The 94950-nt window shown below is 45.8% G+C and carries 72 protein-coding genes and 6 pseudogenes (1 of these 78 only partly in view); 37 read left to right on the forward strand and 41 right to left on the reverse strand.

The annotated features are described in order from the left end of the window. The 6 genes from C234_RS0113500 to C234_RS0113525 all read left to right on the forward strand — a co-directional run. Nucleotides 1-1491, forward strand: partial view of a SusD/RagB family nutrient-binding outer membrane lipoprotein gene (locus C234_RS0113500; protein ID WP_021646153.1) — the 3' portion only. The gene continues 150 nt to the left of window position 1, outside the view; the window shows 1491 of its 1641 coding nt (coding positions 151-1641); its start codon lies beyond the left edge, outside the window; it ends in the stop codon at nucleotides 1489-1491. Between the two features lie 34 nt (nucleotides 1492-1525). Then, nucleotides 1526-2635, forward strand: coding sequence for an endo-beta-N-acetylglucosaminidase family protein (locus C234_RS0113505; RefSeq protein ID WP_027326186.1), 1110 nt, complete (start codon nucleotides 1526-1528; stop codon nucleotides 2633-2635). 6 nt (nucleotides 2636-2641) lie between these two features. Beyond that, the gene (locus tag C234_RS0113510; RefSeq protein WP_027326187.1) at nucleotides 2642-3823 is read left to right on the forward strand and encodes a BT_3987 domain-containing protein; all 1182 of its coding nucleotides are present in this window, start codon (nucleotides 2642-2644) and stop codon (nucleotides 3821-3823) included. Nucleotides 3824-4126: 303 nt separating this feature from the next. Continuing rightward, nucleotides 4127-5419, forward strand: a complete 1293-nt coding sequence (locus C234_RS0113515) for an MFS transporter (RefSeq protein WP_034536564.1) — start codon at nucleotides 4127-4129, stop codon at nucleotides 5417-5419. Nucleotides 5420-5493: 74 nt separating this feature from the next. After that, entirely contained in the window at nucleotides 5494-6462 is a 969-nt protein-coding gene (locus C234_RS0113520) for a 1,4-beta-mannosyl-N-acetylglucosamine phosphorylase (protein WP_021646149.1), read from the forward strand. A gap of 5 nt (nucleotides 6463-6467) precedes the next feature. After that, nucleotides 6468-8741 (forward strand): GH92 family glycosyl hydrolase, encoded by a 2274-nt coding sequence (locus tag C234_RS0113525; RefSeq protein ID WP_027326189.1) that lies wholly within the window; start codon nucleotides 6468-6470, stop codon nucleotides 8739-8741. A gap of 445 nt (nucleotides 8742-9186) precedes the next feature. Here the strand turns inward: C234_RS0113525 and mobV are convergent. The 3 genes and pseudogenes from mobV to C234_RS0113540 form a co-directional block, all read right to left on the reverse strand. Next, nucleotides 9187-10442, reverse strand: a pseudogene (mobV, locus tag C234_RS16530) (MobV family relaxase). 330 nt (nucleotides 10443-10772) lie between these two features. Then, nucleotides 10773-11717, reverse strand: coding sequence for a toprim domain-containing protein (locus C234_RS0113535; protein WP_027326190.1), 945 nt, complete (start codon nucleotides 11715-11717; stop codon nucleotides 10773-10775). Nucleotides 11718-12072: 355 nt separating this feature from the next. After that, on the reverse strand, nucleotides 12073-13263 hold the full coding sequence (locus C234_RS0113540; RefSeq protein ID WP_027326191.1) for a VapE domain-containing protein: 1191 nt from the start codon (nucleotides 13261-13263) through the stop codon (nucleotides 12073-12075). Between the two features lie 602 nt (nucleotides 13264-13865). Between C234_RS0113540 and C234_RS0113550 the strand changes: the two genes are divergently transcribed. The 10 genes and pseudogenes from C234_RS0113550 to drt3b all read left to right on the forward strand — a co-directional run bounded on the left by C234_RS0113550 (nucleotide 13866) and on the right by drt3b (nucleotide 21507). Then, entirely contained in the window at nucleotides 13866-14144 is a 279-nt protein-coding gene (locus C234_RS0113550; RefSeq protein WP_027326192.1) for a helix-turn-helix domain-containing protein, read from the forward strand. Nucleotides 14145-14146: 2 nt separating this feature from the next. Continuing rightward, the gene (locus C234_RS0113555; protein ID WP_027326193.1) at nucleotides 14147-14434 is read left to right on the forward strand and encodes a helix-turn-helix domain-containing protein; all 288 of its coding nucleotides are present in this window, start codon (nucleotides 14147-14149) and stop codon (nucleotides 14432-14434) included. Between the two features lie 135 nt (nucleotides 14435-14569). Then, entirely contained in the window at nucleotides 14570-15163 is a 594-nt protein-coding gene (locus C234_RS0113560) for a type 1 glutamine amidotransferase family protein (protein WP_027326194.1), read from the forward strand. A 13-nt stretch (nucleotides 15164-15176) separates the two neighbouring features. Then, nucleotides 15177-15902 (forward strand): class I SAM-dependent methyltransferase, encoded by a 726-nt coding sequence (locus tag C234_RS0113565; RefSeq protein WP_027326195.1) that lies wholly within the window; start codon nucleotides 15177-15179, stop codon nucleotides 15900-15902. 10 nt (nucleotides 15903-15912) lie between these two features. Further along, nucleotides 15913-16263 (forward strand): annotated as a pseudogene (locus tag C234_RS18210) (VOC family protein); the annotation flags it as partial. Between the two features lie 78 nt (nucleotides 16264-16341). Continuing rightward, nucleotides 16342-16800, forward strand: a pseudogene (locus C234_RS18215) (DUF2867 domain-containing protein); the annotation flags it as partial. Next, the gene (locus tag C234_RS0113580; RefSeq protein WP_027326196.1) at nucleotides 16757-17200 is read left to right on the forward strand and encodes a GNAT family N-acetyltransferase; all 444 of its coding nucleotides are present in this window, start codon (nucleotides 16757-16759) and stop codon (nucleotides 17198-17200) included. The pseudogene C234_RS18215 and the gene C234_RS0113580, both read left to right, overlap by 44 nt. Nucleotides 17201-17202: 2 nt before the next feature. Then, the gene (locus tag C234_RS0113585) at nucleotides 17203-17817 is read left to right on the forward strand and encodes a HEAT repeat domain-containing protein (RefSeq protein ID WP_027326197.1); all 615 of its coding nucleotides are present in this window, start codon (nucleotides 17203-17205) and stop codon (nucleotides 17815-17817) included. 28 nt (nucleotides 17818-17845) lie between these two features. Next, nucleotides 17846-19255: an antiviral reverse transcriptase Drt3a gene (gene drt3a, locus C234_RS0113590; RefSeq protein WP_027326198.1), complete on the forward strand. Its 1410-nt coding sequence runs from the start codon at nucleotides 17846-17848 to the stop codon at nucleotides 19253-19255. After that, a complete protein-coding gene (drt3b, locus tag C234_RS0113595) occupies nucleotides 19252-21507 on the forward strand; it encodes an antiviral reverse transcriptase Drt3b (RefSeq protein WP_052001830.1) in 2256 nt (751 codons plus the stop codon). Before drt3a ends, drt3b begins: the two co-directional genes overlap by 4 nt. A 138-nt stretch (nucleotides 21508-21645) precedes the next feature. Here drt3b and C234_RS17265 read toward each other — a convergent pair. Then, nucleotides 21646-21807 (reverse strand): annotated as a pseudogene (locus C234_RS17265) (tyrosine-type recombinase/integrase); the annotation flags it as partial. A gap of 284 nt (nucleotides 21808-22091) precedes the next feature. On the opposite strand from C234_RS17265, the gene C234_RS0113605 reads away from it, so the two are divergent. The 3 genes from C234_RS0113605 to C234_RS0113615 are packed head-to-tail and all read left to right on the forward strand — an operon-like array spanning nucleotide 22092 to nucleotide 24945. Then, complete coding sequence (locus C234_RS0113605) at nucleotides 22092-23321, forward strand: site-specific integrase (protein ID WP_027326200.1); 1230 nt, start codon at nucleotides 22092-22094, stop codon at nucleotides 23319-23321. Between the two features lie 52 nt (nucleotides 23322-23373). Continuing rightward, the gene (locus C234_RS0113610) at nucleotides 23374-24576 is read left to right on the forward strand and encodes a site-specific integrase (RefSeq protein WP_027326201.1); all 1203 of its coding nucleotides are present in this window, start codon (nucleotides 23374-23376) and stop codon (nucleotides 24574-24576) included. Nucleotides 24577-24582: 6 nt separating this feature from the next. Then, nucleotides 24583-24945: a virulence RhuM family protein gene (locus tag C234_RS0113615; RefSeq protein ID WP_027326202.1), complete on the forward strand. Its 363-nt coding sequence runs from the start codon at nucleotides 24583-24585 to the stop codon at nucleotides 24943-24945. 57 nt (nucleotides 24946-25002) lie between these two features. On the opposite strand, the gene C234_RS0113620 is transcribed toward C234_RS0113615, so the two are convergent. Both C234_RS0113620 and C234_RS0113625 read right to left on the reverse strand, forming a co-directional pair. Beyond that, nucleotides 25003-26700, reverse strand: a complete 1698-nt coding sequence (locus C234_RS0113620; protein WP_027326203.1) for an ABC transporter ATP-binding protein — start codon at nucleotides 26698-26700, stop codon at nucleotides 25003-25005. 2 nt (nucleotides 26701-26702) lie between these two features. Next, nucleotides 26703-28448: an ABC transporter ATP-binding protein gene (locus C234_RS0113625; RefSeq protein WP_027326204.1), complete on the reverse strand. Its 1746-nt coding sequence runs from the start codon at nucleotides 28446-28448 to the stop codon at nucleotides 26703-26705. A gap of 201 nt (nucleotides 28449-28649) precedes the next feature. On the opposite strand from C234_RS0113625, the gene C234_RS0113630 reads away from it, so the two are divergent. From C234_RS0113630 to C234_RS0113665, 8 genes are all read left to right on the forward strand, one after another. Next, the gene (locus C234_RS0113630) at nucleotides 28650-31025 is read left to right on the forward strand and encodes a TonB-dependent receptor (protein WP_027326205.1); all 2376 of its coding nucleotides are present in this window, start codon (nucleotides 28650-28652) and stop codon (nucleotides 31023-31025) included. Nucleotides 31026-31043: 18 nt separating this feature from the next. Next, nucleotides 31044-32225: a hypothetical protein gene (locus tag C234_RS0113635; RefSeq protein WP_027326206.1), complete on the forward strand. Its 1182-nt coding sequence runs from the start codon at nucleotides 31044-31046 to the stop codon at nucleotides 32223-32225. Nucleotides 32226-32364: 139 nt separating this feature from the next. Continuing rightward, entirely contained in the window at nucleotides 32365-33345 is a 981-nt protein-coding gene (locus C234_RS0113640) for a helix-turn-helix domain-containing protein (protein WP_027326207.1), read from the forward strand. A gap of 87 nt (nucleotides 33346-33432) precedes the next feature. Continuing rightward, nucleotides 33433-34728 (forward strand): hypothetical protein, encoded by a 1296-nt coding sequence (locus C234_RS0113645; RefSeq protein WP_027326208.1) that lies wholly within the window; start codon nucleotides 33433-33435, stop codon nucleotides 34726-34728. Between the two features lie 26 nt (nucleotides 34729-34754). After that, the gene (locus C234_RS0113650) at nucleotides 34755-37040 is read left to right on the forward strand and encodes an efflux RND transporter permease subunit (protein WP_027326209.1); all 2286 of its coding nucleotides are present in this window, start codon (nucleotides 34755-34757) and stop codon (nucleotides 37038-37040) included. 103 nt (nucleotides 37041-37143) lie between these two features. Continuing rightward, the gene (locus tag C234_RS0113655) at nucleotides 37144-37947 is read left to right on the forward strand and encodes an outer membrane lipoprotein-sorting protein (protein ID WP_248596508.1); all 804 of its coding nucleotides are present in this window, start codon (nucleotides 37144-37146) and stop codon (nucleotides 37945-37947) included. A 109-nt stretch (nucleotides 37948-38056) separates the two neighbouring features. After that, the gene (locus C234_RS0113660; RefSeq protein WP_027326211.1) at nucleotides 38057-38290 is read left to right on the forward strand and encodes a hypothetical protein; all 234 of its coding nucleotides are present in this window, start codon (nucleotides 38057-38059) and stop codon (nucleotides 38288-38290) included. A 22-nt stretch (nucleotides 38291-38312) separates the two neighbouring features. Next, nucleotides 38313-38651 carry an RteC domain-containing protein gene (locus C234_RS0113665; protein WP_034536575.1) on the forward strand — a complete coding sequence of 113 codons (339 nt, stop codon included), beginning with the start codon at nucleotides 38313-38315 and terminating at the stop codon, nucleotides 38649-38651. Nucleotides 38652-38737: 86 nt separating this feature from the next. Here the strand turns inward: C234_RS0113665 and mobA are convergent, their stop codons facing one another. After that, entirely contained in the window at nucleotides 38738-39154 is a 417-nt protein-coding gene (gene mobA, locus C234_RS0113670; protein WP_027326213.1) for a conjugal transfer protein MobA, read from the reverse strand. A 707-nt stretch (nucleotides 39155-39861) separates the two neighbouring features. Between mobA and C234_RS0113680 the strand changes: the two genes are divergently transcribed. The 3 genes and pseudogenes from C234_RS0113680 to C234_RS0113695 all read left to right on the forward strand — a co-directional run bounded on the left by C234_RS0113680 (nucleotide 39862) and on the right by C234_RS0113695 (nucleotide 44532). After that, nucleotides 39862-40290: a DUF3408 domain-containing protein gene (locus C234_RS0113680; RefSeq protein WP_027326215.1), complete on the forward strand. Its 429-nt coding sequence runs from the start codon at nucleotides 39862-39864 to the stop codon at nucleotides 40288-40290. Between the two features lie 41 nt (nucleotides 40291-40331). After that, nucleotides 40332-40502, forward strand: a pseudogene (locus tag C234_RS18100) (lysozyme); the annotation flags it as partial. Nucleotides 40503-40977: 475 nt separating this feature from the next. Next, nucleotides 40978-44532: a hypothetical protein gene (locus C234_RS0113695; protein WP_027326216.1), complete on the forward strand. Its 3555-nt coding sequence runs from the start codon at nucleotides 40978-40980 to the stop codon at nucleotides 44530-44532. Nucleotides 44533-45463: 931 nt separating this feature from the next. On the opposite strand, the gene C234_RS16550 is transcribed toward C234_RS0113695, so the two are convergent. The 3 genes from C234_RS16550 to C234_RS0113720 form a co-directional block, all read right to left on the reverse strand. Continuing rightward, nucleotides 45464-46525 carry a site-specific integrase gene (locus C234_RS16550; RefSeq protein WP_248596509.1) on the reverse strand — a complete coding sequence of 354 codons (1062 nt, stop codon included), beginning with the start codon at nucleotides 46523-46525 and terminating at the stop codon, nucleotides 45464-45466. A gap of 5 nt (nucleotides 46526-46530) precedes the next feature. Next, the gene (locus C234_RS0113710; protein ID WP_027326218.1) at nucleotides 46531-47760 is read right to left on the reverse strand and encodes a site-specific integrase; all 1230 of its coding nucleotides are present in this window, start codon (nucleotides 47758-47760) and stop codon (nucleotides 46531-46533) included. A 406-nt stretch (nucleotides 47761-48166) separates the two neighbouring features. After that, complete coding sequence (locus C234_RS0113720; RefSeq protein WP_027326219.1) at nucleotides 48167-50098, reverse strand: NAD(+) synthase; 1932 nt, start codon at nucleotides 50096-50098, stop codon at nucleotides 48167-48169. Nucleotides 50099-50261: 163 nt separating this feature from the next. Here C234_RS0113720 and C234_RS0113725 point away from each other — a divergent pair, with 163 nt between their 5' ends. From C234_RS0113725 to C234_RS0113735, 3 genes are all read left to right on the forward strand, one after another. Next, on the forward strand, nucleotides 50262-50675 hold the full coding sequence (locus C234_RS0113725) for a Fur family transcriptional regulator (RefSeq protein WP_027326220.1): 414 nt from the start codon (nucleotides 50262-50264) through the stop codon (nucleotides 50673-50675). A gap of 36 nt (nucleotides 50676-50711) precedes the next feature. Next, nucleotides 50712-51272, forward strand: a complete 561-nt coding sequence (locus C234_RS0113730) for an NADH peroxidase (protein WP_027326221.1) — start codon at nucleotides 50712-50714, stop codon at nucleotides 51270-51272. A gap of 224 nt (nucleotides 51273-51496) precedes the next feature. Next, nucleotides 51497-52135: a SagB/ThcOx family dehydrogenase gene (locus tag C234_RS0113735; protein ID WP_027326222.1), complete on the forward strand. Its 639-nt coding sequence runs from the start codon at nucleotides 51497-51499 to the stop codon at nucleotides 52133-52135. A gap of 132 nt (nucleotides 52136-52267) precedes the next feature. Here the strand turns inward: C234_RS0113735 and C234_RS0113740 are convergent, their stop codons facing one another. The 5 genes from C234_RS0113740 to C234_RS0113765 all read right to left on the reverse strand — a co-directional run bounded on the left by C234_RS0113740 (nucleotide 52268) and on the right by C234_RS0113765 (nucleotide 58838). Next, nucleotides 52268-52732, reverse strand: a complete 465-nt coding sequence (locus tag C234_RS0113740; protein ID WP_027326223.1) for a thioredoxin family protein — start codon at nucleotides 52730-52732, stop codon at nucleotides 52268-52270. 11 nt (nucleotides 52733-52743) lie between these two features. Continuing rightward, a complete protein-coding gene (trxA, locus tag C234_RS0113745; RefSeq protein WP_027326224.1) occupies nucleotides 52744-53040 on the reverse strand; it encodes a thioredoxin in 297 nt (98 codons plus the stop codon). A 201-nt stretch (nucleotides 53041-53241) separates the two neighbouring features. After that, entirely contained in the window at nucleotides 53242-55401 is a 2160-nt protein-coding gene (locus C234_RS0113755) for a S46 family peptidase (protein WP_027326225.1), read from the reverse strand. Next, on the reverse strand, nucleotides 55401-57560 hold the full coding sequence (locus C234_RS0113760) for a S46 family peptidase (RefSeq protein WP_027326226.1): 2160 nt from the start codon (nucleotides 57558-57560) through the stop codon (nucleotides 55401-55403). The genes C234_RS0113755 and C234_RS0113760 overlap by 1 nt, the downstream gene beginning before the upstream one ends. Nucleotides 57561-57593: 33 nt before the next feature. After that, nucleotides 57594-58838, reverse strand: a complete 1245-nt coding sequence (locus C234_RS0113765; RefSeq protein ID WP_027326227.1) for an anaerobic sulfatase-maturation protein — start codon at nucleotides 58836-58838, stop codon at nucleotides 57594-57596. Between the two features lie 165 nt (nucleotides 58839-59003). Between C234_RS0113765 and C234_RS0113770 the strand changes: the two genes are divergently transcribed. Further along, a complete protein-coding gene (locus C234_RS0113770) occupies nucleotides 59004-59732 on the forward strand; it encodes a DUF4369 domain-containing protein (RefSeq protein ID WP_027326228.1) in 729 nt (242 codons plus the stop codon). A 66-nt stretch (nucleotides 59733-59798) separates the two neighbouring features. Here the strand turns inward: C234_RS0113770 and C234_RS0113775 are convergent, their stop codons facing one another. Then, entirely contained in the window at nucleotides 59799-60557 is a 759-nt protein-coding gene (locus C234_RS0113775) for a lysophospholipid acyltransferase family protein (RefSeq protein WP_027326229.1), read from the reverse strand. Nucleotides 60558-60678: 121 nt separating this feature from the next. On the opposite strand from C234_RS0113775, the gene C234_RS0113780 reads away from it, so the two are divergent. Both C234_RS0113780 and C234_RS0113785 read left to right on the forward strand, forming a co-directional pair. Beyond that, nucleotides 60679-61935: an exonuclease SbcCD subunit D C-terminal domain-containing protein gene (locus C234_RS0113780; protein ID WP_027326230.1), complete on the forward strand. Its 1257-nt coding sequence runs from the start codon at nucleotides 60679-60681 to the stop codon at nucleotides 61933-61935. Further along, nucleotides 61932-64796: an AAA family ATPase gene (locus C234_RS0113785; protein WP_027326231.1), complete on the forward strand. Its 2865-nt coding sequence runs from the start codon at nucleotides 61932-61934 to the stop codon at nucleotides 64794-64796. Before C234_RS0113780 ends, C234_RS0113785 begins: the two co-directional genes overlap by 4 nt. On the opposite strand, the gene C234_RS0113790 is transcribed toward C234_RS0113785, so the two are convergent. The 6 genes from C234_RS0113790 to C234_RS0113815 all read right to left on the reverse strand — a co-directional run bounded on the left by C234_RS0113790 (nucleotide 64780) and on the right by C234_RS0113815 (nucleotide 70253). Then, the gene (locus C234_RS0113790) at nucleotides 64780-65946 is read right to left on the reverse strand and encodes a metallophosphoesterase (RefSeq protein ID WP_027326232.1); all 1167 of its coding nucleotides are present in this window, start codon (nucleotides 65944-65946) and stop codon (nucleotides 64780-64782) included. The genes C234_RS0113785 and C234_RS0113790 overlap by 17 nt on opposite strands. Nucleotides 65947-65987: 41 nt before the next feature. Next, nucleotides 65988-66563: a hypothetical protein gene (locus tag C234_RS0113795; RefSeq protein ID WP_027326233.1), complete on the reverse strand. Its 576-nt coding sequence runs from the start codon at nucleotides 66561-66563 to the stop codon at nucleotides 65988-65990. A gap of 3 nt (nucleotides 66564-66566) precedes the next feature. Next, entirely contained in the window at nucleotides 66567-67079 is a 513-nt protein-coding gene (locus C234_RS0113800) for an RNA polymerase sigma factor (protein ID WP_027326234.1), read from the reverse strand. Nucleotides 67080-67148: 69 nt separating this feature from the next. Next, complete coding sequence (locus tag C234_RS0113805) at nucleotides 67149-68066, reverse strand: vitamin B12 dependent-methionine synthase activation domain-containing protein (RefSeq protein WP_034536579.1); 918 nt, start codon at nucleotides 68064-68066, stop codon at nucleotides 67149-67151. A 106-nt stretch (nucleotides 68067-68172) separates the two neighbouring features. Next, nucleotides 68173-69513 (reverse strand): dihydroorotase, encoded by a 1341-nt coding sequence (locus C234_RS0113810; RefSeq protein WP_027326236.1) that lies wholly within the window; start codon nucleotides 69511-69513, stop codon nucleotides 68173-68175. After that, entirely contained in the window at nucleotides 69510-70253 is a 744-nt protein-coding gene (locus C234_RS0113815; protein WP_027326237.1) for a polyprenol monophosphomannose synthase, read from the reverse strand. The genes C234_RS0113810 and C234_RS0113815 overlap by 4 nt, the downstream gene beginning before the upstream one ends. A 143-nt stretch (nucleotides 70254-70396) precedes the next feature. Here C234_RS0113815 and mfd point away from each other — a divergent pair, with 143 nt between their 5' ends. Continuing rightward, entirely contained in the window at nucleotides 70397-73768 is a 3372-nt protein-coding gene (gene mfd, locus C234_RS0113820) for a transcription-repair coupling factor (protein WP_027326238.1), read from the forward strand. A gap of 345 nt (nucleotides 73769-74113) precedes the next feature. Here the strand turns inward: mfd and C234_RS16555 are convergent. The 19 genes and pseudogenes from C234_RS16555 to C234_RS0113920 all read right to left on the reverse strand — a co-directional run. Beyond that, nucleotides 74114-75994 (reverse strand): annotated as a pseudogene (locus C234_RS16555) (YgiQ family radical SAM protein). A gap of 72 nt (nucleotides 75995-76066) precedes the next feature. Next, nucleotides 76067-76291: a sulfurtransferase TusA family protein gene (locus tag C234_RS0113830; protein WP_027326239.1), complete on the reverse strand. Its 225-nt coding sequence runs from the start codon at nucleotides 76289-76291 to the stop codon at nucleotides 76067-76069. Continuing rightward, on the reverse strand, nucleotides 76288-76605 hold the full coding sequence (locus tag C234_RS0113835) for a hypothetical protein (RefSeq protein WP_027326240.1): 318 nt from the start codon (nucleotides 76603-76605) through the stop codon (nucleotides 76288-76290). Before C234_RS0113835 ends, C234_RS0113830 begins: the two co-directional genes overlap by 4 nt. A gap of 286 nt (nucleotides 76606-76891) precedes the next feature. Next, complete coding sequence (locus C234_RS0113845; RefSeq protein WP_027326241.1) at nucleotides 76892-78883, reverse strand: glucosamine-6-phosphate deaminase; 1992 nt, start codon at nucleotides 78881-78883, stop codon at nucleotides 76892-76894. 149 nt (nucleotides 78884-79032) lie between these two features. Beyond that, nucleotides 79033-79800 carry an amidohydrolase gene (locus C234_RS0113850; protein ID WP_027326242.1) on the reverse strand — a complete coding sequence of 256 codons (768 nt, stop codon included), beginning with the start codon at nucleotides 79798-79800 and terminating at the stop codon, nucleotides 79033-79035. A 9-nt stretch (nucleotides 79801-79809) separates the two neighbouring features. Beyond that, nucleotides 79810-80364, reverse strand: a complete 555-nt coding sequence (locus C234_RS0113855) for a 1-acyl-sn-glycerol-3-phosphate acyltransferase (protein WP_027326243.1) — start codon at nucleotides 80362-80364, stop codon at nucleotides 79810-79812. Nucleotides 80365-80370: 6 nt separating this feature from the next. Next, nucleotides 80371-80640, reverse strand: a complete 270-nt coding sequence (locus tag C234_RS0113860) for a hypothetical protein (RefSeq protein ID WP_027326244.1) — start codon at nucleotides 80638-80640, stop codon at nucleotides 80371-80373. A 237-nt stretch (nucleotides 80641-80877) separates the two neighbouring features. Beyond that, the gene (gene rpiB / locus C234_RS0113865) at nucleotides 80878-81312 is read right to left on the reverse strand and encodes a ribose 5-phosphate isomerase B (protein WP_027326245.1); all 435 of its coding nucleotides are present in this window, start codon (nucleotides 81310-81312) and stop codon (nucleotides 80878-80880) included. Then, the gene (locus tag C234_RS0113870) at nucleotides 81309-83321 is read right to left on the reverse strand and encodes a transketolase family protein (protein ID WP_027326246.1); all 2013 of its coding nucleotides are present in this window, start codon (nucleotides 83319-83321) and stop codon (nucleotides 81309-81311) included. The genes rpiB and C234_RS0113870 overlap by 4 nt, the downstream gene beginning before the upstream one ends. A gap of 289 nt (nucleotides 83322-83610) precedes the next feature. Beyond that, nucleotides 83611-84207, reverse strand: a complete 597-nt coding sequence (locus tag C234_RS0113875; protein ID WP_027326247.1) for a hypothetical protein — start codon at nucleotides 84205-84207, stop codon at nucleotides 83611-83613. 19 nt (nucleotides 84208-84226) lie between these two features. Then, nucleotides 84227-84955: a hypothetical protein gene (locus tag C234_RS0113880; RefSeq protein ID WP_148295094.1), complete on the reverse strand. Its 729-nt coding sequence runs from the start codon at nucleotides 84953-84955 to the stop codon at nucleotides 84227-84229. A gap of 133 nt (nucleotides 84956-85088) precedes the next feature. After that, a complete protein-coding gene (locus C234_RS0113885) occupies nucleotides 85089-85694 on the reverse strand; it encodes a DUF2589 domain-containing protein (protein WP_027326249.1) in 606 nt (201 codons plus the stop codon). A gap of 101 nt (nucleotides 85695-85795) precedes the next feature. Further along, entirely contained in the window at nucleotides 85796-86362 is a 567-nt protein-coding gene (locus C234_RS0113890) for a hypothetical protein (protein WP_027326250.1), read from the reverse strand. Nucleotides 86363-86462: 100 nt separating this feature from the next. Beyond that, the gene (locus C234_RS0113895) at nucleotides 86463-86930 is read right to left on the reverse strand and encodes an HU family DNA-binding protein (RefSeq protein ID WP_027326251.1); all 468 of its coding nucleotides are present in this window, start codon (nucleotides 86928-86930) and stop codon (nucleotides 86463-86465) included. A gap of 616 nt (nucleotides 86931-87546) precedes the next feature. After that, on the reverse strand, nucleotides 87547-90657 hold the full coding sequence (locus tag C234_RS16560) for an ATP-binding protein (RefSeq protein ID WP_051290277.1): 3111 nt from the start codon (nucleotides 90655-90657) through the stop codon (nucleotides 87547-87549). Nucleotides 90658-90945: 288 nt separating this feature from the next. Further along, a complete protein-coding gene (gene galK, locus C234_RS0113905; RefSeq protein WP_027326252.1) occupies nucleotides 90946-92100 on the reverse strand; it encodes a galactokinase in 1155 nt (384 codons plus the stop codon). A 53-nt stretch (nucleotides 92101-92153) separates the two neighbouring features. Further along, on the reverse strand, nucleotides 92154-93437 hold the full coding sequence (locus C234_RS0113910) for an MFS transporter (protein WP_027326253.1): 1284 nt from the start codon (nucleotides 93435-93437) through the stop codon (nucleotides 92154-92156). A gap of 62 nt (nucleotides 93438-93499) precedes the next feature. Beyond that, complete coding sequence (locus tag C234_RS0113915) at nucleotides 93500-94597, reverse strand: aldose epimerase family protein (RefSeq protein WP_027326254.1); 1098 nt, start codon at nucleotides 94595-94597, stop codon at nucleotides 93500-93502. Between the two features lie 67 nt (nucleotides 94598-94664). Further along, on the reverse strand, nucleotides 94665-94950 hold a 286-nt coding region (locus C234_RS0113920), incomplete at its 5' end, for a transposase (protein ID WP_027325428.1).

The following is a 94950-nucleotide window of genomic DNA, read 5'->3' on the forward strand; positions in this document are numbered from 1 at the left end:
CAACAACTTGTTATACCGATAGGTTCTCCTTCTAAAACGACAGGCCCGGGTAACGATTTGCAAAATACAGACCTCATATCTTCCGGGAATTATATCGGTTATTTCGGTAATAATAATAACTGGAATTTCAGTCTCGAATCTAATTGGAATTTTCCGGCACATCGTATGGGATATGCTTTTGAAAACTTTTATTCCAACATGTTCCGTCCGTGGAGTGAAATTCATTTGAAACTGAAAAGCTCTGATGACCCTAAAGATAGAGAAGTGGCAGCTGTTATCGATATTGTAAAAATATTGGGATGGCTACGTGCTACGGATGTTTTTGGTCCTATCGTTTATACGAAAGCAGGGTTGGGAGAAACTTCGCCAATACCGGATAGTCAAGAGGTGATTTATAAACACATGCTTGCCGATTTGGCAAAAGATGCGGAGGTACTGAATAAAGCAATTTCTAAAGTAATGCCGAGATATGATCTCATTTATGACGGGGATGTTTCCAAATGGACGAAATTAGCCAATTCACTCATGTTGCGCATGGCTGTCAGGATGCATTTTAAAGATAAAACATTGGCTACCGAGTATATCAGTAAAGCTTTGGATCCGGCTAATGGAGGAGTGATTGAATCGCAGGGGGATGAAGCCAAAATCGGTGATTCTGCGAAAATGCCTTTATTAAATTCAATGATTGCTTCTATCGATTATAAGGAAACCCGGCTTGGGGCTACTATTTGGTCTTATATGGACGGTTTTAATGACCCGCGTTTATCTGTGCTTTTCACTAAAGGTCAATGGAGGAATAAGGAAGGCTTTTTTCCGGTTGCTCCTACTAATTCGGAACCGAAAAGAACAGGTCCAAATAGCGCGGAATTTGCTTCTGTTCCCAAAGTGACTCCTGCTTCTCCTCTTTATTGGTTCAGGGCCTCCGAAACATATTTCTTAAAAGCGGAAGCGGCTCTTTATAAGCTGACTGCAGGAAGTGCATCCGAGTTCTACGAAAAAGGAGTACGAATGTCATTTGATGAAAATAAAGTAGGCAATGCTGATGCGTATTTGACACAAGAAGATGTCAAACCTACTGCGTTGAGGTGGGATAATTATTATTACGGTATTAATGCTTGGTACACATGTGATATTTCTGATGGAAATATAACTCCCAAGTGGAATGATGCAGATACAGATGAGAAAAAACTACAGCGTATCATTACACAGAAATATTTGGCGCTTTATCCTAATGCTGTAGAAGCTTGGACAGAATATCGTCGTACCGGATATCCTTATTTGATGAAGCCTATGGATGGAGGAGCTTATGCCAGAATCGGAGCTACTCTTGAAGACGGTCTGAAGACTCCCGAGCGGTTTAAATATTCGCCTAAGTTTTACAGCGATGATGTGACTCAAGGTTTGGTTACAGGCTTATTGGGCGGTGAAGACCAAGGTGCTACCAGACTATGGTGGGTACGTGACGATCGTCCCAAACAGCCAAACAATTAATCAAAGTATTAAATTGATATTAAATTAAAGTCTTATGAAATTAAAAAGATATTTGTATTTAAGTTTGATTGCGGGGCTTATTTCCAGTTGTTCCGAGTGGACTGACATAGAGAAAGAAACCTATGAGAACCAAGAAGGATTTGAGCGTTATATACCGTTGATCGATGCCCAAAGCGAGGAGGATCTTACTCCTACAATGAGAGAGTATTACGCAAAGATTAGAGAATATCGTAAAACTCCGCACGTGAAAGGATTCGGTTGGTTTGGAAACTGGACAGGAAAAGGTGACAATGCTCAGAATTACCTGAAGATGCTTCCCGATAGTGTCGATTTTGTATCCATGTGGGGAACACGAGGTAATCTTTCGAAAGAACAAAAAGCCGACCTTAAGTTTTTCCAAGAAGTGAAAGGCGGAAAGGCATTGTTGTGCTGGATTGTACAAGATATTGGTAGTGCAATTACCCCTGCAGGGAAGGATATGCGTGAATATTGGGTGAATGAGAAGGGCGGCGGCGATGAAGTAAAAGCTTCTATTGCATACGCTGAAGCGATTTGCGATACGATTGAAAAGTATAATTTCGATGGATTCGACATCGACTACGAACCGGGATATGGTCATAGCGGTACTTTGGCAGATTATCAGGAAATCAGCCCGACAGGAAATAAAAAAATGCAGGCTTTTATTGAGACTCTATATAAGCGTTTGAATCCTGCGGGTAGAATGTTGGTGATGGATGGACAGCCTGAAAATTTGTCTAAAGAAACATCGAAAATGATCGATCATTATATTTATCAAGCTTATTGGGAATCCCGCACAAGTTCTGTTATTGCTAAAATTACCAATCCTCATTTGCTTGATTGGGAGCGTAAAACCATTATTACTGTGGAATTTGAACAAACATGGAGAACCGGTGGTATATCGTATTATCAAAGCAGTGTACATCCGGAATTTAATGGTAAGCCGGGAGCGCAAATCTTTGATTATGCTACATTAGATCTTCCCAGCGGATTAAGAATCGGAGGTATCGGGACTTATCATATGGAGTATGATTTTAAAAACGATCCTCCGTATAAATGGTTGAGAACTGCATTATATTTGGGTAATCAAGTATATCCCGGCAAGTTTAACGTTGATAAAAAATAACAGCATATGAACAAGAAAATATTTTTGGGATTAGCAGCAGGCCTTATGCTATTTGCTGCTTGTCAGAATGAATTATATAAGAATCCTTTAGAAGACTTTAAAGCTCCTCAAGGCATTTATGTGACTAATAAAGGAACTGTGCAAATCTTTGTGGAAGAAGGCCAGAGCACGGCTGTAAAGGAACTGAAAGTAGCTCTTGCACAAAAAAACGGCGAGGGGATTAAAGTTCGTATAGAAGCGGGAGACGAAGCACAGCTTGAAGCATACAACAAAAAGAACAATACGGAATACCTGATGCTACCGAAGAAAATGTACAATTTATCCACGGATATGGTATTTGAACCCGGTGTAACTTTGCAGGCTATTCCATTAGTATTAAAAGATGTGGAATTTCCTCTTGCCGGAGATTATGCGTTACCGATAAAAATTAAAGAAGGGTCGACTACCATCATCGATGGGGAAGATGAAGTTCTTCTTGTGCTGGAGAAGCGCATTCGAACAAAATCACTTCGTATGAAGGGTTACGGAAGCGAGAAGGCTGACATGTTCCCGAATGATTTCAAAGTAGATCAATGGACAATGGAGGTTATGGTCAATCGTGCATCCTATAATGCCAATAACCGTTCTATTTGCGGAACGAAACTGGTTCAGAATGCCGGTCCGCACGATGAAATTTATACTCGTTTCGGCGATGTGACTATCGATCCCAACCAACTTCAGATCAAGACAGGGTCATCTCAAATCGATGTAGAGAAAAGTAAGTTTGCAGCCAAACCGGATACATGGTATATGCTTGCTTTCGTTTATGACGGACATAAGAATATGGTGTATGTAAATGGCGAACTGGTGGCGGAACGTGAGATAAGAACGGGGCCTTACGGTTTGATTGGTTTTTGGATTGGTGGATCCAATGAGTTGGTTCGTGAGGTTCGTTTTTGGAAAACTGCCCGTACAGCGAAACAGTTAAAGGCTTATACTTGGAAGATGGTAGACCCAACAGACGATAATCTGCTACTTTACTATCCGGGCAACGGTAAGAAACGCGATGCGGCTACAGGAGAAATTGAGGATGATGAGACAATGATTTGGGATTGGAGTAATAGTGCCCAGCATTTACCTAAGCCGAGTGGTGCAACATTTGATGATAATGGAGGAAAATATTATACTTTCCCGATAGAAGAGAAATGATGTTGAACCGAAAATAATGGACTCGATAAACATCTGAAACATCATAATCACCCCTGCTGCGGATATCTGTAGCAGGGGTGATTTTGTATGGAAAGCTTTGTTATCCTGTAAGGATAGGGTGGGCATATAAAAAGTTTTATACGAACGAATAGCTGTCAGGTTCTATATCTGTGGCTGTGATTGTTTTTTATTCTATGGTGATAATGAGAAAAAGTTTATAAATGCATTAGTAGTTTCCCCCTTTTAATTGTATTATATATAGTAATCACTAAAAAAGGATCTTTTATCTATTACGTTTGAACTATGCAACAGAACGAAAATGCGTCTTGCCAAAAGAAGATAAATCCCATTCGTTGGGTGCCTACCGTTTATTTTGCCATGGGGCTTCCCCTTATTTCCCTCAATCTGGTATCGGTGGTGATGTTTAAAGATTTGGGAATCGATAATAAATCTATTGCTTTCTGGACTTCGTGGCTGCTTCTTCCTTGGTCGTTGAAGCCGATTTTCAGTCTCGTGATGGAGACGTTCGGCACTAAAAAGAAGTACGTGGTATTCACCGAACTGATCAGCGCCGTATTGTTCGGGCTGATTGTGTTTGCTCTTCCTTTACCCGACTTTTTCTCCGTGACATTGGCCTTGATGGGAGCTATTGCGATCAGCGGCTCCACTCACGATATAGCCGGCGACGGCATATACCTTAGTGAACTCGATACGACCACTCAGAGCAGATACTCCGGTTGGCAGGGAGCGTTTTATAATTTAGCTAAGGTGCTGGCTAACGGGGGACTGGTCTTTCTTGCCGGATGGCTTATACGTTCGATGAATCTTACCATTACGCAATCGTGGCAAACGATTATGTTTATCTGTGCCGTTATTTTGTTTTTGGTGGGAATCTATCATTGGAGGGTGCTTCCCACTGATGAACCTAAAAAAACGGGAAGTTTCCGGGATAAGACTCAGGAGCTTTGGGAGGTGTTCATCAGCTTTTTCCGTAAGAAATTCATTTGGATTTACCTGGTGTTTATTTTCTTGTATCGTTTTGCCGAGGGATTGGTGATGAAAATCGTGCCGTTGTTTCTGAAAGATGCGGTAGAGAAAGGAGGAATCGGACTGACGAACGAGCAATACGGGCTGGTGTACGGAACGTTCGGAACGGTTGCTTTCATCATCGGCTCCATATCCGCCGGTTATTACGTATCGCGTTTCGGATTGAAAAAGGTGCTGTTCTCTCTGGTCTGCATGTTTAATATTCCGTTTGCCGTTTATTTGCTGTTTGCCGTTTTTCAGCCGCAACAAATCAGTGTCATCGCTTTAGGTATCGTTGGCGAATATTTCGGTTATGGCTTCGGATTTGTGGGACTCACGCTCTTCATGATGCAGCAAATCGCACCGGGGAAATATCAGATGGCCCATTATGCGTTTGCCAACAGCCTGATGAATCTGGGTGTGATGTTGCCGGGAATGATAAGCGGTTATCTGAGCGATCTGGTGGGATATAAAACATTCTTTATCTATGTGATGGTGGCTACTATTCCGGCATTTCTGATCACATATTTCATTCCATTTACGTATGACGATTCCGGAAAACGAAAATAAACGCTATCTTAGCGGTGAATTTTGTTTTTTATCGAAAGACTTACTTATTTATAACTTATAAAATTTCAATAACAATGAATGCTAACCAAATGCCTTGGGAAGAACGTCCCGCAGGATGTACGGACGTCATGTGGCGTTATTCGCAGAATCCGGTCATCGGACGCTATCATATTCCTTCTTCCAACAGTATCTTCAATAGTGCCGTCGTTCCTTTCGGAGACGGATTCGCAGGTGTATTCCGTTGCGACAACAAAGCGGTGCAGATGAATATTTTCGCCGGTTTCAGTAAAGACGGCATTCATTGGGACATCGACCATGAGCCTATCCGCTTCAAACCCGGAAATACGGATATGATCGAATCGGAATATAAGTACGACCCGCGCGTGACATGGATCGAAGACCGCTATTGGGTGACTTGGTGCAACGGCTATCATGGTCCCACGATCGGCATCGCCTATACGTTCGACTTTAAGGAGTTTTTCCAATGCGAGAATGCTTTCTTGCCGTTCAACCGCAACGGGGTGCTTTTCCCTCAGAAGATCGGCGGCAAATATGCCATGCTCAGTCGCCCGAGTGATAACGGACACACTCCGTTCGGCGACATATACATCAGTTTCAGTCCCGACATGAAGTATTGGGGCGAGCATCGTTGCGTGATGAAAGTGACTCCTTTCCCCGAAAGCGCATGGCAATGTACGAAAATCGGCGCCGGTTCGGTTCCCTTCCTCACAGACGAAGGCTGGTTGTTGTTCTATCACGGTGTAATCACCACCTGCAACGGTTTCCGTTATGCAATGGGAGCTGCCATACTCGACAAAGATCATCCCGAGAAAGTGCTTTACCGCACCCGTGAATATCTGCTCGGTCCGGCTGCTCCATACGAACTTCAGGGCGATGTGCCCAATGTCGTGTTCCCATGCGCGGCTTTGCAGGACGGCGAACGCGTGGCGGTTTATTACGGCGCGGCGGATACGGTGGTCGGCATGGCTTTCGGTTATATCAAGGAAATCGTTGAATTCACGAAGCGTACAAGCATCATCTGATAAATATGAAACGTGTTTTATTAATTTGCACGCTGGTTTTCTCTCTTCTCCCCGTTTATGCGGGAGAAGGGAAGAACCTTTCTGCCGGCGACGGAAAGAAAGGATTGCCCGTCGATTATGTCGATCCTTTTATCGGGACGACTAATTTCGGAACCACCAATCCCGGCGCTGTGTGTCCCAACGGAATGATGTCCGTGGTTCCCTTCAATGTCATGGGCTCTTCGGAGAATACGTACGATAAAGACGCCCGTTGGTGGTCTACTCCTTATGAATATACCAATTGTTTCTTTACGGGATATGCTCATGTGAATCTGAGCGGAGTCGGTTGTCCGGAATTAGGCTCTTTGTTGCTTATGCCTACTACCGGAGAACTGAATGTCGATTATAAAGAATACGGAAGCAAATATAAAGACGAGCGGGCCACTCCGGGATACTACTCCAATTATCTGACCAAATATAACGTAAAGACTGAGGTTTCGGCCACTTCGCGCAGCGGGATCGCCCGCTTCACATTTCCCAAAGGCAAGAGTAATATCCTGCTGAATCTGGGAGAAGGATTGACAAACGAAAGCGGAGCCATGTTACGCCGGGTGAACGATTGCGAAATAGAAGGGATGAAGCTGTTGGGCACTTTCTGTTATAATCCGCAAGCGGTGTTTCCTATCTACTTCGTGATGCGGGTGAATAAAAAACCTCTCGCCACGGGCTATTGGAAGAAGCAGCGCCTGATGACAGGCGTGGAAGCGGAGTGGGACCCCGATAACGGCAAGTATAAACTTTATCCGCGTTACGGGAAAGAAATTGCCGGCGATGACATCGGCGCTTACTTTTCTTTTGATACGGAAGAAGGGGAGAAGGTAGAAGTCCGCATGGGCGTTTCGTTCGTCAGCATGGAGAATGCCCGGTTGAATCTGGATGCCGAACAAAAAGGCAAGGACTTCGACCGGATATGTGCGGAAGCCCGCAGTGCATGGAACGATGATTTGTCGCGTATTTCCGTAGAAGGCGGGAGCGAGGCGCAGAAGACCGTATTCTACACGGCGCTTTACCACCTGCTCATTCATCCGAATATTTTGCAGGATGTCGACGGCCGGTACCCGGCAATGGAAAGCAATGAAATTCTGACAGCGAAAGGCAATCGATACACGGTGTATTCGCTTTGGGACACGTACCGGAACGTACATCAGCTGCTGACGTTGGTTTATCCCGAGCGGCAGATCGAAATGGTACGCACGATGCTCGACATGTATCGCGAGCACGGCTGGTTGCCTAAATGGGAACTTTACGGACGGGAGACGCTTACGATGGAGGGCGACCCGAGCATTCCGGTCATTGTGGATACATGGATGAAAGGATTGCGCGACTTTGACGTCGAACTGGCATACGAAGCCATGTATAAATCGGCCACTTCGCCGGGAGCGCAGAACCTGATGCGTCCCGACAACGACGATTATCTTTCGAAAGGGTACGTGCCGCTCCGAGCGCAATACGACAACTCGGTTTCGCATGCGTTGGAATACTACATAGCCGACTTTGCCCTCTCTCGCTTTGCCGGCGCTTTGGGCAAGAAGAAAGATGCCGAAATGTTTTACAAACGTTCTTTGGGCTACCGCCACTATTACAGCAAGGAGTTCGGAACGTTGCGTCCGCTTTTGCCCGACGGTACTTTCTATTCGCCTTTCGACCCCAAGCAAGGAGAAAACTTCGAGCCGAGTCCCGGATTCCACGAAGGAAACGCGTGGAATTATACCTATTACGTTCCGCATGACGTGTACGGACTGGCTAAACTCATGGGAGGGAAGAGGAGATTCGTCGACAAGTTGCAGATGATTTTTGACGAAGGTTTGTACGACCCCGCCAACGAACCCGATATCGCTTACCCTTACCTGTTCTCGTATTTCAAAGGAGAGGAGTGGCGTACGCAGAAAGAAACGCAACGTTTGCTGGATAAATATTTCACCACCAAGCCCGACGGAATTCCCGGCAACGACGATACGGGCACAATGTCGGCGTGGGCTGTTTTCAGCATGATGGGCTTCTATCCCGATTGTCCCGGATTGCCGGAATATACCCTCACCACTCCCGTTTTCGATAAGGTGGTGATTCGTCTCGATCCCAAGTGGTATCGGGAGAAAGAACTCGTGATTGAAACGAATCGTGCAAAGCAAGGCATGCTTTTCATCGATAAGATTCGCTTGAACGGCAAGCGTTTCGATAAATACCGCATCACTCACGACGAACTTGTACATGGCAAAAAATTATCTCTTGACTTAAGATAATTTCATATTTGGATTTTTAGTTAATTTAAAATTGTTTTCTTAGGTATCTGTTGTTTTTGGGTTTCACGGGGCTGTCGGAAAGTTTAATTCCGGCAGCCTTTTATTTTTGTGGGTGCGGCTTGAAAGGCGGATCAATATATAAGCACGGAGAGAGGTATGTATGGAAACGTTAGTTTCCCATCGGGGAAACAAAAGTTTCCCCAGCATGAAACAAAAGTTTCCCCGGCGATTTTTTTTGATTCTGAACTATCTCGTTGTATAATAGAGTGTTACCACTTTGTGGTGAATGAATGGGTAACGATTTAGAAATGAGCGGAGTGCTTTGAAGTACATTGTTTTGAATAGCCAAAGAACGCTCACTATTTTACTTGCAAAGGTACATATTTGCGAGGGAAAGTGAGCGTCTTTTCTTGTTTTTCTTCTTGTCAGTGAAAGAAAAAAGCAATTACAGCCGCTGCGAGCGGTTGCGGTTGATAAGCTGTTTCCATTTCTGCTCGCACCAATCGGTAATGGAAAGCCCGTTGATGGTGAGGAGCGGTCGCTTCTTCTCATCCTTGATGATACGGATTTCGCTGTCCTCTTCCGTGAACTCTCTCTTGTATAATCCCGAATAGGCTTTAGCCGTGCCTCGCTGGGGAGTCTCTGTGCGATACATCTCCGCTATTCTGTCGTCAGAGAAATCCATCTTTCGGAGCATCAGACGAATGTTCAGCAATTGATAGAAGCCATTGAAAAAACGTTTTATCCAATTCCGCTCTTCCTCGTAAATCTGACGGTTTCTTTCAATTCGGCAATGGCTCTGTCCCTTCCCTTGACCGTGTCCTGCAAGAGAACGACTTCCTTTCGGATTTCGTTTTTCTCCTTTTCCGAAAGATGCCGTTGCCGTTCGGCCTCTTGCTCCAAGTCTGCAATACGCTTCTCTGCCTTGTCGAGTTCGGGGTTCCCAAAGAGGGAGTACAGCGTACCTTTCATTCGGAGCTTGCCTGCCTGCTTCTCCAGCTCCTTTATCTTGGCTGTGAGTTCCGCCTTTTGAGCTTCCTTCTCTCTTGTAGATTTGAGAATTTCCTTGTAATACTCCATCGTGGTACGGTGCTTGGCTACCGAGCCGTGTACGCCCCGTTCCAATCCGAAACGCTGCACTCGCTTGGCATAGTCCGTTTGATACTGCTCCAGCTTCTTGGGCGTAAGCACATCATCGGCACAAAGCCGTACCTTGTTTTTCTTCGTCTTGTACTTCCGCTTCCCATTCTCGGCTTCCTCTTTGGCTTTCCGTCTTTCGCCCGTGACAATCGGGACGACCGTGGCGTGAATATGGGGCGTTTCCTCGTCTGCGTGGAGTGTGGCAGCGACCACGTTGTCCGCCCCGAAAGTGTCACGAAGCCAATCCATCGATTCATCACACCACTCGTACAGGCGTCCTTCCTGCTCTATGCGAGCCATATCCTTTGGTGAGCTTGACAGAATAAAGCGTAAGGCTTTGACTTGGTTCTTTGCTACCTTTCGGTAGATACCGGCTGTGGCGATGCGATGTTCTATCGCTTCGCTACGGTTGGTCACATTTGCAGGGAATTGCACCAATTCCCTGTTCAGGTGTGTGCGAGAAGGATCGACGTTACTCGGGGTATATGTCCGCGCTATATGAGCGGTATTTCCCGAGTCGTTGCTTCTCGCCTTGTCTATATGTAATACGGCGTAGCCCATTGTTTGAAGATTGATTTAGGGGTATCCAAAGGGGCGAAGTCCCTTGGCTCAGAAGGGTATTTTTAGCGATAACGGAGTGCAGCGTGAAGAAAATACCCTAATGAGCTATGGCATTTCTTGAAATGTCCGCTCCGCCCTGCTCGTACTTCTTTCTTGTTACGTTGCATTCTGTGAATGCCTGCACGCTTTGTTTCTAAGTTTGGCTCTGCAAACTTGCTGTTCTGCGGAACTGCCGTAGCTATCGAAACAAAGCCGTTTATTCGCATACATTTTATTTCCTGCATCTTTGAATACCTGATGATAGAATAATGTTGTTTGCTCTCTTTTGCCTTATCGCCTAAGTCCTCGTTTGCGAGGTGGTATCACCTGCTTTAGTTCTGTTCTTTGGGCAACGTGGTACTCATTGAGGTCTTTGTATCGGGCATAGTATTGGCTCATATCCTCTACCTTGATGCCTGAAGATTGGATACCCTGAAGAGCTTGCCGTCCTGCTTCATCGTTGTCGAAGAATGCTCGAACGGAGTCGCTGCCTTTCTCGTGGAGATAGGCGATGGCTCGTGGAAGATTGCTGACCGAGTTCAGAACTATGGAAGGCGAAATGCTTTCTTTCCCTTTCATTGTGAGATAGGAAAGGAAGTCCATAAAGCCCTCGAAGATGCAGAGAGGGGAGTTGTTCGTTTCTCCCGCAACTACGGATATATCCTTTGGTGCGATTGTTCCCTTGAATGTCTTGTCGTCTCGGAGTTCATACCCTCCTGCACAATTGGCAAAGCCGATGGCAGAGTATTCTCTTCCTCCCACTTCGTAGCGAATGTGACGGAGATAGGGACTTGCCACGGCAAGGTCTATCTTGCGTACTTCTCGGAGATAGTTTTGCAGATGCAGAGGCAATTCTTCACTAATGGAGAGAATACGCCTTGTATTACTCGGTCGCTGTTCTTTCCTTTTCTGCTCTATGCGAGCTTCACGATGAAAGGGAAAGGGGGCGAGGGTTATCGCTTTCCCTTCGGCAAGATGCGCCATTGCTTCGTAGGCACTGCATCCTTGCATCTTCATCACAAGGTCGATGATGCTTCCGCCTTGGCTCGTGCCGTAGTCGTGCCACAGGTTTTGCCGAAAGTCCACTTTCAGGCTAGCATTGGGGTCTTCTCTGTAGGGAGCGTGATAAAGGGCGTAGCCGTTATAACGCTTGGCTGGCTCGATACCGCAAGCGTGCAGGTAGTCGGCTATCGGTATCGCTTTGATGTGTTGTAGGTCGTAATATTCGTTGATCATTACTGTTATCGTTGGATTTGGATTATTCATTTGTTCATTATCTCATTGTTCGCTCTGTTTTCTCTTTTTGGAATTTTCCCCTTTTTATCTTACTACCCTTCTACATTTAGATAAGTGATTGACAGTGAAAGAGAAAAGTGTAACACTTCATTCTGTTTTATCCTTCTACATCTCCTGTCTACACCTTTTCTCATTCATTCTGCCGTAGAAGCGTAGAAAGATGGTAGTAAGCTGTGTCGCAAGATATAAATCGTCACAATCCTTTCTCTTTCACCGTATTATCCTTAGTTGTAGTAACGTAGTAAGGAGAATAGGAAAGAAAAGAGAAAGGGATATTACAAGGGGGGATAGTGTGCTATGGCGGTTGCTCTGGGTAAACCTTACGGACGGCATAGACATATACGGGATTGCCGTTTATTCTGCGACACTCTCTTGTATAGCCTGCCTTTCGCAAGGCTTCACCCATCCGTTTGGTGGAGAGCGGTTGTCGGGTATAGCAGGAGAGATAGCCCACTATCTCCGAATTGGTCATATAGAAGCGTTTTGTTGCCGTCTCTGCCTCCGTGGGAAAGGTAAAATAGCGGAGCAACAGTTCCATCTCTGTCGTATAGACTTGGAAGGCTTCGCTGTTTCTATGCAATTCAATAATCTCTTCATCATTGAACCAATAGCGAAACCCTTCATTCAATAGGGTCTTGGCTTCGCTGTAAACGGCATCCATCGGAATGCTCTTGGCTCGGTCTATCTCTATCGCCAGCACCTCAAAAGGGAGGAAGCGTCTGCTTCCTGTCGGGTCGGTGAGGAAATCGTTGCCATTGACCGAAGCCACGAAACTTGCCAAGTGGGGTCGCTCCTCGATATGCTTCTCGTAAGGCATACGGTACTTCACCTGCGGACAGGTAATGAGATTCTTCAGTTCGTTCTCGTCCCGTTTATTGAGGGCTTTGAGTTGGTCGTCAATATTGATGATAAGGTTTTGCCCGATAAGACTCAGCACGTCCTTCTCCTGTGGATATATCTTCCCCGTATAGCGGTAATCGGAGAGAGACGGAGGGCAGAGCAGGTCAAGGAACGTGGTCTTGAACTTGCCCTGCTCGCCTGTCAGCACAAGGCAGGTATGGTTACGACATTGCTTGTCGTCCATTGCGTTGGCGACCACTGCAACCAGCCACTTGGTGAGGTATTCTTTCCATTTCTCGGAGTTGGTTACGCTCACGCAGTCGGCAAGGGCGGTGATAGCTTCCGCATTTCCTTTCGTCAGTGGTAACGCTTGGAAATAGGTTTGTACAGGATTAACACGTGGGGAGAAATCGCTTTCGATGATGCTGTACAGGTTCTCGGGCGAGGTCTGTACATCGGCTTCCTTATCTAAAGCTCGTTTGAGGGTATTGATGCGGTAGCGATCTATGGCTGTGTAATCACCCGTCCCTCGAGGACGGTACTCCGCTCGGTGCAACACGGTGTTGTATCGAAACTCATACCGAGCCGAAAGAAACTCTTCTATTTGCGTGTTCTTGGAGAGGTTGTCCTTCTCTTCTTTTTTCATTGTTCGTATCTCTTTTGTTTGCTTGATTTTGAACTTTCATCCGAAAACGGATGCTGAAACCAAGTTAAAGAGGCGAACAAGTGAAGCCAAGCCTTATGGCGTTGTTGCATCGAGGTGCTGCATATTTCTTCGGCAAAAGGAAAGGATACCTCACATTTTCTCCTCAAAAATCAGAAAAAGACAAATGGAAGAACGGGAAACGCTACCCGAATGGCTGTATCGAATTACGTGCAGATGCATGCCTTTGCCTTTTCGATGAAAGCAGAGGGAAAAGCCTAAAAAGACAGGTAGGAAGATTCTCTCTAACAGAGCCATTTCATACCATTTCGACGCCAGAAGTATCCACTTAGCAGGAATGGGGTAAACAGTATATGCTGGTTCGTTATTTTCGCATCGAAACAGGATTTTTTCCCTCGAAAGGAATTCGGGGGAACAGAGAGAAATGGCAGGGAATCCCTTCTGAAAACAGATAGGTTTTACCTATACATTTGCCTGCAAGCTCCTGCTATTTCCCTTGCTTTCATCAGGTCTGGGAACAAGGATTTCGGCTGCATACATTTGCACCAAAAAGAGAAAATAACAACAATTAAAACGATATTGATATGAGATTTACAGCCATCGACACCTCCGCTTGGGAGGAACTGAAAAAGAGCATCGAAGAGCTGGCTCTTTGTATGAGAGAACACTTCGGTACGAAGCCCGAATTCCCCGACCTGTTGCACAACGGGGACGTGTGCCGAATACTCAACATCAGCAAGCGAACGCTCCAGCACTATCGGGATACGTCCGTGCTACCCTTTATCCAAATCGGGCATAAATGTTATTACAAACGTGAGGATGTGGAAGCACTCCTCGAAAAGTCGAACCGAAAAATACAATGACTATGGAACACGAAATCGTAAACAAAGAAACACCCGAAATGAAACAACTCATTTCGGGCATTCAAGAAGTAAGCAAGCGTATTCGGGAGATTGCCCAAACGCACCGTCCGCTGTTCGGAGGAGAAATCTATCTCACGGGGAGAGAAGTGTGCGAACACCTTTTCGTCAGTCCTCGCACCTTGCAAGACTATCGGGACAAGGGCATTATTCCCTACACCCAAATCGCAGGGAAGATACTCTATCGTCTCTCCGACATCAACAATCTACTGCAAGAGAACTATCGGAGATAAAACATTCGCAAGAAGTATTTTCTTGCAGTTTTCTTCGCCTTTCTAGTTATGAATGGGTAACTTTGCAGGAGTAATCTTCACGAAGGGGTTGAAAGAACTTGTGGCGAAGTTATCAAATTCAAAATACATTCATCAATGAAACAGAAAGTTTTATTTGTCTTGTTAAATGAATACACAGACTGGGAAGGGGCTTTTCTCTCCACGGCTCTTCATGTAGGTGTAATACCGGGTGGTGAAATAAAGTACGAAGTGCATACCCTTGCCCCGACATCGGACGCAGTCCGTTCCATAGGTGGTTTCAGGACATTGCCCGACTATTCTTTCGAAAGCATGCCGAAAGATTATGCAGCCTTGGTACTTATCGGTGGCAACCGATGGGATTCGTCCGAAGCGAAACTTGTCGCACCATTGGTGCAGGAGGCTTTGGATAAAGGTAAAATTGTAGGGGCGATATGCAACGGTGCTTCTTTCTTGTGTTCACACGGTTTTCTGAACAATGTAAAACATACAGGCAACGGTCTCGACCAACTCAAGCACTGGGGCGGTACAGGTTACACTAACGCAGAAAACTATGTGGAAGCACAAGCTGTAAGTGATAAGAATATCGTTACGGCAAACGGTGTAGGACATTTGGAATTCACCCGTGAAATGCTCCTGTTGCTGAAAGCCAACAGTCCCGAACAGATAGATGCTTGGTACGATTTCTACAAAAACGGATTTGCGAGATAATAGATAATTGCGTATGGAAAAGAGTTGGGAAAAGAATTTATCCGTACATATCAGCAGAACGATTAGTCCTGACGGCAGAGACACGTTTGAGTCCACACAAGCATTGAGCGAACGGATGTTTGAGTTTGCAAGTGTCAAGAATGGAGATAGATTGTTGGATTTGGGGTGTGGCTGGGGAAAATCCCTGCAACCATTCGTTCCTCATTTTCTATCCGCTCTCGGAATAGATACGAGCCAAGAGAATATTGCACAGGCAAAGGATACTTATAAGCACTATGATAATGTTTCGTTTCAGTGTGGTAGCATTCAAAACTTGGAACTGTCGGCAGAAAGCGTGGATTTAATCATTTCCTCGCTCGTTCTGCATCAAGTGGAATGGAATGAGCAGGAAAGACTGTTTGAAGCCGTGAAGCAGGTGCTGAAAGCAGATGGCGAAATGATAATGGCAGATGAAATTATCTTGTTCAATCCGGACGCATCTCCCGAAAAGTTTAATGAAGTCTATCGCTATCTGTTGGAACATACCACCCCGAAAGAAGCGTATGAAAATCATATCAAACCATATCTGCAAGAGGGACATATCTATACTTGGCAGGACATGAAAGAGAATACGCCTCCTGAATATTGGTTCCACTCTATCGAAGATTTGAAAACGACATTGCAGAAAGTCCGTTTGAAACTTGTGGAGGTTCAAGAAATAACCCCGTTTTTCGGTCTGCTCAAAATCAAACATCAATAATATCAAAAGAATGAAACCGAGAAAGATATACGCCTGTTGGATTTATGTAAGTGATTTGCAAAAGTCAAAGCAATTTTATCAGGACATGGGCTTTGAGGTTAAGCTAACAGATGGAGATTGGATAGAGTTTGATTTAGGTGAAACTTCATTCGCTATCTTGAAAAGACCTGCACACAAAGGTGATGTAGTTGCAAGCAAAACAAGACTGATGTTTGAAACTGACGACATAGAACTTGTATATGAAGAATTAAAGAATAGAGGAGTAAAGACAATCGGAGAAATAAGAACAGAGCCTTACGGCAAGTTGCTGACCTTTGAAGACCCCGACGGGCATTGGTTGGAATTTTACCAAAGACTTCCTTGTGATGAATCAATTAAAATGGAACTGCTGACCGACAGCAATAGCCTTATCTCCAAGTACATTCCATATGATTATACTGATTCCTACGTGAAAACCGTTTCATGCCGGGAACCGATAACGGCAGAACAGGTTTTTGATATGGCATTTAACCGATCTTCGCATTGGGTAAAGATGTTGTACCGATTGAGAAATTGTTTGGTAAAACCACTGAAGCTTGATACCGACAGTGGCGTCCGCAATATGATATGCGAGAAGGAGACGAATGAGATGGTTTTCGGCAAAGCAGACAAACATCTCACTTTTCACGCATCTTTGCTATGCGGCAGATATTTCAACGGCAGGCAGGAACTTCGGATAACAACGGTGGTAAAGTATCACAATGCGTTAGGAAGAATCTATTTCTTCTTTATTCGTCCGTTCCATATCGTTATTGTAAAATCTCTGTTGAAGAAGATCGAAAAAAGCATTCTGACAATTTCAAATGAAATATACGATGAAAATAGAAAGAATTGCCAAAAACAAGAAACAATTTCTTGATTTATTGCTGTTAGCGGACGAACAGGAAAATATGATTGACAAGTATTTGTCGTGTGGAGACTTGTTTGCCTTATACGATGATGACTTGAAAAGCATTTGCGTTGTAATGCCTGTAAGCAGTGATACCTGTGAATTGAAGAACATAGCGACATACGAGCAATATCGGGGTAAAGGTTATGGTAGGAGATTGATAGATTATATTTCCGATTTCTATAAAAAAGACTATAAGGCAATGCTTGTCGGTACTGGTGAAGTTCCTGCAATCCTATCGTTTTATGAAAGCTGTGGTTTTAAAAAGTATCATCGAATAGAGAACTTTTTCACGAACAATTACGATCGTCCAATTTTTGAGGGAGATATACAACTCGTAGATATGATTTACCTTAGAAAGGATTTATGACAATAGGAATAGACAATATCTTGAACAAGATACAGCAAATTGAACATGGATATCAGCATATCCTTGATGGAGCAAATGAAATCCTTTCTGCATATTCAGAAAAACAATGTTTTGAACTTGCACTCACGTTGTTTGAACATGAAGCCTATCAAGCCCGAATGTTAGCAACAACTATATTGGGCAAATTGGCAACAGAAGATAATAACGCACGTTGTTTTCTGAAAGAGCGAATAAGCACCGATGAGAATTGGCGTGTGCAGGAAATGCTTGCAAAGGCTCTTGATGAGGTTTGCAAACACAGAGGATATGAAGCATCTTTGCCTCTCATCGAAGAATGGCTGAATGATAACAATCCGAATGTTATCCGTGCTGTAACGGAGGGATTGAGGATTTGGACAAGTCGCCCATACTTTAAGGATAATCCTTCGCTGGCAATAGCACTACTCAGCAGACATAAGGCACACGAAAGCGAATATCTTAGAAAATCGGTTGGAAATGCTTTAAGGGATATAAGCAAGAAGCACGCAGAATTGATATGGCAAGAAATGGAGCGATGGGACTTATCTAATCCTCGAATTATGTTTACCTACAAACTTGCAACAAAATTATTAAAATAGAAATTCAACTTTGCTATAGAATAACAACATGCTTGATCAATCTTTTTCTGCACATAATTTTGAAACCATTTATTGCCTTGAGAGTCGTAAAGGCAATATAGACATACAGACTATGCCTGAAGAATATCGTGATGTTTTAGCAAGATCTGAGGAGCTAAAGAAAGCGGTGTCAGTTCTTAGACAGAAAAAAGACAGAACACAGGAGGAAGCATTAGAACTTGATATAAAAAAAGTCGAATTAAAGAACCTTATAGAGCAAAAAAAGGATGTATTACGCATTTATTTGGAAACTATCGACAAACAGGTAAATGCTCATGGCTTTAAGTTTTCTTTGAATAAATTTATTTCCGATGACAACAAAGAAGTTTATACGTTAGATGTGACATCTCACGCATATCTATTTGCCATTAAGCAACTTCAATATAATATTCGACAAACCTTCAAGGTAAAGCAGGCTAACCGACATAGCATATTGGCAAACATCAAGACTTTTTTGAATTCTGATATTCCAGTTTATGTTATTCGAACAGATATCTCAAGTTTCTATGAGTCTATACCTCATGACAAACTAATGCCGATGATATTTGACAACACCTTACTATCTAATAAATCTAAAGCGTTTATTAAAGGTATATTGGGAGAATATGAGAAAATCAAAGGTCATGAATTCGCTTCTCCATCACGAGGAGTTCCTCGTGGTATAGGGATCAGTTCATACTTAAGTGAGTTATATATGAGGGATATTGACGCTAAAATATCTTCTCGAAAGGAGGTGATGTTCTATGCAAGGTATGTTGATGATATTTTTATCATTCTTTCCTCATTGCCTATTGAATCTTCTATAGACCAGTATTATGCCGATATGACAGCTTTTTTCCAAACTTATGGTTTATCTTTGAAGCCATCTGGAGATAGATCCGGCAAGTGTCGCATTATGGATTTTACCAAAGACAATTATGTCGAAAACCCTATGAACTATCTAGGATACTGTTTGTACATGAATCGAACCGCAAAAAAACTGTCAGTTACGTATGGGCTTTCAGATAAAAAGAAGGAGCGATACCATAAAAAAATTGATCATGCAATAGACCATTTTGAAACTCTCTGCAAGTACAATATTAAGCAAGCATATTGTGATCTATTTGACTCATTGAATATTCTTACTGGTAATTTCAAACTATTCAAATCAAAGAATAGCGTAAAGGTTGGCTTGTTCTATAATAATGATTTGCTGGATCGCAAGGAAGATCTTGATGAACTTACAACATACCTAAAAGAGCACCCCATAGAACTTTATGCGGGATTAAAAGATTACGCAAAAGTAAAGGCTAAGCTCGTTAAGCGTATATCAAGCATAGATTTCAATCATAGATGGAGAGAACGTAAAATGTTTTCCTTCAGTATTCAGCGTATTCAGGAAATAAAGAAATGGTTATGAGAAGAAAGAAAATCAGACTTCGCTACAAGAAAGAACGAGTAGTATTCTCGGATGTACTACCATACGAACTTCCATTGATTTTTAGTAATCGTTACTTTTATCGATTTCTAGTGCGTAATGGTATCTGGATAGAAATAGGTAGAGAAGGGCAAGATACATTACATTGGAATAGAACAGACGACAAAGGTATATTGGGTGTGTTGGCTATAATCTTTTGCCGAAAGATTTCTGAATTCGAAGGTAGGAACTCTTTGGAGCTCAGAACACATGACCTCAAACGTATTCCATTCGTATATAGCATACAGCACAAACCTCTGAAACATAGATATCTTTCATTGATACATCCTGCCAATCAAATTAAAGTGGTTGATTTATACAACAGATATAAGGATACCATCATATATCTCTGTTCTAAAAGTAATTTTTCCATAAGATACCCCAATAAAGTAGCTTGTTATTTTTATTATAAAGATCGGCTCCATCACGTGCTTATGGGAAAGAAAACAGATAAAATGGAAATGTACTTCAACGAATATGAGAATCTAAAAACATTCTTTAGCTATAAACAATACACTAATATCTATAAATTCTATGAAGATTATAGATATCAGCGTGCTGAAAAGAAGTTCTCTCATCTACTAAAGATGGATGTACAGAACTGCTTCGACAGTATATATACGCATTCAATAGCTTGGGCAATTAGTGGTGGTGTGGACATATATAAAGATACATTTGAAGGTAAGTGTGATGGATCCGTTGGTGCATTATGGGATAAGATGATGCAAGAGATGAACTATAACGAAACAAATGGCATAGTCATTGGACCAGAGTGTTCACGCATATTTGCAGAAGTTATTATGCAACATATTGATCAAATGGTAGAGCAGCAATTATATGAAAAAGGTTACCGAAACAAAGTGGATTATGAATGTTATCGCTATGTGGATGATTATTTCTTTTTCTACAATAGCGAAGCTGTTAAGGTTGATGCCGAACAGCTATTTCAAATGTATCTAAAAGAGTTTAAGTTGAGTCTTAGTCAAGAAAAGAGTAAGACTCTTGAACGTCCTTTTGTTACAGATATAACAAAAACAAAAATTGCGATAGACAGTTTACTCAATGATACTATCAAACTATATACCAACGAACCTGAATCTGAGCAATCTATTGAAGAAGAAATAGAAGAAACAGAACAGGACACATCAATGGAAGCAGAGGAGCAACTTCTAAAGATTGATCGTGAAAAAACGCTCAGTTGTTTAACTACTGATATTTATTTTCGCTTAAATGCAACTGATTTCAATAAACGATTTAAGGCTATTGTATCTGCCAATAATGTAGAAGCTAAAGATGTCCTCAACTACACAATGGCTCGCTTAGCCATTCGGCTAGAGAGAAACCTGAAAAAGCTTGATGGATACTATAAAGTCCTGTGCTTATCGGCAGTTGATTTGAATTTAAGGGATTTATATCCACAAGTAGAAAAGAAAAGAAGACAACTTGAAAAGGTTTTGTCGAAATACCTTTTTAATATTCTTGATGCAGTTTTCTTCCTCTATGCGAACAGCAAACGTATTAACACGACTCTCAAGGTAATGCAAATTCTAAATATTATTTTGATTTACTTGGACAATAATTATAGTTTGAGGGTAGGCAAGAATAAATCAATAGTTCATCGTTTTACCGAATACACTCGTGAGATAGTGTTCAAGAAGATACGAGATGAAATAAGCGTAGTACTACAAACAGCCCCCATGGATGACAATGTTCAGCTAGAAACATTATATTTCTTAATCATACTACGCAGTATGAATAGCAAATACCATTTGTCCCTACTTGAAATAGAACGATATCTTAGAATAAGATATAACAACGATAGAACGATAAAAACATTCCCGAAGTTGAATATGTTAGCAGTTACGATTCTGGTATATTACTTCGGTAATGCGAAACAGTTTATAGATCTAAAGAATCTTATTGTTGACCACGCTCTGAAAAAGATAAATGAAATACCTGCTAATAGAAGATATATATCTGCTGAATATATTATATTTGCACTAGATATGGCTGCTTGTCCTTATATTTATCCGAGTAAGAGAATAAAATTTCTTCAAGCTGTAGGTGTTTCAAGAGCAGAAGGAAAGCAGATTGTTAATTATATGAAAGAGCAGAAATACATGTTCACAAAATGGACAAGCATTGATATTACGAAAGAACTAAACGCAAAAATCAGTCAAGAAGTTTATTCTTAATAGATGTATGCCCCAAACAAGCATAGGGTATAGAGCTCAAATATTTTTCACACACATAACCCTATGTCGTGACTTATGAAGTCTCATCAAAAGAGCCTAGAGCTCAGGCTCTTTTTCTATTATATACTACACCTATCGTTACATCAATCTCTCCATATCCATTGCAATCTTTTGGTCAGTGATTTGAGCGTAGATTTGCGTGCTGGCAATAGACGAATGCCCCATCATCTTGGCAATGCTCTCCATCGGAATACCTGCCTCCAAAGTCAGCGTACCGAAGCTATGTCTTCCGACATGGAAAATACGTCCATTTGAGGAATTGGAAGAACATAGAGAATAAACCGGTAACAGGTTGTGAATTAGGTGTTTTTCTATATTCTGCGAGTGTGGCAGGAAAGCAGTCCGACACGGAATATTGAATCCTTTCGGTTACCAAACCGTTATCCGTTGGTTTCCCCAATGAAGTGAGGTAACGAAAAAAGGAGAGATTTCTATGGAGAGGTTTCTATCTCACTGTTCCACAACGTTTTGTTTATCAAAGAACGCTTTAACAACGGGTAATTTTGCCCATAAAATTAAAGCGTATGAAAATAGAGAAATTCAAGGTATTGCTCTACCTGAAAAAGAGCAGACCAGACAAGTCGGGCAAAGCGCCCATTATGGGACGTATCACCGTCAATCGTTCGATGGTGCAATTCAGTTGCAAAATCTCCTGCACATCCGACCTGTGGAATCCTCGTGAAAGCCGTCTGAAAGGTAAGAGCCATGAAGCCGTGGAGACCAATGCGAAGCTGGACAAGCTGATGCTCTCCATCCATACGGCATTCGACACGCTTGTGGAAAGAAAAGCAGACTTCGATGCGGAAGCCGTCAAGAACCTGTTTCAAGGAAGCCTTGAAACGCAGATGACCCTGTTGGGAATGACGGACATCGTCTGTGAGGAATTGAGAAAGCGTATCGGGATAGACCGTGCAAAGGGAACTTACCCTGCCTATTTCTATACCCGGAGAACCTTGGCGGAGTTCATCGAAAAAGAGTTTCGTACCAAAGACGTTGCTTTCGGTCAGATGACGGAGCAGTTTATCCATGATTACCAGAGTTTCATTTTGGATGAGAAAGGATTTGCCATAGATACCTGCCGACACTATCTGGCTATCGTCAAGAAAGTATGCCGAAAAGCCTACAAAGAGGGACATGCCGACAGATGCTTCTTCGCCCATTTCAGCCTTCCCCAACCAAAGGAAAAAACGCCGAAAGCCCTAAGCCGGGAATCCTTCGAGAGAATCCGTGACTTGGTCATTCCCGAATATCGCGCCTCCCACATCTTGGCAAGAGACCTCTTCCTCTTTGCCTGCTATACTGGAACGGCTTATGCCGATGCCGTTTCCGCCACGCGCGATAATCTGTTCACGGATGACAGCGGCGGGCTGTGGCTCAAATACCGCCGCAAGAAAAACGAGCTTCGTGCCTGTGTCAAGCTGCTGCCCGAAGCCCTTACTTTGATAGAGAAGTACCGGGACGACAACCGTCCTACACTCTTTCCGATGCTGCACTATTCCAATATGCGTCGCCTCATGAAATGTCTGGCTATCCTTGCCGACATCAGGGAAGACCTGACCTACCATGCCGGCAGACACTCATTTGCATCGCTGATTACCTTGGAAGCCGGTGTTCCCATCGAGACCATCTGCAAGATGCTAGGGCATTCGAACCTGCAAACTACGCAGGTCTATGCGAAGGTTACGCCCAAGAAACTCTTCGAGGATATGGACAAATATATCGAGGCGACAAAAGACCTCAAACTTGTATTATAAACACACAGACATATAGAAATCAGAGTAAAAATCAACAAACAATGAAACAATCATGCGCAGTACATTCTCTTTATTGTTATACATCAATCGAAGCAAAGTCCGTACGGACGGTACGACCGCCGTACTTTGCCGAATCTCCATCGACGGGAAAAGCACGACGATAACCACGGGTATTACTTGCAATCCCAAACAATGGAATGCAAAAAAGGCGGAGACCGCTGACGTGCGGACGAACAACCGCCTGAAAGAGTTTCGAAAGTATGCGGAGCGGCTCTATGATGAAATGCTCAAAGAGCAGGGTGTGGTCAGTGCCGAACTATTGAAAAACAGGATAGCAGGTCAGGCGGTCATTCCTACCCATCTGCTCCAAATGGGAGAAAGGGAGCGGGAATGCCTTGCCGTCCGTTCCAAGGAAATCGACTCCACTTCGACCTACAGGAGTTCTCGGTATTACCAGAGCTATATCCGTGAGTTCTTGGACTCGAAAGGCAAGGCGGACATTGCCTTTTCGGACATCACCGAGGAATTCGGACGGGAATATAAGGTCTACCTGAAGCGGTACAAGAACTTCGGGGCATCGCAGACCAACCATTGCCTTTGTTGGCTGAACAGACTGATATATCTTGCCGTAGACCATGAGATTATCCGTGCCAATCCTTTGGAAGAGTTGGAGTATGAGAAGAAACCGCCCTCCAAGCGAATGCACATCAGCAAAGCGGAACTCAAACAACTGCTGGAACTGAAACTGCCCGCGAATGATCCATTGAAGGAATTGGCTCGCAGGGCTTTTATCTTCTCCTGTTTTACGGGACTTGCCTATGTAGATACACAATTGCTTTATCCGCACCATATCGGGCGGACTGCCGACGATAGAAGATACATTCGCATCAACCGTAAGAAGACGAAAGTAGAGTCCTTCATTCCTCTGCATCCGATAGCCGAGCAGATACTTGATTTATACAATACGACTGATGACACGCAGCCGGTCTTTCCATTGCCGAGCAGAGATATGATGTGGTTTGAGATACACGAACTCGGTGTCATTATCGGACGCAAAGAGAATCTGTCCTACCATCAAGCCCGGCACAGTTTCGGATCGTTCTTGATTTCCGAGGGGATTTGTACGGAGAGCATTGCCAAGATGATGGGACACGTCTCCATTACCAGTACGCAGACCTATGCGAAGATTTCTGAGAAGAAGATTGCGGAGGATATGGACAGGTTAATCGAAAGAAGAAAAAACAATGAATATTGAATTACTATGAAAAGAGAAATCATAACCATTGAGGAGAATGGGAACGTACACGTTCCTACGACTTCCATTTGGATGTCGGCTTGCGAAATAGCCGACCTGCTCGGGGTATTCTCCGGCAAGGTAAACAGTCACATCAAGTCTATCTTCAAAGAAGGATTACTCAGAGAAGATGAGGTGATGCAAACGCTATTGTTTAAGGGCGGTGCAGTGGATTTATATAACATTGAAATGATAACGATGCTGTCATTTCGTTTTGCTTCTCCACAAGCCAAAAGTTTCCGTAAATGGATAATCAGAAGACTGACCGAAAAGAAGAGAACAAGTCCTCCGCTACTTGTGTGTTATGGCAAAGGTGGATGGTACAGTTGAATATGAGAACAGGCAGTAAGATAAATGCGTCTTTCTACCTGTTCTTTTTTAGCGATCTTACTGCATCGACAGCAGTTTACAATACATTCCGCCTTTAGCTTCGAGTTCGGCGTGCATACCCTTCTCCATAAGTTGTCCTTTCTCCATCACGATAATTTGGTGGGCATTGCGGATGGTTTGCAGGTGGTGGGCAATGACCAAGACCGTGCGGTTTCGGATAAGGGCGGACATCGCCTGCTGTATCCTGTACTCATTGACGGGATCGACATTGCTTGTTATTTCGTCCAACAGGAGGATGGGAGCGTCTTTGAGGAAGGCGCGGGCAATGGAGAGGCGTTGCTTCTGTCCGCCTGACAGTCCCAAGCCGTTTTCTCCGATTTTCGTTTCGTAACCATCTGGCAGACTGACAATGAAGTCATGTATCATCGCCTGACGTGCGGCTTCTTCGATTTCCGCCTGCGTGGCATTGCGATTGCCGACCTTGATGTTATTGGCAATGGTATCGGAAAAGAGAATGACATTCTGCATCACCACACTGATTTTACCAAGTAGATAATCATAGTCCATTTCTCGAATGTCTATACCTCCGATGCGGATACTTCCGGTCTGCGGTTCCCAGAAACGGAGTAACAGGTTAGTAATGGTTGTTTTGCCAGAACCTGACGAGCCGACAAGAGCCGTTACCGTTCCTTCGGGAACATGGAATGTGAGCTCCTTCATCTCAAAGCCTTCTTTTTCGTAATGGAATCCGACACCATCGAACGAGAGGTCGAAATGTTCCGCCGTTTTCGGTTGGTCGGGGTTGACGATAACGGGAGCGTCCAACAGACGGGAAATGCGTTCGTAGCTGTCCTTTACCTTGATGTAGTTCAGCCAATGACTCTCCATATTGACAAAAGGTTTGTAGAATTCTTTCGAGACGATGATAAACATCAGATAAGCGAAAAGAGAAAGTTCTCCACGCCAAGTCCACCAAAGGCCGATTGTAGCCATCAGAGCGAAAGCCAATTCTATAAGAAAGGCATATCTGCCCACGCTTACGGCCGCCTGCCGTGAGGTCTTCTTGCTGCTTTCTCCGAACTCGCTGACAGAACGGTCGAGCCTGTCACGGAACATTCCTTTTCCTCCGAATATTTTCAGTACAGGTATGCCCTTGACATATTCCACGAAGAGGCTAACCATATCTGCCAAACCGTCTTGTGCCTCCTGTTGCGCTTTCATTCCCGAACGGATGCCCCGATACAAGGAGAAGAGGGCAATAGGAAGGATGGCGATCATCGCCAACCCCATACGCCAGTCCACACAAAACAATCCGATACCAAGTATCAGCGCCACGATGAAATCGGCGGACATTCGCGTCCAAAGATGCCCCACAACCATCTCCATATTATCCACGTCCTTGTGTATGACAGTGCTTATCTCGCCCAGCCGTTCATTGGTATAGAAACCGAGCGAGAACATTTTCAGCTTCAAGATGATTTTCTCGCGAATGCGTTCCACGAGGTCGAAGCCGGCAAAGTGCTTGCTCATATCGGCTACGGCATTGGATATGGTTTTCAAAACCAGCAGACCACCGAGTATCCACGCTGCCGAAATTAAAGAGATGCTTTCTCCCTGTATATGACGGTCGATAAAAAACAAGACAGTGAGCATTATCGCCGTGCCACAGAGGGCATAAATTACGAAAAACAGTGCGGAGACAATCAGATGTCGCACTCCGCGGGCAGTCAGTTCATTCAATATTTTGCGTACCATTGTCATACCTCCTCTTCTTTTAATTGCCATTTGCTTACCTGCTCCTGCGTTTCCGTCATATTACGATACAGAGGGCAGTTGTTCATCAGTTCTCCGTGCGTTCCCGTTGCCACGACCTGTCCCTTGTCCATCACGACAATACGTTCCATCTCCTGAATGGTGTTGAGACGGTGGGCGATGGTGATGACGGTCTTGTTACGCTGCAATTCATCAAGAGCTTCTTGAATGAGTTTCTCGTTCTCCCCGTCCAATGCGGCGGTAGCTTCGTCGAGAATGACAATCGGCGAGTCTTTGAGCAACATACGCGCAATGGAAATGCGCTGTTTCTCTCCGCCGGAGAATTTTACACCCGCTTCACCCGCCAAGGTATCGTAACCATTCGGAAGTCTCACGATAAAGTCGTGTATGCGTGCCTTTCGTGCCGCTGTTTCCACCTCCTCTTGTGTGGCGGAGGGCTTGCCGATACGGATATTGTCCCGAATGCTTGTATTGAAAAGAAATACCTCCTGTTGCACCATCGAGAAGAAATCGGCAATGTTACGTTCGGAGAGTTCCGCAAGGTTCTCGCAGCCAAGTCGAACGGTTCCGGACTGCGGTTGCCAGAAACCCATCATTAGGCTTGCCAGTGTGCTTTTGCCTGACCCCGATTCGCCCACGATAGCCGTATGGCTGCCCTTAGGAATTTGCAGACAGACATCACACAAAGCACTGTCCTGCTTGTTCGGATAGGCGAATGTAACGTGCTCGAAACTGACATCGGTCTGCATAGCATCCATATCCCTGTCTGCCGTATCCTTTGCAGGTATTTCGGTAATTGACTGAACCCTCGCCAACGACTGACCATAGACAATCTTGAAATGCTGGAACGTAGCCAGTTTGGCAAAGGAAGACGAGAACAGTCCACCCAATATCAGGGCGAGAATAAAACGTGCCACGGTGAGTTCGCCCGAACTCATCAGCCATAGCCCGACAAGAGTCATCACCACGATTCCTCCCTCCAAAAACATCGTTATGAGCGTCATCGGTACGGTAACGCTGAACATACTCCGCTTCACCCAATGGATATAGTCGCGCATACCACCGAGAACTCGCTCTGTTCGGGTCTCTTCGTGGCTGAATGCTTTGATAACCGGTATTGTAGCCACATATTCCAAGAGGTCTTCCGACATCTTCTGCGTACTTTCCATAAAGTGTTGGAAACTCTTGCCCCAAAGCGTTTTGACAGCCATTTGCAAGAGAAACGCCAAGGGTAGCAGCGATATAAGTGCCAGCCCCAGCCGCCAATCCAATACCATAACAATTCCCCATAGCAAGGTGGGGAAAAGCGTTGCCGATAGGATTTCGGGCAGTCCGTGTGCCAGATAAATCTCGATTTGCTCCACGTCGTGGTTAATGATGTTCACCAAGTCGCCCACCTTACGTTCCTGAAAAAATCCGAGTGGCAAGCGTTGCAAATGACTTATGATACGCAACCTCAATCGTGTAAGGGCATTGTAAGCCGAGCGGTGCGCCCGCCAAATCGAGGTTCCGTAAAACACACCGCGAAACAGCGCAAACAGCAGCATTGCCGCTCCGATGCCCCAAATCATTGTAGAAGAGAGCGTTCCGCTCATCAGCCTGTCCACTGCCCACACCACGAGCAATAGGGGCAATGTGCCGAAAACAAGATGCAGTATGACCACCGCATTGGAGAGCAGGCTGCGACTCTCCCGTTCCTCATCGAGAGGCTTGATTTTTTGTTTATCCATACATCTGTATCGTTTTGATTTTCTAAGATGCAAAAGTACGGAGACGCACAGGGGTAAAATAACCCGAATGAGCATTACACTACTCGAAAACGATAACTTGACGCGTATAAAACTCAATAGGGGTATAAGTGTGAATAGTAGGGTTATTTCTTTGTTCGATAGGCGGGTAATTTTGTACGAGTTTTCATAAACAGATAAGATATGTCAATCAACTCAATAGTTCATTTATACAAAAGAATGCTCATCGTCAGCATCCTATTGCTGTGGGCTTATCCGATGTTTGCACAACAACATTCCATCGAAATAAAAGTTATTGATGCAGAGAATGGTAACAGTATAGAATTTGCCACGGTGCAATGGAAAGGTCTGAACGAACCTTCGTACAAGAACGGTACAACCACAAATAAAAAAGGAGTGGCGAAACTAAATATGCCCGCCCATCAAAAACTGGTACTAAGGGTAAGTTACGTAGGTTACCAGACAATTACCGACACGATTACGGCAAATGAGAAGCGTCATACCCTGAAGTTACGTCCGGATTTGACGGAATTGGCTAATGTGGTAGTCTTCGGAAAAACAAAAGCACAGGTTATTAGAGAGTCGCCCGAAGCGGTTTCAGTGATAAATGCAAAGGAATTGCAAGGTCGCTCTGTTTCTTTAGAAACCATCTTGAACAAGACCATCGGCTTGAAAGTCGGGCAGACCGGTGGTTTGGGGAGCAGTTCGAGAATTATTGTTCACGGATTGGAAGGAAACCGCATTCAAATCCTTTGGGATGGTATTCCGATGAATACTTCGGACGGAGCCTTTTCGCTTGATGAAATTCCGATAGACATTATCGAACGGATAGAGGTCTATAAAAGCATTATCCCTGCACGTTTCGGTTGCGATGGCTTGGGTGGTGCCGTTAATATCGTTACGAAGGAGTTCAGTACGGACTATTTGGATGCCTCGTATGAATTAGGTTCTTACCAGACACACAAGGGAAGTGTCTTCTCGCGCAAGAACTTTCCCAAGAGCGGTATTTTGCTCGGTGCGGGAGGGTATTATACTTCTGCAAAGAATGATTACTCATTTAGAGTTCCCGAAAGAGAAAACCTGTTGGTGAAGCGTAACCACGACCGTTTTCGTTCGTATATGCTGAAAGGGAAAGTCGCTTTTACAAAACTTTGGTTCGATGAAATTAGTACCGAGTTCGGGTATTACAACCGTTTTAACGAGATACAAGGAGTATTGAAGAATATCCAGCATGCTGAAAACAAATCCGGGATGTTTATGCTCGAAAGCAAACTGATAAAAAGCGGGATGCTGAACAATCGTCTTAACTTCGAGTCGCATTTCTCCCTCTCGCATACGACGAACAATTTTGTGGATACGGCACGAGTTAATCACGATTTTGAGGGAAATATATATCCGAGCCCGAACGGACAGGGAGAAACGGGGGACGTTCCTCACAACTCAAACGACAAAGGTTTGGAAATCAACGAACGCCTCAACCTTGATTACAAATTGTCCACCAATCACAGTTTGAACCTAAACACGCTTATTAACTATGCCCGAAGACAACCAAGCGATGACATTGCAAGTCAGCACGCAGGATTTATTATCGGAGGATTTCCAAGCAAAAAGACCAGTGTTGTCTCGGGCTTGACTTGGGAAGCGAAACTCTTCGGCAGGAAACTGACGAATATGTTCTCTGCAAAGTATTTCCACCTCCATTCCGAGATAGAGGATTTGACTTCATACGAGATGATCGAGGCTCCGAAGAAAAAGAGCAATACGACATCGCAAATCGGCTGGATAGAGGCAATGAAGTACGAACCGTTCAGAGGTTTTCACCTGAAAGCATCTTACCAACGGGCGATACGACTCCCCAATTCGCAAGAGTTGTTCGGCGATGGTATCATTACCTTTCCTGCTGCCGGACTGAGACCGGAGAAAAGCCACAACTTCAATCTGGGCTTCTTGATAGACAAAAATGACATACTCGGACTGTCGCGATTGCAATTCGAGGTAAATGGCTTTTATATGCAGGTGAGCGATATGATAAAACTGATGAAACAACATATGGCAGCCGGATATGTGAATGCTGAAAAGGTACATATCAAAGGTATAGAGACTGAATTGAAACTGGATATATCGCCGACGGTCTATGCCTACGGGAACCTGACTTATCAGGACGTACGCGATGTTTTGGACTATTTGCCGGGCACCCAAGCCCCTAATCCGACAAAAGGATTGCGACTGCCGAACATCCCCTATCTGTTCGCCAACTTCGGAGCGGAATATCACAGCGACCGATTGTTCAAGAATTGGTATGTCAAGGCATTTTGGGACGGGAAGTTCACGGAAGAGTTCTTCTACTTTTGGGAACTTACCGAATTGCAGAAACGGCGTATCCCTCGCAGTTTCGTCAATGATATTGGTCTGCTATTGACCTACAAGAACAAATATTCCATCGCTTTGGAATGCCACAATCTGATGAATAAAGAAGTTTGGGACCAGTTCCGCCAACCGTTGGCAGGACGGACATTCCACCTCAAATTCAGATATGTCTTCTCGAAAGGTATTTTATAATTCTAAACATAAATAAAAATGAGAACAACAACATTGAAGAACATAGCCCTTTCTGCTATGCTGGTCGGCTCCATAGGGCTGACGTCCTGCGACAAAAATGATGACCCCAAACCAACGCCCAACGAGGTGCAACAGCATTTTGCCTTTGTGCATTATGTGGACAAAAGTGCTTACGTCGGCACGTTCGGTGATTTGACACCTCAAGCTACCGACAACAAGAAAGCATTCGAATTTGGCTTTGGGTGTTATCTCTTCGCAAAAGGAAACACGGTACTTGTGCCCGAAGGGAAATTCGGAGATAAGGTACATAAGTTTACAAGAGGGGCGCACGGCGAACTTCTAAAAGCAGGTACGATGACCTTTGAACAGATGGCGCAACCCGGAGAAATCAATTTTATCGACGAGCAGCGGGCATATGTCGCTTTGCACGGAAGGGGAAAGATTGTGCTAATCAATACCGCTACGTTGCAAAAAGAGGATGAAATCGACCTCTCGCCTTATGCCGTTCAGGACAATAATCCCGACCCCGGTTGCAACGTCATTCGAGACGGAAAGATGTATGTAGCCCTCAACCAGCTCAATTCGCCCCACACCTCCGTACCGGGGACGGGTGCAGAGGTGGCTGTTATTGACCTTAAAACGAAAAAGACCGAAGTCATCAAGGACAGTCGCACAAGTGTTGTCGGATTGTTTCGTCACTCCGATGCCTTTATGGACGAGCGGGGCGACATCTACTTTTACAGTGCGGGCAACAACTTCAACGTTGCCAATAAGGAAGGTTTCCTGCGTATCCGCAAAGGAAGCGACCAATGGGACGCCGACTACCTGTTCAACCTGTCGAAGACAACCATAAAAGGGATTGGCAAAACGGGGCAGTATATGATTAAGTCTTACTATGCGGGCAATGGCATTGTATATAGTTGCTTGAAAGTAACGGATACGGAATTCGGAATACTCAAGAAAGACTTCCAACCCGTGAAAATCGACATTTGGAACAAAACCATCGAAAAACTTGATTTGCCGATGACCGACAGCAACGGCTCTTTTGCCATAACCCGCTACAAAGATTTCATCGTCTTTGGTATGACGTGCAATAACGGAACGGGCTACTATACCTACAATACCAAGACGGGCGAATGCTCCCAAACTCCCGTTGTTACTGCCGTGGGAGTACCCTCAAGTTTAGTTGCGTTTGAGTAAATCCCTATCGCAAGAGTATTCCCTCAAAAAGGAATACTCTTGTTTTTTATAGAGCATGTGATTCAACAAGGATAAAAATATAAGAAAATCCTCTTTTTTATCCTTGCTTATTTGTAAATTTGCAGAAAGGTATAATGATATGACCATAGAATTTTGTGCAATCAATAAGCCAGAAGATTGGATGGAGATGGTTGCCGAGCAATTCGGCACATCGGTAACGAACGATGGTTTTACCGTTCCGCCCTCAGTGGGCAGTGGCTTTTTCAAGCAATACTACCCGTTGTCATGGATCACATTGACCTACATCAGTTTCGTGTCATACGAACCGATGACAATGGTGCGTCGCTCGGTGGAAAACTCGAAATGGATTCCCGTGATGTTCTATATCAACGAGCATAAGCACGAGCAGATTATCGGCACAAGCACAAAAACGGTCGGGGTGGACACGCTCGACGGTATCTTTATGCCTTCAAGCAATATCCCTACGGAATGGACTTTCGCTCCCAAACGACAGTATGAAAACATCACATTGACCTTCAACAAGGATTGGATAGAGCAAATGGATACGGCTTGCGAAACCTACATCGGTCGGTTGCTTCGGTCGGACAAGTCTTTTTATCTCTTCGAGACTATCACACCTGCGATGCAACAAGTATTGGACGGTATCAAGGCGATAACCAAAAGCGATGCGCCTTTCTCTCCCCTCCATTTGCATGGAAAGGCAATAGAACTGCTGACAATATTTCTTGAAAAAATCGAAAAACGTTCGGAGGTAAAATCTCTTTCCAACTTGAATTTGAACGATGTGGAGGCTGTCTTTCGTGTCCGTCGTCAGATATTACAAAGTTTGAACAATGTACCGAGCATTCCCGAACTGGCACGTGAAGTGGCAATGAGCAGCTCCAAACTACAAAAGTGTTTCAAACAGGTTATTGGAAAAGCCATCGCCGAGTATGCCCTATCCGAAAAGATGGAATGGGCAAAACGTTTGCTTTCCACTCGTCTTTACTCTGTATCCGAAGTAGGCTATAAAGTCGGATATGCCAATCTCAGCCACTTCACAGAGGCTTTCCGCAAATATCATAAGATAAATCCCAAGCAATATCTCAACTCTTTGTAGATTTGACACAATAGGGATATTACTTACCGTTTAAGGGTTATTTTACCCTAAGCAATCTTTCGAACTTTGCCTGCAAAACATCAGGCAATGAAAATAACGACATTTAAGTTTCAGCTTTTTGCCGGAGTAACAATCTTTTCATTGTTTTCCGGTATTTCTGTTTATGCGCAATCTCCGAATGAAACAGACTCTCTCCAGACAGAAGAGATTTCGTCGGATAATCGCATTAAAATCAATGGTTATCTCCGTGCAGGAATTTTCGGAGGAGAAAAAGAAATACGCAATTACTACGGAGAGGGTGCCTTGAAATTGGAAGTTCCCATCGGCATGAATGCTTCCGCCTTTTCGGAAGTCCGTTACAGAGCCGATGGCAACAACAATCATAAGTTCGACATCCGCGAGGCTTATGTAAATCTTAATCTTGGCAAGTTCGATTTTCGTGTGGGTGAGCAAATCGTTCTCTGGGGACGGGCAGACGGTTTCAATCCGACCAATAACGTTACACCCCAAGACTTTTGTGTATTCTCACCGGAGGAAGACGATAAACGTCTGGGAAATTTTATCGTGAAAGGAGTCTTTAATCCTTATCCGTTCCGTATCGAAGTGGATTGGATACCCGTTTACAAATCGTCATTGTTCCCATTCATCGGAAAGCCTATGGGAGATGGGATTGTATGGAAGAATGAAAAACAGCCTTACCGATGGAAAGACCAGTCTTTCGGAGTGAAAATAGATTTGGAAAAACCGTCTTTCGACCTCTCTCTTTCCTATTACAACGGGTTACATAAATTTCCCGGCATCGCTTATGAGAAGACTCCTTCTGAAATCCTTTTGTCGCAAAAGCCCTATCGGGTGCATGTTGTCGGAATGGACTTTTCCACCTCATTGGGCAACTACGGATTAAGAGGCGAGTTTGCCTGTTCACTCCCCGACAAAGGCAATAATCCCATCTATTCTGTTCCCAACAAGCAGATGGAATATACAATAGGGATTGACCGAAGTTGGGATGCTTTCAGCTTGATTGTGCAATATATAGGTAAGTATATTCCGGACTTAAAGTCTGACATCAAAGGCAACCCGATGGAACGGAAACTTAACTCGCTGAATCGTATCGTCTTCACGCAGCACGAGCGTTGGAATCATTCGGTTTCGGTCAGACCTGCACTGTCATTACTCCACGAAACATTGAACGTAGAACTGCTCGGACTGTGCCAGTTCAGTACAAAAGAATACTTCTTCCAACCCAAGGTTCGCTATGCCATAGCCGATGCCGTTACACTCACGGTGGGAGGTCAGTTGTTTTACGGACCGGACGACCGCCTGTTTGGGATATTGGAAAAGACCAAGAACTCGGTTTTTACGGAGTTGAAAGTTTCGTTTTAGATTATCTAATCTCAAAATAATATCGAATGAAGAAGTTAGCTGAATTTGTGATACGATACCGCTGGGCGGTCATCGTGTTCTTTCTTGCACTGACAGCCTTCATGGGCTTTCAGATGAAGAATGCAAGTTTTAATCCCGACCTGCTTACCTATCTGCCGGAGCATTTGCCTTCCCGTATGAACCAAAAACAGATAGAAAAGATGTTTGGAGGAACGGATATGGTGATGATTGTCGTACAGACGGATGATGTCGTAAACGACAAGACGTTGGAACGTGTAGAGCATTTCTCGCAGGATATGCAGAACATCAAAGGCATAGAACGGGTAATGTCTGTCTTTGAATTGAAAAATGTCCGCAGCGAAAATGACGCAATGACCGTTGATGCGGCCGTGAAAATGATTCCACGGACTGCTGAAGAAGTTGCCACTATCAAAAAGGGACTTGCAGGTAATGACCTTGTCTATGGAAGCGTAGTCTCCAAAGATTTTACGACCACAGCCATTATTGGATTGCTTGAACCCGGAGCAAAAGACAAGGACGTAATAGACCAAGTGGAGGCAATGATTGCCAAATATCCCGGCGCAGAGAAAGTTCTTTTGGGTGGCTCTCCGTATATGCGGATGCAGAATGCGGGAATGATGCAGAAGGATATGGCTCGGCTCATTCCTCTCGGATTGTTGTTAATGATGGTTTTTCTCTTTATCAGCTTCCGACAGTTCAGAGGCGTATGGCTTCCCATTCTAATTGTGGTTATGGCGATATTCACGGCATTGGGAGCAACACCTTTGTTGGGATGGAAGTTTGCCGTTACGACCATTATTTTAGTAGTATTACTGATAGCCACTGCCAATTCCTACGGCATACACATGTTTGCTCGCTACCAAAGAGACAATCTTCCCGGAAACAATTATACTCCCAAAGAGCTGTCTGTCAAGATGGTTACAAGTCTCGGTGCTCCCATCATTTTGTCCGGATTGACAACCATTGCAGGGTTGCTCTGTATGTTGGGACATGTGCTGATTCCCGGTGGGCAGATGGGCGTCCTCGGCAGTATTGGTATTGGACTTGCCTTGATTGGCAGTCTGTTCTTTATCCCAGCATTAAGTTCAATACTTCCCAAAACGAAGCCTCGATTGAGAGCGGATGACAATCCTAAAAACAAAAGAGGAATAGGGTTGGACAGATTGTTGGATTTTATTGCCAATTGGGTAACGAAAAAGCCCAAGACTATTTTGGTTTTGTTTGTAGTCATTTCTCTAATCGGAGCAGCCGGACTATTGCGTTTCAGCATCAATTCAAATCCCGCCGAATTGTTCCCTGACGGACATCCAGCCAAGGAGTCTGCACAAATTATCAATAAGGAATTGGGGGGCTTTTTCCCTTTCTGTGTCGTATTCGAAGGCGACATCAAAGACCCTGCCTTGTTGAAGAAAATTGATGATTTGGAGAAAAAGGTGCGAGAAATTCCCGAAGTGGGAACAACGCAGTCTATCGCGAAAGTTACACGTCAGATCAGCCGTGCTCTCTATAACAAAGGCGAAGAAGGTTATGATAAAATCCCCGACACCTACGATGCCGTATCACAATACTTCGAGTTGTATCTGATGAGCGGCAGTCAGAGGGATTTGGAAAAGATGGTGGATTTCAATTTTGAGAAAGCTCTCTTGATGATTCGTTTCAAGGAATTGAACACACCGGTATTGCGACAATGTGTTGCTCAAATCAAGGAAATGGTAAAAGATGACCCCAATGTGAAACTTGTTGGTGGCAATGCCGATGTATTCACGGATATGGACAAGCATGTCGTAAACGGGCAGTTCCTTTCTTTGTTGATTTCCCTCGTTGTTGTATTTATCATTATATCCCTCGGTTTCAACTCATTTAAGGCAGGATTACTGCAAATCGTTCCACTCATGTTTGCCATGTTGATGCTTTTCGGACTGATGGGATATTTTGGTATCGACCTGAACTTTATGACCGCCTTCCAAGCCTCTATCCTTATTGGAGTCGGCGTGGACTATACGATTCATGTTGTCTGGCGGTATCGGGAGGAACGACGTGCGGGTTACGACGATAAGGAGGCTGTACATCGCTTGTTCAAGGCAACGGGACGCGGTATCGTATTCAATGCCATTGCCGTTATTATCGGATTTGTAGTTCTGCTCTTTTCAGGCTTCCTGCCTGTCCGCTTTTTCGGAATGATGATGGTGACCATCATCTTCGTATGCCTCATTGCCGCAGTGCTGCTCGTACCTGCGCTATGTATGGTGTTGAAACCGAAATTCTTGAGACAGAAAATCCATTGCAAATAACTTAAAAGGACTGAAAGGATAAAAGCAATAAAAGAAACAGTCAAAAGCTTATGAGCTTTTCAAAGAAGATTGATACACGAATATTCATCAAACAATAAATACAATGAAGAAAGTTTTTTTATCGGCGGTTATAACAATCGCAACCATGTGGGCAAATGTTGCTCATGCACAGGGAGGATTGTCTCCCCAACAAGTACAGCAGAAAGCCATTGAAACCACTCGTGTTGCCGGGATGGAAACACAATCGTCCATGACTATTTACAGTCCGTCGGGAGATAAACGGGTTCGCAAGATGACTATCGTCAGTAAACTCTACGAGAATGGGAGTCTGGAAAAGAAACTCATTCGGTTTACCGAGCCTGCTGATGTGAAAGGCACCGGGTTTCTATCGTTCGATTATTTGAAGAAGAACGACGACAAGTGGATTTATATGCCAGCCCTTCGTAAAACCCGACGCATTGTGAGTTCTGAAAATGCAAAGAGTTTCATGGGGTCTGAGTTTTCTTACGCCGATATGTCCACACCTGCTGTCGAAGATTTCGACTATAAATTCTTGACTGAGCAGAAAGTCGATGGACATGATTGTTATGTCTTGGAAATCATACCTAAAAACAAGACTATTGCCAATGAAAACGGTTTCTCAAAGAAAATTTCCTATATCGATAAACGGATTTTCGTTGTTCGCAAGGCTACCTATTATAATCTTGCCGGTGAGAAAGAAAAGGAGATGACCGTCTCTGCAATTGCCGAAGTGGATACAAAGAACCATAAGTACCGCTTCAAGGAAATGACAATGATTAATCTGAAAAATAAAAGAAAGTCGGTATTGAATAACAACGTTATTAAGTTCACCCCTTCAATTTCGGACAGTTATTTCACCACTCGCACACTGGAACAAGGCAAGTAAAACTTCTCTTTTCCATTCTACCTCCATTTGTTGCAATCAGAAGTTGTAACAGGTGGAGGTTTTGTGCATTAATTCCAAGTATAAATATCAAATAGTAAATTCTCCGAAAATGAAAAGACTTATTGGCAAGGAAACTTTCGGGATGCTTCTCTCGGAAAATACTACAGAAGCAACAACATCCCTTATTGAAGAGATTATAAATCTTAGTGAAACAGACAAGAATCCTATCTCCTTATTCCGGACTTTACACCACACAAGATTCCATTTACAGGCAATCAAAGTAGAAAACGGCTTAACTGCCGAAATGGGGAAAAAATGTGTCGGAGTTGTTGCATGTTATTGATACAGAATTAGAATTGTGGAATATGCGGGTACAAGGGTTATTGTCTTTGTCACCTCCGAGTCCGCAATCGAAGTCCATCGGTGAAATCCGTTGGACGGGCAAAATCGTGGACTTGGTGGAGTTACTCTATGCTCTTGACACCTGTAACTGTATCAACAATGGAGAAATCGGAGTAGAGGAACTGGCAGAGGTTCTTTCTAACATTTTCGGAGTAGAAATCAAGAACTGCTACAACATCTATATGAATATAAAGTGTCGCAAAGATGACAGCCGCACCTATTTCCTTGATGAACTCCGAGAGAAACTGAACAAACGAATGGTAGAGAGCGACTTGAAAGGCGGAAAATTCAAAAAACGGTAATTGCATGCAAATAATCAATCAGGCTTCCCCAAACGAGATGGAAGCCTGATTTTTTCATCCATAAAGAACAGTACGATGTAAAATGGTTACTGCCGATGTTGCCATTTCTCCTGAAACTCACGGGTGAGTTGTACGATTTCACCTCCAATTATTGCCAATTCAAACGTCATTTTCTCCAACTTGGCAAGCATCGCAAAGGCTTTTTTCTCAGTAAAGTTGCTCTTCAAAGCGACAACTGTCTGGTTGTAATTCACTCCGACACTGCGAAATTGTCCGTACAAAGTCGTCAGTTTTTGATAATAGTCAAGCAAGGAACGATCCACTTTTATCACTCGGAAAGTCTCGTTAAAGACCCTTGCCTTGATGAATAGTGACAGACTTGGCACACCGCTTTCCTCTTTCATCGTGAGGAAATGAGCGTATTCCGTCGGCGTGAAATTGACCGAAACACGCTTTTCTGTCTTCTCTTTGGAGCGTGAGCTCCGAATTTTCTTCATTTTCATTTCTTACTTTGGATTTTAGTGTTTCACGACATCACCGGCATTTGAGGCATTGCATTCTCACTTTCAAGAAAAACGACTTCGGAGTTTTTCTGCCCTCTGCAAGAGTAAGGGTTTTATGCTGCAAAAACGAAGTCGTGCTGCATAAAACATACCTTGCTATTTGCTCCGACGCAAATAAATTCGTTCCGAAGAACGATATGCTATTCTCCCGAAAGGTATGTTTTCAAAGCCATGAAATACCGACTTATCGCTTACTGCAAAGTTACGATCTCTTGTACCCAAAGCTATTAGGAGAGACGAAGCCACAAGTATCCAAATCGAAGCCACAAGTACGCACCAAAGGAAATCACGCTGATTACAGCATCACCGAGCCATATATTTGCACTGTCGAATATGTCGGTGAGGGTATGTGTCTTCGATAACATCACGATTCGATGAGCAGTATAAGCGAGGGGGTATATCAAAGAACATTTCCTTGATTCCCTTATTCGAACGTGGGAATGTGCGAAAGCAGATACAATCGTTCGATTGTATTGATGGGCACTAATGAACATCTCCACAGAAAGGGGATGAATGAAAGGATGTACCTCTATCGGTACAAGCCGATTATTGGGCATATCATTGATAGCGGACATATTCATCTTCATCGGTAAATATACCGACAATGAAATGAACAGTAAATTGCATAACAATAAAATTAAGTAAGTATGACAGAGAACCAAAACAGCAAGGTAGATCCCATTGCCACCCGAGAACTTATTTCACAGGGTATTCCCATGAAAAGAAAAGAGAGCGAGATGAAATGCTCTCAATCAGAAGGGCAGTTTGTTGAATCGGAACGTCCCAATGACGAGTCTATGTCAAAGGATTTTTCAAGAGTTCCAAGACGAGAAAGGCGAAAGGCAGACAAAGGCGATTATGAGTCGCTTTTCATCTGTCGCAACACCTTGAGAAACCGCAAGACCATCTATATTGCCAAAGAGTTGCAGGACACGTTGGCGGAGATAGTCATGTCTATGAGGAATAGAGATATGACTATCGGCATCTATGTGGAGAACATCATCCTGCATCATCTTGAGACCTATAAAGATGAAATCAACAAATTAGCTGAGATAAAATTTAGAAAGCTGCTGTAAATCCCTATCTTCAGATGTTTTAAATGGAACTGTTTTTCTCCTTGCCGTCTTTGTCCTACAACATCGGGACGGCCAGGCTGCTCGGATACGGCAAACATCCCAAAAACCGATTGCTACGGAAGATAGAGTCGGGCGACAGGAATTTCTACCGTGAATTTGTCTCTTTCTGCTGATACAAGAGCAAGATCCTCAGAGGACTGGTCAAACGGTGAAAAGTGAAGTTTGCCCTGTTTTATATGCCTTGATTATCAAAAACGCCTCTTGCTACATTTTTATGCTCCGCAAGGGGCGTTTTCTTTCCATTTTCTTCGTCTTTCTCATTATGTGTGAGTAACTTTGCAGAATAAGCTATAATTTGAATGTATAAGCCGAAAATTAATACTTGAAAGGTCTTATAAAAAGTGAGAACTTTCGGTAAAGAACTTCCTTTTTGTACTGAAAAAGAAGAGGAATCAAAAGAAGAATGACTATATGTTTCAGTAAGAGAATAAGCATTTCAAATTCCACAAAGCAGGACTGAATTTACTATCCCTATAGGGTAAAACATAGTTTGATGAAGTGTGATGTGTTTCTAAAATAAAACTGCTCTAATGGCTTCTATGAACAATTATTTGATGTTGTTTATTGGGGAATTCAAAGATGACAGCGAGGTATAAGAAAATATACATATTAAAATTCTAAAATAAGATGGCTATATATAATAAAGGAGAGCTGACAGGAATTGTTGGGTACAAACAATTGTACCCAAATGGAGAAATGTATCCTCTCGAAAAACTCCTTGCTGGATTACCGCGTATTTGGGCTATCAGGTTAGTTTCAAATATGCAGAATAAGTTGGTTGGTAAACCTTTCTATAATCCTGATTTCAGAGATGAGAAAACGACTCAGATTGATGTGCCGAGATTCTTCTTTGGTCCTAATAATTTAGACCAGTTACTTGGTGCAATCCATAGGTATAAAGCCTATTTCGCACTGGAGACAGAAAGAAAGCAACAACCGATGGAATATGCAACTGGCAGCGAGACACCGCTGCTTTTGCTGAAATACATCATGGCTATGCCAGAAAGTGATGGTTCTGATAACATTGCGCAATTAGAGAAAAATTTATACACTGCTTTTTTGATAGCCAATGAAATTACCCTTAACAGAAATCAAGGGGAATCACCATACAAACAAGAGAATGATTTAGAATTGTATTTAGCCTGTCTTTTGATGTCGAGGTTTGCGTATAATGACTTTATAAATCAGGAATCAGATATTAATGAATTGGTTAGGAATCAGAATATCCGAACTGTTAAGTTCTTCAATTTTGTGTCCCAGCATCCTCAACTCAAAGACCTATATGATGAATTTCTAAAAGTATACGGTCTTACATCATGGAAATATTATTTGAGAACATATTGGAGCATTTTAGCTTTAGCCAGAGATAAAACCGGTGTTATCAACTTTGAACGACTTAGGGATGAAGAAGAATTATTATCTGAGCAGATAGTGGATAGAGATTCCATTGACATTCATGAAGTCATCCCCTTGGAAGATAATGTGGATTATCAAACTTTTAGAGAGAAACCATTTATTAAGATAGCACCTCACGAATATGCCGTCATAGATGTTTCATTTATGATTTATAGGATGTTTGATGGGCTATATTTCATATTCAATGATTTGTGGAAATGTAAGTACCCTGATAATATGCAGGGGTTTAATACAATCTTTACAACAGAGTTTTCGGAAAAGACTATATTGGTAAATTGCCTGAAAGAAATAACTAACACACATGGATGGTTTTCGCTTGCTGACGATGAATGTAGGAATGTAGTTCCCCAGAAGAAGTTGAGTTCTCCTCCAGATTTTTATATTCGAGACGGAAAGAATGTTATACTGTTTGAATGCAAGGATGTTAAAATACCCAAAGAGGTCAAGGCAGAAGGAACCATGCAGATACTCTTGAATGAAGTTGACAAAGACTTTGTGGGCTATCTGGATACTAAGAAAAACAAATGGCGTTATAAGGGTGTAGGACAGCTTGTTAGGAATGCTAAGAGGATTTTGGAAGGAGAATTTGCTTGGGATAAGAACATAGATAGAGATAGCAGAATATTTATGGTACTGGTATTAGCTGATGCAAGACAAGTAGATGCAGGCTGGAAAAACTACTTGCAGAGAAAGATGCGTGAAGAGTGCACTCGTCAGGGAATTGATTACGAGAGAATATGCCCGCTGATATTAATGGATCTAGGAACTCTTACCCTTTATAAGGGCAACTTTAAAAAGGACGGATTCCTAAAATACTTTACTCGCTACTATAAGCAAACAACCTTTGACCTCGCGACAATTAATATTGGCGATATGATGACAAATGTTATGAATCAGACCATGTCATTCAGTAGGTATATGGCAGGTGAAAGACTTTTGGACGGTGAAGAGTTGAGAATAGATATAATGAGTGCAATAACCAAACAACCTGAACTATTGGGACATCACTCTTATGTTACCAAGACAGTAGAATACGCAGACTTGTTTAATGGACAAGTAGAAGATTTGGAGACATACCTTACAGGCATCAACAAACGATGGCTGATAGAAGGCGTAGTTCACATGATTAGTGTGGACTGTTTTGATAGCTTTTCAATGGAAGCGAAACATGGGCTTCTGGTTATGTTCCAAAACTATAGGGAAAGGTCTGAAGTCGAGCAACTATTTCGCCGATTGAAAGCACTAGAGGAAAAATTTGATAGTACTTGGCTGACATTGATTAATCATCGAGCACTTTATCGTCTATTAATAAAAGTATTGAGACTTCCCAATGAAAGAGAGGGTATAGGTGAGAGTTTTGAGGCATACGAAGCGTTGCTGAAAGCCATTTTGCTGGAGAACAGTATGGAGATGCAGCGTGAAAAGGAAATCTTGGTAAGGATAGATGGTGACACAGATATTCGAGATGCAAAGATTATTATGCAGCAAGATGTACTGAATATCGATCTATTTGGTGAGAATAAGAAGGAACTGGAAAAAGCACAGATTCTTAAGTTTGTGGCATTAACCAAATTTGGGAAAGAACACAAAGAGGTGGGTGAAGCCATCAGAAGGGTCGTGAATAATTATGGATTCCAGAATGAGTTCAGTTATATATTGTTGGCGCAAATGCCTTTGGCTGTTTATCACGATAAAAAGAATTTTAAAGAAGGTCTATATTGTGTGCATCGCCAAGACTATAAACAAACTAATGCTTTACGATTATGGGATGAGTTTACTACATATATTGCAGATAAATGTATTGATATATGGGATGTAAACAAGATGGATACAATCTTTGCCGAGCAGGAGTTGCTAGATAATACCTGTTTCAGAAAGTATCCTGTGCTGAAGATGTCCGAAGAAGAATACCTAATAGTATCGCAACCGTACTATACGCATTTATTGTTCGATGGCTTTTGGTGGAGTGTGAAAGAAGAATTAAAACTGGTTTATTCTGAAAAAACCATTATGAACTTGTTAACAAAAGATTTCTCGGAGGAGAAATTGTTCTATGAGTTGGTGAAACTTATGATAGGCGACAAGCGTATTCAAATCTACAATAAGCATTGTTTTGCGGCGCAACAATCAGCACCTGATATTGCTATCAAAACACGACATCATTTGTTTATGTTTGAATATAAAGACATGAGGGTTCATAGAAAAATCGCAGATGGAGGTGATATGAATCAGATGATGGATTTTATTGATGATCGCCTCAATAAAGAGAAAGGGAAAACGGGTGGAAACAAAGGCTTACCACAATTGGTAAACAACATGGAGGATTTCTTCACAGGAAAAGCCCCTTGGAAGGAGTATTATGGGAAAGGAAAGGTAATAGTACACCCAATAATTGTTATTAATAGTCGATTATTTGGCGTGCGTGGGATTAACTATATAATGCAGCATCAGTTGCACAAGCGAATACTTGAAAGTGAGATTCTGCGAGAACATATTGATGAAATTGGAGATTTGCTGGTAGTAGATTATGACATGATGATATTAGTTACGTCGTGGTCGTATAAGGACTTTCGGAAATTCCATAATCTTCTGTATGGTTACCAAACTTATATAAGAAAAGGACGAGACATTGTAACACGATGTACTTCCTTTCGGTATTATGTGATGAATAAATGGGAATTGGAGATGACCGAGAAAGACAAAAAGAAGTTTGGACATGCTTACAAGGAAGTGATTAAAGTTATGTTTGGAATGAAAAATATATAAAATGAATGAGATGATTCTGAGCAGGCACATAGAACTCCTTAATCTTTTCAATGGCAAGGACTTTTGGAGATACATAAAAATATCGTGACTCTAGATATGAGAGATAATGTTGATTTCATAGATATGAAACATAAAGAATAGTTGAATGGAGGAATTAGCTTTTTGTTACTTTTGAGTCGTCTCAACTCACTGTCAAAAGTAACGAGGTGCTTTTCATTGGGGGACTTTTGCTCCTCTCTTTGTCCGCCCAGAGCTCACGAAAGAAAAGAGCAGTCGACAAATCTTCCGACCGCTTTACTCCGTCTGTTCTTCTTAAACGGTTATCTGTCCCGTCCTTACTTCGGAAAAAATCATCTTGTCTGATTTTATGCGGATTCCAGAGGTGAGGGAGTTTGAGTTTCAACTTTTCTTTTTCCCTGCTTCTCGCATATCCAACATTTTTTTTATGCGTCTTTCCGTCGGGTCGGTCGTTTTCGTTTCAGTGGCGTAAAAAGGTCGGGCTTAGGACAAACAAGGTTTTACGGCGAGAATACTACCTGCAATGAAATGGAAGTGTGGAGATTGTCTTCTAAACGGCTTGCCGCTCCGACCTTTTTTGTCCGTAAAAGCCCGGAACTACCTTTGCCGCTGACAACAAACAACCGATCCCGACATGATATATGGGCATAAGTGGAGGATGTGCAGACAGAGAAACTAGGCGAAAACAGAAAACGCAGTCTCCGGAGACTGCATTTTATCATAAGAATAGAATACCCGAAAAACAAAAAGCAGCCCCAATGGACAGCTTTACGAAAATAACTCAGAGAAAATTCTTTTTTCTCACGACATACTCTTATCTTTGTAACTGACAAAGTGGTTCTTTGAAATGGCAAAATGAGGTAGAGTGTAGAAGCTCACTGGTTTCCTTATCGTTACCATCCCTTATTGATAATCAAACTAATCTACTGGTTATTTGATATTTACGAATTTCTCTATGCTTTCCGACATGCCAAGTCAGCGGAGTGCGAATGCCACAAGCCCAACCAACGGCTTTAAGGTGGGTGGATAGTTTGCCTTTGCTCATTGTGTCAGGGAATATCTTATAATCCCCCTTGCTTTTCTCCTTTGTGTAAAGCGAAAGAATCTGCTCCGCTATCGGATGCAGGGGTATCAAACTCTCCACCTCCGTTTTCTGTCTTGCTTTGCGGATATACCGCTTCCCCTCGCTATTCGTTTCGATTTGCGAAACTCGCAGGCTCTGCAAGTCGGCAAAAGCCAAGCCCGTAAAGACGGAGAAAAGAAACATTCTTCGGCTTAGTTCCGCCCCTTCCTCTTGCAACGGGAATGCCAAGAGCATTGCCACCTCCCCCTTGCTCAGGAAACGAGGTTTGCGCTCTACGGCTTCATACTTCGCCCCCTCGAATGGATTAAAGTGGATTGTTCCCTGACTGACGGCTCGGTACATCAATCGGCTCAACCAGCATAAATGTCTGTTTGTCGTTGCAGGGGCATAACCCTCCTTCTTCAAATAGAAACGATAATCATCAAAGAAGTCCATCGTGAGAGCTGTTAGGGGAATATCCACCTCGCTACGACTTCGCACAAAGGCGTTGAGTTGTCTGTCGGAACTTCGATTGTTGCTGTACGTTCCCTCACTCTTGCTTTCTCGTTGGGCTTTGAGTTCTTCTGTACTAAGGGCAAGAAGTGTTGTCGGAGTTCTCCCGATGCCTTGCAAGTAGTTCTTCAGAAGCTCGGCACTGACCGCTCCATATTTGTAGAGCAAGGTGTTGTACCCTTGTTCGATTTCTTCCCGAAAGGTTTGCAGGCGTTGGTTGGTCTTCTTGTCCGTTGTCTCCCCTCGCTTCACGCTCCAATCGTGGGGAGTGGTGCTTTCGCCTGTGGTTATCACCACGTTCGCTCCGTCTATGGTGATACGGCAAAGGATTGCCGTTGTGCCGTCCGCCTTGGTCTTGTTCTTATTGATATAGAATAGGATTTTGAATGTACTGCGCATAAGTTTTACAAGGTTAAGGTTAGGTTTTCAGTGAAAGAGAGAAACCGCTCGAACTCATCGAAGAGTTTCTTTGGGGTAACGTGGGCATATCGCTCGGTCGTTTGGATGCTACTATGCCCCAACATTCGGCTCACCGTTTCGATGGGAACGCCACGTTCCAAGGTAATCAAGGTAGCAAAAGTGTGGCGACCGACGTGTGCCGAAAGGGGAATGGAGATACCCGCCCGAAGTTGCAGGGCTTTGAGCTGAACGAGATAAGCTGAATAAGTAATAGGCGCAAAAATAGTGTTGCGCTCCTCCGATTGATACCGCTCTATCATACGAACCGCTTCGGATAGGAGCTTCACTCGGCAAAGCATATCGGTCTTTTGCCTGCGAAACTTCAGCCACAACGCCCCTTCATCATCCGTAAAGAGGTGTTCCCGATTTAGGGCGACCATATCGCAATAGGCAACACCCGTATAACAGGAGAAGAGAAAGAGATTACGGGCGGTTTCCAGCTTCACTTCATACGGCTCAAAGGTCAATCCCAGCAACTTATCCAACGAAGCCCTATCCAAGGCACGAGGTTGTTTGTTCTCTCCTCGCTCTGTCTCTACGTGAGCAAATAGTTGTCGCTCTGTCAAGCCCTCACGATATGCCAAACGGCAGACTTTCTTCACCGCCAAAGCCATCTTGCGATAATAACCTTGTGAATGTCCCAGCTTTCCAACAGAGTAGTGTCGCAAGCATTCCAAGAAATCTTCTTCAAGCTGACCAAAAGAAATGTCTGTCGTGTGGAACTTCTCCCCTATAAAGGCTTGCAGATGCTTGCGAATAGTATAGTAACTGTTTAAAGTTGTTGCCGTTATCTCGATTCCCACCTTTTGCCTCATCTCTTCGACCATTTGGTCGTATCGTTCCAAAAAGGTGATTTGAGTTTGCATACTTCCTTGAAACAGCTCTTTGATGTCTGTGGCCGTAAATGCCACACCACGGTTGCAAAGGATTTGATAAGCCGACTGCACCGAGAGAAGCAGACGTTCCAACTTGCCGTTCGTTGCCACAGCTTCACGGCTCTTGCCATTCAATCTGCTCTCACGAGCGTTCCACAAATCGGGGTCGCATGAAATCTTGCAACTGAACTGCGCCATGGTTCGCCCGTATGTTATTCGTCCCATTATCGGAGCTTGCCCCGACTTGTCCAATCCGCTCTTTTTAAGGTAGAGCAAAACCTTCATTTTGTCTGTTTGCATACGCTTCTGTTTTTATGGGCAAAGTTACCCGTTATCGAAGCGTTTTCAGCTATGCAAAACATTGTGTATCAAAGCATAAGCACCATAATTACAGAAAGATAAGTTACCGAAAAGCCTTCCGTCAGTTACCGTCTTCTACCTCTTCGTTACCATTCAAGGAATAGACTAACGATTTGGTAACGGAACTTCTGCACAAATCCACGCTTTCTGCACTTTTATCCTCTGTGTAGAACATAGAGAAATACTGCAAATCCCTCTCATTTCCATTTACTTACCTCTCATCTACAACCTAATACCCTTTCCGAAGATAGTTCCTCGACGGAAAAAAAAGTTTCCCCAGTGGGAAAAAACTGAAACTTCCGATAATTGGTTTATAAGTGCCACAGCCTACCGGATTCGGTACGCTTTAAAGCTTTTCAAACTCCACATCTTTCAGCCAGATTGAGGCGCTTGCGTCGCTGGGCATCCGCCAGTCGCCGCGCGGACTCAGTGAGATGCTTCCCACTTTAGGCCCGTCGGGCATGCAAGAACGTTTGAACTGTTGACTGAAGAAACGGCGCAGGAAGATGGAAAGCCATTTCCTGACAGTCGGTTCGTCGTAGCTGTCCTTGAACGCCATTGTTGCCAGATAGAAAATCTTCGAAGGGCGGAAGCCGAAACGCATGAAGTAATAAAGGAAAAAATCGTGCAGTTCGTAAGGGCCTACCAAGTCTTCCGTCTTTTGGCTGATTTCTCCGTTCGCATCCGCCGGAATCAATTCGGGGCTGATGGGCGTATCCGCAATATCGAGGAGGGTAGTCTGCGCAGTCGCTTCCATCTCGTTTTCGGCCACCCATTGTACCAGGTATTTTACCAACGTCTTCGGGATGCTTGCATTGACGCTGTACATCGACATGTGGTCGCCGTTGTATGTAGCCCATCCCAGTGCCAGCTCAGACAAGTCGCCCGTCCCTATCACTATTCCGTTCGTTTGGTTGGCTACGTCCATCAAAATCTGTGTACGTTCGCGTGCTTGGGCATTCTCATACGTTGTGTCGTGTACACGAATGTCATGTCCGATATCTTTGAAATGTTGGATGCAGGCCTCTTTGATGCTGATTTCCCGAATCGACACCTCCGATGAGCGCATCAGCTCGATGGCGTTGTGGTAAGTGCGGTCGGTTGTTCCGAATCCGGGCATCGTGATTCCGATAATCCCTTTGCGCGGAAGCTTCAGCTTGTCGAAAGCTTTTATGCAGACAAGCAGTGCCAATGTGGAATCGAGTCCGCCGGATATGCCGACAACCACCTGCTTCGCCCCGATATGTACCAACCGTTGCGCCAGCCCCGCTACCTGAATGGAGAAAATCTCCCGGCAACGATCGTCCAGTTCGGATCCCTTGGGCACGAACGGGTGCGGGTCGAACTCCCGAGTCAATATCAGTTCCTTGCTGTTTACGAGTTCGGTAGGAATTAAAACAGCTTTGCGCCCTTCCAAATTCGCCTGATTGGCGGCGAAAGTCGTATTCACTCTTCGTTCCGCCCGTATGCGTTCCACATCGATTTCACTGATTATCAACTGTTCTTCCATGCTGAATCGTTCGCTTTGCGCCAGAAGGGAACCGTTCTCGTAAATCATTCCGTTACCGGCGAAAACGATGTCGGTGGTAGATTCGCCGAATCCGCAGGATGAAAACACGTATCCTGCGATGCAACGCGCCGATTGCTGGCTGATGAGTGAACAAAGGTACCGATGCTTTCCGATGCTTTCGTTATCGGCAGATAAGTTGAATAAAATCTCTGCGCCTTGCAATGCGAGCGAAGAGCTGGGCGGTATCGCCGACCAAAGGTCTTCACATATCTCTATGGCGAATTTGACATTCGATGTTTCGAAAATCAGGTTAGAACCGATGGAAATAGTCTGTCCGCAAAGCCGTACGCTCTCTTCACTGAGTTGAGCGGCCGAAGTAAACCAGCGTTGCTCATAAAATTCCTTATAATTGGGAAGATAAGTTTTAGCCGCTACGCCCAGTATTTTCCCTCTCTGAATCACTACGGCCGCATTGATTACCGTTGAGTCGGCAACAACCGGCATCCCCACGATAGCGATAATGTCGAGCTGGCGGGTGTTGCTCAAAATTTGCATAAGCCTGCGCTCGGCTTCTTCAAGCAGAAGCTGCTGCCCCAACAAATCGCCGCAGGTATATCCCGTGACGCTCAATTCCGGAAATGCGATTATTTCTACTCCTTTGCCTTCGGCTATGGCAATCAGGCCTTTAATTCTTTCCGCATTGAATTTGCAGTCGCCCACTTTCACCTGTGGAATAGCTGCGGCTACTTTAACGAATCCGTAGTTCATCTTCTTCTTTTTTTAGATACTCATGCAAAAATAGGAAATAGTTTCGCCCAACCGAAGTATTATCGAAAAAAACTGGATTCGTTTGCAAATAAACCAAAGATTTTCTATATTTGCATCAAATTAATAATTGTAATAAATACAATTCTGTAAAGAGAAGAAGATGATGAGAGCATACGACCGATTGCTGGCGCATAACATAAAGCCTTCCATGCAGCGTATCGCCATTATGGAATATCTGATAGAGCATCGAACGCACCCTTCGGCTGATGAAATATATACAGCCTTGTCTCCTTCTATGCCTACATTATCGAAAACCACAGTCTATAACACTTTGAAACTGTTTTCGGAGCAGGGGGCTACATTGATGCTTACGATTGATGACCGGAATACGAATTTCGATGCCGACACTTCGCCTCACGCCCACTTCCTTTGCAAAAAATGCGGGCAGATTTACGATCTGGATTGTCCCGATTTTATGAAAGAATCGGAAAGTCGGGCAATAGACGAGCATCAGGCAATGGAAGTCCACCTTTATTATAAAGGTATATGTAAGAATTGCTTAAGAAAAGATATATAAGCGTAATTGACTAATTAATTTAAAATTCTGAGAAAAATGAAGAAATTTAGATGTACTGTTTGTGGCTACGTTCACGAAGGTGATGCAGCTCCTGAGAAATGTCCCTTGTGTAAGGCGCCTGCCAGCAAATTTGTTGAAGTGGTAGAAACCGAAGGCGGTCCGTTGGCATTTGCAGACGAGCACGTAATCGGTGTCGCAAAGGGATGCGATGAGGAAATGATTAAGGATTTGAACAATCACTTCATGGGCGAATGTACGGAAGTTGGTATGTATCTCGCAATGAGCCGTCAGGCCGACCGTGAAGGTTATCCTGAAATCGCAGACGCTTTCAAGCGTTATGCTTTTGAAGAAGCAGACCATGCTTCAAGATTCGCCGAACTTTTGGGCGACTGCGTATGGGATACCAAAACCAATCTTAAGAAACGTATGGAAGCCGAGCAAGGTGCATGTGAAGATAAGAAACGAATCGCTACCCGTGCCAAAGCTTTGAATTTGGATGCCATCCACGATACGGTACATGAGATGTGCAAGGACGAAGCCCGTCACGGTAAAGGTTTTGAAGGACTTTACAACCGTTATTTCGGTGATAAGAAATAATCAGCTTTATAAGAGACTTTAAAGAGACTGTCTGACAAGTTCTCAGTTAACAATTTCACCTCCGCTCCGGATTATAATCTTGGCGGAGGTGAAATTTTATTTTCGAGAATTGGCCGGACATTTTTTATGTTGGCTTTAAACGTGCTTAGTATATTTTTATGGAGTGTGTTTATAAATAGATTTTTTCGGTTATATTTGTCTGTCAACCATAAAATAGTACGATCATGAGAAAATTACAGCTGTTTTTGTTGGGTTCGGTGTTTTCTCTTGCGGCGGCTTTTGCTGCCGATAAGGTGATTGAACTCCCTAAGCCGAACCTGAACCGTGGAGGTACGGTAATGAAAGCATTGTCCGAGCGTCAATCCACACGCGAGTATGCATCGAAAGCATTGAGTCTGTCCGATCTTTCCGATTTGCTGTGGGCGGCCAATGGAGTGAATCGTTCCGCTTCGGGCAAACGTACGGCGCCTTCGGCTATGAATAAGCAAGAAGTCGATATCTATGTGGTGTTGCCTCAAGGCAGTTATTTGTACGATGCCAAAAGTCACCGCCTGCATTTAGTGGCCGAAGGCGATCACCGCGGGGCGGTTGCCGCAGCACAGGATTTTGTAAAAGCGGCTCCGGTATCGTTGGTTTTGGTGAGCGATATCGCCCGTTTCGGAGATGCGGGCAATACGCGTTATCAATTGATAGGGGCTATGGACGCAGGGATTGTTTCGCAAAATATTTCTGTGTTTTGCGCGGCGGCACATTTGGCTACTGTTCCTCGTGCCACAATGGATGACGCCGCTTTGCAGAGGGTTTTAAAACTGCGAAAGGGGCAGATGCTGATGTTGAATCATCCGGTAGGATACTTCAAGTAACCGGTTTGCTGTCTTCTTCATCGAAGATTCTGACAAAAGAAGCGGATCGATACAGAGTCTCTCACAGAGAGTTTCTTTTCTCTTGAGAATTTTGTATTGATCCGCATTCGCTGATAACTAACCTTTCTAACCTTATTTCAACAAGAAGCTATCTATTGCTTTCTTATAAGTGTCTTTGTCTGCTGCGCCACGCATGAGTTGGGGTTCGCCTTTCATAGGGATGAACACGAAAAGCGGAATGCTTGTTGCGTTGAACAACGACGCCAGCTCTCTTTGCTTGTCGACGTTTACTTTATAGATCACGATTTTTCCGGCATATTCTTTTGCCAACTCCTTCATGATGGGAGCTACTTGGCGGCACGGACCGCACCAATCGGCATACAAATCGATAATGGCAGGCTTGTTTCCCTGGTATTTCCAGTCTTTGGATTTCTCGTAGTTGAATACTTCTTTCAAAAACATAGCCTTATCCATCTGGATTACTTCACTGTTGGTCGCGGTTACTTTTTTATTTTGCGAGTTTTGTGCCTGAATGTGCGCCGTATGGCCGAAAGCGCAAACTAATGCGAGAGTGATTCCCGCCAATATATTCTTCATATCGTTATGTTTTAATAATTCTGTTCGATTACATTTTTCAATTCTTTGGCTTGGATGATGCCTGAATATCTCCAAACGGCTTTCCCATTTTTGAAAAGCATTAACGTAGGAACTGCCTGTATGCGGTGTTGTATGGCCAGTTCTCTGTGTTGGTCGACATCTATCTTCACGATGCGGGCATTATCTCCGACCATTGATTTTACTTCTTCCAAGACGGGTTTCATAGCTTTGCACGGGCCGCACCATTCTGCAAAGAAGTCTACTAAAACAGGAGTCGGCGATTTTATCAAATCTTCAAATTTTTCCATAATCTTTTTTCTAAGTTAGCTTTTGCCTTATCAGGCTGTTATTTCAAATCTCTTTTTGATATAACGGAGATATTCGTTTTTTTGTTCATCGGTCAAACAAATAGGGAAAAAAGAAAGACGCATATTCCCGCAAATCGGGGCATGCTTATGATGCGATGTCCCGGAATACGGAAATATGCGTCCCGATCTTTTCCTTATTTGTTAATCTTCGATAGATAACTCATCGATGAGATGAGAAGCGCCTGCAAACTTGTCGATGATGAATAATGTGTATCTGATGTCCACACAAGCGGCTCGTTGCGAAGAAGGACGGAAAGCGATGTCTCCGGTAAGGCCTTCATAATTCCGGTCGAATCCGGTTCCTACCAGTTGCCCTTTCCTGTTGAACACAGGGCTTCCGGAGTTTCCTCCCGTATTGTCTGTGTTTACGATAAAGCAAACAGGCATTTCGCCGTTTTTGCCGTAGCGTCCGTAATCTTTAGCCTTATATAGTTCTTTGAGCTTCTGCGGAACCACAAATTCCCAATTATCGGGATCTTCCTTTTCCATTACGCCTTTCAGCGTAGTATGTGCTTCGTACACCATTCCGTCGGCAGGTTCGTACGGGAGTACCCGTCCGTAGGTGAGGCGTAGCGTAGAGTTTGCGTCCGGATAGATGGCAATTCCTTTCTCCTGTCTCAAATCCATCATCCCTTTTACCCATACTTTGTGGGCGGCATTGTAGTGTTCGTTGGCCGCCTTCATGGCGATGGCGGTGTTCAATATACCGTCGGTTATGGAGTGTTTGAACAACACCATCCAGTCGTGGGTTATTTTATACAAGTTCGGCTTTCGGATGAATTTGTCGAAGTTCGCCCGGTTACCGAAAATCGAGTGTTCGAAACACGCGTCGATGAATGCGTCGCTATCCCCTTTGAAGCGTTTGTTTATGACTTCGAAGATCGTGATTCGTTGCGTTGCAGGGATGTATCCGGCATACGTTTTCAACATTTCTTTACCCACCATACGTTCCACTTCGGGGAACGGCACGGAAGCGAAGAACTTCTCGCCCTCTTCTTTCAATTTTACCGTTGCCGCTTGTATCTTTTGCTTGTCTTTCGCTTTCAAAGCTGCGGCTAAGGTTGCCGTTGAGGGAATACGCATAAAATCGAGCGCCGTAACCAACGCTTCGTTTATTGCTTGCTGATGGTATAAAGCATCACGCCGTTGCGCCACGATCGAGCGTATTGCATCGAATGCTTTCCGGTAAGAGTCGTCTCCTTTGGCACGACCGTGAGCCAACAGCTCTTCTTGCTGCGCCCGCTTCGTGTCGAGTACCTTTAGTCGCACCAGTCCTTCGTTCATGCCGATGGCATTTTTCCAGTAATTGGCTGAAGAAGCGTATTTACTGGCGTAATGAATACGTACGGCAGGGTCTTTCAGCATTTGTTCCATCAGAACTTTTTGGCGGACATCGCGAACGTGGTGGCGCATGAAATTGGTGGTTTGCATCCGTTCTTCCACTTCGTCGGAAATCATGTACCGCCAGTTACGTCCGGGGAAGCCCATGACAAAAGTAAAATCGCCCTCCTGCACGCCGGCAAGGCTTATCTTTAAATGTTTCTTCACCTTTAAAGGAACGTTCTCTTTGGAGTATGGAGCCGGTTTGCCGTTCTTGTCGGCATAAATTCGGAATAGAGAGAAATCTCCCGTATGGCGCGGCCACATCCAGTTGTCCGTGTCCGCCCCGAACTTGCCGATCGAAGAAGGCGGGGCGCCTACCATGCGTATATCACTGTACACCGTTTTCACGAAGAGGTAGTATTTATTTCCTCCGTAGAATGCTTTCAATTCCAGCTTGGTGGCAGGAGTCACTTCTATGTTTTCCGCTTTTGCGAAGCGTTGGGCTACCGTGTTCAGGTACGTTTGCGACAGATAGTTGGTACCTTCCGGATCTTCGTCTTTCTTCAACTGCTCGTTGACGTAGTCGGTCACGTCGAGAATACGGTCGATGAAAGTGACGGTCAGTCCCGGTGTCGGAAGTTCCGCGTCGCGATTCATCGCCCAAAAACCATCCGTCAGGTAATCATGTTCCACATTGCTGTGTTGTTGGATGGCTCCGTAACCGCAATGATGATTGGTCAATACCAATCCTTCGGAAGAGATGACTTCTCCCGTACAACCGCTTCCGAAGTGTACAACCGCATCTTTCAGCGAAAGTCCGTTCGCATTGTATACTTCTTCGATAGGAAGCTCAAGTCCCAGATCCCTCATGGCAACCGCGTTCTGAGCCTTCAGGTCGGTCAGCATCCACATCCCTTCGTCGGCGTGGATGCTGAGGGTTGCCAATGAAAAAAGTGTAAATAATACTTGTTTCTTCATTATTCTACAATAGTCATTTCATTAATAAGATGTCCGCAATTGCCCAATTTTTCGAGAATAAACAGTACATAGCGGATATCCAGATTGATACAACGCTGAAGATTGTTGTCGAAGTTGATATCGCCGCTCAGCGACTCCCAGTTGCCGTCGAAGGCACAACCGATCAGTTCGCCGTTTTCATTGAGAACGGGACTGCCGGAGTTGCCGCCCGTGATGTCGTTGGTGGACAGGAAGCAGACAGGCATTTCACCGTTTGGCAGGGCGTACCGGCCGAAGTCTTTCTTCTCGATTAGTTCTTTCAGTTTGGCAGGAACCACAAATTCACGGTTTTCGGGATTTTCTTTTTCAAGAATACCGTTGGCCGTTGTGTAGTATTTGTAATGCACTCCGTCTTTCGGGCTATACGATTTCACGTTTCCATAAGTCAGGCGCAGTGTGAAGTTCGCATCCGGATACGATGGGGCGGGAAGTTTCATTTCGCCCAGTCCGCGGATGTATGCTTTGTGCAGTAAGTCCAATTCTTTTTTCGGCTCTTTCAATTGTCCGGCAAGTTTGTCGTATAATTCGTTTTTGGAGGCCGCATACTGCAATGACACGTCTTCATCGATTGCCTTCACCGACGGGTTTTTCATGAATTTATCGAAGTTTGCCCGATTGGCAAAGATAGAATTGTCGTACATCTCGTCGATGAATGTATCGTAATTCCCTTTATACTTCTGTTCAATCACTTTGTAGATGGAAGGACGACGGTCTGCTGGAACCATTTCCGCATAAAGCGGAATCAATGCTTTCGCTACTTTCCGGTCTACCTCATGGTCGTAATCTTTGTTGTGAATGGCTTCGAAGATTTCCGGCAGGTGTTTCAGGCGTGCTTGTATCAACGAGTCGTTTTTTTCGGCCAATGCTTTCCGCAGTTTTTCCAAGGTGATGTTACCGAATTCGATGCCTCTGTAGAAGACCTCCGATAAAGTTGTCAGTTGATATTTAACAGGGGCGGTTTTTGCCACCATTTCGTCGATTTTCTTTACCACATCGATATATTCCGCCTTGTTTTGCGCTTGGGCAAATTCGGCGAACTTGACTTCCTGTCCGGCTTTTGTGCCCAATACGTCGTTGCCGACGATGGCTTTGTTCATGCCGATCGAATTTTTCCAGTAGTTGCTCGAACCGGCATATTTGTTGGCGTATTGGATGCGTGTTTTGTCGCTGGCGTTCATCGCTTCCTTGAGCACCGACAGACGAGCGCCCCGTACCCGTATGCGGGGTTCGTTTTCGGCTTCCATGCGTTCTTTTACTTCCGATACCGTAAGGTAACGGCTGGTGCTTCCGGGGAATCCCATCACCATGGCATAATTCCCTTCCTTTATTCCTTTGAGCGAAATAGTCAGATGCTTTTTGGTCTTCAGCGGTGTGTTGCTTGCGCTATATTCCGCCGGTTCTCCATTGGCGTCCGCATAAACGCGGAAGATGGAAAAGTCTCCTGTATGGCGCGGCCACATCCAGTTGTCGGTTTCGCCGCCGAATTTGCCGACCGATGAAGGGGGAGCCGCCACCATCCGGATATCCGTGTACACTTTTTTATAGAACAAGTAAAATTTGTTTCCCGCATAGAAAGGAAGCGCTTGCGGAACAATGCCCGTTTTGCCTTTCAGGTCGCTCTTTTCATAAAGTTCTTCAGCCAGTTTTTTCAGAAACGCGCCGCCGAACGATTCGGATTCGGTAATCTCTTTAGCCGCTATTTTGGCGTTCACGATATCCGTGATATCTTCGATCCGCTCGATAAAAACGAATTTAAGTCCCGGCGTAGGCAATTCCCGGTCTCTTGAGGTTGCCCAGAATCCATCGCTCAGATAATCGTGTTCCACACTGCTGTGCTGCTGGATCGATGCGTACCCGCAATGATGATTTGTCAGTATTAATCCCTCCGGAGAGATAATTTCTCCGGTACATCCGCCTCCGAAGATGCCGACGGCGTCTTTCAGAGACACGCCGTTCGGATTGTACAAATCGCCGGCTTCCAGCTTTAGTCCCTGTTTTTTCATCAGGTCGATGGAATGCTGCTCTTGCATCAATTGCAGCAACCACATTCCCTCATCCGCTTTTGCGGAGCACGCTATCAGCGCTGTGAGCGCCAACACATAAAGTCTTAGTCTGTTCATTGTTCTTTATTAGCAGTTAAAAAAATAGATATATTAATTGTTTATTTTCAAGGTTCCTTTTTTCAGGGCCTCCATAATATTGGCGGGAGGACGTTGATTCATCAGTTCGTTTTTCATGAAGTCCATGTATGGAGCCACATGATGGAAGAATTGATAATACCCTTTGCATAGGTAGTTCAGCCCGGGCTGTCCGTCCGCCGTCCGGCTGAAGCGGTTTTTCGGGCATTCTCCGTTGCAGGCAAATAAATATTCGCATTCTTTGCATGGAGTGGGGAGCGATTCATACTTCATCCTGCCAAAATGCTGTTGCCGTTCGCCGTGCATCATTTCCACCAGAGTGCGGCTGTATATGTTTCCTAATTTATATTCCGGAAAAACAAAATGGTCGCATGAATAAACGTCTCCGTTGAATTCCATCACGCCCGCATGCCCGCAGGTCTTTGCCATGGTACATACGCCGGGTTGCTCGCCCATCCAGTTGGCAAGAGTCGAGTCGAACAGCTGTATGTAGTACTTGCCTACATCTTCTTTCACCCATTCGTCGAAAATAGCACAGAGGAAATTTCCCCATTGTTCGGGAGTAACCGAAAAGTCGGCAAGCTTTCCTTCTTTATTTTCCGTCGGAGAGGCGAGATGTCGTCCGTCTTCGTGTGGAAAAATGCGCTCTACGATCGGTGTAAACTGGATATAACGGCAGTCTATCTCTTTGAAAAAACGGTAAAAGTCGAGCGGGTAGTCGGCATTGAAATCGTTGATTACCGCCATTGCGTTCCATTCTACCCCGTGTTTCTTCAGGAGCCGGATTCCTTGCATCACTTTCACAAAAGAGGGTTTTCCTTGCTTGTTTTTGCGATATTCGTCGTGAAACTCCTGCGGTCCGTCGATAGAGACGCCTACCAGCCAGTTGTTTTCGCGAAAAAATTCGCACCATTCGTCGGTGAGCATCGTCCCGTTCGTCTGGATACAGTTGTCGATCGTGCGTCCGCGGGCATATTTTTTCTGGAGCTCCATGGCTTTTTTGTAGAAAGAGAGAGGTCGCATAAGCGTTTCGCCGCCATGCCAGGTGAAAAGCACCTGAGGCATGGTTTGCGAGTTGATATACTCATCGATAAACTTCTCCAGAAGTTCGTCGCTCATCACATGTTTCGGGTTTTCTTTATATAAATTCGCTTTTTCGAGATAATAGCAATATTCGCATGCAAGATTACATACTGCTCCCACAGGCTTTACCATTACGTAAAGCGGCTTCGCGAAAGGGGCATAAGTAGTTTTTTCCATAACTGCAAATTTAGGTAAAGTAAATGAAATAAAAGCCTTTCTTTCTCTGTTTTATAAGTATTATTAAAGAAAAGAGACTTACCAAATTTTAAATATTGATAAAATGTTTCTTCATACTCCGAATCGGTTGTAACTTTGCTTGCGGATTTTAATGAATAAACGGACGTGAACAGATTATTCTCTTTTTTATTTCTGCTTCCTTTGTTGGTGGCGTGCAGTCATACCTACAAAATAGAAGGGACCTCTTCCGTCAATCATTTGGACGGAAAGATGATTTATCTGAAGGTTTTGCGTGGCGAAGAATGGGTAAAAATCGATTCGGCGGAGGTGATTCACGGTTTATTTTCAATGAAAGGAAAGATGGATTCCGTAGAGATGATTTCGCTCTATATGGACGAGCAGAGCTTGATGCCGGTTGTGCTGGAAAGAGGGAAAATAAAGGTCACCATCAGCAATACCGATCTGAAGGTTTCGGGAACTCCTTTGAATGCTTCGCTTTATGAATTTATTGCGAAAAAAAATTCGATAGAGGAGAGTCTTATGGAACTCGAACAGAAAGAAACACGTATGGTAATGGAAGGATGCGATTTAGGCGATATTCACAAGCAACTGGCTGCGGAAAGCGATTCGCTTCTGGACACAATGAACCGTTATGTGAAAGCTTTTATTTCCGATAATTATGAGAATGTATTGGGACCTAACGTGTTTATGATGTTGTGCAGCTCTTTACCTTACCCTGTCATGACGCCGCAAATCGATGATATAGTCAAAGACGCTCCCTATTCTTTTAAAAGTAATCCGATGGTGAAGGAGTTTCTGACAAAAGCAAAAGAGAATATGAAGCTGATTGAAGAACATCAACGGATGCAACAGACGGCTGCCGCACAAAAATAATAAGGCGGCAGAATCGGAAAAGGTTTCCGTGCCGCTTTCAAACTTTCCGAACCCCTTTCAGGCTTTTTACCAGTCTTGGTCTTCGTTTTTTACCATGCCTTTATGTTGCTCGGGCAAGGCGCTTTGGACTGCCGCATAGGCTTCCTCCATTGTTGCTCTGATATTTTCCATTCCTTTGCTTTTGGGTGGGATAGGTTCATGAATCGTCAATATCATACGGTGACGATGTATCCATTTTCCGGTACGGGGCAGAATTTCAAAAGAACCGTCTATGGTAACCGGTACGACGGCGAGTTGCAGATCGTCCGCCAATTGGAATGCTCCTTTCTTAAAATATCCCATGTGCCCTGTGAATGTACGTGCGCCTTCGGGGAAAACCACCAGCGATACGCCATCTTTCAGTGATGATTTGGCCTGCCGGATGGTTTCCAGAACTTTCTTTGGACCCGAACGGTCGACAAAAATATGGCCGGCACTTTCGCAGGCTTTTCCCACAAACGGCAACTTCCGCAGGCTTTTTTTCATCATCCATTTAAAATTTCTTCCGATATAACCGTAAATCAGGAAAATATCGAACGAACCTTGATGGTTCGGTACGAAGATATATGATGTCTTATCATGCAAGTGTTCACGACCGCGAACTTTCACGGGAATCAACAAAAAGAAACAAACCAACCGCGACCAGATTTTTCCCGGATAGTATCCCCAGAAATGGGCACCTCCCAACAGAGAACCTACAATTGTAATAATTGCCGTTAAAATAGTCAATACCAACAAAATGGGCAGAGCAATGCAAACTTGATACGCATAATAAAGAATCTTCATAAGGCAGGATTTTTTATCTATGCAAAGATAAACGAATCTTCGTAAAAAAAGCAATCGAATGCCGCATAAACTTTTTGTTTGTGCTATTTTTGTCATTTAGTTACAGATAACTGCAAATGATATGATACGTATGCTGCATACTGCCGACTGGCATTTGGGACAAACTTTCTTCGGTTTCGACCGCACGGAGGAGCATCAGGATTTTCTCGACTGGCTGGCGGAAGAGATTCGTTTAAAAGAGATCGACGCGTTGATTGTGGCGGGAGACATTTTTGATGTATCCAATCCTTCCGCCGCTTCTCAACGGATGTATTATCAATTTATTCATAAAGTGACGGCGGAGAATCCGAATTTGCAAATTGTTATAGTGGCGGGTAACCACGACTCGGCGGCGCGTCTCGAAGCTCCCTTGCCGTTGTTGCAAGCCATGCGTACGGAAGTGAAGGGAGTGGTGCGAAAGGGGAAAGACGGAGAAATAGATTTCGACCATCTGACGGTAGAGCTTAAAAATCGTCAGGGAGAGACGGAAGTGCTGTGCATGGCTGTCCCTTTTTTGCGTCAGGGCGATTATCCCGCAGTGCAGACAGACGGCAATCCTTATGCGGAGGGAGTGCGCGAGTTTTATAAGCGTTTCTTCCGTTTGTTGTGCGATCGCCGGAAAAAGAATCAGGCTCTTGTTGCAATCGGGCATTTACAGGCGACGGGATCGGAGATTGCCGAAAAAGATTATAGCGAACGGACGGTGATAGGAGGCTTGGAATGCGTTTCGCCCGACGCTTTCTCCGAGCAGATCGCTTACACGGCTTTGGGACATATTCATAAATCGCAGCGCGTTTCGGGAAGAGAAAATGTGCGTTATGCGGGGAGTCCTATTTCGATGTCGTTTGCGGAGAAGAACTATCATCATGGAGTGGTGATGGTTACTTTGGACAAAGGTCGAGCGTTATCGATAGAACGTCTTGAATATTCGGGAGGAATTCCTTTGGTCAGCGTGCCGGGCGGAGAGGCCGAACCGATAGATTCGGTATTGCAAGCGTTGCATGAGTTGCCCCGGATAGAGGGAACGCCTCCTTATCTGGAAGTGAAAATTCTTTTGGAAGAACCCGAGCCTGCATTGAAGCAAGAGGTGGAAGACGCGCTTGCGGATAAGAATTACCGTCTGGCGCGTATCGTGAGAACTTTTCACGGTGAAGCTAAAGAGGATGAGAATGAACAGGAGAAGTGGAAGAGAGGATTGGAGGAAATGTCTCCGTTGCAAATCGCCCGTTCTGCTTTTGAAAAAGTATATCATACGGAAATGCCTGCCGAGTTGACGGGCTTGTTTGAAGAAGTTTATGCGTCGGCTGTACGCAGGCAAGAAGAGGAGGAAGGAAAATGAGAATCATTGCGATACGATTAAAGAATCTGACTTCGATAGAGGGGAGCGTAGAACTCGATTTCTCGGCGGAACCTTTGCGATCGGCCGGCATCTTTGCGATTTCGGGGCCTACGGGCGCCGGAAAATCGACTTTGTTGGACGCTCTTTGTCTGGCGTTGTATGATAAGGCTCCCCGTTTCACCGCTTCCGTAGAAAGCATTGCTCTTGCAGATGTGGGAGAGAATCAGGTAAACCAGTCGGATGTGCGGAACATGCTTCGTCGCGGCACGGGCGACGGATATGCGGAAGTCGATTTTCAAGCTGTGGACGGGCACCGTTACCGATCGCGTTGGTCGGTAAGGCGGACAAGATACAAAGTAGACGGTTCGTTACAGCCACAAGTGCTGGAGGTGAAGGATCTGGATACCGGAAAGGAATTGCAGGGGACAAAGAGAGAATTGTTGGCTCAATTGGCGGAACGCACAGGACTGACATACGAGCAGTTTACCCGCACGGTGTTGCTGGCGCAGAATGATTTTGCCACTTTCTTGAAATCTAAAGGAGCGGCAAAAGCCGAATTGTTGGAGAAGTTGACAGGAACAGGCATTTACTCGCTCATTTCACAGGAGGTTTTTGCACGGAATAAGGCTGTTCAAGAGGAAATGGCACTGATTGAAAGTAAAAAGAATGTCATAGAACTGATACCGGAAGAGGAATTGCTTCTATTGCAAAAGGAGAAAGAGACGGAAGGAGAGAAGCGTTCGGAAGGGATCCGGCGATTGGCGGAACTGAACACTCAGTTGACGATAGTAAACTCTTTGAAAACGCAGGAAGAGCTTTGGAAAAAGAAACAGAATGAGGAGCAGGAAGCGCTTGAGAAAAAGGAAAAAGCGCAAGAAGTTCTGAGTGTACGCGAAGAAGAACTTGCTCGTTTCAAAGAACAATGGGAAGCCATACAGCCCGACCTGAGGAAAGCCCGTGAATTGGATGTACAAATCCGTTCTCAGGAGGGAGTGTACGTGCAGTCCGAACGGAGTCTGCAAGAGATTCGTTCGCAATTGAAAGCGGGAGAGGCGAAATATCGCTCTTTCGACAAGCAATTGAACGATTCTTACCATGTATTGGGTAATTTGCTGAATCATGGCGGGACGGAAAAGTTGGAGATAGAAGAGGCCGAATCTATTTTGTCGGGTGAAGAAGAACGATTGAAAGAGGAAGAGACAAAGAGCGAGGCTCTTTTGAAACGGGTAAACGATTTCGGTTATCCGTCGAAAATGGAGGAACGGAACCGGTTGCAGAAGGAGTTGGAACGTTCGCGGAATATTCGGAAACTGACGGATACCCGGATGAAAATCGAAGAAGAAAAAAGAAAGCTGGAGAAAGAATCGGGTGAAGTGGCAAATTGTTTAGCCGATTGTGAGTCTGTTCTCAACACGGTTCAGCGACTTTATGACAATGCCCGTATGGCTGTAGGAAAAGATGTGAAAGCTTTGCGCCGGCAGTTGAAGAAAGGAGAGGCTTGTCCGGTCTGCGGCAGCAAAAATCATCCTTATCATGAAGAATCGGAAGCGGTAGATGCGATTTTCCGGAATATGGAACTGGAATATAAAGCGGCATCGGAGGCTTATCGACGGGCGAACAACCGGAATATTGCCGTGCAGCGTGATTTGGCCCATCAAAAGAAATTGGAAGAGGAGTTGGCGGCGCAATTGGCTTTGTTGCAAGAAGAAGGGGCGAAAAATGTGAGCGAAGATGAATTAAAAACCTGCTTGAACGAATTAGAAAAAAAGATTCTGTCATATCGTAACCTGTATGCCGAATGGCAGCAATCGGATGAACTCTTGAAAAGAAAGCGTGATTATTGCCGGACCCTGCGGACGAATGTTGCTCAGCACCGATTGTTTGTGCAGCAATCTCTTGCTGCCGGAGAACAATTGTCGCTGTTGCGCCATGCGGTGGCTGCCGAACTTGCTAAGTTTGAGGAAATAGAAAAGGCATTGAACGGCTTGAAGCATGAACGTGCCGGTTTGCTGAAAGGAAAAGATGCCGATGAAGCGGAAATTGCGGTGGCTAAAAGAGAGAAAGATTTGACTGTGGCTCTGGATAAAAGCCGACAGGAGGTGGAGAATGTGCGGAACAAACTTTCCGGTTTGCAAGGAGAAATGAAACAACTATCGGCAGTCATTGACGAACTGAGGGAGCGTCAGCAACGGATCGAGCAGCCCGACCGCCTTGCAGAAGCTATTGAAAAGCAACAGGAAGAAAATCTGCATACGGAACGCGCGCTGTCTGTTATCGAAGCGCGCCTATTGCAGCAGGCAAAGAACAGGGCAACTATGGAGGAGATAGAGAAGGAACTGGCGGATAAAAGTTTGTCTGCAGAGCGTTGGGCCAAATTGAACAAACTGATCGGCAGTGCCGATGGAGCGAAGTTTAAAGTAATTGCGCAGAGTTACACGTTGAACTTATTGCTTTGGCACGCCAACAAGCATTTGTCTTACCTTTCCAAACGCTATAAGTTGCAGCAAGTGCCCGAAACCTTAGGGCTTCAGGTGATCGATCTCGATATGTGCGATGAAGTGAGGACAGTATATTCGCTTTCGGGCGGAGAATCTTTTTTAATTTCGCTGGCGTTGGCACTGGGATTGTCGTCGCTTTCGAGTAACAATTTGACGGTCGAATCTCTTTTCATCGACGAAGGGTTCGGCTCGCTGGATGCCGATAGTCTGCGTACCGCTATGGAAGCGTTGGAGCAATTGCAGATGCAGGGGCGGAAGATAGGAGTGATTTCGCACGTACAGGAAATGAGCGAACGAATTGCCGTTCAGGTGCAAGTGCAGAAGAAAGCGAATGGAAAAAGCGTGATTACCGTCGTAGGGTAATTACGGTTATCTCGGGCCAGGCGCCGAACCGGAAGGGAAGCCCTATGTAGCCGATGCCGATATTGACATAGAGCCCGCGCCCCTTTTCCATATACATGCCGCCCCATTCCGGATAGATATAAGCGGAAGGAGAGTATTCGCCTATTTTCAGCTGCATGGCATGGGTATGTCCCGCCAGCATCAAGTCGATATTCGATTCGGGAAGAACCTCCCGCCTCCAATGTGTCGGATTATGACTCAGAAGAATCTGAAACAAACCTTCAGTGCCTTTTATCGCTTTTTTCAGGTCGCCGTGTTGGGAGAAAGGAGGCTCTCCTTCGTTCTCTACGCCGATAAGCGCGATGCTGTCGGTCCCATGCGTAAGGATGGCATGCGAGTTGTTCAAAAGTTTCCATCCCATTTGCTTCTGTCTGCGTTGAAGTTCTTTTAAATTGTTGATTTCATCCTGTTTGCTTCTCCAGCGAAAATAAGGACCGTAGTCATGATTGCCTAAAACAGAGTATACTCCGTCCTTTGCTTTCAGACGGGCTAAAATATTCTGGAAACCGTTGAGCTCTATCGCCCGGTGATTTACCAGATCGCCTGTGAAGACTATCAGATCGGGAGCCTGTTCGTTGACTAAATCTACCAGTTTTTCAATGGCGGCACTGTTGTCTTGCCAACTGCCGATGTGAATGTCAGATAGTTGTACGATGCGATATCCGTTGAAACTCTCAGGGAGGAAACCGGAGGAAAAGGTGACTTCTTTCACATCAAATTTTGTACGTCCGATAAACGATCCGTAAAGAATCATGAACACGGAGAGTGTTGCAAGCGTAAGCCCCGTACCTATAAAGGGTGTTCGTGGCAGTCGAAACCATTTATGGAAAGGCATGCCAATCAAAGTACAGATGGCTAAAAGCAATTTGGGTGCCGTAAACAGGAAAAACGCAATAGAGAACCAGCCGATTGCCTGACTATGTTGCTGAATAAAGCCATAATTAGCGAAGCCTACCAGACAAAGCAATCCTGTGGCCAGCAGAAAAGTCGGTATCCAATAGGCTATACGCAACCATCGCTTTCGGGTAATCCGTATAATGAACCGGAAAAATAGAAAGAGATCCGGCATAATAAGGAAAATCAGCAGAAAAAGGAACACACGTTGCAGCATAAATATTGTCAGGAGTTATCAATTATCTTTATTGTTCGGGCTCACATCAGTTCTTTCAACTCATTTAAGTTTTTCTTGATTTCCCGAATGCGGTTTAAAAACTTCTTGCGATAAACCCATAAGATTAAAGCCAATCCTCCTCCCCACAGGAACATAAAGAATAAAACCGGCAAAGCTCCATATTGCCATACTTCCCAATAAATAAATGACAACATGGCCAGTAGCAGCAGATAGCCCACAGCAATCATCCGTTCCCGGATCATCCATCGGTGTACGCGGTTGACGCGCCCGATCACCTCTACCGGCGGCATTTCGTCTACTTGGATTTTCCGGAGAAAGCGAAATGTAAATATATCCCAGCAAAATGCGGGAATCAAAGATACAATAACGATTATATAAACAGGATTCAGCTTGCCATTGAACCATACGTCCGCTATGAGTAAGCATAGTATCGGAAGCGATATCAACAGCAGTTGGAGATTCAGGCGGGCTATGGCATGAATTCCTTTGCCGGCATGATCTATCAGCTTATTCACTTCTTCCTCTTTGAGTAATTCTTTATTCTTCAGATGTTCGTCAAAGATATTCCACGATTTTTTCAATTCTTCCAATTCCATATCTTATCCTTCCTTTTTCATTTTTCTTAGTTTGTTTTTTATCCGGTTCAGTTTCGTTGCTACGTTGGTTACGCTAAGCCCGGTAATTTCGGCTATTTCTTCGTAGCTTTTTTCTTCCAGATAAAGCAGAATAATCGATTTGTCGAGTTGTCCCAATTGGTTTATCATACTGTAAAGCCGTTTCAGCATTTCGTGCACCGGATCATATCCCTCTTTTCTTTCATTCATTTCCGGAGTAAGGGTAACAATTTCGGGTAGATGTTTGTCTTTGCGCAGAAAACTGATACATGTATTCAATGCAATGCGGTAAATCCATGTGGAGACTTTACATTCTTTCCGGAATTTGGGATAGGCTTTCCAAAGATTGAGAACTACATCCTGATACAGGTCGTTAAGGGGCGCATTGGGACGGGCATATAAGTAACATACTTTGTAAATGATCCGTTCGTATTCGCGGATGATTGCCAGAAACTCTTGTTCGACGGAGCGGGTTGCTTCAGTTATATGCTTGCTCATGGATTTCTTCGATAGCTTTTCCGGTTAGTTAGTCGTATAAGAAAGGCGAAAATCACATGAAAAGGAAATTTATTGCAAATTAGCCGCCAGAAATTTGCGCATTTCTTCAATCGTTTTTCCCCGGCGACGGGCATAATCTTCCAATTGGTCTTCGCCTATTTTCCCTACCGAGAAATATTCTGCGGCAGGGTGCGAGAACATCAGTCCGGTGACCGAAGCGTGCGGACGCATCGCTCCGTTTTCGGTAAGTGTAATTCCTATCCGGTTCATCTCCAGGAGCTCGTCTAACAAGAAATTGACCGATTGGTCGGGAAGTGAGGGGTAGCCTACTGCCGGACGGATGCCTCGATATTTTTCAACCAAAAGCTCGGGTATGGTCAGGTCTTCATCTTTCGCATACCCCCACGCCACTTTGCGTACATATTCGTGCATCTTTTCGGTTGCCGCTTCCGCCAGACGGTCGGAAAGAGTTTGAACAAGCAGATGCTTGTACGGGTCTTTCTCATAAAGTCCTTCCATATCGGCATCGATGGAAGAGGCGAAAGCTCCGATCGTATCCGGTATTCCTGACGCTGCCGGACGAATGAAATCGCTCAGGCACAGGAAAGGACTTTTGTCTCGCTTCGGTGTCTGTTGGCGGAGCAGCGGAAACACGAGCGAATGTCCCGGTTCTTTTTCTATAATCAGGTTGTCGCCGTCGGAGTTTGCCTTGCAGATTTTGAAAATAAAATTTATCCGATAATCCCTGTCGAGCAAATCGAGCATGCGGTTGGCCTCTTTGAGAAGCTGCATCGCTTCGGAGGCTTTGCTGCGGTCTTCTTCGGAAAATGTGGTGAGCCATGAAGCGCGGCAGACGTCGCAGCCGTGAATGTTGGCAATGGCGGCGAAGCGCGGTTGAAATCCCCAGGCGTGGAAGAAATAAATCCAGTTGATATAGGGGCTGACTTCGTGAACGGCAAAAGATAATTGTTCGCTGATTTGTCGCATTGTTCTCTTCAAGTTTTTGTCAATGTGCTTCGGAGCATTCGTTTTTTGGCAAGTCTGCGGAAATTTCCGTGACTTTTTGAGAAACTCTTGCGGTTTATCGCTTTAGTCATTTTTCAAAACGAAGTTCTTGTCCGCAATAGTTCTCGTCTATGCTCCCGTTGTTATATAACAGATGTCCGTTTACAAATGTTTTTTCCACTTTCCAGTTGAAAGTATGTCCTTCGAACGGACTCCATTTACATTTGCTCCGGATACACTCCGCTGAAACTTTCCAATTGCTGTCGGGACGTACCAGAACGAGGTCTGCCTGATATCCCCGGCGGATGTATCCCCTGTTTGCTATCTTGTACATTTCCGCAGGGGCATGGCACATCTTTTCTACTATCTTTTCGATGGTGAAAACTCCTTTGTCCGCAAGCTCCAGCATGCTGACGAGTGAAAATTGCAGAATCGGTATTCCCGATGCGGCTTTTAAGGCACCTCCTTCTTTCTCGTTCAGAAGGTGAGGAGCATGGTCGGTGGCAATGGCGTCGATCCGTCCGTCGTTCACGGCATCCCGCAAGGCTTTCCGGTCATCGGCCGTTTTCACCGCAGGGTTGCATTTGATGCGTCCGCCCAAAACGGCATAGTCTTCTTCTGCAAACATCAGATGCGGAATACATGCTTCCGCCGTAATCCTCTTTTCAGTCAGAGGCGCCTGAGTGAACAGGTTGAGTTCTTTGGCCGTGGAGATGTGCATAATGTGCAGGCGGGCATTCGTTTCGCGCGCCAGTTGCACGGCAAGCTCGCTCGAACGGTAGCAGGCTTCGGCCGACCGGATGGCCGGATGAAATTCTAAAGGCACGTTCTCTCCGTATTCTTTTTTATATCTGTCGGTATTTTTCCGGATGGTTCCCTGGTCTTCGCAATGGGCGGCAATCAGCAAATCCGTACCTCCGAATATATTGCGCAGGCTCGCCGTCCGGTCGACCAGCATATTGCCGGTGCTCGCTCCCATGTATATTTTCACTCCGCAGACACGGTGCTTATCCAATTGGGGAAGTAATGTATAATTGCTGTTGGTGGCTCCGAAGTAGCAAGAGTAGTTTACGGAAGACTTTGCCGCCAATAAATCGAACTTCTCATCCAAAGCTTCTAATGTTGTGGTCTGGGGATTGGTGTTGGGCATGTCCATGATGGAAGTGATGCCTCCTGCGGCTGCGGCATGGCTTTCGGTTGTTATGTCCGCTTTATGAGTCAGTCCCGGATCGCGGAAATGGACGTGCTCGTCGATCACGCCCGGTAAAAGATAGCATCCCGCGGCATCTATCACCTCTTCACATGAATCGGCGGGGAGTTGGCCGTCTACCAAGATTTCAGCTATTTTTTCACCTTCGATAACCACCGAGGCCGCCACTTTCCTGCCTTCGTTTACGAGAATGGCGTTTTGAATCAATATGCGTTTCATTTCTTTTTCGGATAAGGATGGAACCAACTGTTTACTTTCATTGTGATTACTCCGAATACGGCTTCGCCGAAAATGCTGCTGTTCATCTTCGATGTTCCGAGTTCGCGGTTAATGAAGATGACAGGCACCTCGATGATTTTAAATCCGGATTTGTAGGCTGTGAATTTCATTTCAATCTGGAAGGCGTATCCTTTGAAGCGTATCTGATCCAAATCGATGGCTTCCAGCACTTGGCGGCGGTAACATACGAAACCGGCGGTGGTGTCGTGGACGGGAATGCCTGTGATGACACGCACATACTTGGAAGCGAAATACGACATCAATACCCGCCCCATCGGCCAATTGACCACGTTTACGCCGCTTACGTAGCGTGAACCTACGGAAACGTCTCCTCCTTCTTCCGCGCAGGCTTTATACAGGCGGGGAAGATCATTGGGATTGTGGCTGAAATCGGCGTCCATCTCGAAAATATATTCGTAGCTATGCGCGAGCGCCCATTTGAAGCCTGCGATGTACGCCGTTCCCAATCCGAGTTTTCCGCTGCGTTCTATCATAAACAAGCGTTCGGGGAACTCTTGTTGCAAGGTCTTTACAATAGCTGCCGTACCGTCGGGCGAACCGTCTTCTATCACTAATATATGGAAGACTTTCTCCAAACCGAAGACTGCGCGAATGATGTTTTCGATGTTTTCCCGTTCGTTATAAGTCGGGATGATGACGATGCTATCGGATGTTTGCATATAAACTTGTAATTTGAAGACAAATATAACGCTTTTCCTTTCGTTAAAGGAAAAACTAAGGATAATTTAGTACTTTTGCGGTGGATTTTCATTGCATGGTACCACGGGTTTTTACAAATTCGTGGCGAGTTAATATGATATTTATGACTATAACCGAACTACAGCAACAATATGCCGCCCATCCCAACATGGCGGTGATGGAACGTATCTTGAAAGATCCTTCCATCCGGACTGTGTTTTGCGGAGGTCTGTGCGCTTCTGCCGCTTCGCTTTCTTCATCGGTGTGGGTGCGTCGAGGCATTTGCCCTTTTGTCTTTATTCTGGGCGATCTCGAAGAGGCGGGATATTTTTATCACGACCTCACGCAGATTTTAGGAACGGAGCAAGTGCTTTTCTTCCCTTCTTCGTTTCGCCGTTCCGTCAAGTACGGACAGAAAGACGCAGCCAATGAGATTCTGCGTACGGAAGTACTGAGCCGGTTGGAAAAAGGAGAGAAAGGCCTGTGTATTGTGACGTATCCCGACGCATTGGCAGAGAAAGTGGTGTCGCGCAAAGAGCTGAACGATAAAACCCTGAAGCTGAATGTAGGGGAGCGTGTGGATACGGTGTTTGTTACAGATGTGCTGCATAGCTACGGATTCGAATATGTGGATTATGTATATGAACCCGGACAATATGCCGTGAGGGGAAGCATTATCGACGTTTTTTCTTTTGCTTCCGAATACCCTTACCGCATCGATTTTTTCGGCGATGAAGTGGAGAGTATCCGCACGTTCGAGGTGGAGTCGCAACTTTCGCGGGAAAAGAAAAACGGGATAATGATTGTTCCCGACTTGGCGGTGACGGGTGAAGTGACGACCTCTTTTCTCGATTTTATTCCCGGAGAGACTGTGCTGGCGATGCGCGACTTCCTGTGGTTGCGCGAACGCATTCAGGCCGTGCACGACGAGGCTTTGACACCGCAAGCCATTGCCGTGCAGGAAGCCGAAGAGAACGGAGGCATCACGCCCGAGGGAAAATTGATAGACGGCAGCGAGTTTATGTCGCGCGCGCTCGATTTCCGCCGAATGGAGTTCGGCAACAAGCCGACAGGCGTACCCGATGCGAGTGTTTCTTTTGAGACTTCCGCCCAGCCCATTTTCCACAAGAATTTCGACCTGGTATCCGATGCTTTCAGAGATTATATCGGAAAAGGATATTCGCTCTTTGTTTGCAGTGACAGTACAAAGCAGACCGACCGCATCAAGGCCATCTTTGAAGACCGCAAAGAGCATATTTCCTTTACTCCCGTTCAACGAACCCTTCATGAAGGGTTCGCGGATGATACGTTGCGGATGTGTGTGTTTACCGATCATCAGCTTTTCGACCGTTTTCATAAATACAACCTGAAGAGCGACAAGGCTCGTTCGGGGAAAGTAACGTTGTCGCTGAAAGAGCTGAACCAGTTCACTCCCGGCGATTATGTGGTGCATACCGACCACGGCATCGGGCGCTTTGCCGGATTGATACGGGTTCCGAATGGAGACACTACGCAGGAGGTGATAAAGCTCATCTATCAGAACGAGGACGTGGTGTTCGTCTCCATCCATTCATTGCACAAGGTCTCCAAATACAAAGGAAAAGAAGGAGAGCCTCCGCGCTTGAATAAATTGGGAACGGGTGCTTGGGAAAAACTGAAGGAGCGTACAAAGACGAAGATTAAGGACATTGCCCGCGACCTTATTAAGCTTTATTCGCAACGCCGACAGGAAAAAGGCTTTTCCTACAGTCCCGACAGCTTTTTGCAGCGGGAATTGGAGGCGTCGTTCATATACGAAGATACGCCCGACCAAAGCAAGGCTACGGCGGACGTGAAGACGGATATGGAAAGCGAACGTCCGATGGACCGTCTGGTGTGCGGAGATGTGGGATTTGGCAAGACGGAAGTGGCGATCCGTGCCGCGTTTAAGGCAGTGGCGGACAATAAGCAGGTGGCCGTGCTCGTGCCGACTACGGTACTTGCTTACCAGCATTTCCGGACTTTCCGCGAACGGTTGAAAGGTCTGCCTTGCCGGGTGGAGTACCTGAGTCGGGCCCGTACGGCGGCACAGGCGAAAGCCGTGCTGAAAGAGTTGAAGGAAGGAGAAGTGAACATACTTATCGGCACCCATCGTATTCTGGGGAAGGATGTGCGCTTTAAAGACTTGGGATTGCTCATTATCGACGAAGAACAGAAGTTCGGCGTTTCGGTGAAAGAAAAGCTGCGACAGATGAAAGTGAACGTGGATACGCTGACCATGACCGCCACGCCCATTCCGCGTACCCTCCAATTCTCACTGATGGGGGCGCGCGACTTGAGTGTTATCTCTACGCCTCCGCCCAACCGTTACCCCATTCAGACCGAAGTGCATACGTTCAACGAAGAGGTGATTGCCGATGCCATAGGCTTTGAAATGAGTCGCAACGGGCAGGTTTTCTTCGTGAACAACCGGATTGCCAACCTGCCGGAGCTGAAAGCCATGATTCTTCGTCATATTCCCGACTGCCGGGTGGCGATAGGGCACGGGCAAATGGAACCCGCCGAGCTGGAGAAGGTAATATTCGACTTTGTGAACTACGACTATGACGTGCTGCTCGCCACTACCATTATCGAAAGCGGCATCGATATCCCGAACGCGAATACCATTATCATCAATCAGGCGCAGAACTTCGGCCTGAGCGATTTGCACCAGATGCGCGGGCGGGTGGGGCGAAGCAATAAAAAGGCTTTTTGTTACTTGCTGGCTCCTCCGCTGAGCAGCCTGACTACCGAAGGCAGACGGCGCCTTCAGGCGATTGAAAACTTCAGCGACTTGGGAAGCGGTATTCATATCGCCATGCAAGACCTCGACATACGCGGGGCGGGCAACCTGTTGGGGGCGGAGCAAAGCGGTTTCATCGCCGATTTAGGTTACGAAACTTATCAGAAAATATTGGCTGAGGCGGTGCACGAATTGAAGAATGATGAATTTGCCGAGCTGTATGCGGATGAGATAAAAGAATCGAAAGAGATCAGCGGCGAGCTGTTTGTCGACGAATGCCAGATCGAAAGCGATCTGGAGATACTGCTTCCGGCGGATTATGTGACGGGAAGCAGCGAGCGTATGCTGCTCTATCGCGAACTCGACGGTCTGACGCTCGACAAAGAGGTGGACGCTTTCCGTACACGGCTCGAAGACCGCTTCGGAACGGTGCCGCCCGAAACGGAGGAACTGCTGCGTGTGGTACCTCTCCGACGCTTGGGAGCGCGACTCGGAGCGGAGAAGATATTCCTGAAAGGAGAGAGGATGACGCTCTTTTTCGTTTCCAACCCCGACAGTCCGTTCTATCAAAGCCGGGCTTTCGGCCAAGCGATAGAGTATATGATGAAATACACCCGTCGCTGCGACTTGCGTGAACAGAACGGAAGACGGAGCATGGTGGTGAAAGATGTGGGGAATGTGGAAACGGCGGTCAGCGTGTTGCAAGAGATGGTTGCGATGCCGGTAGGAGACTGACCGGCTCTTTGCTCCCGGTTTCAATGTCGGATCTGTCCGTACAAGCTTCCGGTGTAGAGGTTGTCTGCCTTTTCAGGCACATACTTTTAGCGGCACTGCCGATCTTTTTTCTACGATATGCAGCTTTATCAATCAGAGGCAGGGTGACAGACGAAGCGTTGAAAGAAGTCTTTTTTCTACGATATGCAGCTTTATCGTTACAGAGAATAACCCTTTGGGAGAAAAGGATAAAGTTTTTTTCTTCATTCTACGATATGCGGCTTTATCCGCTTTTCTACGTTCTGGCAGGCTGTTTATTCCCGGATTATTCCGCTTTCGGAATCGGAATGACTGCTTTATCCGGAACTATCGTCTTGCCTGTTTTTTCTTTCCATACAGCCGGTCTATCAGGTCCTGCCGTCCGATGCGTTTCAGTTCGCTCACGATGTTCCGGCGTTCCTCCGGTTTATACCAGAAAAAGAACTGTCTCTGACGCAGCTTCTCCCGTTGCGTTTTCGCGCTGAACACCGGCTCCAGTGTGTAAGGATGGTATCCTGTGTACCATGCTTCGGTAGCTACGGTCATCGGAGTGGGCGTGAAGTCCTGCACCTGCTCCAGATGAAAGTCGAGCCGTTTGGTTATGACAGCCAGCTCCGCCATATCTTCTTCTCGGCAGCCGGGGTGTGAGGAAATGAAGTAGGGAATGAGCTGTTGCCGCAGATTCTCTTCCCGGTTGATTCGGTCGAATATCCGTTTGAATTGCTCGAATTGTTCGAAAGAAGGCTTCCGCATCACTGCCAATACCCGGTCGCTCGTATGTTCGGGAGCCACTTTCAGACGTCCGCTTACGTGGCGGGTAATCAGCTCGCGCGTGTATTCGGTTGCGCTGCGGTTCGTTTCGGCATCTTTACTTTGATGAAGCAACAGGTCGTAACGCACGCCGCTTCCGATGAAAGACTTCTTGATTCCCGGCAAAGCGTCTACCGACTTGTAGATATCGAGCAGCGGACGGTGGTCGGTATTCAGGTTCGGACAAACCTTCGGATGTATGCAAGAAGGACGCTTGCACTTCCGGCATACGGATTCGTCGCGTCCTTTCATGCGGTACATGTTGGCCGACGGACCTCCCAAATCGCTCAAGTAACCTTTGAAGTCGGGCAGTTGTGTCACTTTCCGCACCTCTTTCAGGATAGACTCTTTGCTGCGGCTCACAATAAACTTGCCCTGATGGGCGGAGATGGTACAGAAAGCGCACCCGCCGAAGCATCCGCGATGGATGTTGACGGAGAACTTGATCATGTCGTATGCCGGAATCCGTTTGCCTTTGTATTTGGGATGGGGCAAACGCGTATAAGGCAGGTCGAACGAACGGTCGAGCTCTTCCTCGCTCATGGGAGGGTAGGGAGGATTCACCACGACGATGCGGTTGCCCACCGACTGCGTGATGCGCGACGCGCTGTATTTGTTCGATTCCTCTTCGATGTGCCTGAAGTTGGCCGCCTGTTTCTTCTTGTCCGACAGGCATTCTTCGTGCGAATAGAGCCGGATATCGCCCGCTTCGTCCGCAAACTCTTTTTCATTTGCCACGTAGGCTATCTGCGGAATGCCGTTCAGCGGCGAGCGATGTATGCTGAAAGAAGGCTACGGCACACTGTCGGCAGACCGTTTTTGGTGTTCTTCCAGCTTCCGAGCCAACTCGATGATGGGCTTTTCTCCCATTCCGTAAATCAGCAGGTCGGCGCCGCTGTCGCAAAGGATGCTTTTTCGCAATGCGTCCTGCCAATAGTCGTAATGGCTCAGTCTGCGCATGCTCGCCTCTATGCTTCCCAGTACCACCGGAACGTCGGGGTAGAGCTTTTTCAATATCTGCGTGTAAACGATGGAAGGATATTCCGGGCGCATATCGGGCCGCCCGTCGGGCGTATAAGCGTCTTCGCTGCGGAGACGCTTGTTGGCGGTGTATTTGTTTACCATAGAGTCCATACATCCGGCGGAAACACCGAAGAACAGACGGGGGCGTCCCAGCTTCTTAAAGTCGCGCAGGTCATCCCGCCAGTTGGGCTGGGGAACAATGGCAACCTTCAGTCCTTCCGCTTCGAGGATGCGTCCGATTACCGCCGCCCCGAACGAAGGATGGTCTACATACGCGTCGCCGCTGAAGAGAATCACATCCAGTTCGTCCCATCCGCGAAGTTCCACTTCTTTTTTGGTCGTGGGAAGCCAGTCGGTCAGTTTATAATCATTCATGCCGCAAAGATACGGATAATAAGAGTTTTTTCCAATGGCTTGCCGGATGAGGCTCGTACACTGCACCGAGGCTTACAGCGTGCTGCCGACTGTAAACTGAATGGTCATGCACTCTCCGTCGTAAATTTCACGAAAGCCGATTCCTTGCTCGGAAAGATATTCTTTCAAGTCCTGAAAAGCATCGGTACGGTTCATGATAATCCGGAGCGTATCGCCCGGACTTGCTCGGTATATGGCTTTCATTGCCGGAATGAGCGGGCTGTAGGCGGTTGTTCCGCAAGTGTCTACGGTAATCATTCTTCCTCCCCTTCTTCCTCCTGACCGGGAAGCCAAGTGAGATAAAGCTTGATCAGTTGCTGCAAGCCGAACGCCTTCATATTGTTGTGGTATATGACGTCGATGCAGAGGTCGAGCAGATCCTTGCTGTTCTCTTCTTGACTGGCAATCAGTGAACGGATATTCAGTTTCAGTTTGTCGAGTACGTTCTCGTCTACGATGCCGTTGCTGTCGATCAGATGACGGAACAAAGCATACTTCTCAATCGTTTTCAGATTCTCGTCGGATACTTCTATGCTCCGTGTACCGGTGGGGTTTGCTTGTATTGTATACATATTCTTTTGTGGATTAACGGTTAATTCTCAAATTCTGACGGTCGGTTCGCTTACAGTACGGCCGCGCATGAATGCTTTTCATTCATAGGAGCAAAGATAGAATTTTAAATGAGAAACAGGCAGGAAAAGAGGATTATTTTTGAGAAAAGCTCCCCATGCGCCAGCCGTCGTGCTTGCATGGCCTTTTCCCGAACGTATGTTTTCGAACCGAATCATGATCTCGCGAATATAGAAAAAAAGAGTGAGAAGCGATCGGCTTCCCACTCTTCTGTCATTTTTGATGTATTTATAGCGGAACGTACTCTACAAACGCTTCCATCGCTTCGTAAGAAGCCAGGCCCAAGCGGTCGTACAGAGCGGCGGTGCCGCGGTTTCTTTCCTCACTGCGTTGCCAGAACAGGCGTTCGTCGTTTCCGAGGAAAGGAGCGCTTTCCATTTGCGACTGATGTTTCAGGATGGAGTTCCGTTTGGCCCGCAATTCTTCCGGGCTGATGGGGACAACCATCTCGATGTGCTCGATTTCCCATTCCGCCCATGCGCCGCGATACATCCAGATGCGGCAATCTTTCAGCCATTTGGCTCCTTCTTCTTTTTCAAGGTCGATGGCGGCAAGCACGGCATCCGTACAAACACGGTGCGTTCCGTGCGGGTCGGCTAAGTCGCCCGCCACGAAGATTTGGTGAGGCTTCACTTCGCGGAGCAGGTTGCGCACAATCTCTACATCGGCTTCGCTGATGGGATTTTTCTGGATTTTCCCGGTTTCGTAGAAAGGAAGATCGAGGAAGTGGCAACGATCCAACGGGATGTTGTTGTAAGCGCATGCAGTGCGCGCTTCTCCGCGGCGAATGAGTCCTTTGATGGTCAGGATGTCGCGAGTGTCCATGTCGCCGTCTTTCTTTTCCTTCAGGAATTTGCGTATTTCCGCATATTTCTCGCTGATTACCTTGTCTTCGTTATTGTTGAATATCTGGTTGAATCCGTTGATGAAGTGCAGGAAGCGGATTACCTCTTCGTCTCCCACGGCAATGTTTCCGGAAGTCTGGTAAGCCACATGCACCTCGTGCTTTTGTTCTACCAGCCGGCGGAATGTTCCTCCCATCGAGATAACGTCGTCGTCGGGATGCGGAGAGAAGATTACCACGCGTTTCGGATAAGGTTTGGCGCGTTCCGGACGGTAAGTATCGTCGGCGTTCGGTTTGCCGCCCGGCCATCCGGTGATGGTATGCTGCAAATCGTTGAATATTTTGATATTCACGTTGTATGCCGAGCCGAAAAGAGCCAGAAGTTCACTCAGTCCGTTTTCGTTGTAATCTTTGTTCGTCAGCTTCAGAATCGGCTTTCCGGTAAGTTGGCAAAGCCATACGATGGCGCTGCGTATCAGTTTGTCGTTCCATTCGCACGAAGTCACCAGCCACGGGCGATGGATACGCGTAAGGTTCGAAGCGGCGGAAAGGTCGATGGCAATGTGGGCGTTGCGGTGTGTTTGCAGGTAAGATGCGGGGATGGTGTCGGTTATCGGCCCTTCCACGCATGCTTTAACCATTGCGGCCTTTTCTTCGCCCCATGCCAGCAGATATATTCTTTTGGCGCTCAGAATGGTGGATACTCCCATTGTGATAGAGCTTACCGGAGTGTTTTCGATGCTTCCGAAGTTCTTTGCGGCTTCATTGCGCGAGTCGTTGTCGAGCAGTATCAGCCGGGTGGTGGAGTTCTGGCGCGAACCCGGTTCGTTGAACGCGATGTTTCCCACACGGCCGATTCCCAGAAGGGCGATATCGATGCCGCCGAAACTCTCGATGCGCTGTTCGTACAAGCGGCAGTATTCGAAGATGGTGTCTTTGGCGATTGTCCCGTCGGGAGTAAAGATATTCTGCTTGTCGATGTCCACGTGGTCGAGGAACATCTGCTTCAAAGCGTTGAAGTTGCTGTTCACCGCATCGGGGCTCAGCGGGTAATATTCGTACATATTGAATACGATTACGTTGCGGAAGCTCAGCCCTTCTGCTTTGTGCATACGGATGAGTTCGGCATATACGTGGCTCGGGGAGTTCCCTCCGGGAAGCGCCAATACGCAAAAGCGTCCTTCTTTTTGTTTCTCGCGGATGGTTTGTGCTATTTCACGGGCGATGCTGCTTGCCCCTTCTTCTACCGATTCGTAGATGTCGGTCGGAATTTTTTCAAGTCTTGTAAGGACCGATTTTTCAAATGCATTCTCCGGTCTGTAATATTTGGGGGAGACGCGGTTGAGAGTGATTTGAGAACTGAGATTTGTTTTCATAAATTTGTAAATTAAGTTATATGCGATCAAAGTCTGTGCGGTTATTGTTTGGTCACCACAAAGATACGAAAGATGTTTATACCATTAACTACTTATTTATAGGTATTGTTGCGGTTTCAGACTCTTTTAACATTTGTTTCGTGCAGGCGTTACAGGCGGAAAACGTCTGCATCTTTCCATGCCGGAAACTTCTCTCTGAATCGTCTGAGAGCAGGCAGGCCGATTTCCGCTGTGGCGATTCCTTCCTTTCTGTCGGGCAGGGAGGCTATGGTTTCTCCCGTTGCCGAAAGAATCACGCTTCCTCCGTCGTGCTCCAACCCGTTCGCATCGGAGCCTGTCCGGTTCACGCCGCAAACGTAGCATTGGTTTTCGATGGCGCGGGCACGCAGCAGGGTGTCCCATGCCGTGCGGCGGGCAAGCGGCCAGTTGGCGACGTAAATCAGCAGGTCGTACTCGTTGTTTACGTTCCGGCTCCATACGGGGAAGCGCAGGTCGTAGCACACGAGCAGGCAGATGTTCCACTCCCGGTAGGTAAAGATAAGCCGGCGGTTGCCGCTCGAGAAGTGCGCGGGCTCTTCACCCATGCGGAAAAGATGCCGCTTGTCGTAGTAGAATTCATCCCCTTCCGGTGTCAGGAAAAAGGCGCGGTTGTAATATGTTCCTTTATCCTCCGCCATATAGCTGCCGCATATAGCCGTGCCGTACAGGGCGGCCCACTCTTTGAGCGTGCGGATGGTTTCTCCTTCCACAGGTTCGGCAAGAAGATGGCTCCGCATGCTGAATCCGGTGGAGAACATCTCCGGCAAAACAACAATCTCCGTTGTTCCACGGAGGCTTTGCAGCTTTTCGTGAAGCGAACGGAGATTTGCCTGTTTGTCTTCCCAAACGATATCTGTCTGTATCAATGAGATTTTCATGCTTCTACATTATATCTTTCCCAAAACGAAATTCTCGGGATATTTCCCTTTGAAGTCTTTGAAATAGAGTTTGATTTCGCGCATGTCTTTATCGATTTCGCCCGAAGGCATAACGGCTTTTGTTGCCGTAATGGTCTTCTTTTCGTAGTCGATGCCGATCAGTACGATAGGGACTTGCGCTTTGAGAGCGATGTAGTAAAACCCTTTCTTCCAGTCGGGGTTCGGCTTGCGGGTTCCTTCGGGGGTAATGGCCAGATGAAACTTCCGGCTTTTGGCGAAGTGATTCACCATCTGGTCTACCAGCGAAGTCTTTCGTCCGCGGTCTACCGGAATGCCCCCCGCTGCTTTGAAGAAGATTCCCATAGGGAAGAAAAACCATTCTTTCTTCATCATAAAGCTGGTTTTACGGCCTAATGCTCCGTAAAACAGTTTCCCTATGAATAAGTCGAAGTTTGTTGTGTGAGGCGCGGCGCATATTACGCATTTGTCGTAATCGGGCACGGTGACGTGGGTTTTCCATCCCAGCAAGCGATAATAGATAAAGCTGTATATGGCTTTCTTCATTCCGTTTTAGTTGAGTTTTTCGATTGCGTCGATAATCTCATTGACCTTCGCGTTGAAGTCTTGACGGAACTTTTTATAAAAGCCCTTCACGTTTCCCGGTTCGGTGTGGCTGACACGGCAGATGAAATCATCTTGCATTTTCAGTATTTCGTTCATCAGTTCGTCGGCTTTCTCTTTGTCTGTGCCGGGAATGAACATGCTGTTTACCAAACACTCCGTGAATAATTCTCCTGCGATATAATTGACGTTCTTTTTCAGTTGTCTTCTGCTTGCCATAATGTTTACATGTTAATGGTGAATAATCCAAAATTCCGGGTAAAGATAGCGACTTTCTGCGACTCCGGCGAATAAATGGGTGAAAAGTTGAGTGTTTGCCTGTATAATAAACGACAGAGGCTCCGTTTTGTCCGAACGGAGCCTTTGTCGTTATGCAGCGGAGCCTCTGTTTTGTCCGAACAGAGGCTCCGCTAAAAAGGTAATAAATCGGAACCGGAATTGCTCTCCGGGTTCTGTTTATTTACAAGGTATCTTGTCTACACGCCTTTGATGCCGGCCCCCTTCGAAGTCTGCGGCGAAGAACGCCGTCAGAATCTTGTCCGCTTCGGCGGTGTCGACGAAGCGTCCCGGCATCACCAGCACGTTGGCGTCGTTGTGCAACCGTGCCAGGCGGGCGATTTCCTCGTTCCAGCAAAGAGCGGCGCGGATGCCTTGATGCTTGTTCAGCGTCATGCTGATGCCGTTGCCGCTTCCGCAGATGGCGATGCCCGGATAGCATTCGCCCGCTTCCACAGCCGAAGCCAGCGGATGCGCATAGTCCGGATAGTCGACGCTTGCGTCGGAGTCTGTCCCGAAATCTTTGCAGTTCAACCCTTTTTCTGCCAGCCAACGCTTGACGTACTCTTTCAGTTCGAAGCCGGCATGGTCGGCAGCCAATCCGATTAGTTTCATTGGAGCATTGATTTTACTTGGTTATATACGTTTTCGGCAGTAAAGCCTAATTTCTCGTCGAGCACCTTGTAGGGAGCCGAGAAGCCGAACGACTCCAGTCCCCATATCTTCCCGTTGCCGCCCGCCAGTCCCTGAAGCGTTACGGGCAAACCTGCCGTCAGTCCGAAAACCTTCGCTCCCTCAGGGAGAACACTTTCCTGATACGCTTTGGGTTGGTTGCGGAACAATCCTTCGGAAGGAGCCGATACTACGCGTATCTTCACGCCTTCTTTGCGGAGCAGCTCGGCGCCGGCCACCAGAGTAGATACTTCCGAGCCCGAAGCCACCAGAATCACGTCGGGGTTCTCGTCCGAACCGGCCACGATGTAAGCGCCTTTTTCCGCTTGCGCGTATGCGTTTCCTGCCGGGAGGTTGACGATGTTCTGGCGCGAGAAGATGAGTCCTGTGGGAGTTGCCGTGTTTTCCATGGCGAGCTTCCACGCAACGGTAGTTTCTTCTACGTCTGCCGGACGCAGAACGAGCATCGAGTTCTGTCCTTTATGGTTCTTCAGCTTTTCCATCAGGCGGATTTGCGCCTCCTGTTCCACAGGTTCGTGGGTGGGTCCGTCTTCGCCTACGCGGAACGCGTCGTGAGTCCAGATAAACTTCACCGGTTGCTCCATCAGGGCGGCCATACGCACTGCCGGCTTCATATAGTCGGAGAAAACGAAGAAGGTTCCGCATGCGGCGATCACTCCACCATGAAGCGACATGCCGATGCAGACGCATGCCATGGTAAGCTCCGAAACGCCTGCCTGAAGGAAAGCGCCGCTGAAGTCCCCTTTACTGAACGCGCGCGTTTTTTTAAGGAAACCGTCGGTTTTGTCGGAATTGGAAAGGTCGGCGGAGGCAACGACCATATTCTCCACCTGCGTGGCAAGCGCGCCCAATACCGTAGCCGAACCTGCGCGAGTGGCTCCGTCGGCCTTCTGCTCGATTGCCGCCCAGTCCACTTTCGGAGCTTTGCCCGAGAAGAAGAACTTCAGCTTGGCTGCCTTTTCAGGGTTTTCCTTCGCCCAAGCCGCCTCTTTCGAATGCTTTTCCGCCGTGATGCGCTTCAGCTCTTCCTTGCGTTTGGCGTATATTCCGGCTGTTTCGGGGAAGATTACGAACGGGTTTTCAGGGTCGCCGTTCAGGTTGCGGATAGTGTTTACATACGCCTCGCCCCCGAGCGGAGATCCGTGAGTGGCGCAATCGGCCTCGTAGCTGCTTCCGTCTGCCCTGCGGGCGCCTTTTCCCATCACCGTCTTGCCGATGATAAGCACCGGACGTCCCTTGGTCGCCTTTGCCTCGTTGAGCGCGGAGCGTATTTCGTCTACATCGTGCCCATTGATGCTGATCACCTTCCATCCCCATGCTTCGTATTTCATGGCGGTGTTTTCGATGGTCACGTCTTTGGTCTCGGTAGAAAGCTGTATGTCGTTGTCGTCGTAGAACATGACGAGGTTATCGAGCCCGAGCGTTCCGGCCATGCGTCCCGCACCCTGTGAAATCTCTTCCTGTATCCCCCCGTCGGAAATGTAAGCGTAGATGGTGTGGTCCATCAGCTCGCAAAAGCGTGCTTTCAGGAACTTGGCGGCGATGGCGGCCCCCACGGCGAACGTATGCCCTTGTCCCAGCGGACCGGAGGTGTTCTCCACGCCGCGCATCACGTCCACTTCGGGATGTCCCGGTGTAGGGCTTCCCCATTGGCGGAAGTTCTTCAGCTCTTCCAACGTGTACTTGCCGGTGAGTGCCAGTGTAGAATAGAGCATCGGCGACATGTGACCGGGATCGAGGAAGAAGCGGTCGCGTCCTTCCCAGCGGGGATTTTCGGGGTCGTAGACTAAGAACTCCGAGAAGAGCACATTGATAAAATCGGCGCCTCCCATAGCGCCGCCCGGATGTCCGGACTTCGCTTTTTCGACCATCGAGGCCGCAAGAATGCGGATGTTGTCCGCCGCGCGATTCATTAGCTTGTTATCGTTCATATTGTGTAGAATTTAATGGATGTCTTTCGAACTCCCTGCAAAGATAGCTTTTTCTATACAATACGCAACCCGGAAACCTGCTTAATTTTTGCTTTTGGTCAGGATTCCGGGCTGTCGGGAATGATTGCTTATTGCTTGCCAGTGGCGGGGAGCGGTGCAGGAGATTTCCTCTCTTATGCCCTGTGTATTGTCCGGTGTTCCCTTCCCCCGTGTTTCGCCTGTCCGGCGGCAATCATGTCGGGAGAGTCTTTTATTCTCGACCTAAGGTTAAGGGCATAGGTATGGTTATTCATCCATCGTGCGGCCGGGGATTTGCATAGATTATTCTGCTGAGGGTTTCGTCTGTCAGCCGTAATATGTCGGGGTAGGAGACAAGCGCCAATGCCTGATGAATCCCTTTGCGCAGCTCGTTATCGGCATAAAGCGTCGAGTAGAAAGTTGTGAGCTGAGGCATTGTCATCGGGCCGTCGGGAGGGAGACTGTGAAGGTGACCGTTCTGCAAGGCTACGAGTATCACTTGAGTAATGAGCTTACGGGCTTCTTCTACTTTGATATTTTCTCTCATATATACCCGGTAGAGACACTCTACGCCTTCATTGATGTATTGTGCAAAGAGTTGTTTCCTTCTTTTTCTTCTGTCGGAAAGAGAGTCTCCTTTGTCTGTAGGTCCTCTGTCGCCGATAGCCACCACTGAAGCGCGTATGGCTGCAAAGGTGGCTTGCTCGGCACAATTATACTGTTTCAGGAACTCTTCGGTTCCCGACAGCCATTTGCTAAGTATTTCCGTAAGTCCCGAAGAACTCTTTTCCATTTGGTCGGCTATGCAGGAGACTTCACGGAGCAGCTCCTGCGCCTTGTCGGTAAATAAGGTTATCGAGTGTTTCATATGCCGCGTATATTGATGGTTATTCAATGCTCAGGAAGTAATTGTCTATTTCTTTGCCCTCTACCTTTCTTTGCCCTTCTTCTTCTTTGCGTATAAGCTCGAAAGCCTCTTCTTTGACCGAGAGTTTCAGCATCATGGGTTGCTGCCCCGACACTTCGAGCTCTTTCATTTCATTGCTTTCGGGCGTTATGCCTATGGCGGTAAGTCTGCCTTTAGTAAGTGGAATGCTTTCGTTGACGATTGTGTTGAGCTTGCCTTTCATGGTTGCTATGACAACGTCTTTGTTCTTGCCCGAGAGCTTCCGGGTAGTGGCGAACTCATCGACAGCTTTGTTTATGTAACGTGTCACAACCGGATCAATCTCTCTTTCTCTTTCCAATTGTTCTTTCAGCCGGTCGGTATTGGTCAGCAGCTGCTTGTTGATATGTATATAGCCTTTCTGCAAATCTTTCCGCTTCGGATACGCTTTTACGAATTCTTTCTGCATCGTATTGTAGACATTGCGCACCAGCTCTTTTCTCACTATTCCCTTTTGAGGATCATATACGCTTGTTTTCCGAGTTTCTTTGATACAAACGGGAATGGTTATCTCCATGTTGGGCAGGCGTACACGGGGAACGGGAAGATGCCGCAGCAGCTCGTCTTCGGCATATTGTCGGGCCATACGTATACTTGCCTCGTCGGCTTGCTTTCTTGCCTCGCTGATCTGAGACAGGATATTGCCTAAAAAGTCACTTAACTCTATCATTTTCTCTTTATTTATCAGATGTTTTGCCTTTATTCGGGAAATATGAGTCCGGATGCAGATACGCTTTACCGGACTCATAATTACTGACTACTGACAGATGTATCTACCTGTTGTTACGGACAATAGTCTGTCATCATTCTGTCGCTTTCTTCTCGAGCATAGACGACTCGAGGATACCGAGCATCTTTTCCATACCTCCGGGCATTTCATCTTGTACGGCACGAACATGAACTGCCATGGAGTAGGTACGATCTACTTTATTGCCGGTAGTCGTACTCTTCTTATACGAGAACGATGCTTTCAGGTTTACCGACCCTCTCCACCACTTCTGCTTGAAGTTTAATGAAGCGCCTACTCCTAATTCCGAAGAGGTATCTTTAGTTTCCACCGCATTGATTTTGGCGTTGAAATCTACTGTCGCTTCTTCTACGCGTATGAAAGGAATAGGGATGAGCGTCAGGAAAGGTACCTGCATTTCCATCATTTCTGTCTTAGCCGGAACAGCAGGTGTTACTTGCTGTCCTTGCTCATTTAATACAGCAGGCACGTAGGGTTGTGTCTCTTTAGGATACTTGAAAGTGACATATTGTGGCTTACCTTCATCATCGAATCCCATTGCTTTTATGAAGTCGACTGTGCTTTGAGCTGCTTGCGACTGTGCTTCCACTACCGCTGTCAGCGGACCGCCAATTAGATTACTAAAATCCAAACTTGATAATTCACCTCCATAATTTGCCATAATGTAAATAGTTTAAAGGTTAATGAACTTAGTTTAATTACACTTAGATATATAATGTAGCTACCATATATATGCTTATCTGCTTCTATATTACCGGTTGATTAGTAGTCATCGAGCCTCAGACTTCCTTTCCAGTTGATGCTCACGGTGTGCTCCTTGCCGTCTCCATACTCTCCTTCACCTTTTACCTTGCCGTTCTTCAGTACGATTTTGAAGACAGGCTTGCCGCCTTCGCTGCCGAGAAGTTTTACATAGAGCGTGCCGCTCATGAAGACAGGATATGAAGTCTTGGGTTCTCCATAAGTATCGAAGATTAGCTCAGGGTTATAGCATTCGACGCTCCAATACCAATCGTCGTGTTCAGGCTCTTTCTTCGTCAGGTCGATAGTCTTGCCATCGTGGGGCTCTTTCCCCGCCATTATTTTAATGCCCTTATTTTCCGACACAAAGAGAACTATATCGTAGTTGCCTTCATTTAATTCGTCTTCATCTATTCCCGCATCGATTATCGGCATTGTGACACCATCGAGGACAATGGTGTTGGCAGGCACTTTGGGTTCGTTGTCATCGTCCTTCGAGCACGAGGCGATGGCGAACGAGAGGGTGAATACTGCTGCAAGGGCGAAAGCTGCTTTCACCGTGCTTGCAAGGAAATGGGTTGTTTTCATAATGTTTTAATTTTTAGTGTTAATTATAAAATAAGAGTTGACACAGTAGTTCTATAAGTGAAGAACTTTGTCCTACTTATTTAGAGAAACCGATCTTACTTTATCCGGCAGGATCGGGCGCTTCGCCTCCTCCGCTTCCTCCGGGTGGCAGAGGCATTGTTCCGCCTGCGGAGTGTGCTTTAGAATTCACTACGCGCGTCTGTACACTTTTGTATGCCTGTCTCATACTTTGCTTGGGATAAAAGCGCACGATGGGAGTCTTTAGTGAGGCAGATGTAACTTCTTCTTCTTTCTCTTTCATCGTAGGATTAATGATGACTTTGAGCATTCCCAAGTCGCCGAGGTCGACAGAGTCGCCTCGTTGCAGAGCGCGGTTCACCGCTTCGGCAAGCGAAGTAAGCGCATTGCGTACATCTCCCCTTGTAAGAGAAGTGGCAGCGATAATCTCATTTTCGAGTTGATACGCTGTAAGGTGATGTTTACTCACTTTGGGCACGGCATAGTACATGGTTTTACCTTTGTTCTTACCGATAGTCATTTTACGGGATCTCACTTCAAATTCTATCATATCTATTCAGTTTTATAGGTTTATATTCCGATAGTAAACAGCTTTCTCATTCATTATCATATCGATGGCGGCGATACCGTCTTTCTCTCGCATGGCCCATGTGCGGTACTGTATTATATTAATGTACGCGTACATTAATATATATGATATATATAGGCTCTCTTCTTTACCGATTGATACTATAAACCTCCTATAACCGATGACGTAGAGCTCGCCTGTCCGATGACGGAGGGTTCGCTTAACCGATGACGGAGGGTTCGCTTGACCGATGACGGAGAGTTCGTTTTCAACAGGTTAATGGTCGCTTTGTTAGCTTGTCAAGGCAGACCGGAGAAGGAAACTGCCATTACTGACTTGAAGAAGATTTTATAATGCTATTGTCGAAAACAGGATATTTATTCACATATATCTCCTGTCTTTTTTGTACCTTCTCCGGTTGTCCTGACTTATTATATAACAAAGATAGCCTGTTATGTAAAAAAGGGTTTGTACTATATGCGCATGGTTTTGTACTATATGCGCATTAACATTTGTTTAACTTCGGAGCACGCATGCTTTCATGTCAAATGACAGTTGTGTACGATGGGTGACAGTGAAAATTTCCGAACCGCAAGAATTATTGGTTGCGATAGGCTGTGGGGGTGATGCCGTATTCTTTCTTGAAAGCGCGGCTTAGGTGTGAAGAGTCGGTGAACCCGCATAAATCTGCTACCTGCATGATGGAATATCGGGGATTGCCCAGCATCCGGCGGGCATGAATGAGCCTTCTGCGAAGGATATGCAGGGAAGTGGGCGCTCCGGTGATTGCATTCAGTTTGCGATTGAGTTGCGAAAGACTGAGCAACATATGCGATGCCACGAACGTAGGAGTCAGTTGCGGGTCTTCTATATGGCTGTCGATTAATGCCACCACATCATTCAGGAAGTCGAGGTTGGCTCTCTCGACTGCGTTCGTCCCTGTTTTTGTGTCTTCTTGTGCGGGGATGCCACTGCCTGTGGCGGAGGTTGCGTCATCTTTAGCGGAACAGTCATTCATGAGTCTTTCTTCCTCGCTGGTAGCAACGTTATTTTCGGGAGAAGCTGCAACGATGGGAGGAACTTCTTCCATAGGCATAGGAGAGTTGCCGTGTGCAGAAGCGATTTCGCGCGGCATGCGGTTTTCCTGCGAAGCCGAACTGCCCGTGAAGAAAGCGGTGTCCTGCGTCAGCCGGGTATATTTCTCTTGCAAAAGACGCCGGGCGGTAAGCAAATTATTGATGGTGATAAAGAGCTCTTCCGCTTGAAAAGGTTTACGTATATAAGCCTCCACACCGCATCGCAGCCCGGCTATGCGGTCTTCGTCGGTGCTGCGGGCGGTAAGCATGATGACGGGGATATGATTGACCAACACATCTTGCTTCAACTCGGTGCACAGGGCGATACCGTCTTTCCGCGGCATCATAATGTCGGTCACTATCAAGTCGGGCAGATGCTCACGGGCCACGGCCAATCCCTCCTCACCGTCGGCGGCAGTGAGCAGTCGGTAATATGGAGAAAGCAGTGTTTGCAGATATAGGCGTACATCGGCATTGTCTTCCACAATGAGCAGCAGGGGCGCCTTGGGATTAGCGTTCGCCGCAGGTTTGATCTCTGTTCCGTATTCATCCGTCCGCTTGGTATTTGCGGTCGCAATAGCGGATGCGGAGAAGAGTGCGGAGTCTGCGACGGGACGTTCGCTCTTTTCGAGCCGGAGGATGTTTTCCTTGCTCCGGTTGTAGAGAGGCAAGCGTACGGTAAAAGCGGCGCCTTTGCCGGGAGTGCTCTCCACTTCGATCTTTCCATTCATTTTCTCCACCAACAGGCGTGTGAAAGAGAGACCGATACCGGTTCCCATGTCGTCGGTCGAGCGTTCGTTATGGTAGAACAGTTCGAAGATACGGGGCAAGTCTTCGGGATCTATCCCTACACCCGTATCGCTCACGCATAGAAGCAATGTCTCGTTCTGCGACGTATCGATACGGAAGTCGATGCGTCCTCCCTCCGGAGTATGCTTGATGGCATTGGAAATCAAGTTGCTTACCACCTTATCGATGTAAAAGGGCACAAAGTCCATTTCTTGGGCGAGCACACCGCTTTGGAAGTTCAGCTGTATCTGCTTTCTCTCCGCATATAACTGATAGTTTTCGACACTCATGCGCAGGTAGTTTACGATATCGCCGCGTTTCCATTGAGGGCGGTCGCTTCCGCTTTGCAGCCGTGTGATGTCGAGCAACTGGTTGACAAGCGAGAGCAGGCGGTTACTTTGCCGGTCGATGACTTGGATGTAGCGTTCGTGGTCGCTCTCGGAAAGGCGGTGACGGTCTTTCAATTGCTCGTTGAGACCTCGTATAATGGTGATCGGTGTACGGAATTCGTGCGTGATTCCCGTGAAGAAGTCCGTCCGCGCCCGTTCCACTTGCCGTAGTATCCGGTTGCTGCGAAGGCGTTGTCGATAGGCATACCACAACAACAGCAAGACGATAAGCGCAAAGGCAAAGGCAATGAGAACCAAATAAAGGGTAATCTGTCTGCGCATCTTGTCGGCACGGTTCTCAGCCTCGATACGTTGCAGACTCCGGGTGTTTTTATCCCGTTCGAAGTTCAGGCGGAGGTCGATGTACCGGTTTGCTTTCTGCACACCCCTTACACTATCCTCAAGCGCTTCACTTGCTTTGTAGTGTTTCAATGCTTTATCGAAGTGCTGAAGACGGAAATCGAAATCGTGTTGCAACCGATAGATAGTAACCAGATGCTCCGGCGAAGAAATTTCCGTGGCAGTCTGTTCGGCACGTATAATATAGCGGTTGAAACCCTCATCATTGTGTGTGAGCAGATGTATCTCCGCCATTGCGATACATGCTTCAAGCCAATGCCATCGGTCGGAGATACGATCCATCTGTTCATAGGCTTTGGTATAGTGTTCGAGTGCGGTGGCATAGAGCTTTTGTTTCTTGTATAAATGTCCCAAATGTATGTTGCACAACCCCATGCCCATTTCAGAATCGCCTATGCGGTTCTGTTCCATCGATCGACGGTAATACACTTCTGCCGAATCGTATTGTTCCCTCTCTTCGAAAATAGCTCCCAGATTAGCCAAATTGATAGCTTGCCCGATAGGGCTCTTTAGCGCTATTTCATCAGAAAGCGAAAGGCGAAAGAACTTCTCGGCGTCGTCGTAGTATCCCAGTGTCAGGCTGACATTTCCAATGCCGTTCATCGATACCACCCGGTTCTTTTTCCCTTCGGGCGAGAGCTTGCCCGAATAAGCTTCCGCATGTTCGAGTGCGCGGTAGTGGTAATCGGCCGCTTCGGCCAATGCTCCGATACGGCGGAAGTTGGTTCCTAAATTATTGAGCGCTTGCACAATCTCTATAGTGTCGGTGAGCGAATACGCCAATGTAAGTCCTTCCTGATGACTGGCAATAGCATCCGAGAAGCGGGCATTCTCCCTTTGTATTTTGCCCAACTGCTTGTAACACAGCATCAGGGCGAATCGGTCGTTGACGGATCGGTAATGCTCCAATAGTTCTTTGAGACTCTCTTCGTGTTTGATATCTTTCAGCTTATTTTCGAGGCTCAGGTAGTACTCTCTCGACTCCGCTTTATGGCTGACTCGCGAGCTGCATCCCGCCAATAGCAAGAGGGTAGGAATGAGAAATAAAAAGAATTTGCCGCAAAGGCCGTACAGATTGTCTACCGTTTCTCTCATGCGATATTTGTTTGTTCATATTTGCAGCGTTTGATTGCTTACGCTTTGAACCTTTTGTAGCAAAGATAATGTAATTTTTATTAATTAAACAGATTTAACGACAAATTTTGCCGCTCTTTTCCGATCTCGCTTGTGTCTCTCGCAGAGCGCATCACAGCATTCTGCCGGAGGTTGTATATACAAAGCGAACCCGGAAGTATCATTGTTGAACTTCCGGGCTCGTGGTTTCGTATAGATGGTGAGGTCTATCTCGAGAAGAACTGTAACCACCATCTTTTAATGTATCCTTTATAGCAACCGGCGAGAACCGTCGCTGATAACTACTTCGTAGACTTTAGGATTCCTGCCGAACTTAGCTCTGAACTCTTCTTTGGTCTTCTCCACGAAGTTGTCGTGCAATTCCTCTTTTACGAGATTGATGGTGCAGCCTCCGAAGCCTCCGCCCATTACGCGCGAACCGGTTACCCCATATTTCTTGGCGCAATCGTTCAGGAAATCGAGTTCTTCGCAGCTCACTTCGTAGAGTTTGCTCATTCCGTGATGGGTTTCATACATTTTCTGTCCTACGGTTTCGTAATCGTCTTTTTCGAGAGCGTCGGATACATCGAGAACGCGTTGGATCTCTTCAATCACATATTCTGCGCGCATGTAGTCTTCCGCGCTGATATCGTTTTTGGCTTCTTCCAACATTTCCATCGTGCAGTCGCGCAGGAATTCCACATGCGGATGTTTCTTCTTGATAGCGGCAACGGCATTCTCGCAACTTTCACGGCGTTTGTTATATGCCGAGGAAGCTAACTCGTGCTTTACCACCGAGTCCAGCAGAACCAACCGGTAGCCTTTCGGGTTGAACGGGAAATATTTGTACTCCAACGAACGGCAATCCAGACGAATCAAGCTGCCCGCCTTACCGAACAAGGAAGCGAACTGGTCCATAATGCCGCACTTTACTCCACAGTAGTTGTGCTCCGTTGCCTGTCCCACCTTAGCCAATTCGAATTTGTCTATCTTTCCTTCACCGAAGAGCTCGTTTAAGGCAAAAGCATAGGTGCTTTCCAAAGCTGCCGACGAAGACATACCCGCGCCCAGAGGCACATCGCCTGCGAAAGCGGTATTGAATCCTTTTACATCTACTCCTCGCTTTATCATTTCACGGCATACGCCGAAGATGTATCTCGCCCAGCTGGTGCGGGGAGCGTCTTCTTCTTTCAGTCCGAACTCTACATAATCTTTCAGATCGATGGAATACGCCTTTACTTTGTCGGTTCCATTCGGTTTGATTTCGGCCATGATGCCTTTATCCACCGCTCCCGGAAACACAAATCCTCCGTTGTAGTCGGTGTGTTCGCCGATAAGGTTGATACGTCCCGGAGAAGTATATACAAAACCGGTGGTACCGTCGAAATGTTTGATGAAGCGGCTTCTTACGTGTTCTATATCCATGATATTATACTATTAATGGTTGATAAATTCTTGTATCTTTCTTATGATTCTTATTACTCTGCGCTTTTGATTACTTTATGACCGATGAGCGCATAATATATAAGGTATAATTCGCCTATCACAACTATTACCCAAGTAATCTGCCAGCCTACGATACCGGCGGCTATTCCTTGTGTGAAGGGCAGTATGGCTCCGCCTACCACACCCATCATCAGAGCGCCCGAACCTTTGGATGTGTATTTGCCAAGTTTCGCAATGGCAAGAGAGAAGATAGCCGGCCACATAATGGAATGGAACAGACCTACTCCGACCAAAAGCAACGGGTTGTTTGTAACCACTGTGGCTGCTACCAGAATGGTACTGATGACAGACGTTACCAGAAGTTGTGTTTGCGCGCTTATTTTGCTTACGAAGCTTCCGCAGAGACGGCCTACTAACATTCCTCCCCAGTACAATGCTGCTAATTGAGCGGCGCTGGCTACTGTGAAAAGAGCGTTTCCGTCAACGTCTTTCAATGAGAGAGCGTACAGGTTGATGTTGGCTCCTACGGCTACTTCAACACCTACATACATGAAGATGGCGACAACTCCTAAAGCCAAATGTCTGAACGACCATACGCTTTCGGTAAGTTCTTCCGCTCCATCTTCCGAAGCTGCTCCTGCTACGTTCGGTAAATTCAGTTTGGTCAATACCACAGTCAGTACACCTACGATAGCTATCAGCACAGCCATGGGAATGTAGAGCTGGCTGATCTGTATTTGTTCGGAAGATACGCCTCCGAAGATTACGTATGCTACCAATAACGGGCCGATGGTTGTCATCGTAGAGTTACCCGCTCCGGCTATTGTCTGGCGTTGCACTGCGCTTGTTCCCTTTACATCGCACGCCACAAGATAAGGATTGATGGCGGCCTGTAAGAAAGTAAGCGCCGTTCCAGCAACAAACGAGCCCAATACGAATACGAAATATGCATGCGGCACTCTGACACTTTCGCCAAAGGCGATGTATGCAGGGAACCTGTCGAACAGAAGAGCCGATATTTCGAATATTCCGAATGCGAACAAAAGAATAATCAGTCCTCTGACGAGCGTGCTTCTGTAGCCATGCTTCTGAATGGTGTTGGCACTAAGATTACCCATTAAGAGGTATGCCAGGAAGAATGAGAAGTTGATGAACGTGGCAAGCATATCTTTTACAGGTATCGCTTCCTTTAAGAAAGCTGCTTGCATCGGCGCCTGGAATTGTTGGTTAATGTTGGTGATAAGACCCACTAACGACATTAGGATTACCATTGTAATAAATGGCCCTAAATAACTTTGTTTTTTTACGTTGTCCATAATATGTTTACTTTATTGATATTTAAATATTTGTTTGTTGTATATATGCTATGGATTGATCATCATTCTTCTACTCCGAATTTGTAAACCGTTATTTGCTGATATTCGTCATCCGGAAGCAAGGTGGCGGATGGGAAATGCGGTTTGTTGGGCGTGTCGGGGAAACATTGCGCTTCGAAGCAAACAGCGCTTCGCGCAGGGAATGTAGCTCCGTGTGCTCCTTCGAATCCATTCAGCCAGTTGCCGGTATATATCTGCATTCCCGCCTCTGTGGTATATACTTCCATTACGCGTCCGCTTTCGGGATCTTTGCATGTGGCGGCAAGATCGAGCGAACCGGTTTCTGTTTTGTTTAAAACATAGCAATGGTCATATCCGCTCCCGAATACTAATTGTTGGAACTTTTCGTTGATGCGTTCGCCTATTGCGTGCGGTGTGCGGAAATCCATCGGGGTTCCTTCCACTTTCGCTATCTCTCCCGTAGGTATAGATACTTCGTCGATGGGAGTATAGAAGTCGGCATTGATTGTGACGATATGGTTTTCTACGGTAGGAGTCGGCTTGGCTATTCCCGAAAGGTTGAAGAAACCGTGATTGGTGAGGTTTACTACGGTTGCTTTATCGGTGGTAGCGCGATATTCTATGGTTAACGCGTTGATATCCTCTTCCACACGATAACTCATCTCTACCTCCAATTTTCCGGGAAATCCCTCTTCTCCATCGGCGGAAGTGTAGTTGAACAGTATGGTGCTTTCATCAATTTGGGTAGCGTCCCATACACGAGCGTGGAATCCTGTAGGACCTCCATGCAGGGAGTTGGGACCGTTGTTTACGGTCAGCTCATGTTCTTCTCCGAACAGTGTGAATTTTCCTTTGGCAATGCGGTTGCCATAACGTCCGATGGTGGTGTTGAGGAAAGGTTCCGGACTTTGAACCACGTGGTCGATGCTGTCATGTCCAAGAACGACGTTGGCATATTTCCCGTTTTTATCGGGTACCATAATAGATAGAATGGCGCATCCGTAATTTGTTACGGCCACTTCCATTCCCAATTTGTTTTTAAGGATAAATAAGTCGGTTCCCTTGTTCTTTATATCCTTTTGAAAATCTTTCCGGCTGAGCCCTGAAATATTTCCGTCTGTGGGGAATGTGTTATTCATGTTTGGTTTTACTAAATTTTCTTGCAAATAAAGATAAATTCTTTGTTTCTCACAAATTATTCCGGCCCTATAACGAATCGTGTGGGTAGGCCATGTCAAGTTTACCCGACATGTAGTAGATCATTCTTATGAAGTTGTCTACGTTGCTGTATCCCCTAGCTCTTCTTTTGGCCAGTTGAATTTTAGAGTTAATACCTTCTAGCACACCATTGGTAACGCCTCTATTCTCAAAATAAGAGACTATACCAGACCAATGTGCTTTGATGGTGTTTACAAATTTGCGAAACGGTTCTAACTTGGCATCAATGGCAACATCGCACCAAAATGCCAAATAGCCCTTAGCTTCTTCTTTA

The sequence above is a fragment of the Bacteroides pyogenes DSM 20611 = JCM 6294 genome (assembly GCF_000428105.1).
Lineage (GTDB): Bacteria > Bacteroidota > Bacteroidia > Bacteroidales > Bacteroidaceae > Bacteroides > Bacteroides pyogenes.

Excerpts from the sequence above, each read along its gene's own strand:
- C234_RS0113505 (WP_027326186.1), top strand. The coding sequence starts at position 1,526 with ATGAAATTAAAAAGATATTTGTATTTAAGTTTGATTGCGGGGCTTATT.
- C234_RS0113775 (WP_027326229.1), bottom strand. The coding sequence starts at position 60,557 with ATGAAGATTCTTTATTATGCGTATCAAGTTTGCATTGCTCTGCCCATT.
- C234_RS0113730 (WP_027326221.1), top strand. The coding sequence starts at position 50,712 with ATGAAGAAATTTAGATGTACTGTTTGTGGCTACGTTCACGAAGGTGAT.
- C234_RS16550 (WP_248596509.1), bottom strand. The coding sequence starts at position 46,525 with ATGCGCAGTACATTCAAAATCCTATTCTATATCAATAAGAACAAGACC.
- mobA (WP_027326213.1), bottom strand. The coding sequence starts at position 39,154 with ATGAAAATGAAGAAAATTCGGAGCTCACGCTCCAAAGAGAAGACAGAA.
- C234_RS0113605 (WP_027326200.1), top strand. The coding sequence starts at position 22,092 with ATGAAAATAGAGAAATTCAAGGTATTGCTCTACCTGAAAAAGAGCAGA.
- C234_RS0113550 (WP_027326192.1), top strand. The coding sequence starts at position 13,866 with ATGAGATTTACAGCCATCGACACCTCCGCTTGGGAGGAACTGAAAAAG.
- drt3b (WP_052001830.1), top strand. The coding sequence starts at position 19,252 with ATGAGAAGAAAGAAAATCAGACTTCGCTACAAGAAAGAACGAGTAGTA.
- C234_RS0113565 (WP_027326195.1), top strand. The coding sequence starts at position 15,177 with ATGGAAAAGAGTTGGGAAAAGAATTTATCCGTACATATCAGCAGAACG.
- C234_RS0113800 (WP_027326234.1), bottom strand. The coding sequence starts at position 67,079 with ATGAGCAAGCATATAACTGAAGCAACCCGCTCCGTCGAACAAGAGTTT.
- mfd (WP_027326238.1), top strand. The coding sequence starts at position 70,397 with ATGACTATAACCGAACTACAGCAACAATATGCCGCCCATCCCAACATG.
- C234_RS0113895 (WP_027326251.1), bottom strand. The coding sequence starts at position 86,930 with ATGATAGAATTTGAAGTGAGATCCCGTAAAATGACTATCGGTAAGAAC.
- C234_RS16560 (WP_051290277.1), bottom strand. The coding sequence starts at position 90,657 with ATGAGAGAAACGGTAGACAATCTGTACGGCCTTTGCGGCAAATTCTTT.
- C234_RS0113860 (WP_027326244.1), bottom strand. The coding sequence starts at position 80,640 with ATGGCAAGCAGAAGACAACTGAAAAAGAACGTCAATTATATCGCAGGA.
- C234_RS0113710 (WP_027326218.1), bottom strand. The coding sequence starts at position 47,760 with ATGCAAACAGACAAAATGAAGGTTTTGCTCTACCTTAAAAAGAGCGGA.
- C234_RS0113830 (WP_027326239.1), bottom strand. The coding sequence starts at position 76,291 with ATGATTACCGTAGACACTTGCGGAACAACCGCCTACAGCCCGCTCATT.
- C234_RS0113870 (WP_027326246.1), bottom strand. The coding sequence starts at position 83,321 with ATGAACGATAACAAGCTAATGAATCGCGCGGCGGACAACATCCGCATT.
- C234_RS0113910 (WP_027326253.1), bottom strand. The coding sequence starts at position 93,437 with ATGGACAACGTAAAAAAACAAAGTTATTTAGGGCCATTTATTACAATG.
- C234_RS0113785 (WP_027326231.1), top strand. The coding sequence starts at position 61,932 with ATGAGAATCATTGCGATACGATTAAAGAATCTGACTTCGATAGAGGGG.
- C234_RS0113540 (WP_027326191.1), bottom strand. The coding sequence starts at position 13,263 with ATGAAAAAAGAAGAGAAGGACAACCTCTCCAAGAACACGCAAATAGAA.
- C234_RS0113890 (WP_027326250.1), bottom strand. The coding sequence starts at position 86,362 with ATGAAAACAACCCATTTCCTTGCAAGCACGGTGAAAGCAGCTTTCGCC.
- C234_RS0113535 (WP_027326190.1), bottom strand. The coding sequence starts at position 11,717 with ATGATCAACGAATATTACGACCTACAACACATCAAAGCGATACCGATA.
- C234_RS0113645 (WP_027326208.1), top strand. The coding sequence starts at position 33,433 with ATGAAAATAACGACATTTAAGTTTCAGCTTTTTGCCGGAGTAACAATC.
- C234_RS0113665 (WP_034536575.1), top strand. The coding sequence starts at position 38,313 with ATGCGGGTACAAGGGTTATTGTCTTTGTCACCTCCGAGTCCGCAATCG.
- C234_RS0113805 (WP_034536579.1), bottom strand. The coding sequence starts at position 68,066 with ATGCGACAAATCAGCGAACAATTATCTTTTGCCGTTCACGAAGTCAGC.
- C234_RS0113720 (WP_027326219.1), bottom strand. The coding sequence starts at position 50,098 with ATGAACTACGGATTCGTTAAAGTAGCCGCAGCTATTCCACAGGTGAAA.
- C234_RS0113660 (WP_027326211.1), top strand. The coding sequence starts at position 38,057 with ATGAAAAGACTTATTGGCAAGGAAACTTTCGGGATGCTTCTCTCGGAA.
- C234_RS0113835 (WP_027326240.1), bottom strand. The coding sequence starts at position 76,605 with ATGTATACAATACAAGCAAACCCCACCGGTACACGGAGCATAGAAGTA.
- C234_RS0113655 (WP_248596508.1), top strand. The coding sequence starts at position 37,144 with ATGAAGAAAGTTTTTTTATCGGCGGTTATAACAATCGCAACCATGTGG.
- C234_RS0113525 (WP_027326189.1), top strand. The coding sequence starts at position 6,468 with ATGAAACGTGTTTTATTAATTTGCACGCTGGTTTTCTCTCTTCTCCCC.
- C234_RS0113795 (WP_027326233.1), bottom strand. The coding sequence starts at position 66,563 with ATGGAATTGGAAGAATTGAAAAAATCGTGGAATATCTTTGACGAACAT.
- C234_RS0113560 (WP_027326194.1), top strand. The coding sequence starts at position 14,570 with ATGAAACAGAAAGTTTTATTTGTCTTGTTAAATGAATACACAGACTGG.
- rpiB (WP_027326245.1), bottom strand. The coding sequence starts at position 81,312 with ATGAAACTAATCGGATTGGCTGCCGACCATGCCGGCTTCGAACTGAAA.
- C234_RS0113845 (WP_027326241.1), bottom strand. The coding sequence starts at position 78,883 with ATGAAAACAAATCTCAGTTCTCAAATCACTCTCAACCGCGTCTCCCCC.
- trxA (WP_027326224.1), bottom strand. The coding sequence starts at position 53,040 with ATGGAAAAATTTGAAGATTTGATAAAATCGCCGACTCCTGTTTTAGTA.
- C234_RS0113625 (WP_027326204.1), bottom strand. The coding sequence starts at position 28,448 with ATGGATAAACAAAAAATCAAGCCTCTCGATGAGGAACGGGAGAGTCGC.
- C234_RS0113615 (WP_027326202.1), top strand. The coding sequence starts at position 24,583 with ATGAAAAGAGAAATCATAACCATTGAGGAGAATGGGAACGTACACGTT.
- C234_RS0113740 (WP_027326223.1), bottom strand. The coding sequence starts at position 52,732 with ATGAAGAATATATTGGCGGGAATCACTCTCGCATTAGTTTGCGCTTTC.
- C234_RS0113815 (WP_027326237.1), bottom strand. The coding sequence starts at position 70,253 with ATGCAAACATCCGATAGCATCGTCATCATCCCGACTTATAACGAACGG.
- C234_RS0113780 (WP_027326230.1), top strand. The coding sequence starts at position 60,679 with ATGATACGTATGCTGCATACTGCCGACTGGCATTTGGGACAAACTTTC.
- C234_RS0113520 (WP_021646149.1), top strand. The coding sequence starts at position 5,494 with ATGAATGCTAACCAAATGCCTTGGGAAGAACGTCCCGCAGGATGTACG.
- C234_RS0113880 (WP_148295094.1), bottom strand. The coding sequence starts at position 84,955 with ATGATAGAGTTAAGTGACTTTTTAGGCAATATCCTGTCTCAGATCAGC.
- galK (WP_027326252.1), bottom strand. The coding sequence starts at position 92,100 with ATGGATATAGAACACGTAAGAAGCCGCTTCATCAAACATTTCGACGGT.
- drt3a (WP_027326198.1), top strand. The coding sequence starts at position 17,846 with ATGCTTGATCAATCTTTTTCTGCACATAATTTTGAAACCATTTATTGC.
- C234_RS0113725 (WP_027326220.1), top strand. The coding sequence starts at position 50,262 with ATGAGAGCATACGACCGATTGCTGGCGCATAACATAAAGCCTTCCATG.
- C234_RS0113855 (WP_027326243.1), bottom strand. The coding sequence starts at position 80,364 with ATGAAGAAAGCCATATACAGCTTTATCTATTATCGCTTGCTGGGATGG.
- C234_RS0113640 (WP_027326207.1), top strand. The coding sequence starts at position 32,365 with ATGACCATAGAATTTTGTGCAATCAATAAGCCAGAAGATTGGATGGAG.
- C234_RS0113735 (WP_027326222.1), top strand. The coding sequence starts at position 51,497 with ATGAGAAAATTACAGCTGTTTTTGTTGGGTTCGGTGTTTTCTCTTGCG.
- C234_RS0113885 (WP_027326249.1), bottom strand. The coding sequence starts at position 85,694 with ATGGCAAATTATGGAGGTGAATTATCAAGTTTGGATTTTAGTAATCTA.
- C234_RS0113610 (WP_027326201.1), top strand. The coding sequence starts at position 23,374 with ATGCGCAGTACATTCTCTTTATTGTTATACATCAATCGAAGCAAAGTC.
- C234_RS0113790 (WP_027326232.1), bottom strand. The coding sequence starts at position 65,946 with ATGCTGCAACGTGTGTTCCTTTTTCTGCTGATTTTCCTTATTATGCCG.
- C234_RS0113765 (WP_027326227.1), bottom strand. The coding sequence starts at position 58,838 with ATGGAAAAAACTACTTATGCCCCTTTCGCGAAGCCGCTTTACGTAATG.
- C234_RS0113755 (WP_027326225.1), bottom strand. The coding sequence starts at position 55,401 with ATGAAGAAACAAGTATTATTTACACTTTTTTCATTGGCAACCCTCAGC.
- C234_RS0113875 (WP_027326247.1), bottom strand. The coding sequence starts at position 84,207 with ATGAAACACTCGATAACCTTATTTACCGACAAGGCGCAGGAGCTGCTC.
- C234_RS0113620 (WP_027326203.1), bottom strand. The coding sequence starts at position 26,700 with ATGGTACGCAAAATATTGAATGAACTGACTGCCCGCGGAGTGCGACAT.
- C234_RS0113810 (WP_027326236.1), bottom strand. The coding sequence starts at position 69,513 with ATGAAACGCATATTGATTCAAAACGCCATTCTCGTAAACGAAGGCAGG.
- C234_RS0113650 (WP_027326209.1), top strand. The coding sequence starts at position 34,755 with ATGAAGAAGTTAGCTGAATTTGTGATACGATACCGCTGGGCGGTCATC.
- C234_RS0113695 (WP_027326216.1), top strand. The coding sequence starts at position 40,978 with ATGGCTATATATAATAAAGGAGAGCTGACAGGAATTGTTGGGTACAAA.
- C234_RS0113580 (WP_027326196.1), top strand. The coding sequence starts at position 16,757 with ATGAAAATAGAAAGAATTGCCAAAAACAAGAAACAATTTCTTGATTTA.
- C234_RS0113915 (WP_027326254.1), bottom strand. The coding sequence starts at position 94,597 with ATGAATAACACATTCCCCACAGACGGAAATATTTCAGGGCTCAGCCGG.
- C234_RS0113515 (WP_034536564.1), top strand. The coding sequence starts at position 4,127 with ATGCAACAGAACGAAAATGCGTCTTGCCAAAAGAAGATAAATCCCATT.
- C234_RS0113760 (WP_027326226.1), bottom strand. The coding sequence starts at position 57,560 with ATGAACAGACTAAGACTTTATGTGTTGGCGCTCACAGCGCTGATAGCG.
- C234_RS0113850 (WP_027326242.1), bottom strand. The coding sequence starts at position 79,800 with ATGAAAATCTCATTGATACAGACAGATATCGTTTGGGAAGACAAACAG.
- C234_RS0113630 (WP_027326205.1), top strand. The coding sequence starts at position 28,650 with ATGTCAATCAACTCAATAGTTCATTTATACAAAAGAATGCTCATCGTC.
- C234_RS0113680 (WP_027326215.1), top strand. The coding sequence starts at position 39,862 with ATGACAGAGAACCAAAACAGCAAGGTAGATCCCATTGCCACCCGAGAA.
- C234_RS0113635 (WP_027326206.1), top strand. The coding sequence starts at position 31,044 with ATGAGAACAACAACATTGAAGAACATAGCCCTTTCTGCTATGCTGGTC.
- C234_RS0113555 (WP_027326193.1), top strand. The coding sequence starts at position 14,147 with ATGGAACACGAAATCGTAAACAAAGAAACACCCGAAATGAAACAACTC.
- C234_RS0113510 (WP_027326187.1), top strand. The coding sequence starts at position 2,642 with ATGAACAAGAAAATATTTTTGGGATTAGCAGCAGGCCTTATGCTATTT.